Genomic DNA, 115,343 nt, shown 5'->3' on the forward strand with positions numbered 1-115,343 from the left:
TTCCTCTCTCTTTCACTCTACGTTCACATCTAGGTCACATCCATCTTTTATAGTATACGTATCGGAGCTGTTCCTCCCTAATTTATAAGACATTCCCCAGTGTCTCAGAGCAGCCTTCCATCCCTAATTAAATTGACATAAATTGTCCCCTTCCCTAGGCCATCATGTGATGGTCTTATTTTTTATTTTCTTGTCCCTATTCTTCAACATAGATTGTCGCAACATCAGAAGAAAAATATAATACGGATCAATCTGTAGCATCTTAAATCAAAAAAGGAGTGAATCATTTCACTCCTTTTTTGACTTGCTTCCTTTTTTCGAACGATATTCTTTTCCTTTGTTATCATTACCTGTTTCAAATTCAGTACCAAACTCCTGCTGGAATTGCCCAGATTTCGGTGAACCTTGATTTCCACTTCCTTGACTACCATTACGATTCGTCATATTTCTCCCTCCTTCCTTTATTAGTAGTATGGTGTTCCATCTTTTTTCATACACACTTTATTTTTTATCATCTATCTACACACGAAAGAAGACCTTCCATATATGAGGAAGGTCTTCTTTTTCATTAGGTAAGCGTTTTCTCACTTATAATTACTTAAATAAGTTTTTTAGAAATAGATATCATTACATTCATTTCATCTTCTGAAAGTGCGGAGAATCTTTCTTGTAAATATTTCTTTTTCTCACCTTCCATTTTCGTAACTAAATCTTTCCCTTGTTCTGTAATCTCTAAATATACAACTCGGCGATCTGATGTAGAACGTGAACGGGTTACAAAGCCTTTATTAATTAATTTTTCTGTAACAGCTGTAATATGACTATTCGATACATTTAATTCGTTAGCTACACGTGATACCATCTCTTTATTCGTACGGTTCAATATTCTAAGGACAATGAACTCATTCCACGGTATGTAACCACCAAATATTTTTCCGATATCATTACGCAATGTGCGAAACATAGCAAAAACATTTGTCGATAGTTCTTCCATTAATTGCTCTCGATTTTGAGACAATTTTGACAGCCCCTTTTATTTCATTTGATTAAATAAAAACCTTATTAATAATTTTACATGAAATCTTACTTTTTGTCACCTTATTTTCCCATAATTCGTAGTTTTTTAATATTTATTTCATGATACAATAAAATTGAATTTCCAAAAAAAGGAGTTGAAGTAGTGAGTGAAGAAGACAAATTTTCTAATCTTAATCTAAAAGATAAGACTTTGATTATTGGTTTTGTTATTCTGTTTCTCATTATGTTTTTTGCATTTATATTTTTTGTATATGTAGGAATCTTTCAAATTACAGGTATAGAATATTCATCAAAAACAGCTCTACTACTCTTTTTTTTACTTATTCTTTTATTAGATGGCATTACATATTTTATATTCGTTTTCTTTAAAGTGCTCCTACATCCAATGATGACAAGTATGCCCAATTACCTCTCAATCGCCCTGCTCTCCATCATTGAAATTACGCTAGATTGGTTTGTCATACATACCGCTGACGACTGGATAGAGAGCGTACAACTGTCTAACATAGCTGAATTATGTGTCGTACTATTCTTTTTCCTATTAAATAAATTATTAAGTGACAAGAAAGAGTAAGAATACAAGCTTTTCTATATAAAAATTGGTACAATAAAAGCAAATCATACTAAAGAGGTGTTACTTGTGAACTTACAAAAATGGGCTGATAAAGGTATGTCCTTTGATACATATGTGAATGAAATGAAAGTAAACCAATACGAGCTACTACACATTTACAATAACTTTTTAATTCCAAATGAATTACTTCCAGTTTTAGAAGAACGTCAAAATGATGGCTGGCGCGTTATCGTATTAACAGCTGACTGGTGCGGTGACGCTCTTTTATGTGTACCTGTTATGAAACGAATTTCTGAAGTTGCAAACATTGATATGAGATTATTAATTCGCGATGAAAACTTAGAATTAATGGATCAATACTTAACAAATGGAACAGCACGTGCGATTCCAATCTTTATTTTCATTGATAAAGACGGAAATGAACAAGCTATTTGGGGACCACGCGCTCCAAAAGTACAAGAATTAGTAACTTCAATGCGCACTACATTGCCTGAAAAAGAAGATCCAGCATTCGAAGAAAAACAAAAAGAAATGTATGCTAATTTCCGTGCTACGTTAGCTGATGATACTTCTCTTTGGGAACATGTAATGGAAAGCATGATGGAAAAAGTAGTAAAATAAAAAAACTGCCGAAATCGGCAGTTTTTTTATTACATAATGAAGAAATAGAATACCGCAGCTAAAATGAAACGGTAATAAGCGAACGGTGTTAGTTTTACACGACCTAATAATTTTAAGAATGAAACAATTGCAAGCATCGCAACAACGAATGCTGTAATAAATCCAGTTGCAAATAATGGTATATCATTTACGCTTAATATATCCCAGCTTTTAATTAAATCTAAACCACTTGCAGCTACCATCATCGGTACTGCTAAAATAAACGTATATTCAGCTGCCGCTGTATGCGACACGCGAGCTAATAAACCACCACTTATTGTCGATCCAGAACGAGAAAATCCTGGCCAAAGTGCTAAACATTGGAACATACCAATTGTAAATGCTTGCTTATATGTGATTTCATCTAGCGTTCTTGCTGTACTTGGTTTTGAAAACTTCTCAGCAACAATCATTAAAATACCACCAGCTACTAAGCTAATAACAACTGGTCCTGGACCAAATAATACTTCTTTAATAGCACTATGGAATAATACACCAAGTACGCCGGCAGGAATCATCCCGATAATAATATGTAATAAATTTAACGATGGTCCATCAGTTACTTTCCCTATTCCAACTAATGACCATAGACGTTTCCAAAATATAACAACAACTGCTAAAATCGATCCCAATTGAATAACAACTTCGAAAACTTTCGCTCTCTCATCTTCGAATCCAATTAAATGACCTGTTAAAATCATATGTCCTGTTGATGAAACTGGTAGAAACTCTGTTAAACCTTCAACAGCACCCATGATTAATCCAATTAACCAATCAGCCACAAGTAGTGCCTCCTTAATAACGAATATGTAATTTTTTCACACTTTATCATAATACCTTATCCCTTTTCAAAGTGCATCCTTTTTTTATTGATTTCATTTGTTGTATACGCGTATTTCTTTTCTATTTTTTGATTAAATTGTATGATAGTAAGAGTTTGTTCTTACGTTGAAAGGGGATTTTATGAAAGAAACTACTTCATTCTTACAAAAGTTAAAGCAATTCGTATTACTCTTTTTCCCGATTTTTGTAACGCAAATGTCATTATTTGCGATGAGCTTTTTTGATACAACAATGTCAGGACATGCTAGTCCAATTGATTTAGCTGGTGTTGCTATCGGAACGAGTATATGGATTCCAGTTAGTACGGGATTAACAGGAATTTTAATGGCTACTACACCAATTGTTGCACAACTCATTGGATCCAAGAAAAAAGAGGATGTTCCCCAAGTTGTCATACAAGCAGTGTATTTAGCAATTTGTGCTAGTTTCGTTGTCATCCTAATCGGTTTCTTCGCTGTTTCACCTATTTTAAACGGCATGCGTTTAGAGGAACCTGTAGAACGTATTGCAGCACAATTTTTAATTATTATCGCGATCGGAATTATTCCTTTATTCACTTACACTGTTTTACGTGGATTTATTGATGCATTAGGAAAAACTCGAACAACGATGATTATTACATTACTATCATTACCAATTAATGTCGTATTAAATTATGTATTAATTTTTGGGCACTTCGGGTTTCCAAAACTCGGCGGTGTTGGTGCAGCAATTGCTTCTGCAGCAACATATTGGTGCATTTTAATTATTACGGTCATTATTATTCGTACGAAAGAGCCTTTCGCATCGTTTAATATCTTCAAACAATTATACCGCCCTTCTCTCGCGAGTTGGAAAGCATTCTTAAAACTTGGCGTACCTATCGGATTTGCTATTTTCTTTGAAACGAGTATTTTCGCTGCGGTAACACTTATGATGAGTAACTTTAGTACGACAACAATAGCAGCACATCAAGCAGCTATGAACTTCGCTTCCTTGTTATATATGACTCCGCTCAGTTTAGCAATGGCGATGACCATCGCGGTTGGATTTGAAGTTGGAGCAAAACGTTACAATAATGCAAAGCAATATGGATTTATCGGAATTGGTTTAGCCCTTGCATTCGCCCTATTATATTCAATCCTTCTCTATTTCTTTGACGATGAAATTGCTTCTATTTATACGACAGATGTACAAGTTCATCATTTAGCAAAAGAATTTCTTATATTTGCGATTTTATTTCAAATATCTGATGCGATTGCAACTCCCGTACAAGGAGCACTTCGTGGTTATAAAGACGTAAATGTTGCCTTAATTATGACATTAATTGCTTATTGGATAATAGGCCTCCCTCTTGGTTACATATTAGCAACGTATACTGACTGGGCAGCGAAAGGGTATTGGATCGGTCTTATTATCGGTCTAGCATTTGGCGCTAGCTTCCTACTTATCCGTCTCTTTCAAGTACAACGAAAATATACAACAGAAAACAGCCGCTAACGATAAAGCGGCTGTTTTCTTTATGCATATTTTTGCTTATAACGTATAATATAATGAAAAAGAAAGGTGGATACATATGGACGAAAAAGACAAAAAGCAAGCATTTGACGAAGAATTCGCCCCTGAAATTTCACCTGGATACCGGCAAGATGTACATAAGCCGCCTAAATATAAAAACACTTCGTTTTTAATGGGCATTACCATTTTCGCTGCTGTATTACTCGTACTCATCATTTTCGTCTATTTTTAAGGAAAGGTGACATATTATATGAAGAAACAAGAATCCAATCGTTCAAAAAGAACTGTGAAAACAGAAAAAGGATATGCAGGAGATTCTGTTAATAAACTTAAACAAGTCGAGCAAGGAAATTTATATATTGCTCAAAAAGAACTTGGTCAACAAAATGAAAATCTTTAAAATCCCTCAAAGAACTGGGGGATTTTTCATCCTCTATTTGTGATACTTATTCGTGTTTCACTTTATTGTACATACTGCTTTTGCTCAAGCACCCTAAATACATTATTAACCTTTACAATTTTCATCTCATAATTTAATTTCATTTCACTTCTCTTACCATTTTCCGTACCAGAAACGTACGCTACAGTATGATAAAGAAAACTCTCATCCGTTTCTTCACGTATCTCCTCGCTTGTAAATTTATACTCTAAATCCCGAAAACGATTTGGGTAATAATTTTGTATCAATTGTTCATATCCTCTACTTACAAAGATCTCTTCACCTTTTTTCTTCACATCTTCTCTATTATTAAATTCAAACACTGATAATTGCGCTGTCACAAAGTGTTCTCCTACCTTCTTCATTTCTTTATAAGTTAAATTCTCTATACTCTTGTTCTTTAATTCCTTATTCAACTCGTACTGATTTATCGGTTTAAAGGTAGCGAAAACTGCCTCTTTATATGACCAAAACAAAATAAAGGCGATACATATAGAAATGATTAATATTCTTTTCTTCACAATACACCCCATCCCTATTCATAATGATAGTTAAATTTTAACACGTAGACGGAAGATTCTGATATTATAAAGTGGAATAATTCAACTTCCAATTAGAAACGAGGAACGATTATGGACTCTTACAAACAATATATAAAACAAGTTCTTCCTAATCTTTCTATACATTCATATACGCAAAATGAAGAAGGATGGGATAATATAGCAGTTATTATAAATGACGATTTACTCTTTCGTTTCCCACGAAAACAGGAATATGCAAACCGAATTCCGTTAGAAAAGGAACTATGCACCATTCTTTCTCATTCATTACAAAGAATCGAAGTCCCTAAGTATCACCTCTTGTATAAGAATGGTTGTGATACTATTCCATTTTGTAGCTATTACCCTCTCATTCATGGTAAGCCGTTAAAAGCTGAAATAGTTGCCAAGTTAGAGAAAAAAGAACTTGAAGTAATTATTACACAATTAGCCACTTTCCTTGCAGCTTTACATAGTATTCCTTTAAAACGTGTGGAAACGCTAGGATGCCCTATTGAAAAAACACTTACCTACTGGAAAGAGCTACAAACAAAATTAAATCAGTATGTTACTAACAACCTTACTTCATTACAGAAATTAGCCTTACATCGTTTATTCGAAAATTTCTTTGCATGTATAGCTACATCCACTTTTCAAAATACAATTATTCACGCTGACTTTACACATCATCACATTTTATTTAACAAGCAGAATAAAACCATTTCAGGAGTTATCGATTTTGGTGATGCTCAAATTGGCGATCCCGCTTTTGATTTTGCTGGGCTATATTATGATTTCGGTCATGAGTTTACTACATCTGTATATGAGCAATACAGTACACTTATTTCTCGTCATGATCCATTACTCATTCACCGCATCACTAGTTTTTATCAATACAGCCCTTTACTACATAATATTATTTATAACTTTAAAACAAAGAATGAACTTGAATTCATAGCGGATACAGAACAGCTGAAAGTAATATTACAGGGATGAGATTACATTCTCTCCCTATATTCTTTCTCCTCATACATCATTAACTTTTTATCCATTTCAGCAATAACTTTATACAGTTGAAACGCCTGTAAAATTTGCAGTTGAATTCCAAAAGGAGCATTTTGTTCTTTTAACCATTGAAATACTTTCGTTTCATCTTTCATTGATTATTCCTCCCTTTATTAAAATCTGCTACAAATATACCGTAAATGATGAAAAGCTTTTCATGTCAATAACAAAAAGGGATGCAAAATCGCATCCCTTAATGTATGATATTTTTATTCTGCGTCGCTTCTTCCTTTACTTCTTCCTCTTGGCATTCACTACGAAAAGCACAACTCATACACTCAGAACGAAAATGACGCTCTGTGTAGTGCTCAGGTTGTTGCAACATTTCTTTCATTCTAAATAAATCATCCATTCCAGTTATAATATCTTCTTGTTTCGGAATGTACTCATACTTAGTCCCTTCCATTAAATTAATAACTTCAATTTTTCCTGGAAGAATGCCGAAAGCTTTATAACTGAATACTGTCATTAACTTCTGACAAAGAGCAAGCATTTCCTCATCCGCGTCAACAACATACTTTTTAATTACAAACGACTTAGTACTCCACTCACCAACTTCAAATGTCAATGACATGTGGACACCTAACTCTTCCATATATGTTTGAAACTTCTCATATAAAAACAATGGTGGCGTCTGACTATCATCCCTTTCAACAAACTGTAGTAAATGATCAGTTAGCTTCGCTAAAACAGTATAGTACTCCGTCTTCGAAGCAAACATATTAATCCTTATTTTTTTCCAATACTTTTCTATTAGTATTAAAAGTACAATTTTCGTTTGTTGGCCCGCAGGTAGCGTATAGTACTCGTTAATAATTCGATTCACAATCATTTGTGCTATTTGTTGCCATTCAAACGAAGAAGGTTCTCTTCTTTTTATATGACGGAAATAAAATTTATGCGGACAACGCATAAAATCATACAAATGGTAATCTGTCATCGTTTTGATTGAGATTTTTTCATGCAATTGCTCTTTATCTCCCTTCTGCCATTAAGAAAGGTGTTTTACGAATTCCGCTCCAAACTGTAAACATGTTTCTACATCTTCATCTTCTGGCGTTAATTCTACTTTTAGTCCTTCTAACACAACTGCTGCCCCGCGCTCTTGCAGCTTTTCTATTAAAATGTCAACCGCCACGCCGTATTTGGGATAAGCAGAATCACATGACCCAAATACTGCCGCTTTTTTCCCAGTTAAATCAATAGAATCCATTGCATCATAAAAATCTAAGAAATCATCAGGAAGGTCACCGTCTCCCCAAGTATAAGCCCCTAAAATAATCCCATCATACTGTTCTAAAATAGAAGCTTCTGGTGAATCCATAATATCAATGACTTCAATTTCATTTTCTGTTTCACGAATTGCACCCGCAATATGATCGGCCATTTCCTCTGTATTTCCACTCATACTTGCAAAAATCATTACTAACTTACTCAACTTAACCTCTCCTTTTATCCTGTATCTCTTTTTCTGTTTGAAGTGTACTTTTCTCATCTACATATTCAGAACGAATTACATTTCGTTGCCATTCAATATGCTGATCAACATCTTTATTTTTATCTTTTAATCCCCTCCGCAGAAGGTGAAATTTTTTTCTCATTAACATGTCGCATCCACCCTATTGATAATGATTATCAATTTTAACTATCTTTAGATTAATTGACAATGATAATCAATGTCAATAACTATTTTTTAAAAAATAGTTAAAATGTACAAGCTTGTCCGTTAGCTATTCATATACTATAAATGAGCATAGTTCTTTCTCAGCCCTCTCTGACGGAAAGAAATAAAAGCAACTGCGATAGAGCGCAGTTGCCTTTTTTTATACTTCTCTATTATTTTAGTAACCTTATCGTTGTTTCTAAAAATAATTCCACTCCATAAATTAAAACTGATTCATCTACATCAAATTTTGGATGGTGATGTGGATAACAAGTATCTATCTTCTCATTCCCCGTTCCCAATTTAATGAAGCAACCCGGTGCTTTTCTTAAATATGCTGAAAAATCTTCTCCTCCCATGGAAGGTTCAAGCTTCACAACACGCTCATTCCCAAACAAATGTAGTGCACTTTCTTCTACTACTTTCGTTATATATTCATTATTAATCACCGGATCATATCCATAGCGATACGTATATGTATAATTCCCTCCATGTGCTTTTGTAATTCCTTTCACAATTTGCTCAATTTTCTCTTCTGCTTCCTCTCTTAATATTTGATTAAACGAGCGCACAGTTCCCATTAAAGTTGCTGTACTAGGAATAATATTATCAGCCGTTCCCCCATGAAACTGCGTAACTGAAACTACCCTTTGCATGAAAGCACTTGTGTTCCTTGATACAATATGTTGTAAATTTGTAATAATCTGCGCTCCAATAGCGATAGGGTCTATCGTTTCTTCTGGTCTTGCCGCATGCCCTCCTTTCCCCTGAATTTCAACTGTAAATACGTCTGGTGCTGCCATCATCGGCCCGTACACAATTCCGATCTTCCCGCTTTCCAATCCAGACATAACATGTAAACCTATTACATAATCAACACCATCCATAACACCTGCCTCCACCATCTCTTGTCCGCCGCCCGGATACACTTCCTCTGCATGCTGAAAGAAAAGACGAATTTCGCCTGCAAAATCTTCCTTCATATTTGCTAGCGTCTCTGCAACACTTAACAAAATAGCTGCATGTGCATCATGTCCACATGCATGCATCATTCCTTTATTCACAGACGTATAAGATTTCCTTGTCTCCTCTTGAATTGGTAAAGCATCTATATCAGCTCGAATTGCAACTACTTTTCCTTGTTCCGTTCCTCTTTTAATTGCTAGTACACTATACTTCGTTGGCCTCGTTACTTCCAAAGTAGAAAATGAGCATAATGTATCATATATAAATTGCGAAGTTTCTTCTTCGTGAAATGATAATTCCGGATATTTATGAAAATGACGTCTCCATTTCATAATATTTTCTTCTGAAATAATATCCTTCCACACGCTTTTCATCAGAAATTCCTCCTTTTAAGAAACTTTAACAATTCAGAAATTAACTTTGAAAGATTCAAAGATACAAGCAAATATTGCATTTCTAAACATTCTTCCAGTCCACTTTCATACATTCACACAATCCACTTTCTATTTACATGTCAAACCCATTACAAATTCATGCTGAATGTAATATAATTGCTAAGTTAGGGATTTTCTTTTTTAGTATTTAGTGCTAATATCAGAAAAGAGCCTTTCGTCTTATTTTTACCTAAAATGTGGAATTTTGTTTTTTTCACAATAATGTAGGACATGATACCTACAAAGAGCTATTATTTCATTAAGAGAGGGAAAGACATGGAAAGATTAAAAGAGATATGGTCTCGACCACTCACACAATGGGTTGCAAAGACGGTTTATTACCTTGCAATTTTATTTGCATTGCTTTGGTTGTATGGATTCCATGATACAAACACAAGTACATTTATTTACAACGAATTTTAGGGTGGGAACGTTATGAAGTTATTAGAACAAATTGAAAAGTGGGCTGCAGAAACGCCTGATCAAGCCGCTTTTGTTTGGCGAGATGCGAAAATTACGTACAAACAACTAAAGGAAGATTCTGATGCGTTAGCACATTGGATTTCTTCTGAGTATCCAGATGATTGTTCACCAATTATGGTGTATGGCCATATGCAACCTGAAATGATTATTAACTTTTTAGGATGTGTAAAAGCTGGACATGCTTACATTCCTGTAGATTTATCTATCCCAGCTGATCGTGTACAGCGTATCGCTGAAAATTCTGGTGCGAAATTACTTTTATCAGGAACAGAAGTAACTGTAACTGATTTACCAGTTCGCATTGTAGGTGAAGACAACTTAAAAGATATTTTCTTTACTCATAAAGGGAACACTCCAAATCCTGAACATGCGGTAAAAGGTGATGAGAACTTCTACATTATTTACACATCAGGAAGCACAGGTAATCCGAAAGGGGTTCAGATTACTTATAACTGTCTCGTTAGCTTTACAAAATGGGCTGTAGAAGATTTCAACCTACAAACAGGACAAGTATTCTTAAACCAAGCACCTTTCTCATTCGATTTATCTGTAATGGATATTTACCCATCATTAGTAACAGGTGGTACACTTTGGGCAATCGATAAAGACATGATTGCACGTCCAAAAGACTTGTTTGCTTCTTTAGAGCAATCGGATATTCAAGTATGGACTTCAACACCATCTTTCGCTGAAATGTGTTTAATGGAAGCATCTTTCTCTGAGAGTATGCTACCGAACATGAAAACATTCTTATTCTGCGGTGAAGTGTTGCCAAATGAAGTAGCTAGAAAATTAATTGAGCGTTTCCCGAAAGCAACAATTATGAATACGTACGGTCCAACAGAAGCTACTGTCGCTGTAACAGGTATTCACGTTACAGAAGAAGTGCTGAATCAATACAAATCACTTCCAGTTGGCTACTGTAAATCAGACTGTCGCCTTCTTATTATGAAAGAAGATGGCACACTTGCACCTGATGGTGAAAAAGGTGAGATCGTAATTGTCGGTCCAAGCGTAAGCGTTGGATATTTAGGCAGCCCTGAATTAACAGAAAAAGCATTTACTATGATTGACGGCGAGCGTGCTTATAAAACAGGCGATGCTGGCTATGTTGAAAATGGTCTTCTATTCTATAATGGTCGTCTTGATTTCCAAATTAAGCTTCATGGTTATCGAATGGAATTAGAAGAAATTGAGCATCATCTTCGTGCGTGTTCTTACGTAGAAGGAGCAGTTATTGTTCCAATTAAAAAAGGTGAGAAATACGATTATTTATTAGCGGTTGTTGTTCCTGGAGAGCATTCGTTTGAAAAAGAATTCAAATTAACATCTGCAATTAAAAAAGAACTCAATGAGCGATTACCAAACTACATGATTCCACGTAAATTCATGTATCAATCTTCTATTCCAATGACACCAAATGGAAAGGTAGATCGCAAAAAATTATTGAGTGAGGTTACAGCATGACCGCATATGGATCATTTTATTTTTTCGCTATAGTGGGCATTTTATTAATACCTACTATCATAGCTGGATTAAAAGGTAAAATGTTGCGTAAATATAATGCCGTTTTAACATTAGTAATGCTTGCTATTATCTTCTCTGATAAACCAAAGCAAGCGATTATGTTAGCCGCATTTATTATTTGGCAATATGCCCTTATTAAAGGCTATTTACTTTTAAGAAAACAAAATAATAGTACATTCACATTTTGTATAGCTGTTATTTTATCGATTTTACCGCTTATTTTGGCAAAAATCGCACCCTTTGTACCTGAACTAAAATTTGTTGTATTTTTAGGAATGTCCTATGTAACGTTTAGAGCAGTACAAATGGTATTCGAAGTTCGCGATGGCTTAATTAAAGAACTTTCCTTCTTTAATTTCTGGGAATTTGTTTTATTCTTTCCTGCTATCTCAACAGGACCTATCGATCGTTACCGAAGATTTCAAAAAGATATTCAAAAGCCACCTAGTGCAGAAGAATATCAAAACTTACTATATACAGGGTTAAATCGTATTTTCCAAGGTTTCTTGTATAAATTTATTATTGCTTACTTAATAAAACAGTATTTTATGGATCCGGCATTCGCTCAACACGATACAATCCTTTCAAATATGATTTACATGTATAGCTATAGCTTATATTTATTCTTCGACTTTGCTGGTTATAGCTCATTTGTAATCGGTGTAAGTTATATGATGGGGATTAAAACGCCAGAAAACTTTAATAAACCATTCATTAGTCGTAACATTAAAGACTTCTGGAATCGCTGGCACATGAGTTTATCATTCTGGTTCCGTGATTTTATTTACATGCGTTTCGTCTTTTTTGCAACGAAGAAAAAGTTAATTAAAAACCGATACACAATTTCGTATATCGGTGCATTTTTAAACTTCTTCATCATGGGAATATGGCATATTACTGGTGAGCATGTATATCAATACATTATTTATGGTCTTTATCACGCTGCCTTGTTTATTTTGTTCGATATTTTCGAACGAAAAAACAAGAAGCATAAGTTTTGGCCAAATAATAAATTTACGCATGTCCTTGCAATTGTAATTACGTTCCACGTTGTATGTTTCGGTTTCCTAATCTTCTCTGGACACCTTAACAGATACTTTTAATGCACCCTTCTTATTCCATTAAGAAGTTGCACATATAATATATTTCGGATATAAAGGAGATTTTAAAAATGGCAGAATTCAAAGAGCAAGTATTAGATATTTTAGAAGAAGTATGTGAAAACGATATTGTGAAAGAGAACTTAGATGTTCAATTATTTGAAGAAGGTATTCTTGATTCTTTCGCTGTAGTATCTTTATTAGTTGAATTCCAAGAGCGTTTAGATATTGAAGTTTCTATTTCTGATTTTGACCGTGATGAGTGGGCTACACCAAATATGGTTATTAAGAAGTTGGAAGAAATCCGATGAACAAAGCAAAATTTGGTCCGATGCTTTTAGCATTGGCCCTTTTTGCTGTATTCTTACTTATTCCAACGCGCTTTCTACTTCCACTTTTAAGTGATGAGAAAGTAGAACAAGCTGCGACTTCTTTAAAAGAAGAAAAGATTCAAAGTATGATTTTACAGCAAAAGATGTTAGCAGACCCAAAATATCTTCCGATGTACGGTTCATCGGAATTCGCACGTATGGATGCTTTCCATCCATCGAATTATTTCAAAGTAAAACCTGAAGGCTTCACACCATTCCTACTTGGACGCGGCGGAACACAAGACCTTGTACATGTATTAAACTTCGCATCTACAATGGATCAATTGAAAGATAAGAAAATGATATTCGTTCTTTCTCCGCAATGGTTTGTACCACAAGGCATTGATGAAACGCACTTTGCACCTAACTTTTCAAAACAACAAGGTTATCACTTCATTTTCAACGATGATTTAAAGCCTGAAATGAAAAAACAAATTGCAAAGCGTTTATTAAACTTTGAGATTGTTAAGAAAGAAACTTTACTTAAAACTTCGCTTGAAGGTATCGCCTACGATGATACAAAGTATAAAGTAAAAGCACTTGCTGCTAAACCTTTCGCTTATATTTATCGTAACATTTTAGATCGTAAAGATTTATTTACAGTAATGTTTGATATTGAACCGCATAAAGAAACGCTTGATCCATCATTGAAACAAATGAACTGGGAAGAAGCTCGTAAGCATGCTGATCAAACAGGTGCATTAGAATCAGGATCTAACGAATATGGTATCGAAGATGATTACTTCAATAGCAAAATTAAGAAGAAATTAAAGCAACGTGAAGGCTACTTAAAAAATGATTCTTATGACGAATCACCAGAGTATGAAGATTTACAAATTGTACTTGATTTATTAAAACAATCTGGTGCAAAACCACTCTTCATTTCTGTTCCTGTAAAAGGTCCTTGGTATGATTACGCAGGATTCCCAAAAGAAAAACGCGAATTATACTACAATAAAGTTCATGAGCAAATTACGAAAGCTGGCTATCCAATTGCTGACTTCTCAAATCATGAATATGATAAGTACTTCTTAAAAGATCATATGCATTTAGGTTGGAAGGGCTGGGTTTACATCGACGAAGCTATCCAACAATTTTATAAAGCAAACTAACGAAAAGACCGCTTGAATTATTCAAGCGGTCTTTTTCTATATACATTTTGTAATTGTTCGATTACATTCTCTGCTTCATTCATGACACGTTTCACTACGTGCTGAGCGGATTCTACTCGCGCTAGTGATGATGCTTGCCCGGCCCAAAGCGACATGTATTCTCCTTTATTTTGCTTCGCTGCTTCTTGGCGTATTTTAGAAGTTAATACGTTTTGCACAGGATACATTGGCAGTTTTTCTTCTTTCCCTTCATGTTTCTCTATAAATTCATTGCGAATCCCCCGTGCATATTTCCCGGAAAACGCACGGGTTATAGTTGTGCTCGTATCTGTACTTTGTAAAATCGCTTCTTTATATACACCATGCGTAATACTTTCTTCACTCGTTAAAAAGGCTGATCCCATTTGCACAGCTTCTGCTCCAAGTGCAAATGCTGCAACAAGCCCTTGTCCGTTCATTACACCACCTGCTGCGATAATTGGAATATGAGGTACTGATACGACTAATTGCGGAATTAACGCGAACGTACCAATCATAGCATCTTGTTCTTTCCCGATAAACGTTCCTCTATGCCCCCCTGCCTCACTACCTTGCCCGGCGATAATATCTACCCCTAATTCGGCAAGTACTTTCGCTTCTGCCACATGAGTAGCTGTTCCGATGACTTTTATTCCTCTTCTTTTTAAATCATCTATTTCTTCTTGTTCTAACGTTTGGAATGCAAAGCTAACGGCTGGTACCTTCTCTTCTAATAGCACTTGTAATTGTTCTTTATAACTTGTTGGAAGCTTTAATACCTCTTCTTCCTCTATACCTAATTCTCTATTCACTCCACTAAGTAATTCTTTCGCCCCGTTTACCTTCTCTTCTTCTATCTGTACCTCTTTTGTTAAAAGTAAATTAACACCAAAAGGTTTATCTGTTAGTTTCCTTATTTTATAAATCGCTTCACGAATTTGTTCTGGGCTCATATAACCTGCTCCAAGTGTTCCTAATCCTCCGCTATTACTTACAGCTGCAACGAGTTCTGGTGTTGTAATAGCACCTGCCATACCTGCTTGAATGATGGGATACTTAATTTGCAATATATCTGTTACTCGATTTGTAAACATCATTTCCCTCCTATCCCCCTTATATCTTCTTTATTTGCCAAGCTTTCCCCTCCTTTTACAAGGGTTGAACTTCATATGAAGCGAATATATTGAATTAGAAGGAGGCTGAGAACAATGATTTATCCAAATGCATTAAAGCAAGGTGATACAGTAATGATTATTGCACCGTCTGGCCCACCAACACTTGAGAATGTATTAAAAGGTGTGAACGTATTACAAGAAATGGGGTTATCCGTAATAATCGGGAAGAGTGTTTATGAAAAGTATGGATATTTAGCTGGAAGTGATCAAATTCGTCTTGATGACATACATGAAGCCTTTACAAATCATGAAGTAAAGGCCATTTTCTGTGCACGAGGTGGTTACGGAAGTGCTCGCCTTCTCCCTTACATTCAATATGAAATCATTCAACAAAACCCAAAAATTTTTTGGGGATATAGCGATATTACAGCTTTACATACTGCTTTTTCACGTTATCCAAAGCTTGTTACGTTTCATGGTCCAATGATTGAAGAATTAGGAAAAGGTATAGACTCTCTCTCTTTATCTTCTTTCAATCAACTATTCCATCCGTATTCATCGATCTTATCTGCATCAGAATGTATCGTACCTAGCTCACCGTGTGCAGTTACAGGTACATTAGTTGGAGGTAATTTAACTGTGTTAACAAGTATAATAGGCTCGCCCTACGAGATAAATACAGCTAATACACTTTTATTGCTTGAAGACATTGGGGAAGAACCGTACCGCATTGACCGTATGTTAAATCAGCTACTTTTATCTGGAAAGTTTCATGAATGTAGCGGTGTTATTTTCACAAGTTGTCATGACTGTATTCCTTCTAAACCATCCCAATCATTGCAAACAATATTATATGAATATTTCATGCCATATGATATACCTGTACTATTCGGTTTACCGATTGGACATATAAGCCCAAACATCGGTATTCCGCTTGGGGCTACAGCGACAATAAATACAAATAATAAAACACTCTCGATTTCTTCTGGTATAGTCACTCCATGGTCAAATTAAAAAGGAAAAGCAATTACGCTTTTCCTTTTACTTATAATAGTTAAAAATTCGTCCAGATGCGATATCTGCAATTTCTTCTGGAATAAATGTTTTACTTATATCCGTACCAACATTTAATACAGCAGTCGCATCTTTCTCAATGCTACTAAATAATTCTTTTCCACGTATCGTAATAAGGGGTGTACCTTCTGGCAACACATCTTTTACAAATTCCAATTGTGTAAAGAACGGCACGATCCATCTACCCTCTCCTTGGAAATGACGCAAACGAAGTGTTCCTTCTGTTGCCCCGTCCTCTGCTTCTAGTGAACCGGCAACATAAAACTCCGTTGATAGGAGCAATTTATAAAATTCTTTTTGCTTTTGTTTATTATCTCCTGCTAAAACAAGTACTTCTTCTATTTTCTTTACTGGAATTTGATTCATATGATGCCACCCCTATTTTCAAAATGATTATACTTAGATTATACGAAATATTCTTATTTTTTTCTACATAATTCCGTAATTATTTTCTCGAAATAATTTTAATACTTCTTTTGTCGTCACAATCGTTGCAAATTCTTCATGTAAATTTACAAGTGTCATATTATGAATAGCCTCTGCACTATACTCTACCCCGTCTGGACCTTTTCGATTAAAAGTAGCCGTCGCATCGCTCACTAAATACGTTGTAAACCCTAAATTACCTGCCATCCGTGTTGTAGTTTCCACACAATGATTTGTCGTTAATCCTACAATTACTACCGTATTACATTGTTTCGCTCTTAATTGTTCTTCTAAATTTGTCCCAATGAACGCACTATTAACAGGCTTTTGAATAATCACTTCATCTGGTAGTGGTTTCACTTCTTCTTTAAAATTTACTGTTTCTGCTTGTTGGTAAAACATCGACTGAACATCTTCTTTATTTACATGTTGAATATGAAAAACTGGTCGCTTCCTTCTTCTCCATTCTTCTAACAAACTTTTCATATTTTCTTCGGCAAAAAGATTATTTCTCTCGCCCCAGTATGGTAATTGAAACGCCTTTTGTACATCAATTATGATAAGTGCTGTTTGGTTGGTCATCATTCTCTCCTTAATTAGGCTGTAATTGAAACAGAAAACCAAGTTGCTGCGACGCAGTAATAAAACAAATATAAGCACAAAGCTCTACAATTTCTTTTTCCGTCCAATATTCTTTTAATACACGAAACATATTATCATCTATCGCCTTTTTGTCATGAACAAATGTATGCGCAAAAGTAACAGCTACACTAATTTCTTCTACCTTTTGCATATCATCTGGTCTTCCCTTTGCCATGCAGTACGGACATTCATTCCCATACGCCAATGTTCTTCTTACTTGTTCCTTCAACTCTGCCGAAAGAGTTCCTTTGTTATACAGTGTATTTTCTAACGTACTCCACGAATGTAATATATCCCAATTATGCCCTAATAATTTTTGAAACTTTGTATCTCCTACATTTGATAATGAAATTCTCTCCATCATTTTCCCTCCTATTTCCTTCTATTTTATTGTAAAATAAATAAAGTTCTCTTTACATTTCATATGAATCTTAATTTATATTTTTCCTTTACAAAAATCATCATTTTACTGGAGGTATATTTACAAATGCAATTAGATCGTGTTGATCGTAAAATTTTAAATGAGTTATATAATGATAGTCGCCTTTCGATGCGCGAATTGGCCAAACGGGTAAATTTATCCGCTCCATCTACTGCAGAACGTGTTCATAAACTCGAAAATGAAGGAGTTATTCAAAAATATACAATCGATATCGATTATAAAAAAGCAGGACTTGTCTTAGATTGTATTTTAGAAATCACTTTAAAAAATGGTGATACAACACGTATGCAACAGTTTATTCAATCTTATCCATCTGCAAGTTTTTGTTACCGAGTAACAGGAAGCTTATGCTACATCGTAAAAATTTCTGTTCCTTCACTTGTTGAACTTGAAGAATTTATCAATGATGTTTCTTCATATGCAACGACAGTTTCTCATATCGTATTATCAGAAGTATCTCTTACTCCGGACATTGAACATATATTCCCAGAAGATTAATTAATTTTTATTCATAAAAATATAAAAAACCCCTTACATTAAGAATAAAAATAATATATTATGTATTAAAATACATAAAGTTCGAGAAAGGGGCTTTACATTGAAAATCTGGTTTTATGAAAAAACGACACAATTAGATGACTTGCTTGGTATTTGGGACAATGTTCCGACCATCCCTCGAATTGGTGAAAAAGTTGAACTTCTAAAAACAGTTCGGATCGTTACAGATATAAAATATGTAAAGAACGGTAACAATTTTCGTGTAGAAATTATTACGAATTAAAAAGTAGCTCCTAAAGAGCTACTTTTTAATTATCTATCATGCGCTTTCTTTATAACGATTGTATCTTCTTCTACAGATACTGTTACATAATCATTTTCTTCTAACCGAAGCTTATTTACAGCCTCATCTGGTAATTCTACAGCCATTAATCTATCTGTTACAATCACTTGGCTATGTATTTTATTTTCTTCTGATGTATTCACTACTTTTTCTTCATTTATGAATCGCATCGGCGGCACACCAACTTCTTTTACTGTACGCCACTGTTTCCATATGTAAGGAATTAACCAAAGTAATCCGATAATCGTAAGACCAATGCCGATCCATAAATTACTTTGTGCCTGCAATTCAGTAATTGAAATTGCATCACTTCCCTCTCCACCTACAAATTGCATACTCGTTGCAATCAAATTATTTAATGCGTGCACAGCAATATTCGTCCATATATTTTTCGTCTTTATGTATAGAAGGCACATAATAACACCGAACATGAACGCACCGATAACATCAAAATGTCCTAGACCAAAGATGAGTGAAGATATAATTACAGCTCGTTTAATCCCCCATTTATAAGCCATTCGCTGCAAGAAAAAACCTCTAAAAATAACTTCTTCCATAATAGGCGCTAATACACATGCTGAAATGAAAGTAAATATTGTCATATATATGTTACTCGTATTAATAACATTTCCGTCTTCTAACATAGTAACTAAGAACTTAGGTAACGTATGTGCTAATATGTAAAATTGAATATGAGATATACCGACTGAAAAAATCATTCCCATTATCGTCGCTAATAATATTAGTCCCCACGGTAAACGACTTGGCTTATCAAAAAAACTTTGAAACACAACATTGTTTTTATTTGTTTTTACGTATAACCAAAATAACGGAAATACAAAAAATATAGTTATTTGTGAAATAACCTCTAACGTATTATCTGAAACATTTGATAAACCTAATGGGATCATCGTAAGGAACAACCCTATAATCATCCATCCAAAAAAACTACGTAGCCTTATACGTGAAAATGCATATTGCATATCAAGCACCTCCAAAGATAGTAAAAAGTAAAGCATTAATCAATGTTTTAAGGGCAATCCATCTCCTACAAATGGCGGGATAACTAAATTATAATATGAATATAGTTGAAAATCTTCCTATTTTTCTCATATACTTTCAAACAGCATATCTCTTAAAATATATAATAATCATTTTATTTAACATACCGTATCACCTTTCTTCAAGTTGAAAGATAGGAGAAAGGTGTGTAATAAAAATCCCCGTTTTTACAAGCGGGGATTTCTTTTATTATAATACGTCACGTTTTTGGAATAATACACTTGATGCTACAAGTAATACAGCAAAATACGCGATGACAAGTAATAATGAAGTTATAAACGTAAATTCTGTAAATGGTGGTTCCATTCCACCGCTTACTAATTTATTGCCGTCGTAAACACTTAAATTCAAATGGAAAAACACCACAAATTTCGCTACACCTTTTGCAAACATTATTAGTACCATATTAATTGCTCCTTGTAAGAAGAAGAGGAAGATCGTAATAATTAATGGTAATACAGACTTTCTAAATACGTTTGCTAAGAAAAATGCAAGCGTTGCAAAGAAGAACGGTGAAAGTAATTGATATAAAGTAGATTTCATTACGATCGCTAACGTTAATTCTGTTTTACTACCATCCATTACAATTCCGCCAATAATCATTGCAATTAATGTACTCGCAAATACGATACATAACATCGTTAATAACACGGTAATATATTTAGAAAATAAGACTGTAATTCGTTTTCTCGGACGAATTAATAGTTGTTTAATCGTTCCTTTTTGAAATTCATCTGTTATCGTACGAGAAGCTATTGTAATTCCAAAAATCGTTATAAATATCATAATTAAGCCGATATTTGAACTTACAAAATCTAAGTAAGATCCACTTAAACTACCAGCTTGACCCCACTTTGCCATTACTACTGCTCCTAAAACCTCCAGTAAAGCAATTACACCGATTAAAACATACATACCTTTTTTCGCATGTAACTTTAAAAATTCATTTTGAATTAATTTAAACATTACGCTTTCACTCCCCCAGTAATCGCTAAGAACTCATCCTCTAATGTTTTATTTTGAACAGTAACTCCGTATACAAGCACATCGTCATTTACAAGTTTTTTTACAAGTTGTGGAATGTTCTCTTTTGTTACAGATACCATGATTACATTTCCTTTTGTTTTACCTTTAATGATTTCATTCGCTTTCTGAACTTCATCTACTTCAAAGGCTACAACTACTGCCTCATCGTGTTTCGCTTGTTCATGTAAATTGTACTCCTGTACAAACTCACCTTGTTTAATAATAACAACGCGGTCACACATGAGTTCAATTTCACTTAATAAGTGACTCGATACGATTACTGCAATATTTTCCTCTTTCGCTAATCGCTGCAAATAATCACGAATTTGACGAATACCAGCCGGATCTAATCCATTTGTCGGTTCATCTAAAATTAAAATTTTCGGCTGATGAAGTAACGCCTGTGCAATTCCTAAACGTTGTTTCATACCAAGAGAATATGTTTTCACCTTTTTATGAATCGCATGCTCTAATTCCACCAATTTCACAATTTCATTGATACGTTCTTTACTAATTGGCGTAACAGCCATGTTCGCAAAATGCTTTAAGTTTTGCATTCCTGTCATATAATCATATAGTTCAGGGTTTTCTACAATCGCTCCAATTTGCTCTAGCGCCTTTTCACGCTCCGTGCGAATACTATGTCCACAAATTGTAATATTGCCTTCTGTCATTGAAATAAGACCTGTCATCATACGGATCGTCGTTGTCTTACCACTACCGTTCGGTCCAAGGAACCCGTATACTTCTCCCTCGCGAACCTCAAATGATAAACCACGAATAATTTCTGTTCCACCGATTTTTTTTCGTACATTTTCTAATTTTACTACTACGTTTCCCAATGATGATTCCTCCTTTAGACTTCTAGTTTTTTATCGATGATATAAGCAATTACATATACGATTAGGACACTAACAATTACCATAAAACTTATATTAAAAATGTTTAATCCATTTTCTTGAAACATATCAACAAACAGATTTTCACTTTCACTACGATACTCTACTCTTCGCAATCCTTGGAAAGCTGGAGCCAATTTTCCTAGCAATGTTGTCACTAAAGTAATCGCTATACTTACGATTAGAGAAATAATGACAATCAGTATATTTTGTATCTTTTTCTTCTTAGTAAGCAATTTAACGAGAGTAACTACTAATAAAATTTGTAACACCGCAAATAAAAACTCAAACAAATCACTCATTGTATATATCAAATTATTTATTATACCTGCTTGCATAATCTCTTGTGCATCTCTATATACATACGTCGTAGGAAATGCTAATGCATAACCTACATAGAAAAGAATTCCACATATGCCATACCATATAGCCATTACAATAAAAAAGTAGATAAGGATAGAAAAAACATATTGTTTCCCAGATATTGCTGTAACTCGTAACAATGGATTTGTTAATAACCGTGAACACGACTTCATCGTTTGTAAAAACATATACAACACATAAAACATGAATATCATAATAATAAATCCGAATATCGCTTCTTGTTTCACAACAGCTGTCTCACTCTTTTTTACAATCATTTGTGAAAATAAAATCGCTTCAATTAACACAAAAATTAAAAAAGTAACAATATATTTTTTCCTATTCACATTCCATAAATAAGAAAGTAACGAGTTCACTTACTAAACACCTCCTTAAACAATTCATGAACTGCTTTTCCTCTCTGAAAACGGAGGTCTTCTACATTCTCATATAGTACAATTTCTCCATCTTTTAAAAAGATCACTTCATCAAAAATATTTTCAATTTCATTTATTAGATGGGTTGAAATTAACATTGTACAATCTTCTCTATAAAACTTTAATATTAACTTTAATACATGTTCTCTAGAAACGAGATCAATCCCGCCAAGCGGCTCATCTAGTACGTATAACTTCGCTTTTCGAGAAAACGTTAAAATGATTTGAAGCTTTTCAACCATACCTTTTGATAATGCTGTAATTTTTTCTTCTAACGGTATTTTAAATTCTGCAATCGTATCTACTGCTTTTTGAATATCAAAGTCTTTATGAAAATCACGATAGAAAAATAAAGCATCTTTTACCGTCATCCAATCATCAAATACTGGCTTATCAGACATAAATGAAACGATTTCTTTCGTTTCTAACCCTAACTTTTTACCGTTAATTGTTATACTGCCTTCTGAAGGATACTGCAAGCCTGCAATCATTTTTAATAACGTCGTTTTCCCGCTCCCGTTATCTCCAACAAGCCCAACGATTTTTCCTTCTGTAATCTCTATGTTTAATTCACGGATTACTGCTTTTAATCCGTACCTCTTCCATACGTTTTCTATTTTTAATACCCCTGTCATTCGCTCTCCTCCCTTTTCTCTTTTAATGAAGAACGAAGGATTGTAAAAATTTCTTCTTCCGAAAAACCTAAATTGTCCATTCCATCTATAAAAGAATGGAGTAATTCTTTCGCCATCTCTTTTCGCAGCTCCATAATTTTCTCCCCTTCATTCGTTACATATCGTCCCATTCCTCTACGTGTTACAACAACTCCATCCCGTTCTAGCTCTTGAAATGTACGCTGAATCGTATTCGGATTCACTTGTAATTCACTTGCTAATTCACGTACGGAGAGAATTTTATCACCAGGCACTAAATGTCCTGTTACAATTTCTTTTTTTATGTATTCCATTACTTGAATGTAAATTGGTGTATTTGGAGAAAACTCTATTTTCATTTCTTCCCTCCTTTTGTATCAGTGTACTAGTTAAATAATACACTGATACAAAAGTATTGTAAATACCCATTTAATTACAAAAAAGTTCTATCCGTTAATTAGATAGAACTCTTTAAACAGAGATCACTATATAAAAATAATAGTGTTATGTAAACAAAATCATAAAGAAAAGCTGTCTNNAGACAGCTTTTCTTTATGATCGTATATTAAAAATTAAACACGAAGTCATCGTCAGATAACTTTTCAACATTCGTCGCTTTTACGTAACCATTTCCTTTTACAGAGAAGAAGTCATGGTTTTTCGTATCAGTACGTAAACCATTTAAAACGATTGGGTTAATTTCTTCTTCTTCAAACTTCGGCTCAAGTCCTAAGTTCATAAGTCCTTTATTCGCATTGTAACGAACGAAACGATTTACATCTTCTACAAGACCGATAGAAGTGTAAATTTCTTCTGTATATGCCATTTCAATTTCATATAGTTTCATTAATAACTCTTGCGTTTCTTTTTGCACTTCTTGTTGATCTTCTGCAGAAAGTTCCGCGAAGATTTGTTGTGCTAAAATACCGACGAATACGCCGTGAATGGACTCATCACGAATTATTAAGTTAATAATTTCGCCACTTGCCGTCAATTTACCTTGGCCAGCTAAGTAAAGTGGATAGAAGAATCCACTATAGAATAAGTAACTTTCTAAGAACACACTTGCTACCATTGCCATGTATAATTCTTTTTTCGTTACTTCAGGCTTTAGTAAACGACGATAGTAACCAGTAACAATACCAGCCTTTTTCTCAAGTAATGGATGGTTATCTACCCATTCAAAAATATCATCAATTTCTTCTTCAGTAGCTAACGTTGTGAAAATATGACTGTAACTCTTCGCATGTACTTCTTCCATAGCGCCCATGAAAGCTAATACACTTTTCGCTTGTAAATTTTCAAGATGAACAAGTACAAGAGGCATCCCTTCGCCACCTTGTTTCGTATCTAAAAGTGTTAAACCACCTAATACACGCTTATAAGCAATTTGCTCTTCTTTTGATAATTGCACCCAAGTATTTTTGTCAGAAGACACTGCGATTTCTTCTTCTGTCCAAAACTGAGCGATGTTTTGCTTCCAAAACATTAAACTAAAATCATCTTCTTTTTTGTTCCAGTTTACCGCACGCATTAAATCGCCCCTTCTCTAAATAAACATGAAAAATTGATAACTAAGCATGAGCAGGGTTCAGAAAAACCCTGCTCATAATGTCTTACTTTTTATATTAAACGGTACAAGCTACGCACTCTTCCACGCTTAACTTACGTGTTCTCGTATAATAAAGACTCTTCAAGCCTTTTTTATGTGCATAAATGTAGTAACGTGCTAATTCACGTGTTGAAATATCACTATTAACGTAAAGAATTGTACTAATTCCTTGGTCAATATGTTCTTGAACTTCTGCAATTAAATCAATTAGTTTAAACTGATTCATATCGTAAGAAGATTTATAGTACCAGAACGTATCTTTTGATAAATACGGCATTGGATAATATGTTGTCGCATTCGCATAAGTTCTTGATTCGATTTGACTTACGATCGGCATTACGCTTGAAGTTGCATTTTGAACGTAACTAATAGATTGTGTAGGAGCAATAGCAAGACGATATGAGTTATATAAACCATTCTTCTGCACTTGCTCTTTTAAACTTGTCCAATCTTCTTTTGTTGGAATATGAATTCCTTCAAATAGTTGCTGAACTTTTTCAGTTACTGGGCTGTAATCTGTCGTTTCATACTTTTCAAAGTATGTACCGTTCGCATAATCAGACTTATCGAAGTCTTTAAATGTCTCGCCTTTTTCTTTAGCGATTTCCATACTTTTCTCAATAGAGTAGTAATTTAACATCATAAAGAATGTACGAGCGAACTCTTTCGCTTCCGCACTTTCATAAGCGATTTTATTTTTGGCTAAATATCCGTGTAAGTTCATTGCACCAAGTCCAACTGAATGAAGCTCATCATTTGCTTTTTTCACAGTTGGTGCATTCGGAATAATCGTCATATCAGAAACAGCTGTTAAAGCTTCCATTCCCGCATGAACTGCTTCACGAATTTCTTTATTTTCCATTACGTTTACAATATTTAACGATCCTAAGTTACAGTTAATATCACGACGGATAATGTCATCTGTACCGTAATCATTTATTTCAGAAGTTTCTTGTAGCTGGAAGATTTCTGTACATAAGTTCGACATCTTCACAGTTCCAATATCCTTCAGTGGATGTTGGTTATTTGCATTTGATTTAAACATTAAGTATGGGTAACCAGACTCGAGCTGAATCATAGCGATTTTAATAAGCATATCACGTGCACTAATATCTAGTGGCTTCTTCTTCACTTTCGGATTGCTCATTAATTCATCGTACATTTCATCAATGTCAATATCATCTAAATGTTTTCCGTATTCTTTATACACCGTATAAGGCGCGAAAACATGGAAAGGTTCGTTTTTCTCAGCAAGTTCAAAGAACTTACTTGGAACGATAATTCCGATTGATAGAGACTGAATACGGCTCTTCTCATCGGCATTTATTTTTTTGGTCAACTCGTCTTCATATTTCTATGAAGGTTGGACTATATCATCAACCTGTAACTGGTTGCCTTGCACTTCGACTGGTACCTATTTCCAGCCTACTCTACTAGCTTTCGTCTAATGACGTGCGTTCGATAGTCTCTACACCTTCTTGAAAGTATTGATAATTAGGAAAGTTATTGGATAGTACTCTATATTTTATCGTATTAGCAGGCACATTAAACGCTCGGCCGGCTTCCGCTAAAGACTCATAGTAAATGGCATTTATAACAATTGGCTTTTTTTGTTTTTCTCTTCCAGAATTATATTGGTTTTTTTGAGCTTTACTCATCTTCATACATGTTTCTTTTGTATGCTTTTTACCTTTACGAGATCTAGACATTTTTTCTTTTGTTTCATCAGTATGTTTTCTACCATGAAATCGTTTAGTAATCTTAGATCTCATATTCTCCATATGTTGAGGTTTATCATACCAATAATTATTAGGCCCAGTATTAATTTCAGAAAGAAATTTTTTTACTTCCTTTGAGTGAGTTTTCCCATACATATGGTTCTTCTCCCCACTCAACGCCCCACCTCTAGCGATAGGATGTCCATTGTAGCAATACTGTTTCCCATAATATTGACTTAGTAAACTTTGCTCTATCTTATGAAGAATGTTCTTATCATCTGGTAACTCGATTATCCCTTTAAACTCAAATTTATTCTCACCATATAAATTCCAGGCTGCTTGTAAATGTTTACTATGATGCCGATTAGCATTCAATTGATTTCTATGAGTTTTAAATCGTACTTTAAAATTATTAGAACTACCAATATAAAACTTCCTATTTTCCTTATTAATTATCAAATAAATTCCACAGTTCATGGAATCTCGCCTCCGGTGAATATAAGATTCCACTTCACCCAAGTAACATTTCTTTCAAGCTTGGCACGGTATTACCTGCTATCCACGTACATGGACCGTAGGCTCTCTTAGTCAGCTTCTTCGTGGGTTCTTTTTCTTTTACCCCTTATTCAACTGATACCGTTAGCCGCTAATGCGACACCCTATTGGTTAGGTTCACAAGGTTTTCTCATACACATTACTGTGTAGAGGGACTACCAATTAATCCAAGAATTCAATAATATCCCAATGGAAAATGTTTAAGTATACTGCGCCGGCACCTTTTCGTTGGCCAAGTTGATTCGCATATGAAAACGAATCTTCAAGCAATTTCATAACAGGTACTACACCACTTGCAGCGTTTTCGATACCTTTAATTTGCTCACCACGTGCGCGTAGCTTAGATAAGTTTAAAGCTACTCCCCCGCCGATTTTTGATAATTGCATTGCAGTATTAATGTTAAAGCCGATTGAATTTAAGCTATCGTCCATCTCTAACAAGAAACAAGACACCATTTCTCCTCTTCTGCTTCTTCCGGCATTTAAAAAGGTTGGTGTCGCTGGTTGATAGTTTTGTTTTACAATCATGCTTGCGAATTGTGTTGCCTTCGCAACATCACCGCGTCCTAAGTATAATGACACAATTGCTACACGATCTTCATAGCTTTCTAAGTATTGCTTTTGATCATTTGTTTTTAAAGCATAATCTTTGTAGAACTTAGATGCTGCCATATAAGATTGGAACTCGAAGTTTTCACCATAAGCGATGTTATATACCTCTTCTACTTCCTCCAAGCTATACTCGTCCAGAACGTTGTAATAGTAATCATGTTCTTTCATATACTCCATTCGCTCTGCCACGCTATTAAAATGAACGGTATTCTCTCTAGCTTCTTCCATAAAGACTTCTAATGCCTCTTTATCTTTATGAAGCTGATAAAAACCGTCCTGCATTTGCGTGATTTCGTTATTCAGTTCAATGTGTCGCAATCTCCCGCACCCTTTCCTTGAAATATTCTACGTCTTTATTTGTTCCAGATAACTCGAATTTTGATACAATAGGTACTTCATATCTGGATGAAATTTTGTCTGCACTTGCACCGAACATGTCTCCCCAGTTACGATTGCCACTTGCAGATACGCCTTTTAATTTGTCATTATTGCGTTCTAAAAAGTCTAAAACACGTTCTGGTACATTGCCAAAACCTGTTGTATACGTAATTAAAATAAAGTCTTCATCTATTACTAGATCTTCATCAATTTGAACGGCCGGCATATTTAATTTGTGAATGAAACGCTTCACGTTTCCTGTCATAGAATCATATGCAACTAACATTTCCGACCCTCCCTCTCCAATCTATATTCTCTGTATGTCGTTTCTTGATTTCTCTATATATTGTATTACGTTTCAAAATAAGACACAAGATGTATGTATAAATTCTTTCTTTTTTTAACTTTTACTTTTCGACATGACAGTCGATTTTTTTCAATACAATGACTATGAAACAACATTCTAAAACTCATGTCAATAAAGTGCTTTTCAAAAAAGTTGTCAACGAATTTAACCTTATTTTTAAAAAAGTTACCAATATATTTTGTCATAAAACGGCAAATGCTGGAGGAATATATTTCTCCAGCATCACGCAAAAAAGAACAGACATTAAACGATAATCTGTTCTAAAAAACGATTACATTTATCAATTTTAATTTATTAAATATTATACATATATTTTCGTTTCTCGTTACATACTGAAAGATAACTATTATAGAAAAAGATTATTATTATGGAACTTCAATTTATTTATGAAAAGATTATTCAGAGTGCTCAATACGCAAAATATCTTTTACAAATATATGGTGTGGATTTTCATCTTTATCAAGCATTGTACATACAGGAGCTTCTTCATCAAAATATACAATCATTCCTTCTACGTACTGATATGTATGTTGAACTTGTACAGTTACTTTAATTTCTATCGCTTCTTCATATGCTCTTTTTATTTTCTGAAGCATCTTTGCTGAACATTTCCGTTTCTCTGGATACATAACCATTCCCATAAATCTATTGCCGGCTCTATCTTTCCACATATAATCCCAATGTGGTAAAATGCCTTGTTTAAAATCGCCCATAATTCTCCTCTCCTTTATCTTCTATTTATGAACGTGGTGTTTCTGAATATGTATAAATTACTTGTCCACCGCGCTGTGCGTTTCCAATAATATGTTTAAAATCTTCTCGATTTACAACAACTTCTCTGAACGTATAAAATACATCTTTCGTTGCAATATACTCCTTTATTTCACCATTCTTCAGCTGATCCAAAATTGTATTTGCTAATTGTTTATCCATGTATTTCACCTCTATGCAATATTCTATTCTATCGTATCTTTGATAGGTCAACAACTGTAAAATTATCCCGCTATTTGCGAGCAGTAAGACTCCCACTCAAAATTCGGCTGAAGCGAAGAAGTTAAGTGGGAGTCGGGCTGCCCGTAAACGCCTGATTGGCGAGGGCTAATAATCAGTGGTGGATGAACAAAACCCCTCTGATTAAAGTTTCACTTTATCCCATTGCTATGCCGTAATTTTATTTTCACTATTTCACAAACGATATCTCTTTACTATATGTCCACTAAATATCATATACTAACATAGCTACTTGTCTATATCAAACATTTCGACATTCAATCATGCAAAACTCCATACCACTATAAAACTCCATACCACTATGCTACAATATATAAATAGAACTAGGAGGGATACTATGATTCGAAAAGCAAAAAAGACAGATGCAAAGGCGATAGCTCCTTTATTGTATAACGCTCTGCACGAAATTGCTGAAAAAATCACTGGTAGCACAGTTGAGGCAGAAGTATTACTAGGACTAGAAACATGGTTCTCAAAAGAGAGCAATCGACTGAGCTACGAAAACTGTTTTGTATACGAACAAGACGGGACTGCAGTCGGAATTATCGTCGCTTATCACGGTAGTGAAGCAACAATACTTGACGCACCAATTGCACATCACTTAAGAAAATTACATAAAGATGAATCCATTACGTTAGAAAAAGAAGCTGAGCTTGATGAGTATTACATTGATACGTTATCAGTTTCAAATGCATACGGCGGAAAAGGCATAGGTTCTCAATTAATTGAAGCTGCTGAAATTCATGCAACTGAACAAATGTATGAAAAAATCGCACTACTTGTTAATTTAGAAAATACACGTGCTTTTTCATTATACGAAAAGCTAGGTTACAAAAAAGATCAAATCGTTATGCTTGTGGGTGAACCTTACGCCCACCTAGTAAAACCATTAAATACAAAGGTTTCTGTATCTTAAAAAGAAAGCACACGATTTATATAAATCGTGTGCTTTTATGTTAAATTCGTATTTAATACATTTCCATTCATCGCCTCATGAAATGTATATGTTGTACATCCCCATGGCTTCCTATGTAAAATAGGAGAACCAGACCAACCCATTGCCCTTAACTCAGTCCCAATCATCGCATTAAAATAATTATGACCTACAAGAGCAATTCGGCCATGCACGAGGGCATAACGGTGTAATATATGAGCCGCTTGCCTTGCTCTCTCTCTTACTTCCTTGTAAGACTCAACATCTTTACGATAACCAAGTATCCATAATGTGCGCCCAATCAACATCCATACATTAGGTTTACATTTCAACCATTTCGGAGCATGAAAACTCGTTGGAACCTCAGCTTCCCTAAAAAGAGAATTTTGCACAAAAGATAAGGAATCTGTTAATTCTGCTGCTGATTGCACAGCACGCCTTTGATTACTCGTTACGACCAATTTTGCTGCTTCCATCGCTTCAATTGTTTCCATTGGTATAGGAGCTTTTGTTGCTATAGTCTGTAAATCATATCGTTTCATCCATTCATGAAATGAAGTAACCGTCATTGGTTCCATAGTACCATCTAAGCGACCATGACGAATAAAAGAAATCCTCATTCTTTCCACTCTCCATTCATCACTTACGAACTCTATTATGTACTATTTCTTATTGCCATCATACCATGCGTAAAAAGAAAGTTATACATTATTACATATCCCCACCACTATCATGTGTTATCGATACGTGCGCACCATCCAATCCGTCAAAATATGTAGTTGTTTCATGATGCCGAATTTTCTTCAACTGTATAGAAGAAAATAAAAATAATATAATCGCTATAAAGCTCCCCACAATTTCAAACATCATTTTACCGCCCCTAATTTAGTAAGTTATTGTACATTTTTATTATACTCCTATATAAAGATATAATCATTTTTACCATGCATCTCCTAACAACGTGTGTTTTCGTATATTTCTTTATAAAAAGTGAATATTTTTTGACTTTTTACTTTGAAAACATTTACAAAACAGGAAACATAGTTCAAAATAAAGGAAACTAAAAAATCCCAAATTATTCTTTTTTGGAAAAACTGTAACAAGGAGAGTTGCTTATGCAGATCGCAGAAACTGGAGATATCATCGAATTTAAAGGTGGCATGCAAGGCCGTGTTCAAAAGGTAAATCAAAACTCTGTTATTGTTGATATAACAATTATGGAGAATTTTAGAGAACTAGATATGGAACCTCTTACAGTTGTAAGTCATAAAAACTATACTGTCATTAACCAAAATGCATAATATAATAGAAAGAAAGGGCCTGNNCAGGCCCTTTCTTTCTATTAACGATTATCAATTGTTTCCGGATATAGATCGTGGTTCATCATGCGGTAGTCTGCCATTTGTTCATACTTCGTTCCTGGGCGACCATAGTTGCAATACGGATCAATTGAAATACCACCACGTGGTGTGAATTTCCCCCATACTTCAATGTAACGTGGATCCATTAATTTAATTAAATCATTCATAATTACGTTCATGCAATCTTCGTGGAAATCACCATGATTACGGAAACTAAATAAATATAACTTTAAAGATTTACTCTCTACCATTCTTTGCTCTGGAATGTAGCTAATATAAATTGTTGCAAAGTCTGGTTGTCCTGTTTTCGGACATAAACTTGTAAATTCAGGACAGTTGAATTTTACAAAATAATCACGGTTTGGATGATTATTATCAAATACCTCTAAAATTTCTGGGCTATATTCAAATAAATATTTTGTATTTTGATTTCCTAGTAATGTTACATCTTTTAAATCTTCATCTAATCTTCCTGCCATTTTAAACATCCCTTCTCGTTATACGCCGCGTTTATTCCCCCATACTAACGCATGAAGCTGAGGCAATACTTTCGCATCATTCATTTCTTTACAATTTACAGCTTTATCAATCAGCCACTCATACTTATCTAATAATTTTTTAATAAGCATTGCATCATCCACTGTTTTCGTATCATCGTTCCCTACTTGTAAGAAGAATGGTACATCCGGATAACGTTCGTGCATCTTAACTGCATATTCAAAGTCATAATCATCAAATACTACTACTTTTAAGCTAATATCTTTTCCTGCTAGTTTCTGAATAACAGAATCTAACTTCTGAAAATCTGTTTTCATTGCCGAACTTGGTGGTTTTGGAGAAATCGTTACCTCATCAATTTGAAGTAACCAATCTTGCCATTTACTCCCTTGCGTTTCGATTGCCGTTCGCATTCCATTCGCTTTTAATATAGAAAGAAGAAACTCAATATTTTTCAGCAATGCCGGATTTCCGCCTGAAATCGTAACATGAGAAAAATTTTCTCCTCCAATTGCAACAAGCTCATTCCAAATATCTTCCGCTGTCATCTGTCTAATTTGATCTTTAGCCGATCCATCCCACGTAAAAGCAGAATCACACCAAGCGCAGCTATAATCACAGCCAGCTGTACGGATAAACATTGTCTTTTGGCCTACAACCATTCCTTCACCTTGAATAGTCGGACCAAATATTTCTAAGACAGGGATTTTACTCATCGAGCATCCACTCCCGTCTTACTTCCGCATAACTAGTCGGCGTCTCAAATAGACGAACAAATTCAACACGAGCTCCTTTATATTCGTTCGCACGATTATCTTTTGTTAATGCTTCTGCCATCTTTTCATAAATCCAAACGACCATATTTTCAGCAGTCGTATTCATTGCAGGTAACGTTTCATTTAAATAACGATGGTCTAAATAAATTTCTATTTCATTTTTCCAAATTTCTTTTATATCTCCAAAGTCAATTGCAAGGCCTATTTCATTTACATATCCACTAATCCCAAATACAACTTTATATGTGTGACCATGTAAGTTTTTACATTTTCCTTCATAACAGTGTAAATGGTGCGCTGCATCAAATGTAAATTCCTTGCTGACCATTACTCTTTTATTATGATATTTAAGTTGTTTACGTTGAATATCCTTGTCCATTTTTTGCAAATTTTCTACGATGCGAAATCCAAAGAAATTATCCATTAGTTGCTCGCTCCTTCGCGTTCTTGTAAGTACGTATCTAATCCTGCTTTACGAAGTTGACATGCTGGACATTCACCGCAACCATCACCAATGATTCCGTTATAACATGTTAATGTTTTTTCTCTAACAAACTCAAATGCACCAAGTTCATCAGATAATTTCCATGTCTCTGCTTTATCAATCCACATAAGTGGTGTATGAATGACAAACGGATAATCCATAGATAAATTTAATGTAACGTTTAACGATTTCACAAATACGTCACGGCAATCTGGATAACCACTAAAATCAGTTTCACATACACCTGTTACAATATGACGTGCTCCAACTTGTTTTGCTAATACAGCAGCGAATGATAAGAATAGTAAATTGCGTCCATCTACAAATGTTGATGGTAATTCACCTTCTTCATGTGTAATCTCCATATCCGTTCTCGTTAACGCATTTGGAGCAAGTTGATTTAATAGACTCATATCTAGTACCGTATGTTTAATTCCTAGCTCTTTCGCAATTTCCGTTGCACAATCAATTTCTAATTTATGACGTTGATTGTAATTAAACGTTACAGCTTCCACTTCTGCAAACTGCTGCATTGCCCAAAATAAACATGTTGTACTATCTTGTCCACCACTAAAAACAACAACTGCTTTTTCTTTTTTCATTTCACTCATTCTCCTTCTCTACTACGAATAAGAAGAAAGAACGTTCTTGAACTGTCACAATAAAAAAACAAAACAATACCCCAGGATATTGTTGTTTCCATAGTTTTTTATAGAGGGAGTTCGCGAACCTCTCCCATGCAGTGCACGGAATTTCTTCTTTCATTGACAAAGCTTATTGTAACATATTGTATACTACCAGAAAAAATTTCTGATTTTTCCGCTATTTATTTTTTCATTTCTTTCATTTTATAGTATGATTAATTTAATGTGAGACGAGAGGAGGCATCCCACTGAAACTCTTTATTATTTATCTCTTTTTAAATATATTATCTATCCTTGTTACAATGCTTGTATATCATTTATTTTGGAATCAAAGAGGGAAACGTTCTCCTAAATTAAATTCAGCTATATTTATTGTGTTATGTTGCATTGCTACCATACTATGCATCACTTTCGCTGCAGAAACAAATTATGGATTTCAATTTGATATGCGTCATATCGTATTAATTATCGGTACATTAACTGGAGGTCCGATTGCTGGTGCTTCTATCTTAACCGTATTAAACATATACCGCTTCTTATTAGGAGGAGTAGGTGTTTTCCCATCCCTTATCGCTTCGGTTCTCCTATTTATCGTTCTACTATTAACATACAAATTGTTTAGCCGAAGTTCTAATCGTATAAAAATAGCACTCGCTATCTTTTACAGTCTCATATTCGGATTTGGCTGGATACCATTTTTCCTTGCAGAGGTTACAAATAAAGCTGATTATATACCGCATATTATCGTATACGAAATATGTACAATAATTGGAACAATCCTTATTTTATATTTGCTACACATATTACAAACGCAAGTTCGTCTCCAAAATGAACTTATGAATGCTGAAAAATTTCATTTAATCGGTGAAATGGCAGCTTCTATCTCTCATGAAATTCGCAATCCCTTAACTTCAACGAAAGGATTTTTGCAACTTTTACAGTCAGATACATGTTCGGAGAAAGAACGAAAATTATATATCGACATAGCCATTAATGGTATCGAACAAGCAAATCATGTTCTTACAGACTACTTAACTTTTGCAAAACCGAGTATTGAAAAAGAACAACAATTACAAGTAGAAGAAGAATTACTTCATGCGTTATCTTTAATTACACCTCTCGCCAATTTAACAAATGTTCGTATACATTACATAAAACAAAGTACATCTTTCTTTATAGCTGGTGAAAAGCAAAAGTTGAACCAATGCTTATTAAATATTTTCAAAAACTGTATTGAGGCAATGCCTAACGGCGGCGACCTTATTCTTACATTAGTTCCAGACCATAAACATATCCAATTATATATAAAAGATACAGGCGTTGGTATGGATCAAGAACAAGTAAAACGGCTCGGGTCACCTTTCTACTCGACGAAAGAAAAAGGAACTGGACTCGGAATGATGGTCGTCTTCAGTGTCATTCAAGCAATGAATGGAAAGATTGATATTATTAGTGAAAAAGGAACAGGTACAACATTCTTATTAACTTTCCCAATCATACAAAAAACGTGATGAAGTTCATCACGTTTTTTCTGTTTCTTCAACTAATTCTGCAAAAGTTTTCACTTTTCCATGTGGTTTTTGATTTTCTTTCCGAGCTTTCCAAGCACGCTCTTCTTCTCGCTTCTTCTTCGCCATACTCTGTTCAACTCCTTCTAACTCTTTCACCAAGTATTATTCCAAAGTAAGACAGGAAACTATGCATAGTTTTTTCTATCCTTTTTGATTATTCACCACACATTCACCGACCTTTGCAGTGAGCTACGCACAAAAAAAGAAGCAGGAAGATCCCCCCGCCCCTCTCATCTTACCGTTGTAGTATTGCATGTTTCGCCTCTTTTAACTGCGTAAGATGTCTTTGTTCATGCAAATCAAGAAATTGAACCCACTGATACAAATTCAAATCATTAAAAATAGGATGCTTTAATCCATTTTCAAATAATTCGTTTTCATCTATGACACTATGCAGCGCGTGTAATAGTTCTTGTCGTGAATGTTCTAGTAATTGAATTCCTTGTTGTTTTTTCATTAAAGTTTCTGTTGGTTTCATTTGCTGAGGAGCTTCTCGTTTATGTGTGCGATCAAGCGTAAGTTGGAGGTCTTTAAATGGAGCCAGTTTTCTTTCTTTTTTTTGTAAAGCATATACAAGGGCAGATGTGACAGATTGTTCAACTAAATGCAAGTGATGTAAAATTTGAATAATACTCCATTTATCACGTCGTGGCTTTACATTCACTTCTGTATCATTTAACATTTCAATTTCTGATAATAGCGTGCTTCGAGTAGACTGTAATGAGTTCACCAAACTTTCTAAACTCACATCCATATTAGATTGAAGCATACTTCTTTCCCCCCTTTTTGTTGGTGAAAAGAGGTGTTCCTTATTCGAAACACCTCTTCAATAATTCTGAATTTTCTTTTATTATCTCATCATTTCCCCATTATGTCGATGTTAAACATGTGAAAAAAGCGCATGTTTTTTTACAATTTTGTGTCGTCAATCGCATGTAACCATGCTTCAATTTCTGTAATAACATTTTTTACACAGCCTTCAGCAAATGGTGATGTTAAATTTGCAACTTCTACTAATTCCAAGAACGATTTACTTCCTCCTTGTTGACAAAGGTTCACATAATCTTCCCACGCCTCTTGTCTATTATCTCTTGCACGTTTCCAAAATTGTAGTGCACAAATTTGAGCAAGCGTGTAATCAATATAATAGAAAGGTGAACTATAAATATGACCTTGACGTTGCCAGAAACCACCACGCTCTAAATAATCGTTATCCTCATAATCACGATGTGGTAAATACTTCTTCTCTATGTTACGCCATGCTGTCTTACGCTCTTCTGGTGATGCTTCAGGGTTTTCATATACATAATGTTGATATTCATCAACAGATACACCATAAGGTAAAAACAGAAGTGCTGAACTTAAGTGAGAGAAGTAATATTTATCTGCATCTTCTTCAAAAAACAACTTCATCCATGGCCATGTAAAGAATTCCATACTCATAGAGTGAATTTCACATGCTTCATATGTTGGCCAATTATATTCTGGAATTTCAAATTTACGACTTTCATATACTTGGAAAGCATGACCCGCTTCATGTGTTAATACGTCAATGTCACCGGATGTTCCATTAAAGTTTGAGAAAATAAATGGCGCTTTATAATTCTCGATATATGTACAATATCCACCGCCAGCTTTTCCTTTTTTTGCAACTAAATCTAATAAATCATTATCTAGCATAAAATTGAAAAACTCATCTGTTTCAGCCGATAACTCTTTATACATCGTTTTCCCATGATTAACAATCCAATCTGCATCTCCTTTTGGAGTTGGATTACCTGTAGCAAACTCAAAGTTTTCATCGTAATATGCTAACTTCTCTACACCGATACGTGCTTGTTGTCTCTTTCTTAATTCCGTCGTAACTGGAACGATATAATCAAGTACTTGCTGACGATAATTCGCCACCATTTCCGCATTATAATCTGTACGGTACATTCTTGCATATCCGAGTTCAACAAAGTTTTTGAAACCTAAAGATTTTGCAATTTGCGTTCTCACTTTAACAAGCTCATCATAAATACGATCTAATTCTTCCTCATTCTCAGCTAAAAATCCGTAGTATGCTTCACTTGCTGCTTTACGTTCGCTTCTTTCTTTCCCTTGCATAAATGGAATAAGCTGTGATAACGTTCTTTCTTCTCCTGCAAAGTCAATTTTTGCAGATGCTAATAACTGTGTATATTGTGAAGACAATTTATTCTCTAATTGCAAATCTTTCACAACTGCATCTGAATATGTTTTTAAATCGCATTCTGCTAGAGCAAATAATTGTCTTCCATAATACTCCTCTAACTCTTCACGGAATGGAGAATTAATTAATGCTTTATAATACTTTGTGCCATATCCTTGTACAACTGGAGAAAATTCATCAAAGAAATCTTGCTCTTTCTTATAAAAAACATCTGTCGTATCAACAGAATGACGAATGTAACAAAGGTTCCCCATTGTACCAAAGTCATTACGAATTTCGTTAATTAAATTGATGACTTGTTTTTGTTCTTCTACCGTTTTTGCGTTATCAAACTTCTCTAAAGCAACAGTAAATTTCTCTTTTAACTCTTCAATATTTGGCCGTTTATATTCATAATCTTTAAATGACATGAATGGGCCTCCTCTCCATTATATGCATCATTACTATAATTCAATGCTTCCTTATAAATCTCCTCTTATTTCCCAGCGAAATGCGGCAGATGCTACCATGGTTATATGTAAACAAAAAAGCCTTGGATTTATTTATCCAAAGCCTCTTTGGAACATATTATTATTTTTCATACTTTCCAATTTTTTTTAGTAGATCAAGTAATTCATCCTTTTCATCTTTCGTTAACATTTCAAAAGACTGATGTATAACTTGCTCATGCCCTGGAAAAATAGAAGCAATAAAGCTTTCTCCAGACTCAGTTAATTGTGCATAAATAACACGTCTATCATTCGGGCATGGAATTCTCTTTACTAGCCCTTTTTTTTCTAGCTTATCTACAACATATGTAATGCTGCCACTAGCTATTAAAATACGCTCACCGATTTGTTGAAGTGGTTGGCCTCCTTTATGATATAGTAGTTCTAATACAGCAAACTCTGTTGGATTTAATCCGTTACTTTGTATGGATTTATTTGTAATATCCATAACAGAACGATGTACACGGGATAATGCAATAAATACTTTTAAAGATTGAGAAATATCTTCTCGTTCATTATTTGATGTCATACAGCTTTCAACCCTTCACTTAAATTCTCCGCAACAAAAAGAAAAGCAACGTAGCACTTCATTACAAATATCGAATGAATAGTCACCCATCCCTTTTTCTTTCCCTAATGTAATGCAAATGATTCTTGAATAAAAACATGACAATTTTAACATAGTTTATATATAATGATAATAAAAAAAAGGAGTACCAAATTTGAAAGTCAAATTACAAAGCATAGTTTTTTACATACTGCTTGTTATATTGCCAACGATAGGAATCGGTGCCACATTTTTTTCGTATCACACTTATCAAATGAATCAGGAAAACAAACAATCTGCTCACACTGTTCTCTTTTTATATAGAGACTATTTAGACCATCACCTTGGTGAAGCTATATCAGCCTTAGAAATGCTCGCAAAAGTCGTAGGGACCGAAACCGGAAATATCAATGGGATTAAACAGATTGTATATGATACGGATGGAAATGATGAACGTTTTTCCGGGCTATATTACGCTACGACGGATGGGATGATTACAATCGCATCGCAACAAGGCGATTCGCCGCCTATTGACGTTTCTGACCGCCGATATATCCAAGATGCATTACAATCTAAGAAAACAACTGTATCGTCAGTTATTACAGATCGCGTTCTTGGACATCAAGCTATTATAATTGCCTCACCAATATTTAATAGGCAAAAAGAACTCTCCGGCTTATTATTAGCAAGTTTACGCTTTGACTACATTTCATCCTCTTTAAATGCTATTAAACCACAATATCATTTCGAAGTGACTGATAAACATGATGTAGTTTTTCTAACCGATGATAATAATGAAACAAGAAATGAGCATCATAGCATGCTTACTACCCCACTCCAAAGATTAAATTGGAAGGTCTCTGTTGCTCCGTTACCTATTGATCAACAAACTTTATACCAGTTAGTTTCAATTGAATGTATAGCTACTTTATTTTTATTGTCTATTATATTTTTACTTGCTCAATATATGTTGTTAAAACGTCAAACAAAACTAGAAAGACAACAAAATGAACTACAAAAAATTGAATTGGTTGGAACTTTCGCAGCTAGTACAGCCCATGAAATTCGTAATCCCCTTACCGGAATTAAAGGACTCGTCGCACTATTAAAAGAGAAATATAAAGAAGAGCAAGATCAGTTCTACTTTTCCATCATTGAACAAGAAATAGAACGAATTAATGAAATTGTAAGCGAATTTCTTATTCTTGGAAAACCAACTGCCATCATTGAACAAACATATGATGTAAGAACGATTCTAAATGAGGTAGCATTGATTATTCAATCAGAGGCGAATCTACATAACATTGTATTCCATTTACATTTGCCAGATCATCCTGTTCATATTCGGTGCTCAAAAGACCATATGAAACAAGTGGTTTTAAACATTACAAAAAATGCAATTGAAGCCATGACTTCTAGTGATACACTAACCATTGTCGTAACAAACAATGAAACACACGCACAATTGCAAATTATAGATACTGGAAAAGGGATTCCAAAACATATTCAAAAACACCTCTTTCATCCGTTCTTTACTAATAAAGATACTGGAACAGGTCTTGGACTTGTCATATGTAAACGAATTGTAGAGATGTACAATGGGCGTATTTTTATTGACAGTATAGAAAACGAAGGAACGACAGTTCATATCGAAATCCCGTTACACATAGTATAATTATCCTTATCCCGAAAGGATAATTATACTTATTTCATAAAACCAGCCACAAGCATTCGCCAAAAATTACTTGATTTCCCTTCATACCCGATTTGAAAAATAGGTACCTTTATAATTGAAAACCATTTCGGTGTTTGTTTTTCCTTATAGCGCTGGTACTGTAAAATAAGCTTGTCCAACTCTTGACTAACTTGAATTGTCTCCATACTATTTAACCCACTTGTTAATCCTAATTGAATCATTTCTTCACGTTTCATATGAATATCACGTGAAAGCTTTTCTAATGTGTACTTCCTTTTTACAGTAAACATCCATATCCCCCTTAGTATACTTCCATGCTCTTCACTTCTCCATTAATCTTTTAACCGCTTAATCATATGTAAATTTGAAGAATCAGAAAATTTAACATTTTCTCCCTGTAATTTACAAATCTTTACCCTCACTTTGAGAATTATTACAAATTATTCTATCTTTGTAAATACATTCGCAATAATAGACATTTTTTTCATCTTCTTTTTTTACAAACACCAATTAAATAACGGATTCTCTATTTTCGACACACTTTTCTTCGACATTTTTTGTTTAATTTATATAAAAAAGCAAAACATAATGATGATTGATAAAGTGAAACTTTAATCAGTGAGGGTGTTGTTTATCCCCCTACTGATTATTAGTCCACACCAATCGGGCGTTTACGGGCAATTTAATCTCCTACCTAACTGCTTTGCTCCAGCCAAATTTTGAGGTGGGAATCTTACTGCCCGCAAATAGCGGGATAAAATAGAAAGGAAATATTTATATGCGCAAATATACAATTGCAGTGCTCATTTTTACTATGTTCTTACCATCCTTCTTGTTTCCGATTCATGCAAATGCTCATACGAATAAAGTAGCCATTGTCATTGATGACTTCGGCAATAATATGAAGGGGACGGATAAAATGTTATCACTTCCCATTCCACTGACTGTTGCTGTTATGCCTTTTCTTCCTTCAACAAAAGAAGACGCAATAGCAGCCCATAAAAAAGGACACGAAGTTATTATACATATGCCAATGGAACCTATTAAAGGTAAAAAAGAATGGCTTGGACCAAAAGCAATCACAACTGATTTAAGTGATGAAGAAATAAACAATCGACTCGAACAAGCGATTCAAGAAGTACCGCATGCAATTGGAATGAACAATCATATGGGGTCAAAAGTAACAGCGGACGAAAGAATTGTACGACTTATACTTGCAGCTTGTAAAAAGCACGGTTTATTTTATTTAGATAGCAAAACAAACCCTAATAGTGTCGTCCCAAGAATCGGAAAAGAATTAGGAGTGCCTATTATTGAAAACCAACTATTTTTTGATGATGTGTATACAGCAGGACATATTTCAAAACAAGCCCAATTACTCATCAGAAAAATTCAAGAAAAAACCATTATGGTAGCTATCGGACATGTTGGGCCTCCAGGTGAAATTACGTCACGTGTTATAGAAACTTCTATTCCTAAAATTCGCGAGCATGCAGACTTTATTTTTTTATCTGATTTAGCATTATCTCCACCTCCTGTTTCAAAATAAGATTCATTACTCACATTAAAGAGGTACCAATCTACATATAACAGATAGGTACCTTCTTTTTAACTTAAATATAATCTACATGACTCACCCTAAAACCTTTTTTCTCTATTTTTTCGATTAATAGCTTTAATCTGTTTTCCTTTAACTCATCTGTTATATTTACAATAACACGGCGAATATATTGATCACCGTTATCTAGCGTAAACATTCCACCGATATTATATGCTTTTAACAATGTCCCAAGTTCTTTAATCGTTCCTTTACAATCTTGTGTTGCAATTGTTAATATATACCCACCCGTCTGCATACCGAATGAATCTTCAATAACATCAAATACATTAGAATGTGTTAAGATACCGACAAATTCACTATAATCATTTAAAACCGATAAAAATGGTAGACGACGAATAACATAAAATGCTCTGAAGAAAGAATCCTTTTCAAAAATAAATGCAGAGGAGTCTTCCAGCATATCTCCTGCACTTAATTTCTCTAAGCCGCTATTGCACTTCTTTTCTAATAAATCTACTTTATAAATAATCCCCATGAATTTCTTCTCATCTTCTGCTAATACAGGGATTGCTCGAAATCCCGTTTCATTCATAATTTGCAAAGCCTCTTCACCGGAATCGTTCATTTTGCAAAAAGTTACTTGCTGTTTTGGCAGAAAATGATATTTAACTCGCAAAATATGTTCCTCCTTACATGTCAACATGTAATCTATATATAATAAGGAGACCTATATTTTATGAGTAAAATTATTTTTAAAACGCTTTCATTTATTTATTGACTTGTAACAGCATCACAAACTTTTTTATATAACAGAACTTTTCGCACCTTTAATCATTAACAACTTTACGTGATAGTTCATTAAATATTCTATACCCTCTAGCCATTTTTTCGCTTCTTCTGGCGTTTTCCCCCACACAATCATGCCATAATTGTGAACAAGAACTACTCCTCCACCTTCAATAAAATTTGGAACACTACTTTCTAATAAATCAGCGAATTTTTTTTCATCTTCTACAATCGGAATGGTCATTTCTGTTATGCCTTCTTTTCCAAAAACACGTTCCACGCTGCGTTTATCAAATGTTACTTCTCCTTCTTTTCCATATAACTCTGATATTAAATGACTATCTACAGTCTGCACTTGTAAAATACATTCTGCACTACTTTTTTTATAAATATCCGCATGCATAAATGATTCAACAGCTGGTTTCTCTTCATTTTCAAAGACTGGCTCACACATGCAATTTACGACAATAAAATCTTCTTCTGAAAATAACCCTTTATCTCTTCCCTCGACATTCACTAAAAATGTTAATGGCTCTTTTGACGTACATAACGATAAACTAATTTTCGTACCATAAAACCAATCACGAAGTGCCAATTCAGACTTCACATCTTTTAATTCATTCCATTTCTTCAGAAAAAATAACATTTCGTCACCCCCGGCGTAATATTCATATAAGGTTCGAATCCTTTTTATGTAAAAGGAATATTTTTTGATTATTCTAAAAATTTAATTGAATTATCACATGAGAATGCTTTTTTGTCAATATGGTTTCACAGCTCTTCTATAAAATGGGCCATTCATATACTTATTGTCCTCTTCATTTCGTACATAAAAAAATACGTTATTCTTCTTATTTAAAGAATAACGTATTTTTCTTATTTTTTATTTCATTATTGCGTTATACAAAAATTGCGCATACTGTTCACGTGTTACGAAGTCATCACCTAAAAAGTTTCCTTTCCCATCGCCTTTTGATATATCATTGTCCGCTAAAGCTTTCACATATCCTTCTGCCCAATGACCAGTTGGTACATCTTTAAAGCTCTCTACACTATTTTTGTTTTCCTTTAACTGGAATACTTTTTGTAGTACTACTGACATTTCATATCGAGTTAATACTCCATCTGGACGGAACTTTCCAGTACCATCTCCTTGCATAATTCCAGCTTGTGCAACTGTAGCAATATCTTGCTCAAACATATGCCCTTTCGTATCCGTAAACAGCTCTTTCTGATCGACTTTACTTTCTAATTTCAGGTACCTTTGTACTAAAGATGCAACTTGTCCACGAGTAATATGATCACCAAATCCAAATTGTCCATTTCCATATCCTTTAAAAATATCTTCTTTCGCTAAATAGTTAATTGCTTTTTCTGACCAGTGACCCTTTGGCACATCTTTAAATTCTACTACTTCTATTTTCTCATCTTCTTTAGATGTATTGTCCTCTTTACCTTCTACTACATTTTGAATAACAGAACCTGTGAAAAATATTCCTGTATCCGCAAATGGGGCTTTAACACCAAATTCATATACTTTCTCACCTGGTGTACTCCACTTCACTGCATCGTTACTATACGTACCACCTTCACTCTTCAAACGAATTTTTGTAGAGATTTTACCATCTTTTTCGTATACAGGTACTTTCACTTCTTTATTTACTTCTGTTTCCTCTAAAAATACTTTTTGATTTTGAACATTGATGTAAGCTGTTTTACTTAGCTCTACAACTGGTCGAACATCACGGATTTCATTTGCAACAAAACTTAGAAATACTAACTTTTTCGAATTGCTAGCTGGTGTTAAGTCTGAAATATAATTTGCTTCTAAATCAAGTTTTTGTAAGTTTACTAGACTTGATAATGGAGTGATATCCTTTAACTCATTGTTAGGTAAGTTTAAAACTTTCAACTGTGTCATCTTACTTAGAGGGGTAACATCTCTTATTTCGTTTTTCCCAATCCATAACTCTTGTAATTGATTCAATTGATCAATGCCTGATAAATCTTTCACTTTATTACGTGTTAATACTAAATCTTTTAACGGCAACGTATAAAGCGGTGTAATATCTTCAATTTGATTTCCTGCTAAAGATAAGTATGTTACATTTTTCAACTTACTTAACGGAGCTACATTTGAAATTTTATTGTTTGCCACATTCAAGTAATCTAATTGTTCCATTTTCGCTAATGGTGCTACATCCTCAATTTGATTTCCTGCTAAATATAAACTTGTAACATTTTTCATTTCCGTTAGTGGTGCAACGTTCGTAATTTTATTATTACTTAAATCAAGAGATTCTAAATTATCCATCTTAACAAGTGGTGTTACATCTACAATTTCATTAGCGCGTAAAGCCAAATGTTTCAATTGCTTTAAGTTCGTAAAGAATGACGGATCTTTTATCTTCGCATTTGCAACTGTTAAAGATTTTAAATTTGGCATATATTTTAATGCACTATAATCAAGAATCTCATTCGTATTTAAAAACAAGTCTTTTACTTGTAATAATTCCTCTTTCGTAATTGGTGTATCTACATCTTTTCTATTAAATACCTTTTTATTAACAAGTTCTCTTAACTTTTTATCTGTTATCATATTTTGACTGTCGACTTGATCATCTGTTCCCGTATTACCTGAATTAGAATTATCATCTGGGTTTTCAGTTTCTTTGTTGCCTAAAGTTGGATCTACAATTTCAAACTGAACTTGATATTTATGGTCATATCCAATAGCCGGAATAAGTATATGCATTTGCATATTATGCTTCTTCTCAAACTCGCCAATTTCAAATTGAACTACTTTCGTTCCATTTTTCCTCTTATCTTCTGACAAAACTTTCACATCATGAAATACACCAGGTTGGTTTTTATCCTCTATTCTAAGATATTGAAAATAATCGCTATCTTGCATTGTTACAGTAACAATTTTTTTCCCGTCTTCAATCGCTACTTTAGGATTTTTTATGTATTGAGAAACCATAGATGGCTCGTCTTTTTGATCCTTATAAATTTTAATCTCAGTATCATACGTGCGATCACTCGCTGCTGCTACCGACTGGTTTGCTTCAATTTTTATTGCTGCTAATGCTGGAGTAGAATACGCAGCAAATGGAATTGCTAATGTTGTTGCTACTACTAGCGCCTTAATATAATTTTTTTTCAAAATAATATCTCCTATCGTATATAATTATTCAATTGATAAAGATTATCAATTACTCACAAATAAATGATAATGAAACTCATTATCATTGTCAATGAGAATATTACATTACATTTATATTTTCAAAGAAAAAAATAAAAAACCCTTTATTCAAAGGGCTTTTTTACTTAATGTATGAAGAATTTCACTTTTTTCCTTCTCATTAATTACACCGATTTTTTGTAAGATATTTGTATACAATACCAGTTTGTTATAAATCCGTTCTGACATATTACCCCTTCTTTCCTCCGACCAACTTTTTTTATATTGGTAAATTATATGAAGGAAGTAAGAAAATGTGTCCATTTCTTGCGTAAATGCAAATCTTTTATCCCTTTATTTGTGGACAATAAGACACCCTCCTAAAAATTAAGCGGGTGTCTCGATACTTTCACTTTATTTAGCACACTGTCCATTGAATATTATGCTTTTTGACTTCTTCTTCAAAACTATAAGGCATTTTCTTATCACAAATGACGTGTTGAATACGAGAAAATGCTGCTATTCGATAATTTCCCTTTACGCCTACCTTTGTATGATCACATAGAATATATGTTTTTTCCGCTAATTTCATCATCGCTTCTGACAGTTTCGCTTTTTCTAATTCAAAGCTAGAAACTCCAAAACTAGGCAATAACCCATCAATCGAAACGAATGCTTTATGAAAATGAAATTGATGGATTACTTGCTGCGAAATAGATCCCGACACACGTGAGTGTTTTGGAGATACTTTCCCGCCTATAAATAAAACTTCACCGTGAAACATCTTTTTATTAATAGAAGAGATTAATTGTGTCGCTACTGGAAAAGAGCTTGTCACAATCGTTAAATTTTTACGATGAACAAGATATGGTACCATTTGAAGTGGTGTACTCCCATCATCAATCGCAATAACATCTCCATCTTCCACAAACGTTGCTGCTTTATAACCAATTCTTTTCTTCTCTTCTATATGCAACATCTCTCGTTCTAACATTGGTGCCTCTATCCCAGCTCCCGGAAGTTGAACGGCTCCACCATATACTTTCTTCAATTTTTTTTCACGATCTAATTCTTCTAAATACCGACGAATTGTTTCTGTTGATACAGCAAATTCTCTCGCTAATTCTGAAACCTTCACTTTCCCTTTAAACTCTACCTTTTCAAGAATAGTTCGCTTTCTTTCTTCTCCTACTACAGACATAGCTTCACCCCATTTATATCTATCTCATAAACTTCCTTGCTTATACAAAGTTATAATTTTCTTTGTAAGTAGAAATCTCTTCATGAATATGAATACCACGCTTTTCTAGTTCATCAAAAATCATTTGTGGATTTTCAAAAGCGAATTCAGGAGTAATAACACCAACTTTATTAACTACTCCTTTTGCAATTAACTCTGTAGCGATTCCAAATGGGATTCCAACATTTCTTGTATAAGCTCTTAACTTCTCCCAGCCTACTACAGAACCATCAGATAGCGGATGCGTATGGTATAACACATGTCGCTGTTTTTGATTATTTTTCATACCTACTACCTCTACATGAAGCGCATAACCATAAAGCTCTGTTTCTTGTCCTTCCTTCGATTTTAGTAGATACTTCGAAATGCAATCCATAATACCAATCTCTTTACCATTTATTTCAATCTGATCATTACGCAATATGCCGTAATCATATAAAGCACGTACGAGCTGCATGTTTTGCTGCGGCCAAGTTCCTCTCGTCTCTATCAGTTTGACGCCTTTATTTTCTAACGCCTTTGCTAACGTAAACGTTTCAGAATGCGGGATTATATACTGAGTTGTTGTACCGTAAGGCGCTGGCAATTCAATTTCTCTCGGGCGCGCAAACGGGGGTACTTGCTTAAACTCACCATCTTCATACACTGTACGCGATGGTAAATGTGGATCATATTCATATGTCGTTGTTTCTGTAATTGATGCAGAAAAAGCCATTGGACGATACGAACCGTGGCTTACACGAACAGACTCCACCGTATCTAACTGATTTGCTGCATGCATGGCCATCATTTGCGTTACACCTGGCGTCATACCAAATCCAGGTAGACATGTTTTTTCATTTTGAACAAATATAGAATGGGATTCATTTTCTTCACCAAATCCATTTAAGTTCACACCGTGACAGCCAGCATCTGCAATACAGCGAGTAGACAAGCCATTTAACTTTATCGTCGTACCGTCCATAACAATGTCATAGCCTTTCATTTTTGCAACTGTATCCTCATGATTTGTTACATCTACTTTCACAAAATCAACACGAGGATCATTGAGCCATTCTACTACTTTAAGGCCCTCTTCCTCATTAAAATCGGCTACTGTAATCGTCTCAAATGATGAATATTGAACTAAATCCAAAATTGCTTCACGACAAATTTTACCTGCTCCACCTAAGCAAAATACTTTCATCCTATAACGACTCCTTTAGCAATACTATCAACTAAGCGATTAATATCTTCTTCATGTACATCACCGATATTTCCAATGCGGAACGTATCTACTTTCGAAATTTTCCCAGGATAAATAACAAATCCATAACGCTTTAACTCGTTATACAACTGTTGAAACTCGAAGTCCTCTTCTGGATAAATGAAAGATGTAATGATAGGCGATTGATATTTTTCATCTACTAGTGACTTAAAGCCGATTTCTTTCATTCTATTCACTAATAGTTTTTGATTGTTGTAATATCGATTGTAACGCGCTCTTACTCCGCCTTCTTTTTCTAGTTCAAGTAGCGCTTGATAAAAAGCGTGTACAACATGTGTAGGTGAAGTAAAACGCCATTTCCCATTTTGCTCTTCCATCGTTTCCCATTGATCATATAAATCAAGAGATAAAGAGCGAGCTTGCCCTTTACACTTCAGTAATTCAGCACGCTTTGCGATTACAAATCCGAATCCCGGAACACCTTGAATGCACTTATTTGCACTACTAATTAAAAAGTCAATTTGCAACTCAGCAATATCTATTTCAATACCACCAAAACTACTCATTGCATCAACAATTGTAACCTTTTCGTACTGCTTTCCTAATTTACATACATCTACAATTGGGTTTATAATGCCTGTTGTTGTTTCACAATGAACAACTGCAATATGAGTAATCTCTTTATCTTCTTGCAATAACTTTTCAACCTCTATAATATTAGTAGGTTCCCACTCTTCTGTTTGACTGACCACCACATCTATATGTAACATCTCTGCCATTTGCACAATGCGCTTACCGTAAGCACCATTTGTGCAAACAAGAAGCTTTCCGTCTGTAGGAATAACAGAACCCATCACTGCTTCAACTGAAAACGTACCGCTTCCTTGCATTAAAACCGTTGTATATTTCTCTTCTTCCTTCGTTGCTAACGATACAAGTTTAGCCCTTATTTCCTGTACCATCGTGTTATATTCAACATCCCACGTACACCAATCGTATAACATAACTTCTTTTACTGTTTTGGTTGTCGTTAATGGTCCTGGCGTTAATAATAAGTAATGATTTTCATTCATGATCCTATGCCCCTTTTATGAAATAATAAGTTCTTGTTTCTCGATATGTTCAATTACGCTCTCGAGTTCTTGCATCGTTTCAATCGTAAAATGAGCCCCGTTTTCAACAAAACGATTACGAACTACTTCCATCTTTTCACGAAGTTCTACCGGGTCCATAGTTTCAACTTCCTCTTTCGTTAAACCAAGCTCACTACTGCCAAGGATTACACCGATTGTCCACATCCCAGCATTTCTGCCTTCTTTCATATCTGACACTGTGTCTCCCACTTTTACCATATGATTCATCGGATACACACCAAGTTCCATCGCATTTTTATAGCACATCCAAGGGTACGGACGGCCTGCTGGAACATCATCTGGCGTCACAAGAACATCGGGTTTATATCCTTGTATTTCTGCTTCTTTTGCAACAATGTCCATCATTTCTCTCGTATAACCAGTTGTTGAGCCAATTTTAATGCCTCTTGCACGTAATGAAGCAACTACTTCTTTCACCCCATCAATTGGCGTGGCATAGTGTGGCAAAATAGTAAAGAGAATTTCTTCAAATTCTTCATACATCTCATGAATGTCTGCTTCAGTTGGTAAATGTCCGAAAACACGCTCCCACTCATTCGCAATACGAGGCATCTCTGTTAGTGCCCTTACATGATCTATTTTCAATAATCCCATTGGCTTACGTGCTTCTTCTGCTGTAATTTCAACTCCACGTTTATAGAAAATCTTCATGAATACTTCCAGTGGTGCAAAACATCCGTAATCAACTGTCGTACCTGCCCAATCAAAAATAACTGCTTCAATTTTCATTCTATCCATCACCCTTCTTACTTAGCTTTTTTGCCATTGTAAAGTTCGGTTACGAAGTGCTTTCGTTCCCCATTCATATAAGACTCTCACTACAATATTCGTAACAACAATAAGTACACTCATCGCGGCAGCTGGTGCCACATTTCCTGCATCATCCATATTTACGATTGATACGGCAGCTAGCTTAAAATCAGCTGCGTATAAGAATACGACTGCTGAGACAGTTACCATTGAATTTACGAAGTAGTACATAACCATTTCTAAAATGGCTGGTAAACACATCGGTACTGTTACTCGGAAGAATGTTTTATAAAACGGAATACCCATCGACTGCGAAACAAGCTCAAACTCTCGGTCAAGTTTCTTTAAAGCTGTTGTTGCCGTAACGAATGTTACAGAATAAAAATGAATGATATTTACTAGTACTAACACAGCGATTGTTCCATATAAAGAATGAAACGGATTCGTTACTGATAGTCCAAGAATTTGAATCGTTGGCTGACTAAAGAAAAAAACGTATCCTAATCCAAGTACTAAACCTGGGATTGCTAAAGGCACGATAGAGAAAAAGTAACCTGTTTTTCGGAAAAATTGTAGCTGGTCTATTTTCTCAATTGCATATGCGAATATAAATGTTAAAATTGCCCCAATAACCGCTGTAACTGCTGAGACAATTACGCTATTTTTAAACGCTTCAAGTCCATCTCCTGTTAAACTCGAAAAATTAAAATGCTCAAATGTAAAACTCATATTATACGGCCATACTTTCACACTTGCAGCGATACCAACCGCAACAAACAAAAGAATAATCATAAGTGTAATTACACTACAATATATAAATGAAATTACATCTCTTTTCTTATTAGCTATTATTCTGTACGGTACTGCTTTTGAAGATAAGAAGTTCGCCTGCTTTCTTTGTGTAAAACGATCAACTGCAAATGCAAATATAGCTGGGATTAATAAAATCATTCCGACAGTAGCACCCATCGGCATATTTTGTTGTCCAATTACTTGTTTGTATACATCAGTTGCAAGCACATTATATTGTCCACCAACAATTTTTGGTGCTCCAAAATCAGTGAAACTAAGTGTAAACACAACGAACATTGCACTAATTAATCCGTACTTTACACTAGGTAAAGTAACAGTGAAAAATTGCTTTGTTTTACTCGCTCCTAACATATTAGAAGCTTCATATAAACGGTAATCAGAACCTTGGAAAGCAATTAATAAAATAAGAAATGCTTGTGGAAATGTATACATAACTTCAGCCATTACAATTCCTACTGGTCCGTATAAAGGAATTTGTATACCTTCAAATAAACCGAACATCCCTTTCGTTATTAACCCTTGATTACCAAATAAATATGTAAGCGCAATACCATGCATCATCGTCGGTGCGAATAATGGTAACAACGCTACGTATTGAAATACGCGTTTTCCAAAAACATTTGTACGAGCGATCGCATATGCGTAAGCGAATGCGAGTGTAACTGAAATAATTGTTGTAGCGCCCGAAATCCATATCGTATTTTGTAATGATTGCACTAGCGTGGGTGTTGTGAAATATTTACTAAAATTCGCAACACCAACGAACGCTCCATCTTTATCGTAAAAGGCTTGTGTAAATAGTTGTAATAACGGTAATACAAGCATGATAAGAAAGGAAAGAAGCATACCAATAATTATGAGCCTTTGGATCCATTCCTCTTTTCCGATACGTCTCTTAATCTTTTTTTTCGTACTTGCTGCCTGATAGTTTTCTAGCATCACCATCTATACAATGACCTTCTTTCCATATGACAACATATGATTTTCTGAGAAAGAGATTTGAATTGGCTTTCCTTTTCTAATAGCAGTTTTTTCTACTTCTGATGCCAATATATCCACAACAATTTTCTCATTATAAAGATGCGTTTTCTCTTCTATAACCCGCACTTCCGCCCGGTATACAGATCCGCGAAATTCCATACTTTCTACAACTGTTTTCATACCATTATTTTGTACAACTGTTACATGTTCAGGACGAATTGCATGTTCTTCGTTATTTTTCGAAAAGAAATTAATAGAACCAATAAAATCTGCCACAAACGGATTGGCTGGTCTTTGATAAATCTCCTCTGGTGTTCCAATCTGCATAATTTCCGCATGATTCATTACAACAATTTTATCAGCCATCGTTAATGCCTCTTCTTGATCATGCGTTACCATAATAGTTGTTACTCCCACTTTTTCTTGCAAATCACGCATTTCTCTACGCAACTTTTCACGCACTTTTGCATCTAAAGCAGATAACGGCTCATCGAGTAACAAAATGTCAGGAGACAGAGCGAGCGCACGTGCAAGTGCTACTCGCTGCTGTTGTCCACCAGACATTTGAGCAGGATATTTATCTTTTACATTCAGCAAATCTACAAGTTCTAATGCGGAAAGTGCTTTCTCTTTTACTTCTGCTTTTCCATATTTTTTTGTCTTTAAGCCGTATTCAATGTTTTCAAGTGCTGTTAAATTTGGAAATAGTGCATACGATTGAAAGACCATTCCAAAATTCCTTTTTCCAGGCGGCAATGCTGTAATATCTTTTCCATTCACAGCTATACTGCCTGTCGTTGGTTCTTCTAGCCCAGCTAAAATACGAAGCAACGTCGTTTTCCCACAACCACTTGGGCCTAATAAACAAACAAACTCATTTTTTTTCACAGTAAAAGAAATATCTTTTAACGCTGTAAATGCATCAAACTTTTTTTGAATGTGTTGAATTGATAAATATTCGCTCATTTTCCTCTCTCCCACTCACTTACTTTTTCGGTTCTGCTTTTTGGCCAAACTCTTTTTCCCAACGCTCTAAAATTTTGTCACGATTTTCTGCTGCCCATTTGAAATCATTCTTTTTGTATAATTTTTCAGTAACATCTTTAGGGAATCCATCCGGAAGTTTATAATCATTTTTAATTGTCGCAAATCCATTTTTCTCGAAATATAACTTCATTACATCATCTGTAATTGCCCAGTCTAAAAATGCTTGTGCTAATTTATCGTTTTTAGCATTATCTTTCTTAATAAGTGCGTTCGCTTCTACTTCCCAGCCTAATCCTTCTTTTGGCAGCACAACTTCAACTGGTGCACCTTTTTGTTTCTCTTTTAACGCACTATAAACCATTGATACACCAACTGGATATTCACCTGCTCCTGCTAATTTCGCTGGTTTTGAACCTGAATGCGTATAAGATGCCATATTATCATGAAGTTTCTTCATGTAATCCCAGCCTTTTTCTTCACCCATGATTTGTAGCCATGCAGAAACTGTTAAAAATCCTGTTCCAGAAGAAGCGGGATGTGGCATAACAAGCGTTCCTTTATATTCCGGTTTCGTTAAATCTTCGTATGATTCTGGCATCGGTAAATTTTTCTTCTTTAACTCTTCTTTATTCACTGCAATTCCCGTCATAAACGCTGTATTACCTACCCATTTTTCAGGTTTCTTATCATCTTTAAATTGCGGAAGGACACGATCTGCTCCTTTTGGAGAGTATTCTTTTAACATATCTTTTTTCTCTAAAGCTAATAGACTAGACGCCGCAGTTCCCCATACAACATCTGCTTGTGTATTTTTTCCTTCAGCAAGTAGTTTCGCTGTAATAACTCCTGTTGAATCACGAACAATGTTCAACTTCACATCTGGGTACTTCTTTTTGAAAGAATCAAGATAAATTGGTACAAGCTCTTCTTCAATCGCTGTGTAAACAGTTAATGATCCAGATAATTTATCATCTTTCACTTTTGCTCCAGCACTTTCTTCTTTCTTTGCACCACACCCCATTAATAACGAAAATACCATTCCAGTTGCTACAGCTTTAAAGATTGTTTTTTTCACTGTTTCTCTCTCCTTTTACAAATCTTATGTACAACTCAAATATAAACAACTAGTGTAAAAGCAGTATTAAACCAACATTAATCTTTTGTTTGTTGGTTGTTTTTGTGTAATACATTGCTACTTCTATGTTTTTTCACATTTTTCTGCTAATAATAAACACTAAATTTACAAATAATTAAAAAAACCTTTATAATCCCACAAAAAAATGAGGCGTTTGTAAAAAACGCCTCATTTTTGTTTACCTTTTTTTGAATTACGATTTGCATACTTCGCACTATTTTCTCCTTCATACTCTAATGCAAATTCTGCATCTGGTAAGCTTTCTTTCGGAGTTTTATTATTGTTGATTGCCGCATTTTGTTTCACTTTTCTTTTCACCAATACATTCACCTGCTCTCAAGAAATAACTTTCTATTCTAGTTTGAAACAACCCGCAATAATTATTACTGGCAAGTGTTAACAAGTACATAAGAGCTTATATATGGAAATACTACATACGAACAAGCCATTACAAAAAGGAGCGATGACTTTGAAGGAGAAAGAAACGATCCAATCGCCAGTTTTAGACGAGACGCTCCCGCATCAAATGAACTTTCCATCTTTTAAAGGCACAGGAAAAAAGATGCAACAACCTTTTGTGAATCAATATGATGTTGTAATTGGAGACAGTAAATATAATTCCGAGAACAGTCCGCTTAACAATTGGAGCGATGAAGTAGATCCTGCCATTATGGCTGGGAAAGAATGGGTACACCCCACAAATGATATTGGGTGGATTTCAGAAGAAAATCAAGAGTTGCTAAAAAATGAAGTTGATAATAAAAATGAGGCTTTTATGCATCCGCAATTTGGCATTAACGACTAAAAAACCATTCTACCTAACGTAGGTAGAATGGTTTCATACTATCCAATAATGATTCGTTCTTTCGGATATTTATAGCGAGGTGGCTGCTCTCTTCCGCCACTAGCCAATATAAATGTTAAAATACCGACGCGTCCGATAAACATAAGTACAATGAGTACAAGTTTACCAACAGTTGTTAAATCTGGAGTAATACCTGTTGATAGTCCCGTTGTCCCAAAAGCAGAACAAACTTCTACGATTAAGCTCATAAGTGGTACATTTTCTGTAATAGATAAAATAAATAGCGCTGAGGCACATAATAAAATCCCCATCGTCATAACAACAGATGCTTTCAGTACATCTTCTTCATGTATCTGACGTTTGAAGACTCGGACTGTTCTCCCGCCCCTTGCAAATGTATATAAGGATAATATACTAACAGCAAATGTTGTTGTACGTATCCCGCCCCCAACTGAACTTGGAGATGCTCCTATAAACATTAATATACTCATAAATAAAAGCGTCGGTTGTGATAATTCACGTATGTCCATTGTAGCGAGTCCACCACTTCGCGTCGTCACAGATTGGAATAATGTATAAAATACCGTTTCATGCCATGACTTTCCTGCTAAAAAATGATTTCGTTCTAATAGAAAAATCATAATTGTTCCAACAACAACAAGTGCAAAAAATGTCGTTGTCGTTAATTTCGTAAATAATGAAAAACGAAATAGTTGCTGTCGCCTTTTACTAAGGAATTGCTTTACTTCCATTAACACTGGGAAGCCGATAGCTCCTAAAATAATAAGTAACATATGAATCATTTGAACAATATAATCCTTTTTGTACGGGATCAGTGATTGTCCAGTTAAATCAAATCCTCCGTTCGTAGTTGCACTAATAGCAGCAAAGAAACCGTGGAAATAAGCTTCTTGCCAAGTCGGGAAGTAAAGTAGAAATCTTGTACCCAACAGTATTGCTCCAATGAGCTCTATCGAAATAATTACAATTAAAATAGAACGCATCAATTCTACAAGACCCGATAAATTCCCTTGATTATGGTCTGCCATAATTAATCTTCTTCGCTGCAAACCAATCTTTTTCCCCGTTATGATCCAAACGAATGTACCAAGCGCCATAATTCCTAAGCCACCTAATTGTAAAATTAGGGCTAGAACAATAATTCCTGCCGTAGTAAATGTATCTGGAATCGTAACAACAGACAATCCCGTAACACTTACCGCACTAACAGATGTAAATAAGGCGTCGATAAACGTCCATTTCACACCGTCCTTCGTAACAAACGGTAAACTAAGCAATATCACCGATACGACTACTGCTAATAAATAAAACAAAACAATGAGTTGTACGGGACGTAATTTTTGTAAAAATTTTTTTATATCTCTCATTCCATCACTTCGCTACCTTTTTTCTATCGATTAAATAAAGAAAAATCTTCGCTTTCTTTATTTGTAAACAACTGCTCAAATAATTTGGCAAATACCATTCCATACACAGTTCCATTTCCCCCATATGGCAGTGCGTAATATAAATTATGTATTTTTTTATCTTCTTTTAAAATAGGGAGACCATCATGACTGCCACCAAATGCTGCTGCCCAATAGTACTCTGCCTGTATATTTTTATACTGCGGGAACATTTCTTTTACAATGTTAATAAGGATATCACGCTTGTGCAATAATTTCGTATCACCGATTGTTTGAATTTGCATCGCTTCATCTAATCCACCTACAATAATACGGTTTTGATACGTTCGAAAATATAAGTAAGGCCGTGCTGTTTCCCAAATTAATGATTGCTCATGCCAGCCTTCAAAATGATCTATCTCATTTGTCACAACTGCATAAGACGTTTCTACTATTGTATTTTTCTCTTTCTTTCCAAGTATCGCTTCATAACCTGTCGCCATAATAATATTCTTTGCTACGATTTTATTTCCTGTTTTCGTATAGCAAATTAAATCATTTTGGATTTTTTTAATATGTAGTGCCTCTGTATGTTCATAAATAGTAGCACCCATTTGTCTCGCTTTATGCAATAGACTATGCGCTAATAAATATGGATTCACTTCTGCATCACCGCTTGTATATAACGCTGCTTGTTTTGCAAATGAATAACGTTTCTTAATATCAGACTCTGTAAAGTATTCGACTGGAAATCCATAATGGCGTAACGTATTATATTCTTCTTGTAAAAATAAAATATCCTCATCCCTACTTGCATAATACAAACTATTTCGCGGAATAAAATGAGGATTAATATCGAGAGTTGGCAGCACTTTCTCCATTGTTCTGAGCGCTTCATAACAAAGTCTATATGCTCGTGCCCCTTTCTCTTCGCCAAATGTATGGATAAGAGAGGTCAACGATTTATCATGAAGAAATTGTAATAAACCTGTATTGGCAGCTGTACTACCACATGCAATTGCTCTTTTTTCAATGAGCGTAACGCGCATTCCAATTTTCGCTAACGCATACGCTATATGAGCGCCTGCTTCTCCACTTCCAACTACGAGCACATCACATATCATATCATTTTCTAGCGTTGGATAACAAGGTACAGAAACTCCTGTATTCCAAAACAACTTACCAGTTATAAGCTTCATAATTATACTCCTACAATGTAAATTTCTCCTTCCTATGTTTCGTCATTTTTCATAAAAAAATCCAACTAACATAGGCTAGTTGGATTTTTTCTTTTTAATTCGAACGCTCTTCAAGCCAATTTCCAATCGTTGGATATGTTTGTTTTACAGCTGTTCCACCGTAAACGATAGACATATGTCCTGTTGGTAAACATACATATTGTTTATCCGTGCTAGAAATATGATCAAGTAAAGCTTCTACTTGACACGGAAGAGCGATGTGATCACGTTTCGCGGAAATATTTAAGACATTAGCCTTAATATTTGCTAGGTCTACCTTTTGTCCGCGAATAACGAGTTCACCCTTAACCAATTTATTATTTTGATAAAAATCACGAATCCATTGTCTATAAGATTCACCTGGGAACGGAATACCGTCACCAACCCATTTTTGAACTAACTTCCAACTTTCGACGAAGCGCTCATTTTCTGAACGATCGACTAAAGCAACATATGGACCGACAAAGTTTGTAATTGGTTTTAGCATCTTGTTTCCGAAATCAATCATTTCTGGTGGAATGTTTCCGAATGTATCAACCGCTTTATCTAAATTGAAATATTTTTCATCTAGTAAAGGACCATATAATCCTGTTTCAGAAAAGTCAAAAGGACTTGTCATGAAGATTAAATTACGAATTGGCATGTGCGGATGAAGTGCTGCATAAATAGATGTTAATGTTCCACCCATGCAATAACCAAGTAAAGAAATCTCGTCCGATTTTGCAGTTCTCATTACTTTTTTCACTGCTTTTGCAATATAATCGAACACGAAATCATCAAATTTCAAATGACTATCTTCTAAACCAAATGTTCCCCAATCAAGCATATACACATCAAAACCACGATCCACTAAATACTCCACTAAACTATTTCCAGGAGTTAAATCCATAATATATGGCTTATTAATAAGAGCATATATTAATAAGATTGGCACTCTTTGAGTTTTTTCTTGTTTTGGAATGTAACGATACAGCTTCGTTTTATTCTTCGTCCAAATAACCTCTTTCGGTGTTAAACCAACTTGTGGTTCTGGTTCACGTAATAAAATTTCACTCGCTCTTTTCACACGACGATATGCTTTTCGGTACTCTTCTGGGTACAACTCTAATTGCTTTTCCCATTCTGTTACGAATGTAGTCATTTTTCTATCTCCTTTTCGATCGATTTCTTTCTAAAAAAAGAAGTGCATTCCTGATATGGATATGCACTTTTTTCTTACTTCATTACATGTATAATCCGCCGTTAATATTTAATTGCTGACCTGTGATATACGCACCGTCACGGCATAGATATACTACACCTTTTGCAATTTCATCAGCTTGACCAAAACGTTTTTTCGGGATTTTCGCAACGATTTTTTGACGTACTTCTTCCGGTACTTCTGCTACCATCTCAGTATCAATAAATCCTGGGCAAATTGCGTTTACAGTTACATTTGTTTTTGCAAGTTCTAATGCTAATGATTTTGTAAATCCTAGCATACCTGCTTTCGCTGCTGAATAGTTTGTTTGTCCAAATCCACCAGCTTGGCCAATAATAGAAGAAATACTAATGATTCTTCCTTCTTCTGCTTCCGATATGTATGGAAGTACCGCACTTGTCGTATTAAATACACTGCTTAAGTTCACGTCAATTACGCGCTCCCAATCTTCACGATTTAACTTTTTGAATGTACGATCTCTTGTAATACCGGCATTGTTAACAAGAATATCAACTTTACCAAAATGATTCACAGCTTCTTCTACAAGACGGTTTGCATCTTCTACTTTAGAAACATCCGCTTGAACTGCATAAACGTCATATCCTTCTTTTCCTAATTCATTTACTAAATTTTCAGCTGCTTCTTTACTGCTGTTATAGTTAATAACAACTTTAGCGCCCTCTTGTGCCAATGCTACTGTAATTGCTTTTCCAATTCCTTTTGCCCCACCTGTTACGATTGCTACTTTGCCATTTAATTGAACCATTTCTTTTCCCCCTTAAATGAATTTGTGAACGATTGTTATGAATCATTTTGGTACTCATACTAATAGAGTCCATATATTAATTATGTTTCGTTGTTTATACATGAAAAAAGATTCTCCCTCTCTCTCTTACACGTTATAAACAAACGCTTTTATCATTTTTTATTTTCTGGCTTATTCGCAGGCTTTACTTCTTCTTTTACAGGTACTTGCAGTTTAGCTAGTACCGCATTTTGCTTTTCTAGTAATTCTAAAATTTGATCAACCTTCGTTTCTAACGTGCGAAGATCTTGTTTTACTTTCGTAACATCACGCTTTAATGTAGGAGCTTGTTCTAATGAGTCTACTTTCTCTTCTAGAACTTCCTCGATGTTATCTACTTTATTTTCCAAGTTAATAACAAGCGTAGCCACTCTTGCGATATCCTCTTTTGTCGGTACATTTACTTGTTCTAAATAATTTTTTGTCGTATCATTTAATGCTTTTTGATAAAACAAATTCAAATCTAGAACGCTACCCATCCAAGCAGAATATTCTTCTGTTTTAATTGTTTCATTGAGCGCTTTTCCCCAAAATGTTTCGGTTTGTTCATAAGCATTTTTCCATGCTTGTAGTGGATCGAATTTTTGATCAATCACTTTACCTACACTCCCTTTTTCGTTTTTGAAACAATTCAACCTATTCACTATTTTCTAATATTCTGAATAAAACTTCAAGTACATATTTTATTTTTCTTTATTTTCCAACAAATGTATTGACATTAAAAACAGATAGGTGTAAATTGCACTTATAAGCAAAAAATTCCATCTAACTGATTCATGAGGTGATGCACAATCATGCTACAAAATGAACCAGAACAACGCGAAAGTTTGGAGAACAACCAAGCAAAACAACCAAACTCCATGCCAAAAAACTTCTTAGTTCCCTTCTTACTTCTCTGTCTAAAAGACTGGAGTCTTCATGGTTACAAACTTATTCAAATGCTAATGGATATCGGCTTTTCTTCTGTTGACCAAGGCAATGTGTATAGAACACTACGCAAATTAGAAAAAGAAAATCTTATTTCTTCTACTTGGGATACAAGCGATGGAGGGCCAGCAAAAAGAATTTATTCTTTAACTGAATATGGAGAGCAATATTTAACAACATGTGCGACTTCTTTTGAGCATTACCAAAATATGCTGCGGACGTTTTTCACGTTATACACCAACGCATTCTTTCCATTTTCTACTTCTCCAGAAAAGGATGAAAAGGATTCTTCATCTTCACCTGGTGGTACAGCAGAGTAATCTGCGTTCACAATATGCAAAAAAACATTTGGAGGTTCAAACAATGGAAACTAAGCCATACGAATTAGTCGATGCATTTTGGAAAAACTGGTCTCAATCTCTTTCCCTTTTCTCTTCAGCAGGGAAACAATTAGAGCAACTTACTTTAGAAACGTTAAAACAACAACAAGACGCTTTGCATAAATTAACATCAGGAGTAGATGAACTAGAAAAAGAACTACACCAATTCACTGCTCAGTTCAATAACCAATATACAGATTACGTGAAACAATTAACTGGAAACTCCTTAAATGACCAAATTAACGAGTGGCAAGAAAAATGGAATGAGCTTTCTACTCAAATGCACCAACTTACTGTTTCTCCTACGAAAACATCTTTGTCTATTCTTACTCAAACAAGTGGGCAATTTGAAGAAACAACAAAGCACTTTATCGAGCAACAACAGTCTCAACGTGAAGAGGTTCAAAAACAGTTAGAAGTTTTTTTGGGAGAGTTCAAGTCCAAACAACTAGAACTCGCAAAGCAGTTCGAGGAAAACTCAAAAAATCTATTTACTTCCATCAAGTAAGAAAAATGTGGCAACTAACTGCAGCACAAACAAAACTCTTTCTTCCTCCTACTACATCAAGATGGCTGGCATTTTTCGATATGGAAAAGAAGGAGGACAAAATGAATCCATTTCAAGAAGCACAAACTGTTCCGGAGCTTCGTTATGATGAGATTCAAGTCGGTGACCAAGCATCTTTAATAAAACAAATTACGGATGAGGACGTTATCAATTTTGCAAAATTGACTGGAGATGTAAATCCCATCCATATTTTAGATTCGTTTGCAAAAACGACAATGTTTAAAGAACGTATTGCTCATGGCATGCTCGTTTCCAGTTTTATTTCTACCATTCTCGGAACGAAACTCCCTGGCAAAAACACGATTTATTTATCTCAAAACGTTTCATTCCGCGCTCCTGTCAAAATCGGCGATACACTTCGTGTAGTGGCAGAAGTCATCAAAAAACGGGATGATAAAAAAATCATTACATTACAAACAAACATCTATAATCAATCCGGTGATATTGTCTTGGAAGGTACAGCGACAATACTGAAAAAAGAGTAGCAAATTTGCTACTCTTTTTTTCTATCCAAGAACTTCTAATCACACCGATTACTTCCGGGTATGAGTACGTTATTTCCACATAAAATAACGTTACCAGCTTAGATAGTACTTACCTAAACTGGACTACTCATAAGGATGTGTATCAACATGGTAAAAACAAATAAATTACTAGTTCCAGGTGCAGAACAAGCGCTTGAACAATTTAAATATGAAATTGCACAAGAATTCGGTGTTAGCTTAGGATCTAATACAGCATCTCGATCTAACGGTTCAGTCGGAGGCGAAGTAACAAAACGTCTTGTTGCTTTAGCTCAACAACAATTACGTGGATAATTATATATCATATGGCTTAGAGGCAGATATTCTCTGCCTCTTTCTATTTTCAACATACATATTAGCGCTTTTTCACATACTAACAAGAGCAAACCGAAAGGAACGATATGTGACATGAAACGGATTAACATTAGTATGAGTCCTCCCCGCGTTCTTACTTTATCTTTTATTGTATTATCTATTGTCGGCACATGTTTATTAAAGCTACCAATAGCTACAACAACGTCTATTTCATGGCTCGATGCCTTATTTACAACAGTTTCTGCTTGTACTGTTACTGGGCTTGGTGTTGTAGATACTGGAAAAGTATTTACTTTGTTCGGACAGTGTGTCATTTTAACGCTTATACAAGTGGGCGGGCTTGGCATTATGAGCTTTGCTGTTTTAATTGCGATTATGCTCGGTAGAAAAATCGGCCTTCAAAACCGAATTTTATTGCAACAAGCATTAAATCAAACGAATATCGGCGGTGTCATTCGTCTTGCAAAAGCATTATTTTTATTCTCTTTTACAGTCGAATGTATCGCTACTTTGTTTCTCTCTTTTGAATGGGTACCAAAATACGGGATTGCTAAAGGGATATATTATAGTTTTTTTCATTCGATCTCAGCCTTTAATAACGCTGGTTTTTCTGTGTGGAGTGATAATTTAATGTCCCATTCCCATAGTATTCTTGTCAATCTTGTTATTTCCTCTCTCATCATTTTAGGCGGGATTGGTTTTACAGTAATCGTAGATATCAAAAGAAAGAAAAACTTTAAAAACCTTACTTTACACTCAAAGCTTATGCTCTCTTCTACTCTAATCGTAAATATTATTGCTACCGTTTTTATTTTTATATTCGAGTTCCATAACTCTCTTTCTATGAGAGATTTCACCCCATTTGAAGAAGGAATGGCAGCTTATTTCCAAGCGGTTTCAACGCGAACTGCTGGATTTAATACGGTTGATATTTCTGCATTATCCAAACCTTCCCTACTATTAATGATGCTCCTTATGTTTATTGGTGCTGGTAGTGCTTCAACCGGTGGTGGAATTAAGTTAACAACATTTTTAATCATGTTTTTTGGCGTATTTAAATTTTTACAAGAACAAGATGATATTGTCGTGTTTAAAAAATCCATTAAAGATACTCTCATTGTCAAATCATTAACCATTACTATTATTTCCATTTCATTTATCTTTTTTGCTATTTTAATTTTGAGTATTACTGAACGTGTTCCTCTATTGATGAGTGCTTTCGAAGTATTTTCAGCATTTGGTACTGTCGGCCTCAGTATGAATTTAACACCACACTTAACAATTATCGGAAAAGCTATTATTATCTTTATGATGTTCTTTGGAAAAATGGGACCTTTAACATTGGCTTTTTCATTTGCACGTAAAAAGAACCGAAAAATAAAATATCCGAATGAAGATATTTTAACAGGTTGACAACCGTATAAATTATCCATATAATGAGAATATAACAGCATATCTCCAAAGGGGAGTAGCGTCCAAGAATTATTTCTTGGAAACAAAGTCGTCATTACGTAGAACTTAGTTCTTCCGGCTTTGTTGGCATTTTCATTACATATGTCTAGCAAGACCTTTGCCTATTAACGGCAGAGGTCTTTTTTGTATTAATTACCAAATTATTCCAAAGTTAATAGGCAGGAGTATGGGGAAGCTAAACAATGGGGAATTTCTTCACTTGTTTAGTACTTAGAGAAATGAGAGGAGAATGTACATGGATGTATCATTATTATTGGAGTATGGTTGGGTATTACTCATCCTAATTGCACTAGAGGGGATTTTAGCGGCTGATAACGCACTCGTTCTTGCAATTATGGTAAAACATTTACCAGAAGAAAAACGAAAGAAAGCACTATTTTATGGATTAGCGGGGGCATTTGTTTTCCGATTCGGATCGTTATTTATGATCTCGTTCCTAGTCGATGTATGGCAAGTGCAAGCAATTGGTGCGATTTATCTTATGTTTATCGCGGGGAATCATTTATTTAAAACGTATGTTAAAAAGAATGCACCTGAAGAAACAGAAGAAAAAGAAACAGAGAAAAAGCAAGAGAACTTTTGGTGGACTGTCTTTAAAGTCGAGGTTGCAGATATTGCCTTCGCTGTTGATTCAATTTTAGCTGCTGTTGCATTAGCAGTGACTTTACCGGAAACAGGATTAGGTAAGATTGGTAGTCTTGATACAGGTCAATTTATCGTTATTTTTGCAGGTGGACTTATCGGATTAGTTATAATGCGATTTGCAGCATCTGCTTTCGTACAAATATTAAAACGTAAACCAGGGCTTGAAACTGCAGCATTTTTAATTGTAGGTTGGGTTGGTGTGAAATTAGCAGTGTATACGCTAGCACACCCTGCTTTAGGTGTCCTTCCACACTCATTCCCAGAATCTACTCCGTGGAAGCTTACATTCTGGGGTGTATTAATTGGAATCGCAGTTTGTGGTTGGTTCTTCTCAAAAGAAGTAGAAGTAAAAGTAGAAAAGAATTTAGACGAAAAAGCGCTGTAATTACAGCGCTTTTTCTTTTTCACTCATTTCAATCCCTCTCTATTTTTAGAAAAAATTCCATTATACTACCTATTGTAAACGCTTCCCTCGCGGATGTATGTCCTTTTTGTGAAATATTGAACAAACTTATTGAAAACGAGAACAAATCCATGTACTTTATTCATATAAGGAGTATTTATAGATGATGTACTAAAGGAGCGTATTATTCATGCTAGAACAAGGATTAGATTATGTTGTCAAACTGGCTAAGAGCAAAAAGCAAATGATAGATACAAACCCAATGCAATATTTCATTCGTGCTGCACTTGCTGGTATTTATATCGGTTTTATTATTGTACTATGTTTTAAATTAGGTAACTTTTTTCACATTGCAGATTCACCAGCAACCTATTTAGCTGAGTCCATGTTTTTCGGAATTGCTCTCGTACTTATTATATATGGCGGTGCTGAATTATTTACTGGAAATACAATGTATTTCACAGTGGCAACTTTACGAAAAGAAACAACGATTTCTGATACACTTCGTAACTGGGTTGCTTGTTATGCAGGTAACTTAGCTGGTGCTTTATTCTTTGCTTTATTATTTTACGCAACTGGCATTTTCGGAGCAATTGATCACAGTCATTTAATGAATACAGTCGTTGAAGGAAAGATGAATACACCTACAATGCAATTATTCTTTAAAGCGATTTTATGTAACTGGCTCGTATGTCTTGCCTGTTTCTTACCTTCTCAAGTAAAAGGTGATACAGCAAAAATATTGATGATAATGATGCTCGTTTTCACATTCTTCTTATCTGGCTATGAGCATAGCATTGCAAACTTATCATTGTTTGCCTTATCTTTAGTTTCACCACATCCTGATACAATTACTTTCGCTGGGGCTATTCATAACTTAATTCCAGTTACAATCGGTAACATTATTGGCGGATCAGTATTTGTTGGTATGGTATATCATTACTTAACAAAGAAAGCACCTACTGTTAAACAGGAAGAAACTGAATTAGCAGCAGTTCCAACAGAGGAAATCATTCCTTTACAAGCACATATGAAACATTAAAAACTCCAAAGTTTTACTTTGGAGTTTTTAGCTCCCTACATATTTCACAATAATATGTGCTTCAATCTCTCCTTGTTCTTTCCCTCTTTCTATTCTTTGCCTCATCTTATGCATACCAATGACATCATTTGTATGAAAGTGAATTTCCTTAACATATAATTGCTCTTCACAAAAAGCATCTACGAAATCAAGCCCATTACGCTGGCGCCATCCCATATTAAAATCAAGGGAAAGAATATTCACATCATAATCCCGAACCATTTGCAAGGCACAGTCTACTGTCGTTGCGAGCACATATCCGAACGGACAACTTCTTTGATCATCCATATACACATTCATTTTCTAATTCCCTTCTATTTTGAATATGTAACTAACACATAACATATTGCTCCAAGACTAATAAAGGGTCCAAACGGAATGGGCTTTCTTGCTTCTATACGTTTTAATACGATACCAATCCCGAAAAAACAAAGACTAAAGCAAGATGATAAAAATAAAATCATAAAACTCCCTTTCACTCCTACTACAAACCCAAGTAACGCAAGTAATTTCACATCACCTCCGCCAAGACCCTCTGGATAAATCCTTTGCACACAATATAACAAAATAAAAATGGTTCCACAGCCAGCTATACTATCTATCCAGGTAACTAACGGTACAAAAATACATTCTAAAATAAGCAAAAAAGCAAACCCAATTAAAATACGATTAGGTATTAGCATATATACTAAATCTGTAACTGAAATAATAAGCAGTAAAGAAAAAAGCGATAAAATGATAATGAGCTCCTGTTCTATTCCGATTACATATACAGTAAGAAAAAATAAACTTCCTGTAACAAATTCAAATACTGTGTACAAAATTGAGATTTTTCTTTTACAATTCGTACAACGCCCTTTCTGCATACAAAATGAAATGATTGGAATCAGTTCTTTCGGCTGTAACGTATACTTGCAGTAGTGACAATGCGAGCGCGGTGTAATAATAGATTCACCTACAGGAACCCTCATTGCGATTACCATAAAAAAAGAACCAAACACCATACCCACTAACAATGCATATACATAAGTGAACATCCCTTCCTCTCCTTTCCAAAAGAACATAGCAAAAAAAGGAGAGAACTTCTACTTCATATTATCTTTATTCTATAAAAAAAGCAGGCCGTTTTCCGGCCTGCTTTCCCCTATTTTATACGATGAAATATACTGCTTTTAATGGTCCGTGAACTCCGACGACAAGATTCATTTCAATATCTGCAGAGTTACTTGGTCCTGTTATAAAGTTAATACAAGATGCAACTGCTTCGCCATTTTCTACACGTAAGTTCATATCCTGAACTGCTTGCGTAATACGAGGTACAAGTGTTTCACGTGGAATAATAGCAAAGTATACAGTCGGTAAAAAGTGTAAAGAACGCCCTTGTCCTTTATGACTTTGTACAACAATCGTACCAGATTCAGCTAAAGTATAATCACTAAATGCGATTCCAATATTCGCTTTTTCCGCTATACGCATATTCTCTTCTTTTTTCTCAGGATCCCATACATTTACTTCAACATTTTGCTTTGGAAGCTCTTCTTTAAATAAAGAAGTCAATCCATAGGAATCAAAACGTTCATCTGCTGATAATATAATAGGTCCCCCGCCGTTTTCAACGATTACTTTTTGAATATCTTCACGTAAACGGTCGTTTGTTGTTTCCACAACAGTTGTATGAATGTTTGTACATTGATTTTTAAATACTTCTAACAATTCTTCTTGTGAATAATCTTTTAATGTTTCTTCATTCACATTATTTTTCCATACTGGACGTTCTACGCCTTCTGTCTTCCGCTCACGTCCAAGTTCTTTTGCGATATTATCTAGAAAGGACTCACGGTTTTGAATTAATCCTGTCATTAGTTGTCCCCGCCTTTCTTATGATCTTTATACCAATCACGGAATCGTTCTTTACTTGGAGCCGGGAATTCACGAATGTCCGTCCAGTTTTTAAGTGGTCCAACACCTTTTGATACACGGTTACCAGATGTAAATGGACTCATTGCTGCCGGTGCCATTTTCGATCCCATTTTATATAAAGCTGCTGAAGATGCGCCCATACTAAACATTTTCATTGCTAATTTTTCTGCAAGTGGAGCACGGCCTTCTTGCTCAACGATCACTTGGCGATGTTTTAATAATAAATCATGCAATGGAATTTTTACTGGACAAGCTTCTGTACATGCTCCGCATAAACTAGATGCATATGGAAGCTCTTTGTAATCGTCATACCCACCTAGAAGTGGTGTTAATACCGCACCAATTGGTCCTGAATATATAGAACCGTATGAATGTCCGCCAACGTGACGATATACAGGGCATACATTAACACAAGCTGCGCAACGAATACATTGCAATACTGAGCGGAATTCAGATCCAAGAATTTGAGAACGGCCATTGTCCACAACAACTAAGTGGAACTCTTCAGGTCCATCTACTTCCTCTTCTTGAATTGGTCCCGCTACAGTTACATAACTTGTTAACTTTTGACCTACTGCGCTACGACATAGTAAACCAACTAAAACATCTAATTCTTCCATTGTCGGAACCATACGTTCCATACCCATTACTGCAATTTGTGTTTTTGGAATCGACATGACAAGGTCGGCATTACCTTCGTTCGTTACTAAACAAAGAGAACCCGTATTTGCAACAGCGAAGTTACAACCTGTTACACCAATTTCCGCATCCATAAATTTTTCACGAAGTTGTTTACGAACAAACTTTGTCATTTCGTATGGATCATCAGAATTTTCATAGCCCAGCTTTTCTTTAAATACATCGCGAATTTGCGTTCTATTTTTATGAAGTGCAGGCGCAATAATATGTGAAGGTGGATCGTTATCTACTTGCAAGATATACTCTCCCAAGTCACTTTCTAACACTTCACAACCAATCTCTTCAAGTGCGTGGTTCATACTAATTTCTTCTGTTACCATCGACTTTGATTTCACTACTTTTTTCGCTTGCTTCTTTTTCGCAACGTCTTGAATGTACTTTGCTGCGTCCTCTTTCGTTTTCGCAAAGTACACGTGTCCGCCTCTTTTTGCTACATTATCACTTAACTGCGTTAAGTAATAATCAAGATTTTCTAACGTGTGTTGACGAATTTGTTCACCTAGTTCACGCCACTCTTCCCAGTTTCCTAATTCGTCTGCTGCTTTTAAGCGATTCGTATATAAACGCGTTTGTGCAGAAGATACTGCTCCGCGCATAAACGAATCTTGAATTCCATCGCCAACGCGATCATTAAATTTTTTCTCACTGATTTTCATAGACATAGCTTATGTTCCCCCTTCATGAGCGACTATTCAGTACCTCAGCAATATGCATCACTTTTACTTCTTTTCCTAAACGCTCAATACGTCCGCCAATGTTTAACAAACACCCACAATCTGCACCGATTAAATAATCAGCACCTGTTTCCATTACACTATCTACTTTTTCATCTACCATTTGTTCAGAAATAGGTGTCATCTTAACTGAAAACGTTCCCCCAAACCCACAACAATTTTGCGCGTTTGGTAATTCTCTCACAGTTAATCCTTTTACGTTTGATAGTAAAATTCCTGGTGCTTCTTTTACTCCAAGCAGACGTGTCATATGACAAGATTTATGAATAGTAGCTATCCCAGGTAAGCTTGCACCAACGTCTGTAACTTTTAAAACATCTACAATAAATTGTGTAAATTCATATGTTTTATCAGCAACCTTTTGTGCACGTTTAGCCCATTTTGGATCATCTTTAAAAACATGCGGATACTCATGAAACATTGTCGCACAAGAGCCAGATGGTGTAACGATATATTCTGCATCTTCGAAAGTTTCAATCATATGTTTCATCGCTTCTTTTGCTGCTTCTACATGGCCGCTATTATAAGCAGGCTGTCCACAACAAACTTGTGCTTCTGGAAATTCAATTTCACAACCTAAACGCTCCAATACTTCAACTGTTGCCTTACCGACGTTTGTTTCAAACATATCGACTAAACAAGTAACAAATAAAGTAACTTTCATAACTATAATTCCCCCTCATTACAACTTCGCCAACAATCATATGGTCATCAGATGACTAAGATTAGAAGAAGTAGGCTCAACCATGGCCTATCCTCTCCCTCTTCTAAGGAAAACGCTTACTTAATCTCTCTCTATTTTATCAGAAAATTAAATTTTTAAAAGATTAAATTACGAATTTATATCTGTTTTACCTGTGACAATATGTTCTACATTTGTTAAATGATCTAGCATTGCTTGCTGCGCTAATTCTACATCTTGCTTTAACACCGCATCATATATGACTTGATGCTCTTCTATAAGTCGTTCTGATGTTGTTTGTTCACCATATAAAATAATGCGTCTTGATTCACCAATCGTTTCAGCAATCATCTCTGAAACGTGATTCATGAGTTCAAGTAAAATGTTATTATGCGAAGACTCTGCAATTCCCATATGGAACTGAAAATCAGCTTTTTCGCCAGCCTTTTCATTTCCTATGCTCTTTGCCATTTCATCTAACCAATGTTTCATATTTTGCAAGTTATCTTCCGTACGTTTTGCCGCCGCTGCTCGAACTGCCCCCACTTCAAGCACCTTTCGTACTTCTAATAAATTCAAAATATCCTCTTTCTTCATTAATAATTTATTATTTAATGATTTTGTTAATGAAGAAGAATCGAAATTCTTCACATATGTACCTTCTCCTTGTTTCATCTCAATTAAGCCCATCGCTCTTAACGCACTTAGCGCTTCACGAACAGCAGATCTGCCAACTTGAAACTGCTCAGCTAATTGATGCACAGGAAGTAGTTTGTCACCAGGTTTTAACGTACCATTTTTAATCATTGTTAAAATAGCTTCAGATACTTCTTCGTAAATTTTTTTCGGTTTAATAGATTTGTACTCCAATTAAATCACCTCAGTATCTTCCAAACAACAATTGAAACGATTTATAAGAACTTAGCATCCATAACTATTTTAGAACGAATTGGAAAGAAGTACAAATGTTTTGTTCATAAAACCGTCAAATTTTTAATATTTATTTGATATTAATTTATATTTAATAAAAAGCATGCCCTTTTACATTAGAACATGCTTTCCTCATCTTGTACTTTTAATTTAATAATAACTGTCGTTCCCTTACCTTTTTCGCTTTCTATTCTCCACTCACCATCATGTATATGAACAATTTGCCTTACAATTGCAAGGCCTAAACCTGTTCCACCATGTTGACGACTTCTCGCTTTATCTACTCGGTAAAAGCGTTCCCCGAGATTTTCTAAATGCTCTATATCAATACCTATTCCTGTATCTTTTATGTGCAATTCACAATAATCATCGATTTGCTTTAATGTTATTATGATATCCCCGTTTTGATTTGTATAACGTATCGCATTATCTAACACGTTATGAAGTACTTGTTGCATACGATCCTCATCAATCATTACAATGATCTCTGGATTTAAATTTGTTGAAATACGAATTTCCTTTTCTATAAACTTAATCTCATACGTATCTAATACATCCTCAATAAGTTGTGAAAAAACGATAGGTTGCTTCTTTAACGGAAAATGTTCACCTTCTAGCTGCGCTAAATCTAATAAATCATGAACGAGGCGCTGCATGCGATCTGCTTCTTTATGGATGAGTTGCGTTACTTTTTCCTGCTGCGGCCCCTTTGCTACACCGTCTAAAATAGCTTCACTATATCCTTTAATATAACTAAGTGGCGTTCTAAGTTCATGCGAAACATTCGCTAAAAATTCCTTACGCTTTACGTCTTCTGTTTCTAAAGAATTCGCCATTTTATTAAACGCTTTTCCCAATCGTCCAATTTCATCTTCTGAAGAAATTGTAATTCGCTCTGAGAAATCTCCTGTAGCCAGATGATTTGCAACTCGTTCCATTTGCGAAAGCGGTCTTGTAATAGCAATAATAATTTTTCTACCAATCCATATTGTAATTAAAATCATAGCAAGTGCTAACGGCGCTAAAATAAGACCCATATCAAATATCAAATCTTTTATACTTTTTAAAGGAATATAAGAGTATACAATACCAACTAATTTTTTATTATCTAAAACCGGAATGACAACACCCATAATATTGCGATCAAAATGTTCTTCATACCCTATCTTTGTCACAGTTTTTCCATCTAATAGCGACTGTCTATCCCCTTCACTTATAAGAGAATGATGGTGAACATCAAAAGGCAAACATGCGCTTAAATCACGCGGATTGTACACGAAAAGAACATCTGAACTAGATATTTGATCGTATGCTCTTACTTTCTCTTCGAAAGTGGCTACTCCTTCATGTTTATCATATTGCGTAGCAAGACGCTTCCCTTCCACTACTAATGAATCTTTTAAATTGTCCACGTATAGCTTTTCATATGAGTATAAAGATACAAAATAAAGAAAGGAAACTGTTACACATACTGCACATACTACTGTAAGCCAAAGCTTTTGTACCATCGTAAACATACGTTACACCTCAAATTTATAACCTACACCCCAAACAGTTTGAATGTAGTTTCCACTTTCTCCGAGCTTTAGACGCATCGTTTTCACATGCGTATCTACCGTTCTTGTACTTCCTGCATAATCATATCCCCACACCTTTTCAAGCAATTGTTCCCGACTAAATACTTGTCCATTATGTTGGCAAAGGAAATATAGTAAATCAAACTCTTTAACCGTAAGTGATACTACTTGTCCATCCGTCTCAATTCGTCTACTTTTTTCATTAATAAAGATTGGTCCAAACTGAATCTCCTCTTGCTGTTCTTGCTTTGTATATCGTCTTAACACAGCTTCCATACGAGCAATCAACTCACCAGGACTAAACGGCTTTACAATATAATCATCTGCTCCCATACGTAAACCGTTCACCCTATTCCACTCTTCACCTTTTGCCGTTAAAAATATAATCGGCACATCTGACGTTTTTCTAATTTCTTTACAAACTGACAGTCCATCCATTTCAGGCATCATAATATCTAGCACAACGAAATCATAGTGATCCGACTCTAATTTTTTCAGAGCCTCTTTTCCATTTTCGGCTTCTCCCCATTCGTATCCGAAGTTATCTAAGTACATTCCTACAAGTTGTCTCATATCACTTTCATCATCTACAACTAGCACTCTATATTTACTCATTACCCTTCCCCTTCTCTCTCTATGAGTTGAAACGGTCCTTTTCCGACTTTAATTGTTTGTTTTATTTTTAAATTCTTCATATCGATGACGCACACTTCATCACTATCATAACTTGCTACGTATCCTTCTGCCCCGCTTTTTAAAAATGCAAATGGGTTCGATCCTACTTCTACAGAAGCTACCTCTTTATACGTGCTAACATCAAACTTTCGAAGTGTATTCGAACCGTGACTTAATGCATAGACGTACTGATTATCATTCGTTATGTTCACGGGCATAAATGGAGCGTGTAAAGAACGTACCATTTCTCCGCTCTGTAATGAATACACTAATACTTTCTCATTCACTTGATTTCCATCACCATGTCCGCCAATCCATATTTCTTTCCCATCAGGACTAACCGTCGCTCCTGTTGATGCTGGTGGAATCATAAAGGATTGTATAACCTCTTTTGTCTTTGTATCAATTGTCGTTAATTTCGTATCATAAAAGTTTAATACAGATAACTGGTTATGATGCTCTACCATCGTTATTGGCCCTTTTCCAGTTGACACGCTCCCTGTCTCTTTCCCTTTTATCGTAAAGAACCTTACCTTTTGAGCAGTTTGATCGGCAGCGAATAATTGCTTTTTATCTTCTGATACGACTACATTTACAATGCCTTTTCCAGTTTTATATTTTTCCACTTGCCTTCCTTCCGTTAGTGAATATACATACATGTACTCTAATTGCTTGCCGTATACAAGTATGTCCTCACCGTTTGGAAGTAGTGCAATTCCTGCCATCGGCTCATTTAGTTCCCATGTCGTAATTAGTTTTTTAGTTTGTTTATCAATAAAACTAATACTACCTTCTTTTATATTCGTAGTTATAATAACATTTTTATCATTAGCAATCGGTGTATATGGACTTCCTTGACACCCTACTAATAGAAATAAAAAACAGAGAAGAAAAACATACTTTCTCAAAAGATTCCCTCCATCTTCAGATGATTTCGTTATAATTGTAAAATACCAAATAAATGTGTGGAAAGTGTGAAATTTTCCTTTCTTACTCCATTTACATATATAATGTACAACAAATAAAATTTGAGGTGTGTCAATTATGCTTTTTCCTGATTTAGCGAATAAAATTGTACGAGAAGTACGCAGACTAATTACAGAAAATATTATTATCATTAATATACAAGGTGTTATTATCGCAAGTACAGATGCAGAAAGAATTGGTCAATTTCATGAAGGTGCACTCCGCTGCGCGAAACAAAAAAAAACTGTCATCATTACAAAAGAAGATGAACGGCGACTGCAAGGTGTAAAAGCTGGGATGAATCTTCCGCTACTATTCCATGACGAAGTAATTGGTGTCATCGGCATTACAGGAGAACCTGAAAACATTTCACAGTACGGCGAAATATTACGTAAGATGACCGAACTATTAATTCACGAAAACTACTTTTTAGAACAGCTGGAACTTGAGCACCGTTCGTATGAAGCATTTGTCTTTGATTGGCTTCAAAATACAGACTGGTCTCCTAGTTTTCTCGATCGTGCAAAAACACTTGGCATTGATTTATATAAGAAGAAACAGCTCATTTTGTTCTCTATCGGCCAAAATGACACGATGCTCCAACGTAAAATTTGGCAGCATATACGCAATACATTAACAAAGGAACATCTATTTGTTCGTTGGGGAAATGATCGATTCATTTTATTTACGGCGATAAGCTCCAAAGAGCAAACTTATCAATTTCTAAAACGGTTAAAGCAAGACTGCGAAACTTTATTTTCTATTACTTTATATATCGGGATTGGACAGACAGTTACGCCAAGCAATATGAACATATCATACGAACAAGCATTGCGAGCTCTTTCTGTATCACTTGAAACGAAAAAAATTGTATTTAATGAAGATTTACGTTTAGAAATGTGCTTACAAGATATTTCTACTGAAACGCGGGAACAGTTTCTAGAGCGTACCATTGAAAACTTAGTATCATCTCTTGAGCTTATGCAAACTTTACGTTTATTTATCGATTATAACCAATCTTATAAACAGACAGCTAAGCAATTACATATACACATTAACACATTGCATTACAGACTAAAAAAGATTGAGGAATATACAGGACTTGATCCAAAACAATTCAAAGATTTAAATGTTTTATACTTCGCACTCCTCTTGTTAGATAATCATACAAAAAAGAACGACAAAACAGATTAATCTTTAGATGATTACACATAGAAAGAATCCCCCGATTTTTTTATCATTATAATGAAAGCACTGTTACAACGTTTTTTATTATAACTAAACACGTTAACAGTTTGAGGGGGATTTCCAATGTTAGAAAAGCAAATTATTGATTCATTCGTATCCATTGTTGGCGAAGATAATGTAGATACATCCAATATGGGGCGTTTAACTTATAGTTATGATGCCACTCCAAACTTCCAAGCAATGCCTGATGCAGTCATTGCTCCTCGTAATACAAATGAAGTAGCTGAAGTGTTAAAAGTGTGTAACACTCACAAAATTCCTGTATATGTTCGCGGGTCTGGAACAAACCTTTGCGCAGGAACATGTCCACTTGAAGGCGGTATCGTCCTTATTTTCCGCCATATGAACAACATTTTAGAAATTGATGAAGAAAATTTAACAATTACTGTACAAGCGGGTGTTATTACACTTGATATTATTAAAGCAGTTGAGGACAAAGGGTTATTTTATCCACCAGATCCAAGTTCGATGAAGATTTCTACAATCGGTGGAAACATTAATGAAAACTCAGGTGGATTGCGCGGATTAAAATATGGCGTAACACGTGATTATGTAATGGGACTTGAACTTGTCTTACCAAATGGAGATATTATCCGTACTGGCGGTAAATTAGCAAAAGATGTAGCTGGTTACGATTTAACTCGTTTATTTATCGGTTCTGAAGGAACACTTGGTGTAGTAACAGAAGCGATATTAAAACTTGTTCCTATGCCTGAAACGAAGAAAACAATGCTTGCACTATATGAAGATATTAATGAAGCTGCACGTGCTGTTTCTTCTATTATTGCAAATAAAATCATTCCAGCGACACTGGAATTTTTAGATCAACCGACAATTGAAGTAGTAGAAGAGTTTGCGCAAATCGGTTTACCTACCGATGTAAAAGCAATTTTATTAATCGAACAAGACGGTCCGCCTGAAGTTGTCAATCGAGATATTGAAAACATGGCTAACGTTTGCCGCTCTATGAACGCAGTTGATGTTCGCGTTGCAAAAGATGAAGCGGAAGCAGATGCGCTTCGTACTGCTCGCCGTAGTGCTTTATCTGCGCTTGCTAGGTTAAAACCTACTACAATATTAGAAGACGCAACTGTACCACGCTCACAAATCGCTCCGATGGTTGAAGCGATTAATACAATTGCAAAAAAATATAATATTCCTATTTGTACGTTTGGACATGCTGGTGATGGTAATTTACATCCAACTTGTATGACAGATGCCCGCAATGAAGAAGAAATGCACCGTGCTGAACAAGCTTTTGCTGAAATATTTGCGAAAGCAATTGAACTTGGCGGCACGATTACTGGTGAACATGGTGTTGGTGCAATGAAAGCTCCCTATTTAGAAATGAAACTAGGTAAAGAGGGTATTGCAGCTATGCAAGGTATAAAGCAAGCATTCGATCCGAATAACATTATGAATCCAGGAAAGATGTTCGCAAAAGACACTCGTAAAAGAGTGGTGGTTGAACGATGACTACATTAAATAAAGAAAACATTCAAAAGGAATTTAAAGAACGATTAAGTGAAGATGAGTTACTAAACTGTATGCGATGTGGTTTCTGCTTACCTACTTGCCCTACTTACATTCAATCTGGGTATAAAGAATCACATTCCCCACGCGGTCGTATCGCATTAATGAAAGCAGTCGTTGATGGTTTAATTGAGCCAGATGAAGATGTTGAAAATACATTAAACGTCTGCCTTGGCTGTCGTGCTTGCGAACCTGTTTGTCCATCTGGTGTGAACTATGGACATTTATTAGAAGAAGCTCGTGATATTATTAATCAAAATAAAAAGTTCTCAATGCCAGTAAGAGCCGTTCGTAAAGTCGTTTTTGAAGGACTATTCCCACATCAAAATCGAATGAGAACATTAACAGGACTCATTGGATTTTATCAGCGCTCTGGTTTACAATCGCTAACACATAAAACAGGTATTATGAAGTTATTCCCTGAAACACTTGCAACGATGGATTTAGTTTTACCAAAAGTCCCTAAAATGAAAGCAATGAAAGATCGCCCTACATTTTTACCTGCTGAAAGCACAAAGAAAAAACAAGTTGCATTCTTCACAGGCTGTTTAATGGATACAATGTTTTTAGAAACGAATAACGCAACGATGAAACTTCTTCAGTTAGCTGGTTGTGATGTCGTTATTCCGAAAACACAAAACTGCTGCGGGGCATTACACGGGCATGCTGGTGAAAAGAGTGGAGCAAAAGAATTAGCGAAACGAAATATAAAAGCATTCGAAGATTTAAACGTTGACTATATTATTACGAATGCTGGTGGTTGCGGAGCTTACCTCGTAGACTATGACTATCTTTTAAAAGATGATCCTAAGTGGGCTGAACGTGCAAAGCAGTTTGTTTCTAAAATTAAAGATATTACTGCTATACTAGTAGAATTAGATTTCCATAAACGCAATGACTTACGACTCACGCCGCAAATTATTACGTATCAAGATTCTTGTCACTTACGCAATGTTATGCGAACATCTTCTGAACCTCGTATGTTACTAGAAGCAATCCAAGGTGCAACATACCGTGAAATGAAAGACGCGGATCGCTGCTGTGGTTCTGCTGGTATTTACAATATTGTTCATTCAGAGTTATCAATGGAATTTCTAGATTACAAAATGGACCGTGTACATGAAACAGACGCAGCAACCATTGTTACTGCCAATCCAGGTTGTTTATTACAAATGAAATTAGGTATTGAGCGAGAAGGACTTTCTCATAAAATGAGAGGAATTCACATTGTAGATCTATTATTAGAAGCAATTGAAACCAACTCGTAACATACGTAATAATAAGAAAACGGCTATCTCCTTCGTCTATGTAAAGAGATAGCCGCTTTTTTGTCCGCTACAACATTAAAAATATGTTACTTTATTATAAAAAAGAACAACAGAAACATTACAGTTTTGTAAAAATCAATCCATTATATTCCTCGAAAAACCGCTCAAACCATTGATACAATAGGATTCTTCATTTTCTATTTAGGTAACTTTATCCAAAAATCCCCTCTTAAAACGAAGTATACAGATGCTGAAAATTCCTTTTATACTCTACGTTTCTCTTATTTCTTTCCTTTTCTTCACTTAGGATAAATTAGGTAATTTTTAAGTCTATGAATTTTTTTCCATCTTTTTTCTCGTAAATTGTATGCTACGATGAATTTGTCAGTCAGACAGGCTGTCAAAAACAAATCGTGTGAAAACAAATTAAAACTTTATATAGGGGGACACACATCATGAAAAAGCGTGTTTTATTATCTGTAGCTGCTGCAACAGCTCTTACTCTAGGAGTATCATCTTTAGATGCACAAGCTGCAACAGTACAACCATCTAACATAAAGGTTCAAAATATTCAGCATTCAAAAGTAATGATGAAGCAAATGAGCCAACAAGAATTACAAGCATTCTTACAATCTATGGGAGTTGAATCATTAGCACAATGGCAACAAGGAAACTTCCAACCAAATTGCAATATTCCTGTTCAACAACCTACTGAAAATGTTGTAACTGAGCAACCAACAGCTAAGCCAGAAGCTCAAAATCCTGCTGAGCAAAAACCTGCTGAACAAAAGCCTGCTGAAGAAGTTCAAAAACCAGAAGCTTCAAAACCAGCTGAAAATAATAACACTCAAAACGAAACACAAAAACCTGCTGAAAAGCCTGCTGAAGAAGCAAAATCTTTAAGTGAGTTCGAACAACGCGTTGTTGAATTAACAAACGCTGAGCGTACAAAACAAGGCTTACCAGCACTAAAAATCGATACTGAATTAAGCAAAGTAGCACGTATTAAATCTGAAGATATGCAGAAAAATAACTACTTTGATCATAACAGCCCTACATACGGGTCTCCGTTTGACATGATGAAGAAATTTGGTATTTCTTATACATCTGCAGGTGAAAACATCGCTCAAGGCCAACGTACACCTGAAGAAGTAGTACAAGCTTGGATGAACAGCGCTGGACACCGTGCAAACATCTTAAATAGTGGCTTCACTCACATTGGTGTTGGCTATGTAGAAAATGGAAACTACTGGACACAACAATTTATTACGAAATAAATAGATTAAAAGAGTCTTCTCATAACGAGAAGACTCTTTTTTAAGTTTCGTAACTTTCTATTATGTAGGAATATAAAATGTAGAACATAAACAAAATAGAACCACAGCTTATTACACTAAGTAACACATAAAATCCCCACTTCAAGTTCAAAAATAATGAAAATAATATACCACATGCCATCACTTGAAAAATCCGCCTACTCACTAAACGAATCTTTTGTAATTTGATTGGATCTTTCTCCGTACTCTTAACTTTTTTAAACTCTTTACTAAGCATAAAAAGAAACATACTAATCCCAATCGTTAATCCTGTCTGAAAAGATATAATGCTTCCAAAATTAATAAAGAGAATGAGCATATGGATAAACAACATAAATAAAGTAATCGTCTTTATAAACCCTCTTATAATAAAATGCTCTCTTTCATTAAACTTATATATATTATGTGAAATAATATACACGAATCCATGTAAGAAAATAATAAGACAAGGAATAAATAATACTACAACTTGTTTATTCATAAACTCGTTCGGCCCGCCATTTTCATTCCAATGCACTGCCATACGGTTTGGTAAATATGGATAGAGACATAGAGTAACTAAGAGACAAGCGAAACATATTCCTAGTATATATTTATATTTGACCAAGTGATTCTCACCTCTCTTTTCTCTTAACGGCTTCGCTTCTTTTAGAGAAATTCCTGCAAAAATCTACTTTTCTCAAATTGATATTTACATTTTACGCATTCACTCTTTGAAATTCTTTCAGAGTATTGTTTAATTTTGTAGGAAATGGTACATCAACTTCTATCTCTTCTTTCGTAATTGGGTGTAGGAAATTAATTTTCATTGCATGCAACGCTTGCGCTGACATATATTTTGTTTGTCCACCATATAATACATCCCCTACTAACGGGTTACCATTATAGCTCATATGAACACGAATTTGATGCGTTCTACCTGTTTCTAATTGTAACGTGATGAATGTTGTATCTTGCTTCTTAAAGTATTTTTCTACTTTATAGTAAGTTATAGCTTCATCCCCCTTTGGAGAAACTCGACGTCTCGTAGCATGATGTCGATCCCTTCCAATAGCTACATCAATTGTTCCCTGCTTCTTTTTTACTTTCCCTTCAACAAGCGCCGCATACGTTCTCTTAATTTTTCGTTCCATTAATAAACGATCCATAATCGCACCAGCAATTCTATGCTTGGCAAACACAACACCACCTGTTGTATCTTTATCTAAGCGATGAATATGACGAACTTTCGTTTCTAAACCTTGCATTTGAAAATGAAACGCAACAAGGTTTGCAAGTGTTCCCGTTCCACCTTTTTCAGAAGGATGCGTATCCATTTTCTCTGGTTTATTTACGATGAGTACGTGATCATCTTCAAATACTACATGTAACTCACCATACTCTGGTTCTACACCGTACTCTTCCTCAATAAACATATGAATTTGTAATTTATCGCCCTCTTTTAAAAGCTCATTCCACCTTCTCTGTTCTCCGTTAACAGTAACACCTTTTTCCATACGAAGCTGGTGTAATAATTTTTTCGGTATTTCCCATTCTACTTTTAATAGCGATTCAATACTTATACCACTCCATTTAGTTGGAACAGTAATTTCGCACCATTCGCCCTTCTTCTTTGTTTCCATATTGTATCACCTTATTTCTATTGATTCTCTCATTGTAACGGAAAACACACTTTGATGCACCGCCAAAAATAGAGGACAGTCTTATAGTAGACTGTCCCCCTCACGCTCTAAGTCTTTTCATTTCCCGCAATAATTCTTCAGCTTTTTGTTCATAAGATAAATCTTTAAAGAAATCCGCCAATCGTTTATAGTCGTTATACGTATCTAATAAGTCATCCATCTTTTCTACTTTTATCAATTGTTGTTTTTGCTTCATTTTTACTGGATAACGATAGCCTGATACTTCTTGTATTTTGTAATACTCATCCTCTACTTGAATGACCTTTACAAGTTCCTCCTCTTCCGCATCCATCGTATACCCATCAAAGTCTCTAAGCAGTTCATAAATAATATGAGTCCATTCATCTTTTGGATAAAACCCTTTTTCTAACCGATAACCGACAATGCGATACATATGCCCATCGTTCTCAGCAAACTGTACTGTATCATTTAACTTAAACTTAAAATAACGAAACATTGCCTTCACCTACTTATTATGTAATGTTCTTATCACATACTATTTGCAAAATGTAGGCTTTGCTATTCATAAAAAAACACTCATCAATATGATGAGTGTTTTTCACGATGATTTTTCTCGTTTTTTTCGAAACGGCAGCCACCAGTTCCAGTCCCCAAATAACTTCATTAAGCTTGGTACAAGCATAAGACGAATAATTGTTGCATCAAGAAATATCGCTAATGCCACACCAAGACCCATTTGCCTTACTGGTAAAATATCAGTAAATGCGAACGCACCCGTTACAACAATCATAATTAAAGCAGCTGACGTTATAATTCTACTCGTTGAAACGAGCCCTTCTAACGTTGCTTGATCATTATCTCCTGTTTCTTCATAGATCTCATGAATACGTGAAATAAGAAATACTTCATAATCCATACTAAGCCCAAATACGAGACCGAAAATGAAGATTGGTAATACAAATAGAACAGGACTCGCTTCTAAACCAAAATGACCACCTTCAAATAACCAAACAACAATTCCAATTGTTGCGCTTAAACTAAGTATATTCATAATAATAGCCTTAATTGGAATGAGTATAGAACGAAATGCAAATAATAATATTACAAAGGTCGATCCAAATATAACAGACATACCAATTGCAACTTTATCTTTAATTTCATCTTCTAACTCTTGTTGGAACGTCGTCATCCCGCCTAGATAGTATGTAACATCTGTTTCTTTATAATTCTTTTTAAAATCACGAACCCACTGTTTAGCAGTTTCCGTACGTGGTTTTGTTTTCAAAAAGACTTCTATCGTTGTCTTATTTTCTTTCGTGTACACTTCAAATACAGGAGCTAGTTTCGCGGCTTCTGGCGACTGTAATATTCCAGCAACTTGCTCTGCTTTCATTCCAGGTAATCCGTCGTATAAACTTCTTACTTCATGTACTTTCTTATCATCTTTTAACTTTTGAACGACTTCTTCTATCTTTTGTAAACTTTCTTTTTCTTTCATATCTTTTTTCGTCTCTACCACTAACGTAACATCCGCATGTGTTTTGACAATTTTATTAAATGCTTCTTCATACTTTTCATATGCAATCCTTGTATCACTCTGTTTAGGTAGAGCTTCCACATCAGGGAACTGCAAATTCGCAGTACGTAACGGCAATAAACAAATCACAATAAATGTTGTAACAACAATAATCATTGCGATTGGATGTTTCATTACAAATTGTGCAAATTTACGCCACGCCTTTGCCGGCGTATGCGCTACTTGATTCTTTTTTAATATTCGTTTACCAATTAACGATAATAGCGCCGGAAGAAGTGTGAGTGAAAATAAAATACTCATAATCACAACAATCATTCCGCTAATTGCGACAGACTGAATATAATCTATCTTAAAGAAAAACAAACCAGACAAACCGACAAATACACATAATCCCGAAAATACAATGGCGCGCCCCGCTGTCTGATATGTAATTGCTATCGCTTCTTTTACCGTTCGTTTTGCAACTTCCTCTCGAAAACGGTTCACAAATAATAGTGCAAAATCAATGGACAGTGCAAGTCCAATCATCGGTGCAACATTTAATACGAAAATAGATAATTCTTTATCAATACCGATAAAGTATAATATGCCCATCGTGCTAATAACACTAAGCGCCCCATTTACAATCGGTAAAATAGATGCCAAAAGGCTACCAAATGAAAATAGTAATACGAGAAATGCAATTGGTAAACCAATCATCTCTGCTACTTTTAAATCATTTTGTGTTCTTTCATTGATCTCTTGATTAATTTTCGGAAAACCTGTAGGTGTTACTTTTAGTGCTTCATTACTTTCCTTTTCAATTTTATCAGCAAATTGTAATGTCTTTTCCATTCGCTCTTTATTTGTTTTCCCGGAAAATAAAATTGTTGCATAGCCGATATCATCCTGTAACATCTCTTTATTCTCTATTGGATGATGGAAAGTTTCATATGTCTCTTTCTCTTGAACAGTCTTTACAATTTTCTCTATTTGCTTTTGGAACTCCTCATGCGAAGCATCCTTGTTTTTTTCAAAAACGAGTAGGAGTGTATCTTGGGACCTCTTAAAATCTTTATCTAAAATTTCTTTTGTTTTTTGATAATCTCCTTCTGTTTGGAACCCATCACCGCCTAATACTCCCGGCAGCTTTGGAGCAAAAATACCGAGTGCTATCGCAAGCAATAGTAACGCTACAATTACCGTATAACGAAACTGATACAAAAAAGCTCCTAACTTCCCCCACTTATCAACTTTATGTACATTTGTCTTCACACATTTTCACCTACTTTAAATAATTCAATTGTCATTTATACTGTATCACATCTTCACATAAACAAAAAACGTCTAGAAAAACTATAATGATAGTTTTTTTAGACGTTTTTCTATCTCTCGTTATTAAGCCCAAGCCTTTCGGTAAGCAAGCGATGAAAATAAATTGCTATAATTAACAAAATGCCACCGAAACAGTAACCAGCTAAAATATCAGTTGGATAATGTACATTTAAAATAATTCTACTTAATCCAATCAATATGATTAATATACCTAGCAAAATCGTTATGACATATTTCCCCGTTACACTCTTCAAATTTGCAGCAATGATATAAGCAAGAAAACCAAATGTCATAATGGATAGCATTGCATGTCCACTAGGGAAACTATATCCAAGTGCATCTAGCGCTTCATTTAATGACGGACGGTCTCTTTTCACAATTTCTTTAATCCCTTTATTCACAAGATGCGTTACTAAAATACCTACTGGATACACAATCATCGCAGCATAATAACGCTTCTTCCAAAAAACGAGCAAACTTATAACGAGCGTAGTTATGATCCCAATCTCAGATCCCATCTTTGTAAAATATGAGAAAAATGTAAGTGAGCCTTCTGTCTGTAACCCTTTTACCAATCCACGGACATATGTATCCATCACTGTAACGCCACCTGCATGTACGCGCCAAGCAATAATACTAAATACAGCAAGTAATAAACCGATACACATTATCTCATATTGATGTAACTTCTTCTTCAAACGATTTCCTCCTACTTATGAAAAAATGCGATTTCTATTTTAGAAACCGCATTTCCTTACTTATTTACCTTTTGTTTTTAACTCTGTCCAGTAACGATCATAGTCTTTTAACTTATCGTCTACATCAACAAGCCATTCTGTACGATCTAATTCCTCTTTCGTTAAGAAAATCATCTCATTATCACGATATTCTTTACTATGTAGAGGATAGGCTTTTTCATTTGGATTACTGTAACCAATTGACTCGTAGTTTTTCACACTTACTTTTTCATCTAATAAGTAGTTCATAAACTTCTCTGCAAGTTCTTTATGTTTCGCACCTTTTGGAATTGCTAACGTGTCAGCCCAAATTGTGCCGCCTTCTTTTGGTACAACGTATCCTACATCTTTATTGTCTTTCGCAATAAATGCTGCGTCTCCAGACCATACAGTCCCAATCCAAGCATCTTCTGTAATAAATTTTTGTTTAATATTATCTGTATCGAATGCTAATAAGTTTGGAAGTAGCTTCTGTAAATCATTTGACGCTGTCTTTAACTCTGCATCAACTTTCGTGCTATTTGAGAATCCATTCTTTTTAAGCCCCATTCCCAGCACTTCACGAGAATCGTTTAATAAAGTAACATGCCCTTTATATTTCTCGTCCCATAAATCTGCCCAGCTTGTAGGTGTTTCTTTCACATACTTTTTATTGTATGCAATGCCTGTCACACCCCAAGTATATACTAGAGAATACTTATTCTCTGGATCAAACGCAGGTGTTTTGAAGTTAGAAACAAGGTTGTCAATGTTCGGGATGTTCTTCTTGTCTAATGGCTCTAATAAGTCCATCTTCGCCATTGTTTTCACCATGTAATCAGATGGCTGAATTAAATCATACGTCGCGCCACCAGCTTGTAATTTCGCAAGCATTTCTTCGTTACTTGCGTATTTATCATAGTTAATTTTCACGTTATATTTCTTTTCAAAATCTTTTAAAACTTGCTCATCAAAGTTGTCAGCCCAACTATAAATATTTAATTCTTCTTTCTTCTCACCACAGCCCGCAAGTACACATGCAACAAGGCCAAAGCTAATAGCTGCGCCAGCTAATGTTTTCACTAATTTCATCGGTTTATTACCTCCTCGTACTTTCTATATCATTCGTATTATAAAGGAAGGTGTCCTCCAGAGTTTTCTTCACCATCTGCACCTTTGTTACGGAAGATTTCAGATAGAACCATTAATCCTACGATAACGACAATTAAAATTGTAGACAGGGCATTAATTTCAGGTGATACTCCGCGCTTAACCATACTGTAAATGTATAATGGCAATGTTGTTGATCCTGGTCCTGATACGAAGAAACTAATTACAAAATCATCAATTGATAATGTAAATGTTAATAATGCTGCTGAAACAACTCCCGGTGCAATTGCTGGAAATGTTACATAGCGAAACGTTTGCCACGGTGTTGCCCCTAAATCATTTGCAGCCTCTTCTAAATCACGTCCCATACTAGAAAGACGGGCTGCTAAAATAACAACAACAAATGAAATACTAAATGTAATATGAGAAATAATAATCGTTACTTGTCCAAGTTCCATACCTAATTGACTAAATAAGATTAGTAAAGATAATCCCATTAAAATATCAGGAATTAAAATTGGTAAGTATACAAGACCATTAATTGCCCCTTCAAAACGATATTTGTAACGATGTAAGGCAATCGCAAAAAACACACCAAGAATTGTCGTTACAACCGTCGTTATAACTGCAATCGTCATACTATTTATAAACGCATCAATAACATCTTGTTTTTGAAATAAATCTGTATACCAATGGAATGTAAAGCCTTCCCATTCTGCATTAATGCGCGAATCGTTGAAGGAATATACCATTAAAACCATCATTGGAAAATACAAAAACAATAAAATTAACCAAGAATAAGAAACTAAAAACTTCTTCATCTTTGCCTATTCCCCTCCGTTTCCATCATATTTATATATTTTCGTTGCACGATAATATAAGTAAATTAACAGAACAGAGAATAGAACAACAATCAGAGATAACGCGGAACCAAACGGCCAGTCACGCGAGCCTAAGAATTGATTTTGAATTACGTTTCCGATTAACGCTACTTTTGATCCACCCATAACGTCTGATACAACAAACATTCCGATAGAAGAGACGAATACTAAAATAGAACCAGTCACAATCCCTGACATCGTCATCGGTACTGTTACATTCCAAAATGCCTTTGCTGGTGTTGCCCCTAAATCATAAGCTGCCTCTAGCTTACGCTTATCCAGCTGCTCAATTGCCGCATACACTGGTAAAATCATAAATGGTAATAAAGAATATACCATTCCGAGTATTACAGAAGGTGTATTATATAGTAAATTTAAAGGTTCACTAATAATACCTAGTTTCAATAACAATGTGTTTACAAGACCTTGTGAACGTAAAATAACAATCCATGCGTATGAACGAACAAGGAAGTTAATCCAAAACGGGATCGTTGCCAATAATAAAAGAATAGAACGATATTTACGATCAACAATTGTAATTGTATAAGCAAATGGATAACCAATTACTAAACAGAGTACTGTCGTAATAACCGCAATTTTCACTGTTTCCCATAACGTCCCCATATATAATGGGTCAAACACGCGCGCTATGTTATCTAATGTAAATTTCATTTCCACTGTCCCGTATGCTCCGCGCTGCATGAAGGCAAATGCGAGTACGAACAGAAGCGGAATTAGGAAAAAGAGTAACAGCCATACGACTGTAGGTAATGCGAGTAATTTCCCTTTTTTCAATTTAAGGTCACCTCGTCCTCTTGCTCCCAGCCTACATATACATTATCTCCAATGTTCCACTGTGCTGCTTCTTCAGCAGTTTGATATGCCATTAGTAATTCTGATGTTTTCTCATCACGTACATAAAGCTTTTCCATATTTCCAACAAACTCAACATCTTCAATATGTCCAAGATGGTATTCTTTTAAAATTGGCTCTTCAACCGAACGAACCTTTACATTTTCAGGGCGAACTGCTACGTAGTTTTCCCCATTTTTCACGATATTATTTTCACCGATGAACGTCGCAACGAACAATGTTTTCGGTTGATTATAAATTTCTTTCGGCGTGCCGACTTGTTCGATATGCCCTTTATTCATAACAACAATACGATCACTCATACTCATCGCTTCTTCTTGATCGTGTGTTACGTATATGAACGTAATTCCTAAATTACGTTGTAAGTTCTTCAATTCACGTTGCAAATCTTTTCGTAACTTAAAGTCAAGTGCTCCAAGTGGCTCATCTAATAGTAATACACGTGGATTGTTTACAATTGCTCTTGCAATTGCTACACGCTGCTGCTGTCCACCAGAGAGCTTTGAAGGTTTGCGATTACGGAATTCAAGTAACTGCGTTAAACGCATTGCCTCTTCAGCACGTTCTTTCTGCTCCGCTGCTGGTACTTTTTGCATTTTCATACCGAAACAAATATTTTTCTCCACGTTCATATGCGGGAATAGTGCATAATGTTGGAACACTAAGTTCATATGACGCTTGTATGGCGGCAAATCGTTAATCTTTTCATCATCTAATAGAAGATTCCCTTTAGTTGGCGTTTCAAAACCCGCGATCATACGAAGTAACGTCGTTTTCCCGCAACCACTTGGTCCTAAAATTGTTAAAAATTCTCCTTCTTTAATATCTAAAGAAAGAGGTGGGATAATCACTTGATTTCCAAAATGTTTTTCTACTGCTTCAACTTTAATAATCTTTTTCATTTTCCCGTCCTATCTACCTTAAATTTTAATTTTTATATTCATGAATAAATATTTATGTTCTATAGACTATTTTTTGTTTCGATCCAAACAAAAATGATTATTTAGCAAGCGTTCGCTTCTATTCTTTATGTAGTATGTTTGATTCATTTTCGCATGATACATAACGTCGAACAGAAAAACCCCTTCCATTGCGAAGGGGCTATTATCATACGGCTACGCCTACTGATAAACACCATCATCATTTTAACAACTTTCGTATGAATTTTAAAGCACTTTTTGTAGAAGAATAACGAATTTTCATATCGAATGCCGTAGATTGGGCTAAAATGCTTTTATAATGTGAAAAAGTCCGAAAACTTTCTTCCCCATGATAACTACCTAATCCACTACTTCCGACGCCACCAAAAGGCAAATATGGTGTTGCAAGATGATAGACAACATCATTAATACAGCCTCCGCCATACGAAATATTACTCGTCACTTTCTTTTGCATTTCTTTATCTTCAGAAAATACATATAACGCTAACGGCTTCGGATGTTGCTGAATTGTTTCAATTACCTCTTCTATGTTGTCATACTCTACAATTGGTAAAATCGGACCAAAAATTTCATCTTCCATAACTGCATCTTGCCATGTAATGTCTGTTACTACTGTCGGTTCAATATGCAACGTTTCTTTTTTATAATTCCCACCGATTACGGTTTTACCATCTTTCAAAAATGTACATAACCGTTCAAAATGACGCTCACTCACAATTCGTACATAACTTTCATTGTTCAGTGGGTTTTCCCCATACTGCTCCGTAATTTCATGTCGTAATGCCTCGATTAACTGTTCTTTTACAGAAGAATGGACATACATATAATCAGGCGCTACACACGTCTGGCCTGCATTTAAAAACTTACCCCAAACAATCCGTCTTGCTGTTACATCTATTTTTGCATCTTTATGTACAATACATGGGCTTTTACCACCAAGTTCTAACGTAAGAGGCGTTAATTGCTTCGCAGCTGCTTCCATCACAACTTTTCCAACACCCACACTACCAGTAAAGAAAATATAATCAAATGGTTCCCTCAGCAAAGCTGTACTCTCTTCAATACCACCCTCTACTACCGCTACAAGCTCTTCTTGGAATAATTCATCTAACATTCTCATAAGAACTTTTGAAACGTTAGGCGTTAATTCTGACGGCTTTAAAACGACTGTATTGCCAGCTGCCAATGCTCCTACAAGTGGTGCAATTGCTAATTGAAACGGATAGTTCCACGGTGCAATAATAAGCGTCACACCATACGGTTCTGGTATTATTTTTCCCTTTGACCCAAAATGAGTGAGCGCTGTTCGAACACGCTTCGGTTTACTCCACGATGAGATATGTTTCAATTGAAAAGAAATTTCTTTTAATACATATCCAATTTCTGTTGTAAATGATTCGTGAACTGATTTATTTAAATCTAATTTCAAAGCTTCAAATATCTCTTCTTCAAAACGCTGAATTCCATCATAAAGCTTCTTCAAATTATTTTTTCTTGTTTCTATGCTTCTCGTATGCCCTTTTAAAAAATATTTCTTTTGCTTACTTACAATAGAAGAAACACTCATTCATTCACCTTCTCCCACTATTTTTATCCCGCTATAAACGGACAGTAAGACTCCCACCTCAAAATCTAGCGAACTCGTGGAAGTTAGACGAGAGTCTAGCTGCCCGTAAAAATCCACTTGGTGCGGGTTAATAATCAGCAGAAGACAATCCCCACTGATTAAAGTTTCACTTTATCCAATTCTTTCATTATTTATATAGAACTTTTTTTATTCGTAAAGTTACATTATATATAATTTTTCCTTTTATATAAAATTCATTGCTCACAAAAAACTACCGAAAGAAAATCTCCCGGTAGTTTTATGGTATTAACGGTATAAACGAACAGCACCTGCAGAGTTATCATCAGCTTGTCCTACTACTTCAAACTTCAGACCAAGCTTCGGTAAAATACGTCCTGCATCTGGAATTTGCTCATTAATATACTTTTTAGAATCATCAAACTTCGGTACACCTGCTAAGCCATTATACGTAAACGTTCCACGCGTTGGAGATACAACTTTCCAAGCTGGCGTTTTATCGAATGAGAACGCCGCATCAGCGATTTGGAATCGTGTACTACTCTTAACTGTCGGTTTACCATTTAAAGTTCCTACAATTGCTTCTGGGTGAGAATCAACTACACCAAGGAAACCGTGTCCTGGATGTACGCCAACCCAGTTATCTGTGTACTCTGAATCCGCATACCATACAACCATACCAGTGTTATATTGTGGACCGCGAGCAAATTTCAATGCGTTATCTGAACCAGCGTAGTTTCTCCACTCTACATAGTAGTTATGTTCTTTCTTCTCTGTTCCGTTAGAAACAGCGAAACCATCTAATTTGAATTGTGGTGCACCTTCTGCATCATCAGAGAATGCAACTTTACCATCTACTGTTAATGAAGCATTATCAAGAGTGAATCCATTTAATGCTAAACCACCATCAGTAATGTAATCAAATGTTAATTTTACTTTCTTACCTTTGAATTGGCTTAAATCATATGATTTGTCGATCCATTGTCCATTTGTCGTAGCTGCAGTTCCACTATTTGCTTTCTCACCAATTCTTTCAATTAACGTTTGTTGACCGTCTTCTGTTACAGCGTGTACTTCAAGGAAGTCATACTCTGCTTCAATTTCATATAATGATTTGAAATCAAATTTTGCAGTCGTTGCATTTGTTAAATCAAACAGTGGTGTTTCCATCTTTGTATGAAGATCGTCACCTTTTGTGCTGTAATAGTATTGTTTACCAAATGCTGGTGCAATTGTTTTTACATCTTTATCAGGTAAGTTTACACGAATCAAACCTGGTCGGTTAGATTTCGTAACACTCTGATCTAAATATGTTGCTAGACCGATACCTTTATTTAATTTCTCGTAATCTACTTCTACGATATTTGCCCAGTTACCACCGATTGTTTTCTGGAAAAATTCTTTGTTTTGTGGTGATAAGCTCGTCGGTGTTGTTCCTGCAATTTTACCAGCCCAGCTTCCGCCACTCATAATAGACCAAGCTTCAACTGGCTCACCGTTACCGCTATATTGTGTATCATACTCATCTGGAAGACCTAAATCATGACCATATTCGTGTGCGAATACACCAACCGCGCCATCTTCTGGTTCAATTGTGTAGTCGAACGCTGCCATCTTTCCGCCCCAATATGGAACTTTCGCTTGTGTACCTTCAATTTGGAATGGTTTTGGTCCAACTGTCCAGCGATGTGACCAAATTGCGTCATCACCTAATTTACCGCCGCCAGCTTCTTGTCCAACACCCGCATGAATAATCATTAAGTGGTCAATTAAACCATCCGGTTGATTTTGATTTCCATCGCCATTTATATCATATTGGTCGAATTGATCAAACTGTGATAAATCAAGACCGCTATCTACAGCTGCTTTTAATGCATCTTTTACTAAATCACGTGGTCCTTTTGGTCCTTTATTATCATGACCTGTTGCTGCATCAGCACCGTAATCAGCAGCTTTACCAGGAACTGTTAACCATTTTGTAACTGTTCCATCTACAGTGTAACTACCACCAGATTGCTCTTCATAATATTGTTTAAACGTTTCGATTTTACTTCCATCATCTAATGTGAATGGCTCGTTACCGAATAACATTTTTTCATAGTGTTCTTGATTAAAATCGTTAGAATACATATAACCAGGCTCTTTATCGATATTGTTATGTTTGAAATCATCGTACTCTACAAGTAAAACGAGTACTTTATCTTTACGAACTTCACCGTTATATGCTTTTTGCTTTGCTGGAGAAGTTGGTACTTTACCATCTAGTCCGCCTCTAACTGGGCCTGTCGCTGCAGGTGTACCCGTTGCAGGTTGATCTACTTTATCTTTTGTATCTGCTTTCGCATCTTTCACTTTCTTTAAAAAGTCAGATGCTTCTTTCGTAAGCTGGTCCCCATTTGCTGCTTCTTTCCCAGGATTTTCACCTTTTTTGTTCTCTACATATTTTTCGACAGCTTTCTTTGTTTCTGTCTCTGAAGCTGACGAATCAATTACCCCACGTTCTTTTAGCGCATTTGCTAATCTTTCTTCTGGAATCAAATGATCATCAACTGGGCTCGTAGCTGTTTTACTTACAGGCGTTTCAGCATAAGCAGATTGGCTACCAGCGCTGAATGAAATACCTAAAACCGCTGTTAAAGCAATTGATGATAACACTTTAAATGGTTTCTTTTTCATCCCTTATTTCCTCCCCTAAATAAATAATATGTATTACAAATTGAATTTTATTAAAAATTCAATATTTTTTCAATATTTAGTTTTATTATGTAATTTTTTTAATATATTTGTAAAAATTCCATAGTTAGCATACGAATATATCACAATTCAACAATATTTTCTGAAAATATTGAAAAATTATGACGAACAATTTATAATTATTTCCATTGAGGGAGTTTAATGGGGATTTTATCTTTGTTTTATCTACACAATACTTGATAATTCGATACATAAAATACAAAATTCGATTCATTATCATTTATTCTGTAGCAGCAATTATGACCAATAATTAGGGAGGAATTACACTTGTACAAAGATAAGACAGACGCACTGGACCAAGAATGGATTGATTTAATGCTTGAAGCTCTAGATGCTGGTATCGCCCTGAAAGATATCGAACACTTTTTCCAACGTATGAAGCAAACGAGCCAGGCTCAATAGCCTTGTTCTTTTTAACGAAGTTTATGTTATAATAATGACATCATCAGACGACTACACATTGATAGAAAGGTGCGCAAATATGATTGGAGAACGTATAAAACGCCTTCGTTTACAAAAAGGCATTTCATTAACAGAACTCGCTGAAAAAGCTGGTGTCGCTAAATCTTACATTAGTTCCATAGAACGAAATTTACAAAAAAACCCTTCCATTCAGTTTCTTGAAAAAATCGCAGCAGTTCTACAAATTCCAGTTGATACTTTGCTTCACGATGAAACAACAACGGAAACTAACCTAGACTCCGAATGGACACAGCTCGTTAAAGATGCAATGAGCTCCGGTGTCTCCAAAGAACAGTTTCGTGAATTTCTTGAATTTACAAAGTGGAAGAAAAATCAAGAATAATAAATACGGGGTGCATATAGCACTCCTTTTTTCTTTATAAAAAAAAGCGGGGGATACCCGCTTTTTGATTTATTATCTTTCTTCGCCATCTTGTTGCATTGCATTAAATGTCCATTCTAAGTCTAATGAATCACCTTGGAATTTATTTTGATCATCTTTATTATCTACGAATTCAAATTCCACCCATAAGTAATCTTCACTACCAGCTGCTAAACCACCCTCTTCTGCCCACTCAGGAGCAAAGACTTCTTTCGCTACTACATCTGGATCTGTTTTTTGTAAGTCTGCTAATGTTGTTTCATATACAGGCCCACTTCCTTTATCCCAATTCCAAATGAATTTCACATTAATATGCTTAGCAAAATCTTCTCCGGCGTTATCACCTTTAGCATCCTTTATATCATACTTTGTCGCTAGTTTAACCTCTTTAATATCTAACGTTCCATTGTTCTGTAATAAGAACTCTTTCTTAACAGTATCCCCTGGTTTTAAATCTTTAATATCTACAAGCGTTTTAGGATTTAATGTAAGATCTAATGTCCCCGCTGCAAATGTATTCTTCGATACTTCTTTATCGCTAAAGAATGCAAATGTTCCTCCACCAATTAAAGATAACCCCAGTGCCGCTGATGCAACTCCCATACCTAACTTTTTCTTTAGACTCACAATCAATTCCCCCTAGCTGTTTTTTGTATTTTTATCTCTTATTTCAAAATAAGAGATGTAACTAAAACTATATTAGCTAAGCTAATATTTGTTCTTTTTTGAAAACCTCATGTTCATTATAGCGAACAAACCTATATAAATACAACAAATATTTATTAGTATTTTCAATCATTTTTGATTTCTCAAAAATATTTTGATTTTTCAGAAAAATATTGAGAAATATAGAAAAACTTTTTTAATGTTTTGGTCCATCTCCTACTAATTAATAGCCACCAGACTACCTCTTATCCGAATAGTAAAATAAGAAGGACATAACAAATAGGCGAGTAACAATGCTCTCTCACCCATCTGCTTTATAATCTCTATCCGTTCCGAAATGTTGCTGTATTTGACTTGCTATTCCTATTTTTTCTGATTTTCTTGTTTCTTACTCTCTTCTAGCTTTTTCGCTTCTTCTTGCTTTCTTACTCTCTTCTAGCTTTTTCGCTTCTTCTTGTTTCTTTTGTTCCTCGTTCACTTTTTTTGCGGTTTCATCTACTAATAATTTCTCAAAAACTTGAATTTGTTTATCAATTTCCTGCAAACTAACCTCTTTATCAACAAACTCACAATTCTCTTTAATTATGAGAAAACCAGTATTCACATATGAGAATACTTGCTTAGTCGATTCACTTTTATTCCCTTTTAACTCTTCTTGCGCTTTATTATAAGGATTTTCTATTGATTCATATACTTTTTGTAATAGTTCCCTCTCAACAGCAATTTTCTCACGTCCTTGCTTCCACGTAACTAGCGTCTGTTCTAACTCTTGAGTGGAAGTGAAGGTTAATTTCGATTTCATATTTTCATACTCATGTAAAATTACTTCCTTATGTTGCTTAGCTTGTTCTGTTAACTGATCGACTGTTTTTGGAAAAATACTTGCTGTAGAAATGGTAGCCTGTACTTTCGTTTCATGAATAAACGCCGCTTCTGTATGCGTCATAATTTGAGATCCTAAATAAAACGTAATAGAGCACATACATGGCAATATAAGCATCTTTTTAAAATTACGTGGTCTTTTCAGCATCTTAATCTCTCCCATCGAACAACGTGTTCTTTATATAGAACGTTATCTTTATTATAATAAAGAACGATACAAAATGATAGCCATATACTAGAAAAATAGAAAAAGGGCTATCCATGTGATAGCCCTTTTTTATTATTATCTTTCTTCACCTGCTGTTTGTTGTGCGTCAAACGTCCAATTTAATTGTAATTTATCACCTTGGAATTCATTTTGATCTTTACCATTATCAACAAACTCGAATTTCACCGTAAATTTATCAGATTTACCTGCAGAAATACCTTTTTCATCCCAGAACCAAGCACCTAAATCATTGTCAACCGCTGTAACTGTGTCACTCTTCAATTTATCTAATGTTGTTTCTTTTACAACTGTTTCATGCTTGTCTACATTTTTTAAGAATATTACTTTAATATGTTTACCAAAATCATCTTTATTATCATTCTTCACATCTTCTACCTTGTAATCTGTTTTCAATAGAACTTTTTTAATGTCTAAAGAACCTTTATTCTCTAGTTTAAAATCTCTTTTAATTGTATCGCCAGGTTTTAAACTTGATACATCAACTACTGTTGTTGGATTTAATGCTAAATCAAGTGTCCCAGCAGCAAATGTATTATTTGACACTTCTTTATCGCTAAAGAATGCAAATGTTCCTCCGCCAACTAATGCTGCTCCTAGTACTGCTGATGCGATACCCATTCCTAATTTTTTCTTTAAAGTCATGTCCAAATCCCCCATAATATATATTTGTTAATTTCCTAGTAGGAAATCATAACCAAGATAACTAGACGGATTGTTCTACTTTTTTATCTTTCTTTTCTCCGTCGATGCTACGAATAGCGCCAAAAATAGAAAATGCGGAATAACCAAGTAAAAAGACTCCTGGAATAATAAGAAGTAATGCTGCTCCCGCTTTTGAATTCGCATAATTTAGTAAATAACCTACATACGGAACTGTAATATCTGCATACTTTCCGATTACATTCTCCGCAAGTACTGGTGCTAAATCTGGTCCGTTGTTGTTATCCCCTTTTGTTTCATACATTACTTTGCCATTTGTATCTTTCACACCGATAATACGGTGAGTGACAATTTTGTCATCTTTCTCTTTAAAGGTAATAACATCACCTTTTTGATATTTAGAACCATCTTTCGTTGGCTCTATCGCAATGATTGATCCTGTTAAAAACGTCGGTTCCATCGATCCTGATAACACTGTTTTAAATTGATATCCCATCACAGTCGGATCCCCGCCACTCGCCTTTGACGAAATAACCACAAAAGCTAAACAAACCATTACTGCAAATAAAACAAATGAGATAACGTTGCTAATCACCTTCCAAATTAATTTCATCGTTTCTCTCCCTCTCCGTTGTTTTATATTATTTAAAGTATGCAATATTCATCTTAGTTCTCTAACAAGAACACAAGTAAATAATATAACGAACAATATGGAAATGCAATAAGAAAATTTACAATTATTAGTTAATTTTTAAAAATATATGCACACAAAAAAGACCGTGACAAAATCTCATCACAGTCTCCATACTAGCAATTTATTTTTCTTCTGATTTTATTCCCTGTTTATTCCGACGCAACACTACATATAAAATGGCTCCCACTAATACAATCGCGCCTATCCCAACACTTATCACTTTCACATTTGATTCCTTTACTTCAGGCGCAACTGTATCTTTTTTAGGCATCGCAAAAGTAACATCTTCTTTTGAAAGAACATTTATCGTCGCAATTGTTTGATTATTTTTCGTAATATCAACTGCACCAACTACCTCACCACGATGGATTCCCTTATGATACAAAGAGTCTTTATCTAATGAAGCTGCCCGGAAAGTAGTTCTCACATTTTTCCCTTCATCTTTCTTAAGCATAAGCTCTGCACTTTTTTCAAGTTCGCTATCAATATCTTTATTTAAATACGTTGTCTTTTGATGCCAACTCTGTTTATCTAGCACCGTTTGCTTCACAAATTGCCCAAAAGAATATTCCGCCATCTGCTTCAAATCCTCATAAATTTCAGGTCTTTGAGAAGCCATTACTACATTTATAATACGATTTCCATCTTTCTCATTTAATAAAACGAGTGTATTACGCGCTTCATTCGTAAAACCCGTCTTACCACCAATACTGTATGGATTTTCAAAATAAGTAGATTTATTAAAAATAGAAACCGTCTGCCTAGATGTCGTAACGGTTGTTCTTTTCATATTCATCGCTTGCAAAATTTCAGGATACTGCTGCACACCTCTCGTAATCATAGCCATATCATATGGCGTCGTATAATGATTTGGATCATGCAATCCATTTGGTGTTACAAAATGACTATCTGTAGCCCCTAATTGCTTCGCTTTTTCATTCATCATATTAGCGAAATTCTCAACACTCCCGCCAATACGCTCCGCAATCGCATACGACACATCATTCGCACTTAACACCATTAAAATCATAAGCGCAGTATTGCGGTTAATCGTCTCACCAGGTTGAAACTCAATTTGATAATTACTCTTCTCTTGATCTAACGCTAATTGTGAAAACGTAAATTGATCCTCCGGCTTCGTATGCTCCATAAGTAAAATTGCTGTTAGCACTTTCGTCATACTAGCAGGAAATGCACGATGATGTGCATTTTTGTCATACAACACATCCCCTGTTTTCGCATCAATCGTAGCTGCAAACTGACTAAAAACATTCGGTCCTTCCGCGGGTGGCGGTGCTACTTGTCCTGGATCCACCCCAACATTTGTCTCAGCATGTAACGTCATAGGTGTCAAAAAAAATAAACAAATAACTGTAATAAAAGCCGAAATCTTCTTAAAATTAACCATATGACTCTCCCTTTTCAATTTACTCCCATAACAAAAAAATGGATCTACCAATCTATATATAATTTGTATTAAACTGGAAGAATATTCACTATTTTTTACTATATCACACTTTTACGATTAAGAACATAAATATACAACAAAAAAATAAGAAGGAATTACTCTTTCTTATCCTTCTCATCAATCAACGAATCTATTAACTTTTGCCCAGCTTCCTCGGCTGTAATCTCATCCGTCATACCCATAAACGACCAACCTTTAGAATCTACCCACTCAACGAACTCTTGTAAAAACTCATCATGCGTCACATCCACATCAAGAATCGAACCATTAATCGAAATCGTTCTATTTCTAGGTACACGCATCTTGAACGTTTTTCTTACCATTACAATTATTCTCCCTCTACTCCTGAATATTTATGAAATAATCATGTATCTCTGTTATACATGATTTTAAGTAAATTGTAAAAAGGATATATTGGCCAATTTGCATATTAAAAATGAAAATTGACCAATATATAATCCTCACACTACATTCATTTGGTCATAAATTACTAAATACATCCATATACAAAAACAAAACACCTTATATTCTATCACACCAAATACACTTGACCTTGGTACAATTAAGTGGAAAATATTAGAAAACAATTTTAAAATGAGGAGGAACTCCATGGCGCGTTGTACGTATTGTAAAACGAAGTGGAAAGTAAAAGATGTATGGTCGATACTCATGACATTTGAAAAAGATTGTCCGTATTGTCTTGGAAGACAATATATATCAAAGAAAACATTGAATGCTATGCCAGAACTTATAAGCTTACCTCTACACTTCTTATTTCCTTTTCTTGTTGATTTGAGTAATGAGGGGCCTTTGGATTGGTATCGGAAATCATAACACTCCAACATCTTCTACTTATTAAATATAAAAACTTACATACTAATATCCCTCTAAAATAAAAACTATTTTCTATTACACTACCTCTTTAAAAACTTACTACACGAAAAATATTGTAAATTTTCAGTTAATTATATATAATTGCTTTAACATAATGATTAAAGGTGCTATTACATAAGCATTTTGAAGATCCCGTAGCTCAGCAGGGAGAGCGCCACCTTGACAGGGTGGAGGTCGCTGGTTCGAGGCCAGTCGGGATCATATGAGCCCCCTTGACTATTAAGGGGGCTTTATGTAGCCAATCAATATACTTTTTTAAAGAGTAAACTTTTTATTTACTGGTCAAGATTTAGTCAATACCATTTTCTTTTGGTCACTCATTTCGTTTTTTTGTGGATTCAAAATAGGTATATTTTAGTCTTCATATCTACAACATAAAAAATAGTATAACTAAGATTCTTCTGCTATCTTCTTTTTTAATTTCGGTCCTTTATTTTAAAGAATGAGTATTTTATCAGTTGTATGGAAATATACAGTTTTCTTATTAAATGACTATGTTACTCTAACAACATATAAGAAGCCTGTCTATAATCAGAACAGACTTCTTACAATTGTGCATTCAGAGAAGATCTACCAAAGTTACCTCTTTTATATGTAAGAGAACGAAAGGAAAATTTATCTTCCGAAAACATCAGTATTTAACACGTTTTCGTCATAATTTTGATTGCAGATAGGACAATGAACATCCCACTGATTGAGTACTTACCAATTATAGTTTCAAGGCATATTTCATTAAGTCTATACTTCTATAATACTCCAAGGGATGATCTTGTCTATGTCGACATGTATTGTCCACCCACACATCACCATCATTTGGACAAATATAAGATTGTTTGTATTCTTGTATCTCAGCCATCTCGTCATAACTCAAGCAAAGTCCCTTACGTTTTCCAAAGTAATAAAATAATCGCATAAAGTTCACATTTAAATTTTCTGTATCTCCTGGTAGCACAGAAAAGTGCCTAATTATATACACAGCATCATGATTGATATTCTATTGTGCTGCATGTACATCTGTGTACACAAAGGTCTCACTCTTCATACATACGCCTTCTTTTGACTTCATGCATACTTGTTCCTCTGGAATCTGCTATGGCATGCAAAGTATTATCGTTCTTCAGATGTCTCAGATAAAGTATCATCTACTTCATCTGAGACATCTCTTTGCATATTAGATAATATACGGCCTTAAGTGTCTAATGTAGTGGTTATTTTTGTGTGACCTCCTACCCTTTCTGCAATTAATTTAATTGGTTCATTTTGTAACTCTTTCAATAATTCTATTAAGCTACCTGAAAACACTACTTCTCGAATGTTTTTTTGTATTTGGTTGTCCGAAGGTATGGCATGGTCTGTTTGTATAGGAAAGGGATTCTTTTATTTCCATGATTTATTTTTCAAAATCTTTACCACTTGAATGCTAGAATTCCCCTGTGTTACATTCCTGTATGAAAGGTACGAGAAGAAGTAAACTTCCAACTAAGTTCATGCGGAAAAGAAGTGAAGAAACAACAAGAAAGTCCATGAGGATAGGTTATTGTTCATATTACACTACTAAACGAACGTAAAGATCCGCGCCTGGTGTAATGGTTGCGGTTTGGAGTTGCACTGGAACTTGTCCAGGCCCCGGGAGTTGGACAAAAAGACCATAGGTTCCAGGTGGAAGATTTTGAAGTCGGAACATTCCATCAGTGCCTAGTATGCCAAGGTCAATTGGGACGTTTGTTCTAGTGAGGTATTCAGAGGCAACGCTTCCTTGTCTTCGTGCAGATATTCGAGCCTCTGCTATTGGGATACCTAATTGATTTACAACTTGTCCATAAAAGCTGCCTAATCTAGTTCTTAATTTTTCTCCAGAGGAGCGCTTGCCTTTGGGCCCTCGACCAGTGGTTCTACTTCCAGTTGTCAATCTATTAATAGATTTTCCAAACGTCCGTTTTGCTGCATTAGACGCGTCCAACAAACCATATCCAAAGAAAGTATTCCATTCTTTTATGGTTGCATCTATAGGATTTGCCGCTCTTTGAATTATTTGTATCACTTCTTGGTTACTGAGTTGTGGATAAATGGCAAATATCATTGCAGCCAATCCGCTTACAAAAGGAGTTGCCATGGAAGTCCCAGCAAGAGCATCGTAGTTTAATAAATTGTTTCCAGTATTGTACGTTGGTGTAGTTGAAAGAATAGCAGTACCTGGTGCAGCTATTCCAACGTTCATACCCCAGCTTGAAAAGGAAGCTCTATCATTCGCTTGATTTGTTGCAGAAACCGCAAGAACAAAGTTATAACCGGCTGGGTATTGGACTTGATCATTTCCTCTATTTCCCGCTGCTGCAACAATGATAATACCTTGTTGCCATGCGAAATTAATGGCAAGTTGAAATGTATTACTATAAAATGCTCCACCTAAACTCATGTTAATGACATTTGCGCCATTATTTGTGGCATATAAAACCCCAGCAATAAACCATGTTATTCTCCCCAAATTATTTGCATCTAAAACTCGAACAGGCATAATATTTGCTGTATTAAAGCTCATTCCGGCAATACCGGTTCTATTATTTGTGATGCCTGCAGCAATTCCTGCAACATGAGTTCCATGTCCATGTTGATCAATAAAATCATTTGGGTTATTATTGGTAAAATTAGTTGGTGATACGATTTTTGCTGCTAAATCTGGGTGATTTGGATCAATTCCTGAATCTAAAATTGCAACAGTTACACTACCTTGAATATTCCTAGCCCGATCCCAAGCCTTTTCAGGATTTACACGTCGCAGTCCCCATTGATTCTGTAAACCATCATTCGAGGTCTGAGTTGGAGTCCGATAAAATGGATCATTTGGGCTGAAGTCAGCCGAAATGATGTGGTCTTTTTCAACAAAGACAACCACTTTAGAGGATTGATAGTCTTTTATAGCTTGAGCTACATTTGTTTCATGAACGGTTACTACGTCCACATTGATTTCAGGGAATTGATTTTTCACTTCTCCTCCTATTTCCTCATGTAAATAATCTCGTTCCTTCTTGCTGATACTAGGATTGAGTCCAACTAGTAAATCTACAAATCCAGTCAAATTTACATCTCTCCTTTATCATATTGTCGAAATCATTGTCCGACTCACAATATAATATTCAAAGAAGAGATATTTTGTCAGGGAGTTTGTCCAGAGAGATGACTCATTTTACAAATGTATTAGTAGAAATCGTAAATTAACATTTTAAGTCTATTAAGTAGTTTCAAAGATAATCGTTACGATTGCGTATAAATTGACGAATTAAGTCTATTGCATTCTCAAACTGAACCATTAGGCTTTCAAGTTACGGATCTGTTGAAATATGGGGATAAATCAAATATTTTAGTAAGTTTATTTTTGGAGACAGAAAATCTTCCATAAATTTTGTATAGGGTATTTCTTTAAGTAATGCTTTTTGTTTTCTAAAAAATAAATACTCACGGAGACGCGCTGCAAGGATATTGCTAGAGTTATCCACTATGGGAAGATAGTCATATTCTATCATCTCACCATTGTAATCTCTCCCCCAAGTTGCTTCATTATCTAAAAAGCAAAATAAACCATTCTAACCTAAAAAGGGTATTTTATAAGATCTTCGAAGTAGCAAATACTAAATATAAAATGAAGTCTCTCTATTCACCAAAATGTAAATGGCACCGATAGGAGGCAGGATAAAGCAAAGGAAAAAGACAAATATTTTTCTTAACGACCATGGATATGACGTTGCTGTCTGCATATGAATCGCCTTTTCATTATAATACTTGCTTTAACATCAGCCTTGCTACTCTATATTCTTCACTATTAGGCTCTTTTACGATTATGGGCGACCTTTCATCCTCTTCTTCTACAATCATTTCAAATACTTCTGTTTTTTCTTGTAATGTATTGGATTCACTATTTTGAGTAGGTTTTTTACTTAGTTCAATTTTCTTTGTTACTTCACCAAGTTTTTGCCCAACTTCTTCTACTTTTGCAGGTTCATCCGTAACATAGTATTCCTGTTCATCCCATACTAATATAGGTGGTACTTGTTCTCGTTTGTTACATATTATATAAGTAATACTAGCTATAAGTAGTAGACATATCGCTAGTATAAAGAAGATAGCTTTTTTATTCATATACTATTCTCCTTATCTATCATTTTATTGGATTATATAATATAAGATATAGATAGTAAATGGATTTTATGGTAATTTTTAGTTTTTTTAAAAAAGAAAAACCTTACGTAAGTAAGGTTCCGGTTTTAAACTCTACAATGACTGATTTATTAAAACAATCATTACGATAATCGCTATAAACATAACGACTAAACAGCCGATTAATTTATAAAACCCTCTTTTCGTTAACGTCCCACCTTGAACGTCTTTACGAATAAATAAGAATATAGCTAAAAATAAAACGAGCCCCATACCAAAAGCATACATCATTTGCATATGTTAATCTTCCTTTCTCTATTACATCTTAATATCTTTTCGATAAAACAACAAATGAGATAAAAACTGTACTCATCGTAAGTGCCATAAGTATATTCAATAATTCAGTAGCAGATAGTGTAAGTATTTTTAAGTTTAAGCCGATAGAGAAAAGAAGATAATATGCTGTTAATGCAAAAAAGGTCACGAACATTCCTTTATAACGAATGAGTTTCATTCGCTCGTCTTTTTCTTTAAATTGTGGGTGCAAGTAACTTAGGCAAAAACTCATAATCATCATCCCAAGTAATGGATACGTTATAGCTGGCGGTGCCGAATGCGTCATTATACCTGTTAATATCATAAATCCACTCATAAATAGAAAAATAATTCCCATAATAACGAAGTACTTTTGTGAATAGTTCATCTTTACTCCTCCCCTTCTTTTCCTTCATAAATGAATACATGTTCTATCGTTGTCTGAAATGTTTTCGCTATTTCAAATGCTAACGGAAGTGATGGATCATATTTCCCTTTTTCAATTGAAATGATAGTTTGCCTAGAAACCCCAAGTTTCTCAGCCAATTTTTCTTGTGATAGTCCAAATTTCTTTCGGTATTCGACCATTTTATTTTCCAAGGAAATTTCTCCCTCCTTCCTTATAACGAGTATAAGTGTAAAGGAACCTTTACGTCAAGGTCCCTTTACATTTATACCAATTACTTTTCACGCTATTTATATAGAAGAAACTTTTTCAATTTAAGCACGTCTATTTTGAAATGAATCATGGAACAATGTATATATCCGTTACTATATCTCCTCCCCGCTTTTATAAAAATTTAATATCTCCATATTTGTTTTATCCTTTTAAAACATTTCATTTATCTCTTTATTCCATGAAATGTGTTATTGGTTTTACGGTGTTTTTCGGCATATTTATAGAAACTAACGGATTATGAAGCATTTTTTATGTTTAGCCACTTTTTTTGTAGAAATCCTTCATTTTCCTTTCGATATTTAACACTATCTAAATAAAGTTTACGATAAATTCATAATTTTTTATTTTTTATACTATATTCCGTTATATTGTTGTATAATATCAATGAAAGCGCTTATTATTTCAATATACATAATTCGAACCACATTTTATCAAAACATTCTAACCATTATACCTATATTAAAATGCAACAATTATAGTTGTTAGTATAGGTATACCAAATATATCCACCCCATTTTTCTGTAAAATTACTTTATAACGTGAAAGATTAACTTGGGTGATAAGTTATTGTGAATGTTTTTTTACAAAACAGATAAGTAATAGTGTTTGGTATTATGTAAATTATTGTAATAACATAAGAGTAAAGAAAACAATTACATTATTTATTAGTTAATCAATTATTGAAAAAGAGCAAAATGCACCTTTTGTATGGAAAAGGATTATATGCATTGGGAGGTTTAAACAAATGACGAGGAAGAATTCAACGACAAACCCTTGGGCAAAGTTCCACGGTCCGAACCTTGGTTATGTTATTGAGCAGTATGATCTTTACGTAACTGGAGCAGGTTCTGTTGATCCGGAATTACAAGAGCTTTTTGAAATTTTTGGAGCTCCTTCGTTTCAAGATGATGTCGTAACAGGGGACAACACAGCAACACATTTTTCTCCTCAAAACACAGGGAACATTGAAAAAATTCTTAAAGTCGTTCAACTTGTTGAGCAGATTCGCTCTTTCGGGCATACGTTGGCTCACATCAACCCGATGGAAGATGCTGCAAATGGACAATCTCTTCTTGAGAAAGCAATGAACGAACTGAGCGATACTGATTTGAAAGCGATTCCAGCAAAAACAGTATGGCAAGATGCACCAGAAGGTATTCACACTGCACTTGATGTAATTCATAGATTAAAAGATGTTTATACAAAATCTTTAGCTTATGAATTTTCTCATATACAAGATAGTGAAGAACGCGCGTGGTTGCATCAAATGGTGGAATCAAATTCATTGCGTCAACCACTATCAAATAAAAAACGAACTGCTCTTTTAAAACGTTTAACAGCTGTTGAAGGTTTCGAGCAATTCTTGCATAAAACATTCGTTGGGCAAAAGCGTTTCTCTATCGAGGGCGTTGATATGCTTGTACCTGTTCTAGATGAAATTGTTCTAGAAGGTGCCAAGGGCGGCGTAGAAGATGTCATGATTGGTATGGCTCACCGCGGTCGTCTAAGCGTACTTGCACACGTACTAGAAAAACCATATAGTCACATGTTTGCTGAGTTCAAACATGCAAAAATAGAAGGCGCAGTAGCAAATTCTGGATGGACTGGCGACGTAAAATACCACTTAGGTAGAGAACAAGTCGTTAGTAATGAAGAAGTTAGCACTCGCGTTACATTAGCAAATAACCCAAGTCATCTTGAGTTCGTTAATCCTGTAGTAGAAGGTTTCGCACGTGCGGCTCAAGAAAACCGTAAAAAATCTGGTCTTCCAGAACAAGATACTTCAAAGTCATTCGTAATTTTAGTTCATGGTGATGCTGCATTCCCTGGTCAAGGTATTGTGTCTGAGACACTCAACTTAAGCAGATTGAACGCGTACCAAACGGGCGGAACAATTCATGTTATCGCAAACAATGCAGTTGGTTTTACGACTGATAGCTATGATTCTCGTTCTACGAAATATTCAAGTGACCTTGCAAAAGGTTTTGATATTCCGATTGTTCACGTGAACGCTGATGATCCGGAAGCTTGTCTTGCTGCAGCTAACCTTGCGATTCAATATCGCATGTTGTTCAAAAAAGACTTCTTGATCGATTTAATTGGTTACCGCCGCTATGGTCATAACGAAATGGATGACCCAGCAGTTACGCAACCACAAGTGTACAAAAAAATTAAAAACCACCCTACTGTAAGAGCAATTTATGCAGATCAATTACAAGCTGATGGTGTTCTAAATGCAGATGAAGTTGAAACAATTACACAGTTTATACAAGAGCAATTAAAATCTGACTATGCACAAGTACCACCAGCTGATACGAGCGATGCAACAATTCACGTTAAAGTGCCAGATGTTGTTGCACAAGGCATTCAGCCAATCGATACTGGTGTTGAGATTGACTCACTTCGTGCAATTAATGCAGGCTTATTATCTTGGCCTGAAGGATTTAACGTATATCCGAAAGTGAAGAAAATTCTTGAGCGCCGTAAAGATGCTCTTGAAGAGAACGGTAAAATTGAATGGGCACTTGCTGAGTCATTAGCATTCGCTTCTATTTTACAAGAAGGTACGCCAATTCGTTTAACTGGTCAAGATTCACAGCGTGGTACATTCGCGCATCGTCATATTGTATTACACGATACTGATACAAATGAAACATATTCACCATTACATCGCTTACCAAACATTAATGCTTCATTCTCTGTTCATAACAGTCCGTTATCTGAAGCTGCAGTTGTTGGTTATGAATATGGTTATAACGTATTCGCTCCAGAAACTCTTGTTATGTGGGAAGCGCAATATGGTGACTTCTCAAATACTGCGCAAGCATTATTTGATCAATATGTTTCAGCAGGAAGAGCAAAATGGGGTCAAAAATCAGGTCTAGTTCTTCTATTACCACACGGTTATGAAGGTCAAGGGCCAGAGCATTCTAGTGCACGCCCTGAACGTTTCTTACAGTTAGCTGCTGAGAACAACTGGACTGTTGCAAACTTAACGAGTGCGGCACAGTACTTCCATATCTTACGCCGTCAAGCATCTATCTTAGGAACAGAAGCTGTTCGACCATTAGTGCTTATGACGCCGAAGAGTTTATTACGTCACCCACTTACGCTTTCAACTGCTAGTCAGTTAAGTGAAGGACGTTTCCAACCTGCTTTAGAACAAGAAAACCTTGGTACAAAACCAAGCAAAGTAAAACGTCTTGTTTTAAGCACAGGTAAAATGGCGATTGACTTAGCAGCAGAAATTGAGTCTGGTAAACATGAATACAACTTAGATGAAGTTCATGTCGTTCGTATTGAACAGCTGTACCCATTCCCTGCTGAGAAAGTTCAGTCTATTATGAAACGCTTTAAAAACTTAGAAGAAATCATTTGGGTTCAAGAAGAACCTCGTAATATGGGTGCATGGCATTACATGGCTCCAATTCTGTTCGAACTAGCTGGAGATAAAGTGAAAACAGGTTACATTGGACGCCCTGATCGTTCTAGCCCATCTGGTGGCGATCCATTCGCCCACAAAGCTGAGCAAGAACTAATCGTTGCACACGCTTTAGATGCGAAGTATAACTTCCGTCAAGATAAACAAGAAATTGAAGTTTACAGCAACTAAAAGTAAGAATGAAGGTTTCTAGCTTGCCTTGGGCAGAATATCTGCCCAGGGTCAGGCTAACAAATGGAGATTACCGAAGACAAAAGAAGAAAAAACACACCGTTAGGCAAATAAGGGGAGGACATTTAAAATGATCGAAATTAAAGTACCTGAGCTTGCAGAATCTATTACAGAAGGAACTATCTCACAATGGCTTATCAACGTAGGCGACAAAGTTGAGAAAGGTGGCAGCGTTGTTGAGCTTGAAACTGATAAAGTCAATGTAGAAATCATTGCAGAAGATTCAGGTATTGTATCGAAATTACTAGGCGAACCTGGGGATACAGTTGAAGTTGGCGCAACTATCGCAATTTTAGATGCGAATGGCGCACCAGTTGCAGTAAGTACACCTGCAGCACCTGCTGAGCAACCAAAACAAGAAACAGCTGAAGCACCGAAAGCAGCAGCTCCAAGTGCTGAACAAACTGCAACTCTACAAGGTTTACCAAATACAAACCGTCCTATCGCATCACCAGCTGCTAGAAAAATGGCTCGTGAATTAGGAATCGACTTAAACGACGTACGTAGCACAGATCCACTTGGACGTGTGAGACCACACGATGTACAAGCTCATGCTGCAGCACCAAAAGAAGCACCAGCTGCTCCAAAAAGTCCAGCTCCTGCTCCAGTTGCAAAAACTGAATTCGAAAAACCAGTTGAGCGTGTGAAAATGTCCCGCCGCCGTCAAACAATTGCAAAACGTCTTGTAGAAGTTCAACAAACATCTGCAATGTTAACAACATTTAACGAAGTTGATATGAGTGCAATCATGGAATTACGTAAAGAACGTAAAGACGCTTTCGAGAAAAAACATGATGTACGTCTTGGCTTCATGTCATTCTTCACAAAAGCAGTTGTTGCAGCATTAAAACAATTCCCATTATTAAATGCTGAAATTCAAGGCGACGAGCTTATCATTAAAAAATTCTATGATATCGGTATTGCAGTAGCTGCTCCAGATGGATTAGTTGTTCCAGTTGTACGCGATGCTAACCAATTAAACTTCGCTGAAATCGAAAGCGAAATTCGTAATTTAGGTATGAAAGCACGCGATAACAAACTTTCATTAAAAGAACTACAAGGTGGTACATTTACAATTACAAACGGTGGTGTATTCGGTTCTCTAATGTCGACACCAATCCTAAATAGCCCACAAGTAGGTATTCTAGGAATGCATAAAATCCAAGTACGCCCAGTTGCAATCGATAACGAGCGTATGGAAAACCGTCCGATGATGTACCTTGCACTATCTTACGATCACCGTATTGTTGATGGTAAAGAAGCAGTTAGCTTCCTTGTTGCTGTTAAAGATATGCTTGAAGATCCAAAATCATTATTATTAGAAGGTTGATAGACTAAAAGTCTATTCAAGGCTGTAGAATGAATCATTCTACAGCCTTTTTTTATTGCGTTCATACGGGACAAATCACATGACATAAGCTAATAACGTATGCCTAAAACGTAAGGAGGATTAAAATGAATAACCTTCCATCTCATGCAAAACTTAAAGCAAATAAGGATACTTTCTTCCTTCCCGATTCAAACGGGGGTGTCTATTTTCGAAATAACGCCAGTTCATTTCGTATGGACGGTGATGGAATTTATAACTGGATTGAAAAATTAATGCCTATGTTTAACGGTAATCATTCTTTAGCAGAAATAACCGACGGTCTCCCTCTCCCCTATCAAAATCGTGTATTTGAAATTGGAGAGATTTTATATGAAAATGGTTTCGTTCGTGATGTAAGCCAAGATGCTCCTCATGAATTAAACAGTGTATTGCTCGACAGATATGCTTCCCAAATCGAATTTTTGGAAGCTGATTCTCATTCAGGTGCTTTAAAATTCGAAACGTACCGCGCAGCAAATGTCCTTATAATTGGTTCTGGAGATATGCTTACTTCCTTAGTTTCTTCTTTACTAGAATCCGGTTTACCTACATTTCATTACCTCGTTACAGATCGTGCTGAAACAAACTATGACCGAATTCATGAGCTAATAGAACGTGCACATGAAATTGATGACAATGTACTGATTCAAGAAATAGATACGACAATTGACCGTTCCCTGCATGAAGTATTCGAACCTTTCGACTCGATTTTGTACGTTTCTCAAAATGGAGATATTGAAGGCTTAAGAGCAGTTCACACTATTTGTAGAGAAATAGGAAAAAACTTCATACCGGCCATTTGTTTATCAAGTTTCGGTTTAGCTGGTCCTGTTGTAACAGCTGATCGTGAAGAATGCTGGGAATCCGCATGGCATCGGCTACATGATACTTTACAAAATGAAAATCCACCAGCGCCGTTCTCACCGATTACAGGCGCAATGTTAGCAAATATAATTGTTTTCGAATTATTTAAACATGTTGCTGATGATTCTTACCGAGAAAAAGAGCCTCAATTCTTTTTAGTAAACTGTGAAACACTCGAAGGGACATGGCATCCTTTTATAAAACACCCTCTCGCAACTGATGAAAGTTTTACAATTGATACAATAGAAAATCTTTCTGAAAAACTTGAGCATCGGTCCAATCAACATACTTCAACTGAATTGTTCCGTTTTTTCGACTCATTAACTTCTAAAGAAGCTGGCATATTCCATTTGTGGGATGAACAAAATTCATATCAGTTACCTTTATCACAATGTCATATTCAAGTAGCTACTCCGCTATCAGATGGCCCTGCTTCCCTCCTTCCGCTTATGACTTGCGGCGGATTGACTCATAATGAAGCGCGCCGTGAAGCTGGTCTAACAGGAATTGAAACGTATGTAGCAGAAATCATTCATCGCCTTATTCCTGAACATAACGATATCGGTATTGGCGCTGGGGAAACGATGACAGAAGGTGTTTACCGAGCACTACAACAACATTTAAACAATAAACTGTATGAGCGGCAGTCACATACGCTAGAGGAAATTACAACAATTGACTTAACCGAAATTCATGATAAACATTGTAGGTTTTATTATGATGCCCTCTCTACAATTCATGAGCTACCTAAAATAGCAATGAGTGAAGAGATTCTCAGTTTTCCTGTCGTTTGGGTCGGTGTAAATGATAGATGGTATGGTGCAGCTAATATTAATATGACGTTAGCGTTAAGAAGCGCACTACAGCTATCGCTCCTTCACATTCAAAATGAAGAGACTCCTTACAGAGCTAATATTTTGAATGAATCATCTATTATTTTATATGACACTGATTCTTTTAGAGTAGAAATACAAGAGGAAGAAGAAATTCCAGGTGTGCAATCCGTACAGCTCGCCTTGCAACATTTAGCAGAACATAATTTTTATCCATTCGTGTTTGATTTAGCGATTGAATCATTTTTGAAAGAAAATTTAGATGGTGTGTATGGGGTATTAATTGCAAAGGAGGACAGTCTATGATTCAAAATATACTGCTTATAGGAGACGGCCTACTTGCAGATTATGTACATGATCAATTGTGCAAACAATATTCCATCATTCGCCAACATACAGTTACAGAGAGCATCCCTGAAAATATCGACCTCGCTCTCGTATTACATGACGGCTCTCCTTCTACTATTCATCATGATGCTGAGCTGATTTTTCGTTCCAATCATATTCCGTGGTTACGTGCATTTACTTCATTTGGTGAAGGTGTTATCGGTCCTTATATTCCTCCTCTTGCAACGGGATGCACCCATTGTGCCGATGGACGACGCTTTATCGCTGGTTTTGATCAAAAAGAAATGTGGGAACTACAGCGAAAATATGCAATAAAAGCAGATGACGTGACGAGACGGGATGTACGCGCCACAAAAAATGGAATGTTACAAATGTGCCAGCTCATTCATGCCGAAACGGAGAAAATATTAGCTAACGGACATTCTTCTTTAGAAAATGAACTCATTTTACTAAACTTACAAACATTACAATGTACGAGGCATTCTTTTCTTCCAGATCCTCTCTGTCCTGTATGTAGTAATTTACCTGATGATACTGCAGATGCAGCAGCGATATCCTTACAACCAAGCTTAAAAACAAGTACTGAAACGTATCGCTGCCGTTCTATTCATGAACTAAACACATTTTTAACGAGAGATTATTTAGATTATCGGGTTGGTGTTTTGAACGGCAAAATGCAGCATTCTTTATTACCATTTGCTGACGTTATTATAAACATGCCGTTAATGTTCGGAAATGAAGGCGTTGCAGGCCGAACTCATTCATTTGCACTGAGTGAAGCAACTGCTATTTTAGAAGGTTTAGAGAGATATTGCGGTATGTCACCTCGCGGAAAAAAAACGAATGTGCATGGCAGTTTTCATGAACTAGAGGATCATGCACTGAATCCCCTCACACTCGGTGTACATACAAATGAACATTATAATCGTGATAGTTTTCCATTTAAGCCGTTTGACCCTGATTATGAGCAAAACTGGGTATGGGGATATTCTTTATCACAAAACAGGCCACTTCTAGTACCTGAATCCATCGCCTACTACAGCCTTGGCCACCGGGACGCTTTCTTGTATGAAACATCAAATGGATGTGCGATTGGCGGTAGCTTAGAAGAGGCTATTTTTCACGGTATTTTAGAAATTGTAGAGCGTGACGCCTTTTTGCTCACTTGGTATGCCGAATTACCTCTTCCCCGCCTCGATCTGAGTTCAGCAAATGATATGGAATTACAATTAATGATCCAGCGGTTACACACGATTACCGGATATGAGTTACATGTTTTTAACGCAACGATGGAACACGGCATCCCAAGCCTATGGGTAATTGCGAAAAATACACGGGAAAATGGAATGAATGTTGTTTGTGCGGGTGGCGCTCATTTGGATCCAATCCGAGCGCTAAAAAGTGCGATTCACGAAATAGCAGGCATGTTACTAATAACAGACGATGAGCTCGAGCAAAAAAGAGAGTACTACGAAAATTGCTTACAAGATCCTTATCTCGTTAATAAAATGGAAGACCATAGTATGCTGTACGGATTGAAAGAAGCGGAAGAACGACTTCACTTCCTTTTGCATAACGATGCTCCGGTGCAAACGTTCCAAGAAATGAACGCATTACAATCATTTCATATGGATTTGACATCCGATCTTCATCAACTTTTAAACCGAATACATCAATCTGGACTTGAGGTGATCGTTGTAAATCAAACGGTACCGCTTATAGAGAAAAATGGATTACATTGTGTAAAAGTAATAATTCCAGGCATGTTACCAATGACGTTCGGCCATCACCTTACTCGTGTTACAGGATTAGATCGAGTGTATACCGTACCGGTGACACTTGGATATAGAGTTGAGCCTTTAACAAATGAACAATTAAATCCACATCCGCATCCGTTTCCATAATAAAGGAGGGGATTTCATGCAGCTGGATACTTTTTTACATCATCTCCATTTCTCTATTGATGAAATTATGCCGAATCATGAAGTCGATTGGCAAGACGCGCCGCTTGCTTATAAATTATATCGAAATTTACCTGTCATCCCTCTCTCTTTAGAAATCCCATTATCTTTGCTGAGCTCTTCTACTACACCTACTTTGGATGAGATTGGTCATTATCTTTGGCACTCATTTGGTTTAACACAATTATGCCAGCTAAGTAGCGAGAGGAATGTATTCCGAAGATCTATCCCTTCAGGCGGCGCTTTATATCCGAATGAATTGTATATATATTTAAAGATTGAAGATTATCCAAACGGCATTTACCATTACGATGCCGCGCATCATCGCCTTATCTTACTTCGCGAAGGAAATTTCGATTCTTACCTTACAGAAGCACTTGGCAATCGTTGTAACATACAGTCTTGTTTTGGCGCTGCATTTGTATCCACTATATTTTGGAAAAACTTCTTTAAATACAATAACTTTTCATATCGTCTTCAAGGATTAGATAGTGGTGTTCTCATCGGTCAATTACTTGAATGTGCCAAACAATTCGGTTATACAAATGGTGTATATTTTCAGTTTCTAGACCGGGCAATGAATCATTTACTTGGACTGTCAGAAGGTGAAGAAAGTGTGTATGCTGTTATTCCTTTAAGTACAAAACCGAATACAGATTGGTTTTACAACGATCATCGTGAAAATAAATCTGTTACTTCTCATGACTTACTACAGCAAATTCCGCCATTAGCACATGAACATTTCGTTCGCTCAAAGCATGTGAATGAATATCCGATGATAACAAAAATAAACGAGGCTTCTATGATCGAATCGACAGAACACTTCCAAACATTCGCTCATGAAGAATACTATCAACATAGCGCTCACGCTATACAGCTACCGAAAGTAGAACGTTTATCGTATGATTTCTTACAACTTTGTAAAAAACGATATTCACCTGATGCTGACTTTATTTTAAAGAAATGGGATGTAGCCGAGCTCGCTACTTTACTACAAGAAGCGAGTCTCTCCTTCCCTTATTACAACGACCTTGATGGCAAGTATGTAAATGACAATGCGCGAGTCTCACTATATGGATGTTTTTATAACGTAAAAGACATAGCAAACGGCGCTTACGCTTATAACAGTAAAACACATTCCATACAACCAATACAGCATGGAGACCTTCGTTATCCCCTTCAATCTAGTATGACGATGGATAACGTAAACCTTTTTCAAGTACCGCTTTGCTTACATGTAGTCGGAAAGAAAGATTACTATACACGTACATTAGGCTATAGAGGTTACCGAATTCATCAAATGGAAGCTGGTATACTCGTTCATAAGCTCGTTTTCGCTGCGACCGCTATGGGAATGGGCGGACATCCGTTACTAAGTTTTGATACAAATTCATGTGATCAATTATATGGAATTGATCGCGGAGATAAAACGTCACTCATTCAGGTTCCTGTTGGGGCGTATCGAGCGCGGAATTGGCTAAAAGGGTCTTTGCATAATTAGAAGCACGCTGATAGACGGCGTGCTTTTTTAAAGGACTTAATTTATAAAAAGCGAAATGAGTATATATTCTTACATAAAAGGAGAG

120 protein-coding genes, 1 tRNA gene, 3 pseudogenes and 2 riboswitches are annotated in these 115,343 nt (G+C 35.3%); of the genes and pseudogenes, 40 read left to right on the forward strand and 84 right to left on the reverse strand.

What is annotated here, in order from left to right; translation table 11 throughout:
- Positions 1 to 288: 288 nt before the first annotated feature.
- The gene (locus COC96_RS09155) at positions 289 to 444 is read right to left on the reverse strand and encodes an imidazoleglycerol-phosphate dehydratase (RefSeq protein ID WP_097903532.1); all 156 of its coding nucleotides are present in this window, start codon (positions 442 to 444) and stop codon (positions 289 to 291) included.
- A 154-nt stretch (positions 445 to 598) separates the two neighbouring features.
- Positions 599 to 1,018 (reverse strand): MarR family winged helix-turn-helix transcriptional regulator, encoded by a 420-nt coding sequence (locus COC96_RS09160; RefSeq protein WP_141436318.1) that lies wholly within the window; start codon positions 1,016 to 1,018, stop codon positions 599 to 601.
- A 162-nt stretch (positions 1,019 to 1,180) separates the two neighbouring features.
- Here COC96_RS09160 and COC96_RS09165 point away from each other — a divergent pair, with 162 nt between their 5' ends.
- Entirely contained in the window at positions 1,181 to 1,612 is a 432-nt protein-coding gene (locus COC96_RS09165; RefSeq protein WP_098768665.1) for a YrvL family regulatory protein, read from the forward strand.
- 33 nt (positions 1,613 to 1,645) lie between these two features.
- A complete protein-coding gene (locus COC96_RS09170; protein WP_098269162.1) occupies positions 1,646 to 2,233 on the forward strand; it encodes a thioredoxin family protein in 588 nt (195 codons plus the stop codon).
- A gap of 29 nt (positions 2,234 to 2,262) precedes the next feature.
- On the opposite strand, the gene uppP is transcribed toward COC96_RS09170, so the two are convergent.
- Positions 2,263 to 3,054: a bacitracin resistance undecaprenyl-diphosphatase gene (gene uppP / locus COC96_RS09175; RefSeq protein ID WP_098269161.1), complete on the reverse strand. Its 792-nt coding sequence runs from the start codon at positions 3,052 to 3,054 to the stop codon at positions 2,263 to 2,265.
- A gap of 181 nt (positions 3,055 to 3,235) precedes the next feature.
- Here uppP and COC96_RS09180 point away from each other — a divergent pair, with 181 nt between their 5' ends.
- The 3 genes from COC96_RS09180 (at position 3,236) to COC96_RS27505 (ending at position 5,012) form a co-directional block, all read left to right on the forward strand.
- On the forward strand, positions 3,236 to 4,594 hold the full coding sequence (locus COC96_RS09180) for an MATE family efflux transporter (RefSeq protein WP_098269160.1): 1,359 nt from the start codon (positions 3,236 to 3,238) through the stop codon (positions 4,592 to 4,594).
- A 76-nt stretch (positions 4,595 to 4,670) separates the two neighbouring features.
- The gene (locus tag COC96_RS09190) at positions 4,671 to 4,844 is read left to right on the forward strand and encodes a 2-isopropylmalate synthase (RefSeq protein ID WP_098269158.1); all 174 of its coding nucleotides are present in this window, start codon (positions 4,671 to 4,673) and stop codon (positions 4,842 to 4,844) included.
- A gap of 18 nt (positions 4,845 to 4,862) precedes the next feature.
- Positions 4,863 to 5,012 (forward strand): hypothetical protein, encoded by a 150-nt coding sequence (locus COC96_RS27505; protein ID WP_097903527.1) that lies wholly within the window; start codon positions 4,863 to 4,865, stop codon positions 5,010 to 5,012.
- A gap of 62 nt (positions 5,013 to 5,074) precedes the next feature.
- Here the strand turns inward: COC96_RS27505 and COC96_RS09200 are convergent, their stop codons facing one another.
- Positions 5,075 to 5,584, reverse strand: coding sequence for a biotin transporter BioY (locus tag COC96_RS09200; RefSeq protein ID WP_098768666.1), 510 nt, complete (start codon positions 5,582 to 5,584; stop codon positions 5,075 to 5,077).
- 99 nt (positions 5,585 to 5,683) lie between these two features.
- Here COC96_RS09200 and COC96_RS09205 point away from each other — a divergent pair, with 99 nt between their 5' ends.
- The gene (locus tag COC96_RS09205) at positions 5,684 to 6,586 is read left to right on the forward strand and encodes an aminoglycoside phosphotransferase family protein (protein ID WP_098269156.1); all 903 of its coding nucleotides are present in this window, start codon (positions 5,684 to 5,686) and stop codon (positions 6,584 to 6,586) included.
- 2 nt (positions 6,587 to 6,588) lie between these two features.
- On the opposite strand, the gene COC96_RS27510 is transcribed toward COC96_RS09205, so the two are convergent.
- The 5 genes from COC96_RS27510 to COC96_RS09230 all read right to left on the reverse strand — a co-directional run bounded on the left by COC96_RS27510 (position 6,589) and on the right by COC96_RS09230 (position 9,658).
- Complete coding sequence (locus COC96_RS27510) at positions 6,589 to 6,750, reverse strand: hypothetical protein (RefSeq protein WP_098269155.1); 162 nt, start codon at positions 6,748 to 6,750, stop codon at positions 6,589 to 6,591.
- Between the two features lie 98 nt (positions 6,751 to 6,848).
- The gene (locus tag COC96_RS09215; protein WP_098269154.1) at positions 6,849 to 7,622 is read right to left on the reverse strand and encodes a hypothetical protein; all 774 of its coding nucleotides are present in this window, start codon (positions 7,620 to 7,622) and stop codon (positions 6,849 to 6,851) included.
- Positions 7,623 to 7,646: 24 nt separating this feature from the next.
- Positions 7,647 to 8,093, reverse strand: coding sequence for a flavodoxin (locus COC96_RS09220; RefSeq protein WP_097903523.1), 447 nt, complete (start codon positions 8,091 to 8,093; stop codon positions 7,647 to 7,649).
- Position 8,094: 1 nt separating this feature from the next.
- Entirely contained in the window at positions 8,095 to 8,262 is a 168-nt protein-coding gene (locus COC96_RS27515) for a hypothetical protein (protein WP_097903522.1), read from the reverse strand.
- 229 nt (positions 8,263 to 8,491) lie between these two features.
- Positions 8,492 to 9,658 (reverse strand): amidohydrolase, encoded by a 1,167-nt coding sequence (locus COC96_RS09230; protein WP_098269153.1) that lies wholly within the window; start codon positions 9,656 to 9,658, stop codon positions 8,492 to 8,494.
- Positions 9,659 to 9,994: 336 nt separating this feature from the next.
- On the opposite strand from COC96_RS09230, the gene COC96_RS09235 reads away from it, so the two are divergent.
- The 5 genes from COC96_RS09235 (at position 9,995) to dltD (ending at position 14,311) form a co-directional block, all read left to right on the forward strand.
- On the forward strand, positions 9,995 to 10,141 hold the full coding sequence (locus COC96_RS09235; RefSeq protein WP_000440293.1) for a teichoic acid D-Ala incorporation-associated protein DltX: 147 nt from the start codon (positions 9,995 to 9,997) through the stop codon (positions 10,139 to 10,141).
- Between the two features lie 12 nt (positions 10,142 to 10,153).
- Positions 10,154 to 11,668, forward strand: a complete 1,515-nt coding sequence (gene dltA / locus COC96_RS09240) for a D-alanine--poly(phosphoribitol) ligase subunit DltA (protein ID WP_098269152.1) — start codon at positions 10,154 to 10,156, stop codon at positions 11,666 to 11,668.
- On the forward strand, positions 11,665 to 12,831 hold the full coding sequence (dltB, locus tag COC96_RS09245) for a D-alanyl-lipoteichoic acid biosynthesis protein DltB (RefSeq protein ID WP_097903519.1): 1,167 nt from the start codon (positions 11,665 to 11,667) through the stop codon (positions 12,829 to 12,831). The genes dltA and dltB overlap by 4 nt, the downstream gene beginning before the upstream one ends.
- 68 nt (positions 12,832 to 12,899) lie before the next feature.
- Complete coding sequence (dltC, locus tag COC96_RS09250) at positions 12,900 to 13,139, forward strand: D-alanine--poly(phosphoribitol) ligase subunit DltC (protein ID WP_000807310.1); 240 nt, start codon at positions 12,900 to 12,902, stop codon at positions 13,137 to 13,139.
- A complete protein-coding gene (gene dltD / locus COC96_RS09255) occupies positions 13,136 to 14,311 on the forward strand; it encodes a D-alanyl-lipoteichoic acid biosynthesis protein DltD (protein ID WP_098768667.1) in 1,176 nt (391 codons plus the stop codon). The genes dltC and dltD overlap by 4 nt, the downstream gene beginning before the upstream one ends.
- 17 nt (positions 14,312 to 14,328) lie before the next feature.
- On the opposite strand, the gene COC96_RS09260 is transcribed toward dltD, so the two are convergent.
- Complete coding sequence (locus COC96_RS09260; RefSeq protein ID WP_098269150.1) at positions 14,329 to 15,423, reverse strand: NAD(P)H-dependent flavin oxidoreductase; 1,095 nt, start codon at positions 15,421 to 15,423, stop codon at positions 14,329 to 14,331.
- 114 nt (positions 15,424 to 15,537) lie between these two features.
- Here COC96_RS09260 and COC96_RS09265 point away from each other — a divergent pair, with 114 nt between their 5' ends.
- Entirely contained in the window at positions 15,538 to 16,458 is a 921-nt protein-coding gene (locus COC96_RS09265; RefSeq protein WP_098768668.1) for a S66 peptidase family protein, read from the forward strand.
- Positions 16,459 to 16,485: 27 nt separating this feature from the next.
- On the opposite strand, the gene COC96_RS09270 is transcribed toward COC96_RS09265, so the two are convergent.
- The 3 genes from COC96_RS09270 to COC96_RS09280 all read right to left on the reverse strand — a co-directional run bounded on the left by COC96_RS09270 (position 16,486) and on the right by COC96_RS09280 (position 17,950).
- Positions 16,486 to 16,884 (reverse strand): SseB family protein, encoded by a 399-nt coding sequence (locus tag COC96_RS09270; protein WP_098269148.1) that lies wholly within the window; start codon positions 16,882 to 16,884, stop codon positions 16,486 to 16,488.
- Positions 16,885 to 16,947: 63 nt separating this feature from the next.
- A complete protein-coding gene (locus COC96_RS09275) occupies positions 16,948 to 17,526 on the reverse strand; it encodes a cysteine hydrolase family protein (RefSeq protein WP_142339979.1) in 579 nt (192 codons plus the stop codon).
- Between the two features lie 10 nt (positions 17,527 to 17,536).
- Positions 17,537 to 17,950 carry a carboxymuconolactone decarboxylase family protein gene (locus COC96_RS09280; protein ID WP_141536021.1) on the reverse strand — a complete coding sequence of 138 codons (414 nt, stop codon included), beginning with the start codon at positions 17,948 to 17,950 and terminating at the stop codon, positions 17,537 to 17,539.
- A gap of 123 nt (positions 17,951 to 18,073) precedes the next feature.
- Here COC96_RS09280 and COC96_RS09285 point away from each other — a divergent pair, with 123 nt between their 5' ends.
- Both COC96_RS09285 and COC96_RS09290 read left to right on the forward strand, forming a co-directional pair.
- A complete protein-coding gene (locus tag COC96_RS09285; protein ID WP_098768670.1) occupies positions 18,074 to 18,526 on the forward strand; it encodes an Lrp/AsnC family transcriptional regulator in 453 nt (150 codons plus the stop codon).
- A gap of 100 nt (positions 18,527 to 18,626) precedes the next feature.
- The gene (locus COC96_RS09290) at positions 18,627 to 18,809 is read left to right on the forward strand and encodes a DUF3913 family protein (protein WP_025150950.1); all 183 of its coding nucleotides are present in this window, start codon (positions 18,627 to 18,629) and stop codon (positions 18,807 to 18,809) included.
- 29 nt (positions 18,810 to 18,838) lie between these two features.
- Here COC96_RS09290 and COC96_RS09295 read toward each other — a convergent pair whose 3' ends face one another.
- The 13 genes and pseudogenes from COC96_RS09295 to COC96_RS09360 all read right to left on the reverse strand — a co-directional run bounded on the left by COC96_RS09295 (position 18,839) and on the right by COC96_RS09360 (position 29,484).
- Complete coding sequence (locus COC96_RS09295) at positions 18,839 to 19,852, reverse strand: CPBP family intramembrane glutamic endopeptidase (RefSeq protein WP_098768671.1); 1,014 nt, start codon at positions 19,850 to 19,852, stop codon at positions 18,839 to 18,841.
- A gap of 268 nt (positions 19,853 to 20,120) precedes the next feature.
- A complete protein-coding gene (locus tag COC96_RS09300; protein WP_098768672.1) occupies positions 20,121 to 20,897 on the reverse strand; it encodes an ABC transporter permease in 777 nt (258 codons plus the stop codon).
- Positions 20,897 to 21,799: an ABC transporter ATP-binding protein gene (locus tag COC96_RS09305; protein ID WP_098269142.1), complete on the reverse strand. Its 903-nt coding sequence runs from the start codon at positions 21,797 to 21,799 to the stop codon at positions 20,897 to 20,899. The genes COC96_RS09300 and COC96_RS09305 overlap by 1 nt, the downstream gene beginning before the upstream one ends.
- Before the next feature lie 14 nt (positions 21,800 to 21,813).
- Positions 21,814 to 22,596 (reverse strand): ABC transporter permease, encoded by a 783-nt coding sequence (locus COC96_RS09310; RefSeq protein WP_098269141.1) that lies wholly within the window; start codon positions 22,594 to 22,596, stop codon positions 21,814 to 21,816.
- Positions 22,593 to 23,291 (reverse strand): ABC transporter ATP-binding protein, encoded by a 699-nt coding sequence (locus tag COC96_RS09315; protein ID WP_098768673.1) that lies wholly within the window; start codon positions 23,289 to 23,291, stop codon positions 22,593 to 22,595. The genes COC96_RS09310 and COC96_RS09315 overlap by 4 nt, the downstream gene beginning before the upstream one ends.
- Positions 23,288 to 23,668 (reverse strand): GntR family transcriptional regulator, encoded by a 381-nt coding sequence (locus tag COC96_RS09320; protein WP_098269139.1) that lies wholly within the window; start codon positions 23,666 to 23,668, stop codon positions 23,288 to 23,290. The genes COC96_RS09315 and COC96_RS09320 overlap by 4 nt, the downstream gene beginning before the upstream one ends.
- Positions 23,669 to 23,874: 206 nt before the next feature.
- Positions 23,875 to 24,843 (reverse strand): class 1b ribonucleoside-diphosphate reductase subunit beta, encoded by a 969-nt coding sequence (gene nrdF, locus COC96_RS09325; protein WP_098269138.1) that lies wholly within the window; start codon positions 24,841 to 24,843, stop codon positions 23,875 to 23,877.
- 94 nt (positions 24,844 to 24,937) lie between these two features.
- Positions 24,938 to 26,257: pseudogene (locus COC96_RS09330) on the reverse strand (ribonucleoside-diphosphate reductase subunit alpha); the annotation flags it as partial.
- A gap of 97 nt (positions 26,258 to 26,354) precedes the next feature.
- Positions 26,355 to 27,116 (reverse strand): group I intron GIY-YIG endonuclease, encoded by a 762-nt coding sequence (locus tag COC96_RS09335; RefSeq protein WP_098768674.1) that lies wholly within the window; start codon positions 27,114 to 27,116, stop codon positions 26,355 to 26,357.
- A gap of 243 nt (positions 27,117 to 27,359) precedes the next feature.
- A pseudogene (locus tag COC96_RS09340) lies at positions 27,360 to 28,124 on the reverse strand (ribonucleotide reductase N-terminal alpha domain-containing protein); the annotation flags it as partial.
- Positions 28,111 to 28,470 (reverse strand): class Ib ribonucleoside-diphosphate reductase assembly flavoprotein NrdI, encoded by a 360-nt coding sequence (gene nrdI, locus COC96_RS09345; protein ID WP_000959446.1) that lies wholly within the window; start codon positions 28,468 to 28,470, stop codon positions 28,111 to 28,113. The pseudogene COC96_RS09340 and the gene nrdI, both read right to left, overlap by 14 nt.
- A gap of 476 nt (positions 28,471 to 28,946) precedes the next feature.
- Entirely contained in the window at positions 28,947 to 29,264 is a 318-nt protein-coding gene (locus tag COC96_RS09355) for a hypothetical protein (RefSeq protein ID WP_000502199.1), read from the reverse strand.
- Positions 29,265 to 29,289: 25 nt separating this feature from the next.
- Positions 29,290 to 29,484 carry an abortive phage infection protein gene (locus tag COC96_RS09360; protein ID WP_097903502.1) on the reverse strand — a complete coding sequence of 65 codons (195 nt, stop codon included), beginning with the start codon at positions 29,482 to 29,484 and terminating at the stop codon, positions 29,290 to 29,292.
- A 415-nt stretch (positions 29,485 to 29,899) separates the two neighbouring features.
- Between COC96_RS09360 and COC96_RS09365 the strand changes: the two genes are divergently transcribed.
- Positions 29,900 to 30,478, forward strand: a complete 579-nt coding sequence (locus COC96_RS09365) for a GNAT family N-acetyltransferase (protein WP_098768675.1) — start codon at positions 29,900 to 29,902, stop codon at positions 30,476 to 30,478.
- Positions 30,479 to 30,513: 35 nt separating this feature from the next.
- On the opposite strand, the gene COC96_RS09370 is transcribed toward COC96_RS09365, so the two are convergent.
- Complete coding sequence (locus COC96_RS09370) at positions 30,514 to 31,116, reverse strand: histidine phosphatase family protein (RefSeq protein ID WP_098768676.1); 603 nt, start codon at positions 31,114 to 31,116, stop codon at positions 30,514 to 30,516.
- Positions 31,117 to 31,207: 91 nt separating this feature from the next.
- Positions 31,208 to 31,366 carry a hypothetical protein gene (locus tag COC96_RS27520; protein ID WP_098768677.1) on the reverse strand — a complete coding sequence of 53 codons (159 nt, stop codon included), beginning with the start codon at positions 31,364 to 31,366 and terminating at the stop codon, positions 31,208 to 31,210.
- Between the two features lie 245 nt (positions 31,367 to 31,611).
- Here COC96_RS27520 and COC96_RS09380 point away from each other — a divergent pair, with 245 nt between their 5' ends.
- Positions 31,612 to 31,797, forward strand: a complete 186-nt coding sequence (locus tag COC96_RS09380) for a YkvS family protein (RefSeq protein ID WP_001165081.1) — start codon at positions 31,612 to 31,614, stop codon at positions 31,795 to 31,797.
- Positions 31,798 to 31,838: 41 nt separating this feature from the next.
- Here COC96_RS09380 and queF read toward each other — a convergent pair whose 3' ends face one another.
- Genes queF through queC form a run of 4 tightly spaced genes read right to left on the reverse strand, consistent with a single transcriptional unit; the run spans position 31,839 to position 34,217 of the window.
- The gene (gene queF / locus COC96_RS09385) at positions 31,839 to 32,336 is read right to left on the reverse strand and encodes a preQ(1) synthase (protein WP_000918895.1); all 498 of its coding nucleotides are present in this window, start codon (positions 32,334 to 32,336) and stop codon (positions 31,839 to 31,841) included.
- 18 nt (positions 32,337 to 32,354) lie between these two features.
- Entirely contained in the window at positions 32,355 to 33,071 is a 717-nt protein-coding gene (gene queE, locus COC96_RS09390) for a 7-carboxy-7-deazaguanine synthase QueE (RefSeq protein ID WP_098269133.1), read from the reverse strand.
- Positions 33,064 to 33,555 (reverse strand): 6-carboxytetrahydropterin synthase QueD, encoded by a 492-nt coding sequence (gene queD, locus COC96_RS09395; protein ID WP_000368412.1) that lies wholly within the window; start codon positions 33,553 to 33,555, stop codon positions 33,064 to 33,066. Before queD ends, queE begins: the two co-directional genes overlap by 8 nt.
- On the reverse strand, positions 33,555 to 34,217 hold the full coding sequence (gene queC, locus COC96_RS09400; protein WP_097903497.1) for a 7-cyano-7-deazaguanine synthase QueC: 663 nt from the start codon (positions 34,215 to 34,217) through the stop codon (positions 33,555 to 33,557). Before queC ends, queD begins: the two co-directional genes overlap by 1 nt.
- A 93-nt stretch (positions 34,218 to 34,310) precedes the next feature.
- Positions 34,311 to 34,354: riboswitch (PreQ1 riboswitch) on the reverse strand.
- Positions 34,355 to 34,561: 207 nt separating this feature from the next.
- Between queC and COC96_RS09405 the strand changes: the two genes are divergently transcribed.
- Entirely contained in the window at positions 34,562 to 35,770 is a 1,209-nt protein-coding gene (locus COC96_RS09405) for an ATP-binding protein (protein ID WP_098269132.1), read from the forward strand.
- A 9-nt stretch (positions 35,771 to 35,779) separates the two neighbouring features.
- On the opposite strand, the gene COC96_RS27965 is transcribed toward COC96_RS09405, so the two are convergent.
- From COC96_RS27965 to COC96_RS09425, 4 genes are all read right to left on the reverse strand, one after another.
- Complete coding sequence (locus COC96_RS27965; protein WP_097903495.1) at positions 35,780 to 35,896, reverse strand: DUF6254 family protein; 117 nt, start codon at positions 35,894 to 35,896, stop codon at positions 35,780 to 35,782.
- 169 nt (positions 35,897 to 36,065) lie between these two features.
- On the reverse strand, positions 36,066 to 36,599 hold the full coding sequence (locus COC96_RS09415; protein ID WP_097903494.1) for a DinB family protein: 534 nt from the start codon (positions 36,597 to 36,599) through the stop codon (positions 36,066 to 36,068).
- Positions 36,600 to 36,739: 140 nt separating this feature from the next.
- On the reverse strand, positions 36,740 to 38,434 hold the full coding sequence (locus COC96_RS09420; RefSeq protein ID WP_098768678.1) for a M3 family oligoendopeptidase: 1,695 nt from the start codon (positions 38,432 to 38,434) through the stop codon (positions 36,740 to 36,742).
- Positions 38,435 to 38,594: 160 nt separating this feature from the next.
- Positions 38,595 to 39,041 (reverse strand): MarR family winged helix-turn-helix transcriptional regulator, encoded by a 447-nt coding sequence (locus COC96_RS09425; protein WP_098269130.1) that lies wholly within the window; start codon positions 39,039 to 39,041, stop codon positions 38,595 to 38,597.
- Positions 39,042 to 39,234: 193 nt separating this feature from the next.
- Here COC96_RS09425 and COC96_RS09430 point away from each other — a divergent pair, with 193 nt between their 5' ends.
- The gene (locus tag COC96_RS09430) at positions 39,235 to 40,734 is read left to right on the forward strand and encodes a DUF3149 domain-containing protein (protein ID WP_098269129.1); all 1,500 of its coding nucleotides are present in this window, start codon (positions 39,235 to 39,237) and stop codon (positions 40,732 to 40,734) included.
- 29 nt (positions 40,735 to 40,763) lie between these two features.
- Here the strand turns inward: COC96_RS09430 and COC96_RS09435 are convergent, their stop codons facing one another.
- Entirely contained in the window at positions 40,764 to 41,045 is a 282-nt protein-coding gene (locus COC96_RS09435) for an aspartyl-phosphate phosphatase Spo0E family protein (RefSeq protein ID WP_097903491.1), read from the reverse strand.
- A gap of 488 nt (positions 41,046 to 41,533) precedes the next feature.
- Between COC96_RS09435 and COC96_RS09440 the strand changes: the two genes are divergently transcribed.
- Positions 41,534 to 42,304 carry a divergent polysaccharide deacetylase family protein gene (locus COC96_RS09440; protein WP_098768679.1) on the forward strand — a complete coding sequence of 257 codons (771 nt, stop codon included), beginning with the start codon at positions 41,534 to 41,536 and terminating at the stop codon, positions 42,302 to 42,304.
- A 64-nt stretch (positions 42,305 to 42,368) separates the two neighbouring features.
- On the opposite strand, the gene cbpA is transcribed toward COC96_RS09440, so the two are convergent.
- From cbpA to COC96_RS27525, 11 genes are all read right to left on the reverse strand, one after another.
- On the reverse strand, positions 42,369 to 42,992 hold the full coding sequence (gene cbpA / locus COC96_RS09445) for a cyclic di-AMP binding protein CbpA (protein WP_097903489.1): 624 nt from the start codon (positions 42,990 to 42,992) through the stop codon (positions 42,369 to 42,371).
- 126 nt (positions 42,993 to 43,118) lie between these two features.
- On the reverse strand, positions 43,119 to 43,748 hold the full coding sequence (locus tag COC96_RS09450; protein ID WP_097903488.1) for a class II aldolase/adducin family protein: 630 nt from the start codon (positions 43,746 to 43,748) through the stop codon (positions 43,119 to 43,121).
- Positions 43,749 to 43,985: 237 nt separating this feature from the next.
- Positions 43,986 to 46,268, reverse strand: coding sequence for an NEAT domain-containing leucine-rich repeat protein (locus tag COC96_RS09455; protein ID WP_142339980.1), 2,283 nt, complete (start codon positions 46,266 to 46,268; stop codon positions 43,986 to 43,988).
- Positions 46,269 to 46,704: 436 nt separating this feature from the next.
- On the reverse strand, positions 46,705 to 47,487 hold the full coding sequence (locus tag COC96_RS09465; RefSeq protein ID WP_097903485.1) for a DeoR/GlpR family DNA-binding transcription regulator: 783 nt from the start codon (positions 47,485 to 47,487) through the stop codon (positions 46,705 to 46,707).
- 40 nt (positions 47,488 to 47,527) lie between these two features.
- A complete protein-coding gene (locus tag COC96_RS09470; protein ID WP_098768681.1) occupies positions 47,528 to 48,712 on the reverse strand; it encodes a saccharopine dehydrogenase family protein in 1,185 nt (394 codons plus the stop codon).
- Entirely contained in the window at positions 48,709 to 49,806 is a 1,098-nt protein-coding gene (phnW, locus tag COC96_RS09475) for a 2-aminoethylphosphonate--pyruvate transaminase (protein ID WP_098269125.1), read from the reverse strand. The genes COC96_RS09470 and phnW overlap by 4 nt, the downstream gene beginning before the upstream one ends.
- Positions 49,807 to 49,821: 15 nt before the next feature.
- Positions 49,822 to 50,616 (reverse strand): phosphonoacetaldehyde hydrolase, encoded by a 795-nt coding sequence (gene phnX, locus COC96_RS09480; protein WP_098768682.1) that lies wholly within the window; start codon positions 50,614 to 50,616, stop codon positions 49,822 to 49,824.
- 21 nt (positions 50,617 to 50,637) lie between these two features.
- Positions 50,638 to 52,395: a putative 2-aminoethylphosphonate ABC transporter permease subunit gene (locus tag COC96_RS09485; protein WP_142339981.1), complete on the reverse strand. Its 1,758-nt coding sequence runs from the start codon at positions 52,393 to 52,395 to the stop codon at positions 50,638 to 50,640.
- A complete protein-coding gene (locus COC96_RS09490) occupies positions 52,396 to 53,397 on the reverse strand; it encodes a putative 2-aminoethylphosphonate ABC transporter ATP-binding protein (RefSeq protein ID WP_098269123.1) in 1,002 nt (333 codons plus the stop codon).
- 19 nt (positions 53,398 to 53,416) lie between these two features.
- Positions 53,417 to 54,493 (reverse strand): putative 2-aminoethylphosphonate ABC transporter substrate-binding protein, encoded by a 1,077-nt coding sequence (locus COC96_RS09495; protein ID WP_097903480.1) that lies wholly within the window; start codon positions 54,491 to 54,493, stop codon positions 53,417 to 53,419.
- Between the two features lie 228 nt (positions 54,494 to 54,721).
- Entirely contained in the window at positions 54,722 to 54,871 is a 150-nt protein-coding gene (locus COC96_RS27525; RefSeq protein ID WP_000824298.1) for a hypothetical protein, read from the reverse strand.
- Positions 54,872 to 54,974: 103 nt separating this feature from the next.
- Here COC96_RS27525 and COC96_RS09510 point away from each other — a divergent pair, with 103 nt between their 5' ends.
- Positions 54,975 to 55,358, forward strand: coding sequence for a DUF3905 domain-containing protein (locus COC96_RS09510; protein WP_141535941.1), 384 nt, complete (start codon positions 54,975 to 54,977; stop codon positions 55,356 to 55,358).
- Positions 55,359 to 55,396: 38 nt separating this feature from the next.
- Here the strand turns inward: COC96_RS09510 and COC96_RS09515 are convergent, their stop codons facing one another.
- The 5 genes from COC96_RS09515 to phaR form a co-directional block, all read right to left on the reverse strand.
- Positions 55,397 to 56,746 carry a TrkH family potassium uptake protein gene (locus COC96_RS09515; RefSeq protein WP_098768683.1) on the reverse strand — a complete coding sequence of 450 codons (1,350 nt, stop codon included), beginning with the start codon at positions 56,744 to 56,746 and terminating at the stop codon, positions 55,397 to 55,399.
- A gap of 23 nt (positions 56,747 to 56,769) precedes the next feature.
- A complete protein-coding gene (locus COC96_RS09520) occupies positions 56,770 to 57,963 on the reverse strand; it encodes an NAD(P)/FAD-dependent oxidoreductase (RefSeq protein ID WP_098768684.1) in 1,194 nt (397 codons plus the stop codon).
- Positions 57,964 to 58,057: 94 nt separating this feature from the next.
- Entirely contained in the window at positions 58,058 to 59,143 is a 1,086-nt protein-coding gene (phaC, locus tag COC96_RS09525) for a class III poly(R)-hydroxyalkanoic acid synthase subunit PhaC (RefSeq protein WP_000206837.1), read from the reverse strand.
- An 82-nt stretch (positions 59,144 to 59,225) separates the two neighbouring features.
- Positions 59,226 to 59,969 (reverse strand): acetoacetyl-CoA reductase, encoded by a 744-nt coding sequence (locus COC96_RS09530; RefSeq protein ID WP_098768685.1) that lies wholly within the window; start codon positions 59,967 to 59,969, stop codon positions 59,226 to 59,228.
- Positions 59,970 to 60,121: 152 nt separating this feature from the next.
- Positions 60,122 to 60,604, reverse strand: coding sequence for a polyhydroxyalkanoic acid synthase subunit PhaR (phaR, locus tag COC96_RS09535; protein ID WP_097903477.1), 483 nt, complete (start codon positions 60,602 to 60,604; stop codon positions 60,122 to 60,124).
- Between the two features lie 198 nt (positions 60,605 to 60,802).
- Here phaR and phaQ point away from each other — a divergent pair, with 198 nt between their 5' ends.
- From phaQ to COC96_RS09570, 7 genes are all read left to right on the forward strand, one after another.
- The gene (gene phaQ, locus COC96_RS09540; protein WP_000939954.1) at positions 60,803 to 61,255 is read left to right on the forward strand and encodes a poly-beta-hydroxybutyrate-responsive repressor; all 453 of its coding nucleotides are present in this window, start codon (positions 60,803 to 60,805) and stop codon (positions 61,253 to 61,255) included.
- A gap of 43 nt (positions 61,256 to 61,298) precedes the next feature.
- Positions 61,299 to 61,823: a polyhydroxyalkanoic acid inclusion protein PhaP gene (phaP, locus tag COC96_RS09545; protein WP_000448577.1), complete on the forward strand. Its 525-nt coding sequence runs from the start codon at positions 61,299 to 61,301 to the stop codon at positions 61,821 to 61,823.
- 101 nt (positions 61,824 to 61,924) lie between these two features.
- Positions 61,925 to 62,368 (forward strand): MaoC family dehydratase, encoded by a 444-nt coding sequence (locus COC96_RS09550; RefSeq protein ID WP_098768686.1) that lies wholly within the window; start codon positions 61,925 to 61,927, stop codon positions 62,366 to 62,368.
- A 147-nt stretch (positions 62,369 to 62,515) separates the two neighbouring features.
- Positions 62,516 to 62,701 (forward strand): alpha/beta-type small acid-soluble spore protein, encoded by a 186-nt coding sequence (locus tag COC96_RS09555; RefSeq protein ID WP_000241212.1) that lies wholly within the window; start codon positions 62,516 to 62,518, stop codon positions 62,699 to 62,701.
- A 114-nt stretch (positions 62,702 to 62,815) separates the two neighbouring features.
- Positions 62,816 to 64,135 carry a TrkH family potassium uptake protein gene (locus tag COC96_RS09560; protein ID WP_098269120.1) on the forward strand — a complete coding sequence of 440 codons (1,320 nt, stop codon included), beginning with the start codon at positions 62,816 to 62,818 and terminating at the stop codon, positions 64,133 to 64,135.
- Positions 64,136 to 64,173: 38 nt separating this feature from the next.
- Positions 64,174 to 64,340: riboswitch (yybP-ykoY riboswitch) on the forward strand.
- Positions 64,341 to 64,430: 90 nt separating this feature from the next.
- Entirely contained in the window at positions 64,431 to 65,225 is a 795-nt protein-coding gene (locus tag COC96_RS09565) for a TerC family protein (protein WP_098269119.1), read from the forward strand.
- A gap of 208 nt (positions 65,226 to 65,433) precedes the next feature.
- Positions 65,434 to 66,285 carry a formate/nitrite transporter family protein gene (locus tag COC96_RS09570; RefSeq protein ID WP_098269118.1) on the forward strand — a complete coding sequence of 284 codons (852 nt, stop codon included), beginning with the start codon at positions 65,434 to 65,436 and terminating at the stop codon, positions 66,283 to 66,285.
- A gap of 27 nt (positions 66,286 to 66,312) precedes the next feature.
- Here the strand turns inward: COC96_RS09570 and COC96_RS09575 are convergent, their stop codons facing one another.
- From COC96_RS09575 to COC96_RS09615, 9 genes are all read right to left on the reverse strand, one after another.
- Positions 66,313 to 66,624: a cyclic-phosphate processing receiver domain-containing protein gene (locus COC96_RS09575; RefSeq protein ID WP_098768687.1), complete on the reverse strand. Its 312-nt coding sequence runs from the start codon at positions 66,622 to 66,624 to the stop codon at positions 66,313 to 66,315.
- Between the two features lie 14 nt (positions 66,625 to 66,638).
- Complete coding sequence (locus tag COC96_RS09580; protein WP_098768688.1) at positions 66,639 to 67,361, reverse strand: prepilin peptidase; 723 nt, start codon at positions 67,359 to 67,361, stop codon at positions 66,639 to 66,641.
- Positions 67,362 to 67,473: 112 nt separating this feature from the next.
- Entirely contained in the window at positions 67,474 to 68,184 is a 711-nt protein-coding gene (locus COC96_RS09585; protein ID WP_098269115.1) for a LutC/YkgG family protein, read from the reverse strand.
- Positions 68,184 to 69,605 carry a LutB/LldF family L-lactate oxidation iron-sulfur protein gene (locus tag COC96_RS09590; protein WP_098269114.1) on the reverse strand — a complete coding sequence of 474 codons (1,422 nt, stop codon included), beginning with the start codon at positions 69,603 to 69,605 and terminating at the stop codon, positions 68,184 to 68,186. Before COC96_RS09590 ends, COC96_RS09585 begins: the two co-directional genes overlap by 1 nt.
- Positions 69,606 to 69,621: 16 nt before the next feature.
- The gene (locus tag COC96_RS09595; protein WP_097903464.1) at positions 69,622 to 70,341 is read right to left on the reverse strand and encodes a (Fe-S)-binding protein; all 720 of its coding nucleotides are present in this window, start codon (positions 70,339 to 70,341) and stop codon (positions 69,622 to 69,624) included.
- 168 nt (positions 70,342 to 70,509) lie between these two features.
- Complete coding sequence (locus COC96_RS09600) at positions 70,510 to 71,199, reverse strand: FadR/GntR family transcriptional regulator (protein WP_255291269.1); 690 nt, start codon at positions 71,197 to 71,199, stop codon at positions 70,510 to 70,512.
- A 206-nt stretch (positions 71,200 to 71,405) separates the two neighbouring features.
- Positions 71,406 to 72,806 carry a sensor histidine kinase gene (locus COC96_RS09605; protein WP_098269112.1) on the reverse strand — a complete coding sequence of 467 codons (1,401 nt, stop codon included), beginning with the start codon at positions 72,804 to 72,806 and terminating at the stop codon, positions 71,406 to 71,408.
- A 3-nt stretch (positions 72,807 to 72,809) separates the two neighbouring features.
- Entirely contained in the window at positions 72,810 to 73,481 is a 672-nt protein-coding gene (locus COC96_RS09610) for a response regulator transcription factor (protein ID WP_088231357.1), read from the reverse strand.
- On the reverse strand, positions 73,481 to 74,449 hold the full coding sequence (locus COC96_RS09615) for a YncE family protein (RefSeq protein WP_098768689.1): 969 nt from the start codon (positions 74,447 to 74,449) through the stop codon (positions 73,481 to 73,483). The genes COC96_RS09610 and COC96_RS09615 overlap by 1 nt, the downstream gene beginning before the upstream one ends.
- A gap of 136 nt (positions 74,450 to 74,585) precedes the next feature.
- Here COC96_RS09615 and COC96_RS09620 point away from each other — a divergent pair, with 136 nt between their 5' ends.
- From COC96_RS09620 to COC96_RS09635, 4 genes are all read left to right on the forward strand, one after another.
- Entirely contained in the window at positions 74,586 to 75,701 is a 1,116-nt protein-coding gene (locus COC96_RS09620; protein ID WP_098269110.1) for a CdaR family transcriptional regulator, read from the forward strand.
- 117 nt (positions 75,702 to 75,818) lie between these two features.
- Positions 75,819 to 77,231, forward strand: coding sequence for a glycolate oxidase subunit GlcD (glcD, locus tag COC96_RS09625; protein WP_098768690.1), 1,413 nt, complete (start codon positions 75,819 to 75,821; stop codon positions 77,229 to 77,231).
- Positions 77,228 to 78,556, forward strand: coding sequence for a (Fe-S)-binding protein (locus tag COC96_RS09630; protein WP_098768691.1), 1,329 nt, complete (start codon positions 77,228 to 77,230; stop codon positions 78,554 to 78,556). Before glcD ends, COC96_RS09630 begins: the two co-directional genes overlap by 4 nt.
- A 455-nt stretch (positions 78,557 to 79,011) precedes the next feature.
- Positions 79,012 to 79,833 (forward strand): CAP domain-containing protein, encoded by an 822-nt coding sequence (locus tag COC96_RS09635; RefSeq protein WP_098269107.1) that lies wholly within the window; start codon positions 79,012 to 79,014, stop codon positions 79,831 to 79,833.
- A gap of 40 nt (positions 79,834 to 79,873) precedes the next feature.
- Here COC96_RS09635 and COC96_RS09640 read toward each other — a convergent pair whose 3' ends face one another.
- From COC96_RS09640 to inhA1, 11 genes are all read right to left on the reverse strand, one after another.
- Positions 79,874 to 80,479 (reverse strand): DUF1648 domain-containing protein, encoded by a 606-nt coding sequence (locus COC96_RS09640; RefSeq protein WP_098269106.1) that lies wholly within the window; start codon positions 80,477 to 80,479, stop codon positions 79,874 to 79,876.
- A 91-nt stretch (positions 80,480 to 80,570) separates the two neighbouring features.
- Positions 80,571 to 81,494, reverse strand: a complete 924-nt coding sequence (locus COC96_RS09645; protein WP_098269105.1) for an RluA family pseudouridine synthase — start codon at positions 81,492 to 81,494, stop codon at positions 80,571 to 80,573.
- Positions 81,495 to 81,594: 100 nt separating this feature from the next.
- Complete coding sequence (locus COC96_RS09650) at positions 81,595 to 82,011, reverse strand: histidinol dehydrogenase (protein ID WP_098768692.1); 417 nt, start codon at positions 82,009 to 82,011, stop codon at positions 81,595 to 81,597.
- Between the two features lie 102 nt (positions 82,012 to 82,113).
- Positions 82,114 to 84,306 (reverse strand): MMPL family transporter, encoded by a 2,193-nt coding sequence (locus COC96_RS09655; protein WP_098269104.1) that lies wholly within the window; start codon positions 84,304 to 84,306, stop codon positions 82,114 to 82,116.
- A 110-nt stretch (positions 84,307 to 84,416) separates the two neighbouring features.
- Entirely contained in the window at positions 84,417 to 85,064 is a 648-nt protein-coding gene (locus COC96_RS09660; protein ID WP_141535944.1) for a phosphatase PAP2 family protein, read from the reverse strand.
- Positions 85,065 to 85,124: 60 nt separating this feature from the next.
- Entirely contained in the window at positions 85,125 to 86,174 is a 1,050-nt protein-coding gene (locus COC96_RS09665; RefSeq protein WP_098269103.1) for a polyamine ABC transporter substrate-binding protein, read from the reverse strand.
- 38 nt (positions 86,175 to 86,212) lie between these two features.
- A complete protein-coding gene (potC, locus tag COC96_RS09670) occupies positions 86,213 to 87,013 on the reverse strand; it encodes a spermidine/putrescine ABC transporter permease PotC (RefSeq protein ID WP_002117251.1) in 801 nt (266 codons plus the stop codon).
- Positions 87,014 to 87,019: 6 nt separating this feature from the next.
- Positions 87,020 to 87,868, reverse strand: coding sequence for a spermidine/putrescine ABC transporter permease PotB (potB, locus tag COC96_RS09675; RefSeq protein WP_097903449.1), 849 nt, complete (start codon positions 87,866 to 87,868; stop codon positions 87,020 to 87,022).
- A complete protein-coding gene (gene potA, locus COC96_RS09680) occupies positions 87,865 to 88,848 on the reverse strand; it encodes a spermidine/putrescine ABC transporter ATP-binding protein PotA (RefSeq protein ID WP_098269101.1) in 984 nt (327 codons plus the stop codon). The genes potB and potA overlap by 4 nt, the downstream gene beginning before the upstream one ends.
- 238 nt (positions 88,849 to 89,086) lie before the next feature.
- Positions 89,087 to 90,454: an aldehyde dehydrogenase gene (locus tag COC96_RS09685; protein WP_098269100.1), complete on the reverse strand. Its 1,368-nt coding sequence runs from the start codon at positions 90,452 to 90,454 to the stop codon at positions 89,087 to 89,089.
- Positions 90,455 to 90,760: 306 nt separating this feature from the next.
- On the reverse strand, positions 90,761 to 93,148 hold the full coding sequence (gene inhA1 / locus COC96_RS09690) for a M6 family metalloprotease immune inhibitor InhA1 (RefSeq protein WP_098269099.1): 2,388 nt from the start codon (positions 93,146 to 93,148) through the stop codon (positions 90,761 to 90,763).
- 345 nt (positions 93,149 to 93,493) lie between these two features.
- Between inhA1 and COC96_RS09695 the strand changes: the two genes are divergently transcribed.
- Both COC96_RS09695 and COC96_RS09700 read left to right on the forward strand, forming a co-directional pair.
- A complete protein-coding gene (locus COC96_RS09695; protein ID WP_098269098.1) occupies positions 93,494 to 93,628 on the forward strand; it encodes an anti-repressor SinI family protein in 135 nt (44 codons plus the stop codon).
- Between the two features lie 79 nt (positions 93,629 to 93,707).
- Complete coding sequence (locus COC96_RS09700) at positions 93,708 to 94,031, forward strand: helix-turn-helix domain-containing protein (protein ID WP_098269097.1); 324 nt, start codon at positions 93,708 to 93,710, stop codon at positions 94,029 to 94,031.
- A 72-nt stretch (positions 94,032 to 94,103) separates the two neighbouring features.
- Here the strand turns inward: COC96_RS09700 and calY are convergent, their stop codons facing one another.
- The 6 genes and pseudogenes from calY to COC96_RS09730 all read right to left on the reverse strand — a co-directional run bounded on the left by calY (position 94,104) and on the right by COC96_RS09730 (position 98,992).
- The gene (calY, locus tag COC96_RS09705; protein ID WP_141535945.1) at positions 94,104 to 94,697 is read right to left on the reverse strand and encodes a biofilm matrix protein CalY; all 594 of its coding nucleotides are present in this window, start codon (positions 94,695 to 94,697) and stop codon (positions 94,104 to 94,106) included.
- A 402-nt stretch (positions 94,698 to 95,099) separates the two neighbouring features.
- Positions 95,100 to 95,766 (reverse strand): annotated as a pseudogene (locus COC96_RS09710) (DUF4047 domain-containing protein).
- A 135-nt stretch (positions 95,767 to 95,901) separates the two neighbouring features.
- Positions 95,902 to 96,489, reverse strand: a complete 588-nt coding sequence (locus COC96_RS09715; protein ID WP_098269094.1) for a CalY family protein — start codon at positions 96,487 to 96,489, stop codon at positions 95,902 to 95,904.
- Between the two features lie 61 nt (positions 96,490 to 96,550).
- Positions 96,551 to 97,120, reverse strand: a complete 570-nt coding sequence (gene sipW / locus COC96_RS09720; protein ID WP_098269093.1) for a signal peptidase I SipW — start codon at positions 97,118 to 97,120, stop codon at positions 96,551 to 96,553.
- A 202-nt stretch (positions 97,121 to 97,322) separates the two neighbouring features.
- Positions 97,323 to 98,609, reverse strand: a complete 1,287-nt coding sequence (locus COC96_RS09725; RefSeq protein ID WP_098269092.1) for a D-alanyl-D-alanine carboxypeptidase family protein — start codon at positions 98,607 to 98,609, stop codon at positions 97,323 to 97,325.
- Between the two features lie 155 nt (positions 98,610 to 98,764).
- Positions 98,765 to 98,992, reverse strand: coding sequence for a hypothetical protein (locus tag COC96_RS09730; RefSeq protein ID WP_098768693.1), 228 nt, complete (start codon positions 98,990 to 98,992; stop codon positions 98,765 to 98,767).
- A 286-nt stretch (positions 98,993 to 99,278) separates the two neighbouring features.
- On the opposite strand from COC96_RS09730, the gene COC96_RS09735 reads away from it, so the two are divergent.
- Positions 99,279 to 99,503, forward strand: coding sequence for a hypothetical protein (locus tag COC96_RS09735; protein WP_098269091.1), 225 nt, complete (start codon positions 99,279 to 99,281; stop codon positions 99,501 to 99,503).
- 188 nt (positions 99,504 to 99,691) lie between these two features.
- Positions 99,692 to 99,764 (forward strand) — tRNA-Val (locus COC96_RS09740).
- A 1,345-nt stretch (positions 99,765 to 101,109) separates the two neighbouring features.
- Here the strand turns inward: COC96_RS09740 and COC96_RS09750 are convergent.
- From COC96_RS09750 to COC96_RS09780, 5 genes are all read right to left on the reverse strand, one after another.
- Complete coding sequence (locus tag COC96_RS09750; RefSeq protein WP_098768695.1) at positions 101,110 to 102,639, reverse strand: S8 family serine peptidase; 1,530 nt, start codon at positions 102,637 to 102,639, stop codon at positions 101,110 to 101,112.
- 692 nt (positions 102,640 to 103,331) lie between these two features.
- Complete coding sequence (locus COC96_RS09765) at positions 103,332 to 103,697, reverse strand: hypothetical protein (protein WP_098269085.1); 366 nt, start codon at positions 103,695 to 103,697, stop codon at positions 103,332 to 103,334.
- 132 nt (positions 103,698 to 103,829) lie between these two features.
- Positions 103,830 to 104,012 (reverse strand): DUF3976 domain-containing protein, encoded by a 183-nt coding sequence (locus COC96_RS09770; RefSeq protein ID WP_097903896.1) that lies wholly within the window; start codon positions 104,010 to 104,012, stop codon positions 103,830 to 103,832.
- 28 nt (positions 104,013 to 104,040) lie between these two features.
- On the reverse strand, positions 104,041 to 104,418 hold the full coding sequence (locus COC96_RS09775; protein WP_001109902.1) for a hypothetical protein: 378 nt from the start codon (positions 104,416 to 104,418) through the stop codon (positions 104,041 to 104,043).
- A 2-nt stretch (positions 104,419 to 104,420) separates the two neighbouring features.
- Positions 104,421 to 104,630 (reverse strand): helix-turn-helix transcriptional regulator, encoded by a 210-nt coding sequence (locus COC96_RS09780; protein ID WP_000428510.1) that lies wholly within the window; start codon positions 104,628 to 104,630, stop codon positions 104,421 to 104,423.
- 824 nt (positions 104,631 to 105,454) lie between these two features.
- On the opposite strand from COC96_RS09780, the gene odhA reads away from it, so the two are divergent.
- From odhA to COC96_RS09805, 5 genes are all read left to right on the forward strand, one after another.
- On the forward strand, positions 105,455 to 108,322 hold the full coding sequence (gene odhA / locus COC96_RS09785; RefSeq protein WP_098269084.1) for a 2-oxoglutarate dehydrogenase E1 component: 2,868 nt from the start codon (positions 105,455 to 105,457) through the stop codon (positions 108,320 to 108,322).
- Between the two features lie 130 nt (positions 108,323 to 108,452).
- A complete protein-coding gene (gene odhB / locus COC96_RS09790; RefSeq protein ID WP_088231385.1) occupies positions 108,453 to 109,712 on the forward strand; it encodes a 2-oxoglutarate dehydrogenase complex dihydrolipoyllysine-residue succinyltransferase in 1,260 nt (419 codons plus the stop codon).
- Between the two features lie 125 nt (positions 109,713 to 109,837).
- Positions 109,838 to 111,754, forward strand: coding sequence for a putative thiazole-containing bacteriocin maturation protein (locus COC96_RS09795; RefSeq protein ID WP_098768697.1), 1,917 nt, complete (start codon positions 109,838 to 109,840; stop codon positions 111,752 to 111,754).
- The gene (locus COC96_RS09800; protein WP_098768698.1) at positions 111,751 to 113,700 is read left to right on the forward strand and encodes a TOMM precursor leader peptide-binding protein; all 1,950 of its coding nucleotides are present in this window, start codon (positions 111,751 to 111,753) and stop codon (positions 113,698 to 113,700) included. Before COC96_RS09795 ends, COC96_RS09800 begins: the two co-directional genes overlap by 4 nt.
- 16 nt (positions 113,701 to 113,716) lie before the next feature.
- Positions 113,717 to 115,258, forward strand: coding sequence for a SagB family peptide dehydrogenase (locus COC96_RS09805; RefSeq protein ID WP_098768699.1), 1,542 nt, complete (start codon positions 113,717 to 113,719; stop codon positions 115,256 to 115,258).
- Positions 115,259 to 115,343 lie beyond the last annotated feature (85 nt).

It is taken from the genome of Bacillus cereus (assembly GCF_002577405.1).
Taxonomy (GTDB): domain Bacteria; phylum Bacillota; class Bacilli; order Bacillales; family Bacillaceae_G; genus Bacillus_A; species Bacillus_A cereus_AU.

Coding starts and splice junctions, on each gene's coding strand:
- COC96_RS09155 (WP_097903532.1), bottom strand. CDS start 444: ATGACGAATCGTAATGGTAGTCAAGGAAGTGGAAATCAAGGTTCACCG.
- COC96_RS09180 (WP_098269160.1), top strand. CDS start 3,236: ATGAAAGAAACTACTTCATTCTTACAAAAGTTAAAGCAATTCGTATTA.
- COC96_RS09190 (WP_098269158.1), top strand. CDS start 4,671: ATGGACGAAAAAGACAAAAAGCAAGCATTTGACGAAGAATTCGCCCCT.
- COC96_RS27505 (WP_097903527.1), top strand. CDS start 4,863: ATGAAGAAACAAGAATCCAATCGTTCAAAAAGAACTGTGAAAACAGAA.
- COC96_RS09200 (WP_098768666.1), bottom strand. CDS start 5,584: ATGGGGTGTATTGTGAAGAAAAGAATATTAATCATTTCTATATGTATC.
- COC96_RS09205 (WP_098269156.1), top strand. CDS start 5,684: ATGGACTCTTACAAACAATATATAAAACAAGTTCTTCCTAATCTTTCT.
- COC96_RS27510 (WP_098269155.1), bottom strand. CDS start 6,750: ATGAAAGATGAAACGAAAGTATTTCAATGGTTAAAAGAACAAAATGCT.
- COC96_RS27515 (WP_097903522.1), bottom strand. CDS start 8,262: ATGTTAATGAGAAAAAAATTTCACCTTCTGCGGAGGGGATTAAAAGAT.
- COC96_RS09230 (WP_098269153.1), bottom strand. CDS start 9,658: ATGAAAAGCGTGTGGAAGGATATTATTTCAGAAGAAAATATTATGAAA.
- COC96_RS09235 (WP_000440293.1), top strand. CDS start 9,995: ATGGAAAGATTAAAAGAGATATGGTCTCGACCACTCACACAATGGGTT.
- dltA (WP_098269152.1), top strand. CDS start 10,154: ATGAAGTTATTAGAACAAATTGAAAAGTGGGCTGCAGAAACGCCTGAT.
- dltB (WP_097903519.1), top strand. CDS start 11,665: ATGACCGCATATGGATCATTTTATTTTTTCGCTATAGTGGGCATTTTA.
- dltC (WP_000807310.1), top strand. CDS start 12,900: ATGGCAGAATTCAAAGAGCAAGTATTAGATATTTTAGAAGAAGTATGT.
- dltD (WP_098768667.1), top strand. CDS start 13,136: ATGAACAAAGCAAAATTTGGTCCGATGCTTTTAGCATTGGCCCTTTTT.
- COC96_RS09260 (WP_098269150.1), bottom strand. CDS start 15,423: ATGTTTACAAATCGAGTAACAGATATATTGCAAATTAAGTATCCCATC.
- COC96_RS09265 (WP_098768668.1), top strand. CDS start 15,538: ATGATTTATCCAAATGCATTAAAGCAAGGTGATACAGTAATGATTATT.
- COC96_RS09270 (WP_098269148.1), bottom strand. CDS start 16,884: ATGAATCAAATTCCAGTAAAGAAAATAGAAGAAGTACTTGTTTTAGCA.
- COC96_RS09275 (WP_142339979.1), bottom strand. CDS start 17,526: ATGACCAACCAAACAGCACTTATCATAATTGATGTACAAAAGGCGTTT.
- COC96_RS09280 (WP_141536021.1), bottom strand. CDS start 17,950: ATGATGGAGAGAATTTCATTATCAAATGTAGGAGATACAAAGTTTCAA.
- COC96_RS09285 (WP_098768670.1), top strand. CDS start 18,074: ATGCAATTAGATCGTGTTGATCGTAAAATTTTAAATGAGTTATATAAT.
- COC96_RS09295 (WP_098768671.1), bottom strand. CDS start 19,852: ATGCAATATGCATTTTCACGTATAAGGCTACGTAGTTTTTTTGGATGG.
- COC96_RS09300 (WP_098768672.1), bottom strand. CDS start 20,897: ATGTTTAAATTAATTCAAAATGAATTTTTAAAGTTACATGCGAAAAAA.
- COC96_RS09315 (WP_098768673.1), bottom strand. CDS start 23,291: ATGACAGGGGTATTAAAAATAGAAAACGTATGGAAGAGGTACGGATTA.
- COC96_RS09320 (WP_098269139.1), bottom strand. CDS start 23,668: ATGAAAATAGAGTTTTCTCCAAATACACCAATTTACATTCAAGTAATG.
- nrdF (WP_098269138.1), bottom strand. CDS start 24,843: ATGCGTGCGGTAAACTGGAACAAAAAAGAAGATGATTTTAGTTTAATG.
- COC96_RS09335 (WP_098768674.1), bottom strand. CDS start 27,116: ATGAACTGTGGAATTTATTTGATAATTAATAAGGAAAATAGGAAGTTT.
- nrdI (WP_000959446.1), bottom strand. CDS start 28,470: ATGTTAGTTGCATATGATTCTATGACAGGAAACGTGAAGCGTTTCATT.
- COC96_RS09355 (WP_000502199.1), bottom strand. CDS start 29,264: ATGGGCGATTTTAAACAAGGCATTTTACCACATTGGGATTATATGTGG.
- COC96_RS09360 (WP_097903502.1), bottom strand. CDS start 29,484: ATGGATAAACAATTAGCAAATACAATTTTGGATCAGCTGAAGAATGGT.
- COC96_RS09365 (WP_098768675.1), top strand. CDS start 29,900: ATGATTCGAAAAGCAAAAAAGACAGATGCAAAGGCGATAGCTCCTTTA.
- COC96_RS09370 (WP_098768676.1), bottom strand. CDS start 31,116: ATGAGGATTTCTTTTATTCGTCATGGTCGCTTAGATGGTACTATGGAA.
- COC96_RS27520 (WP_098768677.1), bottom strand. CDS start 31,366: ATGATGTTTGAAATTGTGGGGAGCTTTATAGCGATTATATTATTTTTA.
- COC96_RS09380 (WP_001165081.1), top strand. CDS start 31,612: ATGCAGATCGCAGAAACTGGAGATATCATCGAATTTAAAGGTGGCATG.
- queF (WP_000918895.1), bottom strand. CDS start 32,336: ATGGCAGGAAGATTAGATGAAGATTTAAAAGATGTAACATTACTAGGA.
- queE (WP_098269133.1), bottom strand. CDS start 33,071: ATGAGTAAAATCCCTGTCTTAGAAATATTTGGTCCGACTATTCAAGGT.
- queD (WP_000368412.1), bottom strand. CDS start 33,555: ATGGATAATTTCTTTGGATTTCGCATCGTAGAAAATTTGCAAAAAATG.
- queC (WP_097903497.1), bottom strand. CDS start 34,217: ATGAAAAAAGAAAAAGCAGTTGTTGTTTTTAGTGGTGGACAAGATAGT.
- COC96_RS09405 (WP_098269132.1), top strand. CDS start 34,562: ATGCTTGTATATCATTTATTTTGGAATCAAAGAGGGAAACGTTCTCCT.
- COC96_RS27965 (WP_097903495.1), bottom strand. CDS start 35,896: ATGGCGAAGAAGAAGCGAGAAGAAGAGCGTGCTTGGAAAGCTCGGAAA.
- COC96_RS09415 (WP_097903494.1), bottom strand. CDS start 36,599: ATGCTTCAATCTAATATGGATGTGAGTTTAGAAAGTTTGGTGAACTCA.
- COC96_RS09420 (WP_098768678.1), bottom strand. CDS start 38,434: ATGTCATTTAAAGATTATGAATATAAACGGCCAAATATTGAAGAGTTA.
- COC96_RS09425 (WP_098269130.1), bottom strand. CDS start 39,041: ATGACATCAAATAATGAACGAGAAGATATTTCTCAATCTTTAAAAGTA.
- COC96_RS09435 (WP_097903491.1), bottom strand. CDS start 41,045: ATGTTTACTGTAAAAAGGAAGTACACATTAGAAAAGCTTTCACGTGAT.
- COC96_RS09440 (WP_098768679.1), top strand. CDS start 41,534: ATGCGCAAATATACAATTGCAGTGCTCATTTTTACTATGTTCTTACCA.
- COC96_RS09450 (WP_097903488.1), bottom strand. CDS start 43,748: ATGTTATTTTTTCTGAAGAAATGGAATGAATTAAAAGATGTGAAGTCT.
- COC96_RS09465 (WP_097903485.1), bottom strand. CDS start 47,487: ATGTCTGTAGTAGGAGAAGAAAGAAAGCGAACTATTCTTGAAAAGGTA.
- COC96_RS09470 (WP_098768681.1), bottom strand. CDS start 48,712: ATGAAAGTATTTTGCTTAGGTGGAGCAGGTAAAATTTGTCGTGAAGCA.
- phnW (WP_098269125.1), bottom strand. CDS start 49,806: ATGAATGAAAATCATTACTTATTATTAACGCCAGGACCATTAACGACA.
- phnX (WP_098768682.1), bottom strand. CDS start 50,616: ATGAAAATTGAAGCAGTTATTTTTGATTGGGCAGGTACGACAGTTGAT.
- COC96_RS09485 (WP_142339981.1), bottom strand. CDS start 52,395: ATGGTGATGCTAGAAAACTATCAGGCAGCAAGTACGAAAAAAAAGATT.
- COC96_RS09490 (WP_098269123.1), bottom strand. CDS start 53,397: ATGAGCGAATATTTATCAATTCAACACATTCAAAAAAAGTTTGATGCA.
- COC96_RS09510 (WP_141535941.1), top strand. CDS start 54,975: ATGGAAATACTACATACGAACAAGCCATTACAAAAAGGAGCGATGACT.
- COC96_RS09515 (WP_098768683.1), bottom strand. CDS start 56,746: ATGAGAGATATAAAAAAATTTTTACAAAAATTACGTCCCGTACAACTC.
- COC96_RS09520 (WP_098768684.1), bottom strand. CDS start 57,963: ATGAAGCTTATAACTGGTAAGTTGTTTTGGAATACAGGAGTTTCTGTA.
- phaC (WP_000206837.1), bottom strand. CDS start 59,143: ATGACTACATTCGTAACAGAATGGGAAAAGCAATTAGAGTTGTACCCA.
- COC96_RS09530 (WP_098768685.1), bottom strand. CDS start 59,969: ATGGTTCAATTAAATGGCAAAGTAGCAATCGTAACAGGTGGGGCAAAA.
- phaQ (WP_000939954.1), top strand. CDS start 60,803: ATGCTACAAAATGAACCAGAACAACGCGAAAGTTTGGAGAACAACCAA.
- phaP (WP_000448577.1), top strand. CDS start 61,299: ATGGAAACTAAGCCATACGAATTAGTCGATGCATTTTGGAAAAACTGG.
- COC96_RS09550 (WP_098768686.1), top strand. CDS start 61,925: ATGAATCCATTTCAAGAAGCACAAACTGTTCCGGAGCTTCGTTATGAT.
- COC96_RS09555 (WP_000241212.1), top strand. CDS start 62,516: ATGGTAAAAACAAATAAATTACTAGTTCCAGGTGCAGAACAAGCGCTT.
- COC96_RS09560 (WP_098269120.1), top strand. CDS start 62,816: ATGAAACGGATTAACATTAGTATGAGTCCTCCCCGCGTTCTTACTTTA.
- COC96_RS09565 (WP_098269119.1), top strand. CDS start 64,431: ATGGATGTATCATTATTATTGGAGTATGGTTGGGTATTACTCATCCTA.
- COC96_RS09570 (WP_098269118.1), top strand. CDS start 65,434: ATGCTAGAACAAGGATTAGATTATGTTGTCAAACTGGCTAAGAGCAAA.
- COC96_RS09575 (WP_098768687.1), bottom strand. CDS start 66,624: ATGAATGTGTATATGGATGATCAAAGAAGTTGTCCGTTCGGATATGTG.
- COC96_RS09580 (WP_098768688.1), bottom strand. CDS start 67,361: ATGTTCACTTATGTATATGCATTGTTAGTGGGTATGGTGTTTGGTTCT.
- COC96_RS09585 (WP_098269115.1), bottom strand. CDS start 68,184: ATGACAGGATTAATTCAAAACCGTGAGTCCTTTCTAGATAATATCGCA.
- COC96_RS09590 (WP_098269114.1), bottom strand. CDS start 69,605: ATGTCTATGAAAATCAGTGAGAAAAAATTTAATGATCGCGTTGGCGAT.
- COC96_RS09595 (WP_097903464.1), bottom strand. CDS start 70,341: ATGAAAGTTACTTTATTTGTTACTTGTTTAGTCGATATGTTTGAAACA.
- COC96_RS09605 (WP_098269112.1), bottom strand. CDS start 72,806: ATGTTTACGATGGTACAAAAGCTTTGGCTTACAGTAGTATGTGCAGTA.
- COC96_RS09610 (WP_088231357.1), bottom strand. CDS start 73,481: ATGAGTAAATATAGAGTGCTAGTTGTAGATGATGAAAGTGATATGAGA.
- COC96_RS09620 (WP_098269110.1), top strand. CDS start 74,586: ATGCTTTTTCCTGATTTAGCGAATAAAATTGTACGAGAAGTACGCAGA.
- glcD (WP_098768690.1), top strand. CDS start 75,819: ATGTTAGAAAAGCAAATTATTGATTCATTCGTATCCATTGTTGGCGAA.
- COC96_RS09630 (WP_098768691.1), top strand. CDS start 77,228: ATGACTACATTAAATAAAGAAAACATTCAAAAGGAATTTAAAGAACGA.
- COC96_RS09635 (WP_098269107.1), top strand. CDS start 79,012: ATGAAAAAGCGTGTTTTATTATCTGTAGCTGCTGCAACAGCTCTTACT.
- COC96_RS09645 (WP_098269105.1), bottom strand. CDS start 81,494: ATGGAAACAAAGAAGAAGGGCGAATGGTGCGAAATTACTGTTCCAACT.
- COC96_RS09650 (WP_098768692.1), bottom strand. CDS start 82,011: ATGTTTCGTTATTTTAAGTTTAAGTTAAATGATACAGTACAGTTTGCT.
- COC96_RS09665 (WP_098269103.1), bottom strand. CDS start 86,174: ATGAAATTAGTGAAAACATTAGCTGGCGCAGCTATTAGCTTTGGCCTT.
- potC (WP_002117251.1), bottom strand. CDS start 87,013: ATGAAGAAGTTTTTAGTTTCTTATTCTTGGTTAATTTTATTGTTTTTG.
- potA (WP_098269101.1), bottom strand. CDS start 88,848: ATGAAAAAGATTATTAAAGTTGAAGCAGTAGAAAAACATTTTGGAAAT.
- COC96_RS09685 (WP_098269100.1), bottom strand. CDS start 90,454: ATGAGTGTTTCTTCTATTGTAAGTAAGCAAAAGAAATATTTTTTAAAA.
- inhA1 (WP_098269099.1), bottom strand. CDS start 93,148: ATGAAAAAGAAACCATTTAAAGTGTTATCATCAATTGCTTTAACAGCG.
- COC96_RS09700 (WP_098269097.1), top strand. CDS start 93,708: ATGATTGGAGAACGTATAAAACGCCTTCGTTTACAAAAAGGCATTTCA.
- COC96_RS09715 (WP_098269094.1), bottom strand. CDS start 96,489: ATGACTTTAAAGAAAAAATTAGGAATGGGTATCGCATCAGCAGTACTA.
- sipW (WP_098269093.1), bottom strand. CDS start 97,120: ATGAAATTAATTTGGAAGGTGATTAGCAACGTTATCTCATTTGTTTTA.
- COC96_RS09725 (WP_098269092.1), bottom strand. CDS start 98,609: ATGGTTAATTTTAAGAAGATTTCGGCTTTTATTACAGTTATTTGTTTA.
- COC96_RS09730 (WP_098768693.1), bottom strand. CDS start 98,992: ATGGTAAGAAAAACGTTCAAGATGCGTGTACCTAGAAATAGAACGATT.
- COC96_RS09735 (WP_098269091.1), top strand. CDS start 99,279: ATGGCGCGTTGTACGTATTGTAAAACGAAGTGGAAAGTAAAAGATGTA.
- COC96_RS09765 (WP_098269085.1), bottom strand. CDS start 103,697: ATGAATAAAAAAGCTATCTTCTTTATACTAGCGATATGTCTACTACTT.
- COC96_RS09770 (WP_097903896.1), bottom strand. CDS start 104,012: ATGCAAATGATGTATGCTTTTGGTATGGGGCTCGTTTTATTTTTAGCT.
- COC96_RS09775 (WP_001109902.1), bottom strand. CDS start 104,418: ATGAACTATTCACAAAAGTACTTCGTTATTATGGGAATTATTTTTCTA.
- odhA (WP_098269084.1), top strand. CDS start 105,455: ATGACGAGGAAGAATTCAACGACAAACCCTTGGGCAAAGTTCCACGGT.
- odhB (WP_088231385.1), top strand. CDS start 108,453: ATGATCGAAATTAAAGTACCTGAGCTTGCAGAATCTATTACAGAAGGA.
- COC96_RS09795 (WP_098768697.1), top strand. CDS start 109,838: ATGAATAACCTTCCATCTCATGCAAAACTTAAAGCAAATAAGGATACT.
- COC96_RS09800 (WP_098768698.1), top strand. CDS start 111,751: ATGATTCAAAATATACTGCTTATAGGAGACGGCCTACTTGCAGATTAT.
- COC96_RS09805 (WP_098768699.1), top strand. CDS start 113,717: ATGCAGCTGGATACTTTTTTACATCATCTCCATTTCTCTATTGATGAA.